At 62.7% G+C, this 96852-nt stretch carries 94 protein-coding genes and 5 pseudogenes; 65 read left to right on the plus strand and 34 right to left on the minus strand.

The genetic code is table 11. From position 1 onward, the window contains the following. Positions 1 to 1365: 1365 nt before the first annotated feature. From CYU59_RS20690 to CYU59_RS20700, 3 genes are all read right to left on the minus strand, one after another. On the minus strand, positions 1366 to 1827 hold the full coding sequence (locus CYU59_RS20690) for a PPOX class F420-dependent oxidoreductase (RefSeq protein ID WP_293002183.1): 462 nt from the start codon (positions 1825 to 1827) through the stop codon (positions 1366 to 1368). A 108-nt stretch (positions 1828 to 1935) separates the two neighbouring features. Further along, positions 1936 to 2370 carry an SgcJ/EcaC family oxidoreductase gene (locus tag CYU59_RS20695; protein ID WP_293002185.1) on the minus strand — a complete coding sequence of 145 codons (435 nt, stop codon included), beginning with the start codon at positions 2368 to 2370 and terminating at the stop codon, positions 1936 to 1938. Continuing rightward, complete coding sequence (locus CYU59_RS20700; RefSeq protein ID WP_293002187.1) at positions 2367 to 2750, minus strand: antibiotic biosynthesis monooxygenase family protein; 384 nt, start codon at positions 2748 to 2750, stop codon at positions 2367 to 2369. Before CYU59_RS20700 ends, CYU59_RS20695 begins: the two co-directional genes overlap by 4 nt. 106 nt (positions 2751 to 2856) lie before the next feature. On the opposite strand from CYU59_RS20700, the gene CYU59_RS20705 reads away from it, so the two are divergent. Continuing rightward, positions 2857 to 3390: a MarR family transcriptional regulator gene (locus CYU59_RS20705; RefSeq protein ID WP_293002189.1), complete on the plus strand. Its 534-nt coding sequence runs from the start codon at positions 2857 to 2859 to the stop codon at positions 3388 to 3390. Positions 3391 to 3786: 396 nt separating this feature from the next. On the opposite strand, the gene CYU59_RS20710 is transcribed toward CYU59_RS20705, so the two are convergent. Further along, positions 3787 to 4476, minus strand: a complete 690-nt coding sequence (locus tag CYU59_RS20710) for a histidine phosphatase family protein (protein WP_293002192.1) — start codon at positions 4474 to 4476, stop codon at positions 3787 to 3789. A gap of 226 nt (positions 4477 to 4702) precedes the next feature. Then, complete coding sequence (locus CYU59_RS20715; RefSeq protein WP_293002194.1) at positions 4703 to 5446, minus strand: MBL fold metallo-hydrolase; 744 nt, start codon at positions 5444 to 5446, stop codon at positions 4703 to 4705. 510 nt (positions 5447 to 5956) lie between these two features. On the opposite strand from CYU59_RS20715, the gene CYU59_RS20720 reads away from it, so the two are divergent. The 14 genes from CYU59_RS20720 to CYU59_RS20785 all read left to right on the plus strand — a co-directional run bounded on the left by CYU59_RS20720 (position 5957) and on the right by CYU59_RS20785 (position 19880). Continuing rightward, the gene (locus CYU59_RS20720) at positions 5957 to 7660 is read left to right on the plus strand and encodes an AMP-binding protein (RefSeq protein ID WP_293002357.1); all 1704 of its coding nucleotides are present in this window, start codon (positions 5957 to 5959) and stop codon (positions 7658 to 7660) included. 289 nt (positions 7661 to 7949) lie between these two features. Continuing rightward, on the plus strand, positions 7950 to 8075 hold the full coding sequence (locus CYU59_RS20725) for a hypothetical protein (protein WP_293002196.1): 126 nt from the start codon (positions 7950 to 7952) through the stop codon (positions 8073 to 8075). 18 nt (positions 8076 to 8093) lie between these two features. Next, complete coding sequence (locus CYU59_RS20730; protein ID WP_293002198.1) at positions 8094 to 9410, plus strand: FAD-dependent oxidoreductase; 1317 nt, start codon at positions 8094 to 8096, stop codon at positions 9408 to 9410. A gap of 74 nt (positions 9411 to 9484) precedes the next feature. Beyond that, positions 9485 to 9976, plus strand: coding sequence for an SRPBCC family protein (locus CYU59_RS20735; protein ID WP_293002200.1), 492 nt, complete (start codon positions 9485 to 9487; stop codon positions 9974 to 9976). A gap of 291 nt (positions 9977 to 10267) precedes the next feature. Next, on the plus strand, positions 10268 to 10441 hold the full coding sequence (locus tag CYU59_RS20740; RefSeq protein WP_293002202.1) for a hypothetical protein: 174 nt from the start codon (positions 10268 to 10270) through the stop codon (positions 10439 to 10441). A 661-nt stretch (positions 10442 to 11102) separates the two neighbouring features. After that, on the plus strand, positions 11103 to 11789 hold the full coding sequence (locus tag CYU59_RS20745; protein ID WP_293002204.1) for a TetR/AcrR family transcriptional regulator: 687 nt from the start codon (positions 11103 to 11105) through the stop codon (positions 11787 to 11789). A 287-nt stretch (positions 11790 to 12076) separates the two neighbouring features. Then, positions 12077 to 13201 carry a phosphotransferase gene (locus CYU59_RS20750; protein WP_293002206.1) on the plus strand — a complete coding sequence of 375 codons (1125 nt, stop codon included), beginning with the start codon at positions 12077 to 12079 and terminating at the stop codon, positions 13199 to 13201. Positions 13202 to 13248: 47 nt separating this feature from the next. Continuing rightward, on the plus strand, positions 13249 to 14319 hold the full coding sequence (locus tag CYU59_RS20755; protein WP_293002208.1) for a hypothetical protein: 1071 nt from the start codon (positions 13249 to 13251) through the stop codon (positions 14317 to 14319). A gap of 190 nt (positions 14320 to 14509) precedes the next feature. After that, positions 14510 to 15679 (plus strand): cytochrome P450, encoded by a 1170-nt coding sequence (locus CYU59_RS20760; protein ID WP_293002210.1) that lies wholly within the window; start codon positions 14510 to 14512, stop codon positions 15677 to 15679. A 264-nt stretch (positions 15680 to 15943) separates the two neighbouring features. Beyond that, positions 15944 to 16681 (plus strand): CbbQ/NirQ/NorQ/GpvN family protein, encoded by a 738-nt coding sequence (locus tag CYU59_RS20765; RefSeq protein ID WP_293002359.1) that lies wholly within the window; start codon positions 15944 to 15946, stop codon positions 16679 to 16681. Between the two features lie 110 nt (positions 16682 to 16791). Further along, positions 16792 to 17397, plus strand: a complete 606-nt coding sequence (locus CYU59_RS20770; RefSeq protein ID WP_293002212.1) for a cytochrome c oxidase subunit 3 — start codon at positions 16792 to 16794, stop codon at positions 17395 to 17397. 4 nt (positions 17398 to 17401) lie between these two features. Beyond that, positions 17402 to 17671 (plus strand): cytochrome C oxidase subunit IV family protein, encoded by a 270-nt coding sequence (locus CYU59_RS20775; RefSeq protein WP_293002214.1) that lies wholly within the window; start codon positions 17402 to 17404, stop codon positions 17669 to 17671. Positions 17672 to 17961: 290 nt separating this feature from the next. Beyond that, positions 17962 to 18714, plus strand: a complete 753-nt coding sequence (locus tag CYU59_RS20780) for a hypothetical protein (RefSeq protein ID WP_293002216.1) — start codon at positions 17962 to 17964, stop codon at positions 18712 to 18714. Positions 18715 to 18800: 86 nt separating this feature from the next. Continuing rightward, complete coding sequence (locus tag CYU59_RS20785; RefSeq protein WP_293002218.1) at positions 18801 to 19880, plus strand: hypothetical protein; 1080 nt, start codon at positions 18801 to 18803, stop codon at positions 19878 to 19880. 84 nt (positions 19881 to 19964) lie between these two features. Here CYU59_RS20785 and CYU59_RS20790 read toward each other — a convergent pair whose 3' ends face one another. Then, positions 19965 to 20762 (minus strand): SDR family oxidoreductase, encoded by a 798-nt coding sequence (locus CYU59_RS20790; RefSeq protein WP_293002361.1) that lies wholly within the window; start codon positions 20760 to 20762, stop codon positions 19965 to 19967. A 102-nt stretch (positions 20763 to 20864) separates the two neighbouring features. Between CYU59_RS20790 and fabG the strand changes: the two genes are divergently transcribed. The 12 genes from fabG to CYU59_RS20850 all read left to right on the plus strand — a co-directional run bounded on the left by fabG (position 20865) and on the right by CYU59_RS20850 (position 32712). Then, a complete protein-coding gene (gene fabG, locus CYU59_RS20795) occupies positions 20865 to 21599 on the plus strand; it encodes a 3-oxoacyl-ACP reductase FabG (RefSeq protein ID WP_293002221.1) in 735 nt (244 codons plus the stop codon). Beyond that, positions 21596 to 22360, plus strand: coding sequence for an enoyl-CoA hydratase/isomerase family protein (locus CYU59_RS20800; protein ID WP_293002223.1), 765 nt, complete (start codon positions 21596 to 21598; stop codon positions 22358 to 22360). Before fabG ends, CYU59_RS20800 begins: the two co-directional genes overlap by 4 nt. Next, positions 22357 to 23160: an enoyl-CoA hydratase-related protein gene (locus CYU59_RS20805; protein WP_293002225.1), complete on the plus strand. Its 804-nt coding sequence runs from the start codon at positions 22357 to 22359 to the stop codon at positions 23158 to 23160. Before CYU59_RS20800 ends, CYU59_RS20805 begins: the two co-directional genes overlap by 4 nt. Beyond that, complete coding sequence (locus CYU59_RS20810) at positions 23157 to 23954, plus strand: enoyl-CoA hydratase-related protein (protein ID WP_293002227.1); 798 nt, start codon at positions 23157 to 23159, stop codon at positions 23952 to 23954. The genes CYU59_RS20805 and CYU59_RS20810 overlap by 4 nt, the downstream gene beginning before the upstream one ends. Then, positions 23951 to 25588: a class I adenylate-forming enzyme family protein gene (locus tag CYU59_RS20815; RefSeq protein ID WP_293002229.1), complete on the plus strand. Its 1638-nt coding sequence runs from the start codon at positions 23951 to 23953 to the stop codon at positions 25586 to 25588. Before CYU59_RS20810 ends, CYU59_RS20815 begins: the two co-directional genes overlap by 4 nt. Before the next feature lie 2 nt (positions 25589 to 25590). Beyond that, the gene (locus CYU59_RS20820) at positions 25591 to 26856 is read left to right on the plus strand and encodes an aromatic ring-hydroxylating dioxygenase subunit alpha (RefSeq protein ID WP_293002231.1); all 1266 of its coding nucleotides are present in this window, start codon (positions 25591 to 25593) and stop codon (positions 26854 to 26856) included. Further along, positions 26853 to 27389, plus strand: coding sequence for an aromatic-ring-hydroxylating dioxygenase subunit beta (locus CYU59_RS20825; protein WP_293002233.1), 537 nt, complete (start codon positions 26853 to 26855; stop codon positions 27387 to 27389). The genes CYU59_RS20820 and CYU59_RS20825 overlap by 4 nt, the downstream gene beginning before the upstream one ends. A 61-nt stretch (positions 27390 to 27450) precedes the next feature. After that, entirely contained in the window at positions 27451 to 27651 is a 201-nt protein-coding gene (locus CYU59_RS20830) for a hypothetical protein (protein ID WP_363115107.1), read from the plus strand. After that, positions 27648 to 28859, plus strand: coding sequence for an acetyl-CoA C-acetyltransferase (locus tag CYU59_RS20835; protein WP_293002237.1), 1212 nt, complete (start codon positions 27648 to 27650; stop codon positions 28857 to 28859). Before CYU59_RS20830 ends, CYU59_RS20835 begins: the two co-directional genes overlap by 4 nt. Further along, on the plus strand, positions 28856 to 30214 hold the full coding sequence (locus tag CYU59_RS20840) for an OB-fold domain-containing protein (protein WP_293002239.1): 1359 nt from the start codon (positions 28856 to 28858) through the stop codon (positions 30212 to 30214). The genes CYU59_RS20835 and CYU59_RS20840 overlap by 4 nt, the downstream gene beginning before the upstream one ends. Beyond that, entirely contained in the window at positions 30204 to 31400 is a 1197-nt protein-coding gene (locus CYU59_RS20845) for an acetyl-CoA acetyltransferase (protein ID WP_293002241.1), read from the plus strand. Before CYU59_RS20840 ends, CYU59_RS20845 begins: the two co-directional genes overlap by 11 nt. A 7-nt stretch (positions 31401 to 31407) precedes the next feature. Continuing rightward, positions 31408 to 32712 carry an acetyl-CoA hydrolase/transferase C-terminal domain-containing protein gene (locus CYU59_RS20850; protein ID WP_293002243.1) on the plus strand — a complete coding sequence of 435 codons (1305 nt, stop codon included), beginning with the start codon at positions 31408 to 31410 and terminating at the stop codon, positions 32710 to 32712. A 58-nt stretch (positions 32713 to 32770) separates the two neighbouring features. Here the strand turns inward: CYU59_RS20850 and CYU59_RS20855 are convergent, their stop codons facing one another. Then, on the minus strand, positions 32771 to 34027 hold the full coding sequence (locus tag CYU59_RS20855; RefSeq protein ID WP_293002245.1) for a cytochrome P450: 1257 nt from the start codon (positions 34025 to 34027) through the stop codon (positions 32771 to 32773). Between the two features lie 184 nt (positions 34028 to 34211). Here CYU59_RS20855 and CYU59_RS20860 point away from each other — a divergent pair, with 184 nt between their 5' ends. Continuing rightward, on the plus strand, positions 34212 to 35069 hold the full coding sequence (locus CYU59_RS20860; RefSeq protein ID WP_293002247.1) for a helix-turn-helix domain-containing protein: 858 nt from the start codon (positions 34212 to 34214) through the stop codon (positions 35067 to 35069). Positions 35070 to 35102: 33 nt separating this feature from the next. On the opposite strand, the gene CYU59_RS20865 is transcribed toward CYU59_RS20860, so the two are convergent. The 4 genes from CYU59_RS20865 to CYU59_RS20880 form a co-directional block, all read right to left on the minus strand. After that, positions 35103 to 36083: a MaoC family dehydratase gene (locus CYU59_RS20865; protein WP_293002365.1), complete on the minus strand. Its 981-nt coding sequence runs from the start codon at positions 36081 to 36083 to the stop codon at positions 35103 to 35105. Positions 36084 to 36126: 43 nt separating this feature from the next. Then, on the minus strand, positions 36127 to 37281 hold the full coding sequence (locus tag CYU59_RS20870; RefSeq protein ID WP_293002249.1) for an acyl-CoA dehydrogenase family protein: 1155 nt from the start codon (positions 37279 to 37281) through the stop codon (positions 36127 to 36129). A gap of 2 nt (positions 37282 to 37283) precedes the next feature. Beyond that, positions 37284 to 38435 carry an acetyl-CoA C-acetyltransferase gene (locus tag CYU59_RS20875; RefSeq protein ID WP_293002251.1) on the minus strand — a complete coding sequence of 384 codons (1152 nt, stop codon included), beginning with the start codon at positions 38433 to 38435 and terminating at the stop codon, positions 37284 to 37286. Between the two features lie 255 nt (positions 38436 to 38690). Next, on the minus strand, positions 38691 to 39368 hold the full coding sequence (locus CYU59_RS20880) for a TetR/AcrR family transcriptional regulator (RefSeq protein ID WP_293002253.1): 678 nt from the start codon (positions 39366 to 39368) through the stop codon (positions 38691 to 38693). A gap of 216 nt (positions 39369 to 39584) precedes the next feature. Here CYU59_RS20880 and CYU59_RS20885 point away from each other — a divergent pair, with 216 nt between their 5' ends. The 10 genes from CYU59_RS20885 (at position 39585) to CYU59_RS20930 (ending at position 50638) form a co-directional block, all read left to right on the plus strand. Then, the gene (locus CYU59_RS20885; protein WP_293002255.1) at positions 39585 to 40445 is read left to right on the plus strand and encodes an SDR family NAD(P)-dependent oxidoreductase; all 861 of its coding nucleotides are present in this window, start codon (positions 39585 to 39587) and stop codon (positions 40443 to 40445) included. A gap of 47 nt (positions 40446 to 40492) precedes the next feature. Continuing rightward, the gene (locus CYU59_RS20890) at positions 40493 to 40945 is read left to right on the plus strand and encodes a MaoC family dehydratase (protein ID WP_293002257.1); all 453 of its coding nucleotides are present in this window, start codon (positions 40493 to 40495) and stop codon (positions 40943 to 40945) included. 111 nt (positions 40946 to 41056) lie between these two features. Then, the gene (locus CYU59_RS20895) at positions 41057 to 42700 is read left to right on the plus strand and encodes an FAD-dependent oxidoreductase (protein ID WP_293002259.1); all 1644 of its coding nucleotides are present in this window, start codon (positions 41057 to 41059) and stop codon (positions 42698 to 42700) included. 195 nt (positions 42701 to 42895) lie between these two features. Beyond that, positions 42896 to 43300 (plus strand): SCP2 sterol-binding domain-containing protein, encoded by a 405-nt coding sequence (locus CYU59_RS20900; protein WP_293002261.1) that lies wholly within the window; start codon positions 42896 to 42898, stop codon positions 43298 to 43300. Between the two features lie 5 nt (positions 43301 to 43305). Then, positions 43306 to 44844, plus strand: coding sequence for an acyl-CoA synthetase (locus CYU59_RS20905; RefSeq protein WP_293002263.1), 1539 nt, complete (start codon positions 43306 to 43308; stop codon positions 44842 to 44844). Further along, positions 44841 to 46106, plus strand: a complete 1266-nt coding sequence (locus tag CYU59_RS20910) for a cytochrome P450 (RefSeq protein WP_293002265.1) — start codon at positions 44841 to 44843, stop codon at positions 46104 to 46106. Before CYU59_RS20905 ends, CYU59_RS20910 begins: the two co-directional genes overlap by 4 nt. Positions 46107 to 46113: 7 nt before the next feature. Continuing rightward, positions 46114 to 46905 carry a coniferyl-alcohol dehydrogenase gene (locus tag CYU59_RS20915; protein ID WP_293002267.1) on the plus strand — a complete coding sequence of 264 codons (792 nt, stop codon included), beginning with the start codon at positions 46114 to 46116 and terminating at the stop codon, positions 46903 to 46905. Positions 46906 to 46916: 11 nt separating this feature from the next. Then, on the plus strand, positions 46917 to 48317 hold the full coding sequence (locus CYU59_RS20920) for an aldehyde dehydrogenase family protein (RefSeq protein ID WP_293002269.1): 1401 nt from the start codon (positions 46917 to 46919) through the stop codon (positions 48315 to 48317). After that, positions 48314 to 49195 (plus strand): alpha/beta hydrolase, encoded by an 882-nt coding sequence (locus CYU59_RS20925; RefSeq protein ID WP_293002271.1) that lies wholly within the window; start codon positions 48314 to 48316, stop codon positions 49193 to 49195. The genes CYU59_RS20920 and CYU59_RS20925 overlap by 4 nt, the downstream gene beginning before the upstream one ends. 288 nt (positions 49196 to 49483) lie before the next feature. After that, on the plus strand, positions 49484 to 50638 hold the full coding sequence (locus CYU59_RS20930) for an acyl-CoA dehydrogenase family protein (RefSeq protein ID WP_293002273.1): 1155 nt from the start codon (positions 49484 to 49486) through the stop codon (positions 50636 to 50638). Positions 50639 to 50732: 94 nt separating this feature from the next. On the opposite strand, the gene CYU59_RS20935 is transcribed toward CYU59_RS20930, so the two are convergent. Genes CYU59_RS20935 through CYU59_RS20950 form a run of 4 tightly spaced genes read right to left on the minus strand, consistent with a single transcriptional unit; the run spans position 50733 to position 54471 of the window. Further along, entirely contained in the window at positions 50733 to 51554 is an 822-nt protein-coding gene (locus CYU59_RS20935) for an alpha/beta fold hydrolase (protein WP_293002275.1), read from the minus strand. Continuing rightward, a complete protein-coding gene (locus tag CYU59_RS20940; RefSeq protein ID WP_293002277.1) occupies positions 51551 to 52990 on the minus strand; it encodes a wax ester/triacylglycerol synthase domain-containing protein in 1440 nt (479 codons plus the stop codon). The genes CYU59_RS20935 and CYU59_RS20940 overlap by 4 nt, the downstream gene beginning before the upstream one ends. A gap of 13 nt (positions 52991 to 53003) precedes the next feature. Next, the gene (locus CYU59_RS20945; RefSeq protein WP_293002279.1) at positions 53004 to 54254 is read right to left on the minus strand and encodes an FAD-dependent oxidoreductase; all 1251 of its coding nucleotides are present in this window, start codon (positions 54252 to 54254) and stop codon (positions 53004 to 53006) included. Between the two features lie 25 nt (positions 54255 to 54279). Further along, positions 54280 to 54471 carry a ferredoxin gene (locus CYU59_RS20950; RefSeq protein ID WP_293002281.1) on the minus strand — a complete coding sequence of 64 codons (192 nt, stop codon included), beginning with the start codon at positions 54469 to 54471 and terminating at the stop codon, positions 54280 to 54282. A 920-nt stretch (positions 54472 to 55391) separates the two neighbouring features. Here CYU59_RS20950 and CYU59_RS20955 point away from each other — a divergent pair. From CYU59_RS20955 to CYU59_RS21015, 13 genes are all read left to right on the plus strand, one after another. Then, positions 55392 to 56285 (plus strand): ABC transporter permease, encoded by an 894-nt coding sequence (locus CYU59_RS20955; RefSeq protein WP_293002283.1) that lies wholly within the window; start codon positions 55392 to 55394, stop codon positions 56283 to 56285. Continuing rightward, on the plus strand, positions 56285 to 57133 hold the full coding sequence (locus CYU59_RS20960; protein ID WP_293002286.1) for an ABC transporter permease: 849 nt from the start codon (positions 56285 to 56287) through the stop codon (positions 57131 to 57133). Before CYU59_RS20955 ends, CYU59_RS20960 begins: the two co-directional genes overlap by 1 nt. A gap of 43 nt (positions 57134 to 57176) precedes the next feature. Beyond that, positions 57177 to 58256: an MlaD family protein gene (locus CYU59_RS20965; protein WP_293002289.1), complete on the plus strand. Its 1080-nt coding sequence runs from the start codon at positions 57177 to 57179 to the stop codon at positions 58254 to 58256. Further along, a complete protein-coding gene (locus tag CYU59_RS20970; RefSeq protein WP_293002291.1) occupies positions 58253 to 59257 on the plus strand; it encodes an MlaD family protein in 1005 nt (334 codons plus the stop codon). Before CYU59_RS20965 ends, CYU59_RS20970 begins: the two co-directional genes overlap by 4 nt. Next, positions 59245 to 60225: an MlaD family protein gene (locus CYU59_RS20975; RefSeq protein ID WP_293002293.1), complete on the plus strand. Its 981-nt coding sequence runs from the start codon at positions 59245 to 59247 to the stop codon at positions 60223 to 60225. Before CYU59_RS20970 ends, CYU59_RS20975 begins: the two co-directional genes overlap by 13 nt. Beyond that, positions 60225 to 61319 (plus strand): MlaD family protein, encoded by a 1095-nt coding sequence (locus CYU59_RS20980; RefSeq protein WP_363115109.1) that lies wholly within the window; start codon positions 60225 to 60227, stop codon positions 61317 to 61319. The genes CYU59_RS20975 and CYU59_RS20980 overlap by 1 nt, the downstream gene beginning before the upstream one ends. Further along, complete coding sequence (locus CYU59_RS20985; RefSeq protein ID WP_293002367.1) at positions 61316 to 62317, plus strand: MlaD family protein; 1002 nt, start codon at positions 61316 to 61318, stop codon at positions 62315 to 62317. Before CYU59_RS20980 ends, CYU59_RS20985 begins: the two co-directional genes overlap by 4 nt. Beyond that, positions 62314 to 63267: an MlaD family protein gene (locus CYU59_RS20990; protein WP_293002297.1), complete on the plus strand. Its 954-nt coding sequence runs from the start codon at positions 62314 to 62316 to the stop codon at positions 63265 to 63267. The genes CYU59_RS20985 and CYU59_RS20990 overlap by 4 nt, the downstream gene beginning before the upstream one ends. 49 nt (positions 63268 to 63316) lie before the next feature. Next, positions 63317 to 63988: a hypothetical protein gene (locus CYU59_RS20995; RefSeq protein ID WP_293002299.1), complete on the plus strand. Its 672-nt coding sequence runs from the start codon at positions 63317 to 63319 to the stop codon at positions 63986 to 63988. A gap of 86 nt (positions 63989 to 64074) precedes the next feature. Further along, entirely contained in the window at positions 64075 to 64674 is a 600-nt protein-coding gene (locus tag CYU59_RS21000) for a hypothetical protein (RefSeq protein ID WP_293002301.1), read from the plus strand. 131 nt (positions 64675 to 64805) lie between these two features. Further along, a complete protein-coding gene (locus CYU59_RS21005; protein WP_293002303.1) occupies positions 64806 to 65213 on the plus strand; it encodes a hypothetical protein in 408 nt (135 codons plus the stop codon). 57 nt (positions 65214 to 65270) lie between these two features. Then, positions 65271 to 65711, plus strand: a complete 441-nt coding sequence (locus CYU59_RS21010) for a hypothetical protein (RefSeq protein ID WP_293002305.1) — start codon at positions 65271 to 65273, stop codon at positions 65709 to 65711. Positions 65712 to 65758: 47 nt separating this feature from the next. Beyond that, complete coding sequence (locus tag CYU59_RS21015) at positions 65759 to 66238, plus strand: hypothetical protein (RefSeq protein WP_293002307.1); 480 nt, start codon at positions 65759 to 65761, stop codon at positions 66236 to 66238. A gap of 260 nt (positions 66239 to 66498) precedes the next feature. On the opposite strand, the gene CYU59_RS21020 is transcribed toward CYU59_RS21015, so the two are convergent. Both CYU59_RS21020 and CYU59_RS21025 read right to left on the minus strand, forming a co-directional pair. Continuing rightward, positions 66499 to 66816 (minus strand): DUF732 domain-containing protein, encoded by a 318-nt coding sequence (locus tag CYU59_RS21020; protein ID WP_363115111.1) that lies wholly within the window; start codon positions 66814 to 66816, stop codon positions 66499 to 66501. Positions 66817 to 66901: 85 nt separating this feature from the next. Beyond that, positions 66902 to 67162 (minus strand): hypothetical protein, encoded by a 261-nt coding sequence (locus CYU59_RS21025; protein WP_293002371.1) that lies wholly within the window; start codon positions 67160 to 67162, stop codon positions 66902 to 66904. A 458-nt stretch (positions 67163 to 67620) separates the two neighbouring features. Here CYU59_RS21025 and CYU59_RS21030 point away from each other — a divergent pair, with 458 nt between their 5' ends. Further along, positions 67621 to 68673 carry an alpha/beta hydrolase gene (locus CYU59_RS21030; protein ID WP_293002309.1) on the plus strand — a complete coding sequence of 351 codons (1053 nt, stop codon included), beginning with the start codon at positions 67621 to 67623 and terminating at the stop codon, positions 68671 to 68673. 352 nt (positions 68674 to 69025) lie between these two features. On the opposite strand, the gene CYU59_RS29030 is transcribed toward CYU59_RS21030, so the two are convergent. Next, the gene (locus CYU59_RS29030) at positions 69026 to 69205 is read right to left on the minus strand and encodes a hypothetical protein (RefSeq protein ID WP_363115113.1); all 180 of its coding nucleotides are present in this window, start codon (positions 69203 to 69205) and stop codon (positions 69026 to 69028) included. On the opposite strand from CYU59_RS29030, the gene CYU59_RS21035 reads away from it, so the two are divergent. Then, positions 69191 to 69328, plus strand: coding sequence for a hypothetical protein (locus CYU59_RS21035; RefSeq protein WP_293002311.1), 138 nt, complete (start codon positions 69191 to 69193; stop codon positions 69326 to 69328). The two genes, CYU59_RS29030 and CYU59_RS21035, sit on opposite strands and share 15 nt — an antisense overlap. A 12-nt stretch (positions 69329 to 69340) precedes the next feature. Here CYU59_RS21035 and CYU59_RS29035 read toward each other — a convergent pair whose 3' ends face one another. From CYU59_RS29035 to CYU59_RS21040, 3 genes and pseudogenes are all read right to left on the minus strand, one after another. Continuing rightward, on the minus strand, positions 69341 to 69466 hold the full coding sequence (locus CYU59_RS29035) for a TAT-variant-translocated molybdopterin oxidoreductase (RefSeq protein WP_363115115.1): 126 nt from the start codon (positions 69464 to 69466) through the stop codon (positions 69341 to 69343). Beyond that, positions 69412 to 69783 (minus strand): annotated as a pseudogene (locus CYU59_RS29040) (DUF1214 domain-containing protein); the annotation flags it as partial. The pseudogene CYU59_RS29040 and the gene CYU59_RS29035, both read right to left, overlap by 55 nt. A 618-nt stretch (positions 69784 to 70401) precedes the next feature. Beyond that, complete coding sequence (locus CYU59_RS21040; RefSeq protein WP_293002313.1) at positions 70402 to 70710, minus strand: DUF732 domain-containing protein; 309 nt, start codon at positions 70708 to 70710, stop codon at positions 70402 to 70404. Between the two features lie 251 nt (positions 70711 to 70961). Between CYU59_RS21040 and CYU59_RS21045 the strand changes: the two genes are divergently transcribed. The 3 genes from CYU59_RS21045 (at position 70962) to CYU59_RS21055 (ending at position 73937) form a co-directional block, all read left to right on the plus strand. Next, complete coding sequence (locus CYU59_RS21045) at positions 70962 to 71330, plus strand: hypothetical protein (RefSeq protein ID WP_293002315.1); 369 nt, start codon at positions 70962 to 70964, stop codon at positions 71328 to 71330. Positions 71331 to 71788: 458 nt separating this feature from the next. After that, a complete protein-coding gene (locus CYU59_RS21050; RefSeq protein WP_293002317.1) occupies positions 71789 to 72607 on the plus strand; it encodes a CoA ester lyase in 819 nt (272 codons plus the stop codon). Positions 72608 to 72776: 169 nt separating this feature from the next. Continuing rightward, complete coding sequence (locus tag CYU59_RS21055) at positions 72777 to 73937, plus strand: LLM class flavin-dependent oxidoreductase (protein ID WP_293002319.1); 1161 nt, start codon at positions 72777 to 72779, stop codon at positions 73935 to 73937. A gap of 19 nt (positions 73938 to 73956) precedes the next feature. Here the strand turns inward: CYU59_RS21055 and CYU59_RS21060 are convergent, their stop codons facing one another. From CYU59_RS21060 to CYU59_RS21070, 3 genes and pseudogenes are all read right to left on the minus strand, one after another. Continuing rightward, positions 73957 to 75375, minus strand: a complete 1419-nt coding sequence (locus CYU59_RS21060) for a wax ester/triacylglycerol synthase family O-acyltransferase (protein WP_293002321.1) — start codon at positions 75373 to 75375, stop codon at positions 73957 to 73959. Between the two features lie 173 nt (positions 75376 to 75548). Then, positions 75549 to 77963 (minus strand): glycerol-3-phosphate 1-O-acyltransferase, encoded by a 2415-nt coding sequence (locus tag CYU59_RS21065; RefSeq protein ID WP_293002323.1) that lies wholly within the window; start codon positions 77961 to 77963, stop codon positions 75549 to 75551. A 10-nt stretch (positions 77964 to 77973) separates the two neighbouring features. Further along, a pseudogene (locus tag CYU59_RS21070) lies at positions 77974 to 78804 on the minus strand (lysophospholipid acyltransferase family protein); the annotation flags it as partial. A 1135-nt stretch (positions 78805 to 79939) separates the two neighbouring features. Between CYU59_RS21070 and CYU59_RS21075 the strand changes: the two are divergent. From CYU59_RS21075 to CYU59_RS21090, 4 genes are read left to right on the plus strand one after another with little or no spacing between them, the layout of a single operon-like run. After that, on the plus strand, positions 79940 to 81046 hold the full coding sequence (locus CYU59_RS21075; protein ID WP_293002325.1) for an ATP-binding cassette domain-containing protein: 1107 nt from the start codon (positions 79940 to 79942) through the stop codon (positions 81044 to 81046). Beyond that, positions 81043 to 81438 carry a hypothetical protein gene (locus CYU59_RS21080; RefSeq protein ID WP_293002327.1) on the plus strand — a complete coding sequence of 132 codons (396 nt, stop codon included), beginning with the start codon at positions 81043 to 81045 and terminating at the stop codon, positions 81436 to 81438. The genes CYU59_RS21075 and CYU59_RS21080 overlap by 4 nt, the downstream gene beginning before the upstream one ends. Before the next feature lie 27 nt (positions 81439 to 81465). Beyond that, the gene (locus tag CYU59_RS21085) at positions 81466 to 82368 is read left to right on the plus strand and encodes an alpha/beta hydrolase family protein (RefSeq protein WP_293002329.1); all 903 of its coding nucleotides are present in this window, start codon (positions 81466 to 81468) and stop codon (positions 82366 to 82368) included. Between the two features lie 27 nt (positions 82369 to 82395). Further along, the gene (locus tag CYU59_RS21090; RefSeq protein ID WP_293002331.1) at positions 82396 to 82842 is read left to right on the plus strand and encodes a DUF732 domain-containing protein; all 447 of its coding nucleotides are present in this window, start codon (positions 82396 to 82398) and stop codon (positions 82840 to 82842) included. A gap of 29 nt (positions 82843 to 82871) precedes the next feature. On the opposite strand, the pseudogene CYU59_RS21095 reads toward CYU59_RS21090, so the two are convergent. Beyond that, a pseudogene (locus CYU59_RS21095) lies at positions 82872 to 82997 on the minus strand (hypothetical protein); the annotation flags it as partial. A 433-nt stretch (positions 82998 to 83430) separates the two neighbouring features. On the opposite strand from CYU59_RS21095, the gene CYU59_RS21100 reads away from it, so the two are divergent. Continuing rightward, positions 83431 to 84018 (plus strand): TetR/AcrR family transcriptional regulator, encoded by a 588-nt coding sequence (locus CYU59_RS21100; RefSeq protein ID WP_293002373.1) that lies wholly within the window; start codon positions 83431 to 83433, stop codon positions 84016 to 84018. 815 nt (positions 84019 to 84833) lie between these two features. Further along, positions 84834 to 85508: pseudogene (locus CYU59_RS21105) on the plus strand (lytic murein transglycosylase); the annotation flags it as partial. Positions 85509 to 86561: 1053 nt separating this feature from the next. Here the strand turns inward: CYU59_RS21105 and CYU59_RS29045 are convergent. The 9 genes and pseudogenes from CYU59_RS29045 to CYU59_RS21150 all read right to left on the minus strand — a co-directional run bounded on the left by CYU59_RS29045 (position 86562) and on the right by CYU59_RS21150 (position 93970). Then, positions 86562 to 87682 (minus strand): annotated as a pseudogene (locus CYU59_RS29045) (GGDEF domain-containing protein). A 249-nt stretch (positions 87683 to 87931) separates the two neighbouring features. Then, positions 87932 to 89272: a nucleotidyltransferase gene (locus CYU59_RS21115; protein WP_293002335.1), complete on the minus strand. Its 1341-nt coding sequence runs from the start codon at positions 89270 to 89272 to the stop codon at positions 87932 to 87934. An 8-nt stretch (positions 89273 to 89280) separates the two neighbouring features. Continuing rightward, complete coding sequence (locus CYU59_RS21120; protein ID WP_293002337.1) at positions 89281 to 89790, minus strand: hypothetical protein; 510 nt, start codon at positions 89788 to 89790, stop codon at positions 89281 to 89283. 273 nt (positions 89791 to 90063) lie between these two features. Then, positions 90064 to 90312, minus strand: a complete 249-nt coding sequence (locus CYU59_RS21125) for a F0F1 ATP synthase subunit C (RefSeq protein ID WP_293002339.1) — start codon at positions 90310 to 90312, stop codon at positions 90064 to 90066. Positions 90313 to 90323: 11 nt separating this feature from the next. Further along, entirely contained in the window at positions 90324 to 91568 is a 1245-nt protein-coding gene (locus CYU59_RS21130) for a glycosyltransferase (RefSeq protein WP_293002341.1), read from the minus strand. After that, the gene (locus tag CYU59_RS21135; RefSeq protein WP_293002343.1) at positions 91565 to 92191 is read right to left on the minus strand and encodes a helix-turn-helix domain-containing protein; all 627 of its coding nucleotides are present in this window, start codon (positions 92189 to 92191) and stop codon (positions 91565 to 91567) included. The genes CYU59_RS21130 and CYU59_RS21135 overlap by 4 nt, the downstream gene beginning before the upstream one ends. Positions 92192 to 92550: 359 nt before the next feature. Continuing rightward, on the minus strand, positions 92551 to 93204 hold the full coding sequence (locus tag CYU59_RS21140; RefSeq protein ID WP_293002345.1) for a hypothetical protein: 654 nt from the start codon (positions 93202 to 93204) through the stop codon (positions 92551 to 92553). A 227-nt stretch (positions 93205 to 93431) separates the two neighbouring features. After that, a complete protein-coding gene (locus CYU59_RS21145) occupies positions 93432 to 93566 on the minus strand; it encodes a hypothetical protein (RefSeq protein ID WP_293002347.1) in 135 nt (44 codons plus the stop codon). 113 nt (positions 93567 to 93679) lie between these two features. Then, positions 93680 to 93970 (minus strand): hypothetical protein, encoded by a 291-nt coding sequence (locus tag CYU59_RS21150; protein ID WP_293002349.1) that lies wholly within the window; start codon positions 93968 to 93970, stop codon positions 93680 to 93682. A gap of 1273 nt (positions 93971 to 95243) precedes the next feature. Between CYU59_RS21150 and CYU59_RS21155 the strand changes: the two genes are divergently transcribed. The 3 genes from CYU59_RS21155 (at position 95244) to CYU59_RS21165 (ending at position 96771) form a co-directional block, all read left to right on the plus strand. Further along, positions 95244 to 95525, plus strand: a complete 282-nt coding sequence (locus tag CYU59_RS21155; protein WP_293002351.1) for a hypothetical protein — start codon at positions 95244 to 95246, stop codon at positions 95523 to 95525. Positions 95526 to 95557: 32 nt separating this feature from the next. Further along, the gene (locus CYU59_RS21160; RefSeq protein WP_293002353.1) at positions 95558 to 96148 is read left to right on the plus strand and encodes a hypothetical protein; all 591 of its coding nucleotides are present in this window, start codon (positions 95558 to 95560) and stop codon (positions 96146 to 96148) included. 341 nt (positions 96149 to 96489) lie between these two features. Then, positions 96490 to 96771: a hypothetical protein gene (locus CYU59_RS21165; protein WP_293002355.1), complete on the plus strand. Its 282-nt coding sequence runs from the start codon at positions 96490 to 96492 to the stop codon at positions 96769 to 96771. Positions 96772 to 96852 lie beyond the last annotated feature (81 nt).

A 96852-nucleotide genomic window follows, 5' to 3' on the forward strand; every position in this document is an offset into this window, starting at 1 on the left:
ACTCTTACCGCATCAAAGACCGCGATCTCGGGCGAGTCCCGGGATCGGCCACCGAAGAATGAACACCAAGGGGGTCAATTTTCAACCGTCGAAAGGGGGTCAATTTTCGGCCGTCGTTGACACACGAGCGGGGATACGCCGAACGCGTGCCTGCCGAGGAACTCGCCGAACTGCGGCGCGCGGCTCCAGTTTGGTGGAATGGACAGCCGCATGGCGCTAACGCGTTCGATGCTTAGGACTAGTTCTGCGGCGCGGTCGTGAATGGCCGAGCCGGAGGGCCAGCGCCGACGCGTCGGACACTAAAGCCCTACTAGTGATACCTTCGACGCGTGGGCCCGGTCGTTGGCTTCCCTAAAGAGTCGGAATCTGGGGCGCGGATCCGGCCGCGCAAGGGCCTTTTCGAAGGCATCGAGGCGCCCCCAACTGCCGCTGCCGGGCTCACCCTCACGCTCGGAGACCCAAACGCTGGAGTGCGTTCTACGTCACGCGCGGGGTTCGCACCGCGCGTGCCGGGCTGTCACGGCGATTTGCATTAAAGCCGCCTAGGCACAACAGCTTCCGCCCAGCCGGTTCGTAGGCGGTTTTCGAGCGGTGACGCTGGTAATCGATGAGCAATGTGCCAAATCCCGTGTTCAATAGCTTGACCTGAAGCGTCGAGAGGAGTGGACGCGCCCACGCATCCTCACCGCACTTGACGTAGTCGGGGTCTATCGGCAAGCGCCGTGCGGCACCCCTGATCAGGGTCAGGGCAGTCCTTCGACGTTGTAGCCGGCCCATTGCTCGCTGAACGTTGTGATATCCGGGTTTGCCTGGAGCCATCGATCGTGTGCAGCACAGCGCCGGTGGAAATCTTCCACATCCAAAATGCCTTCCATCGGTTTGTTACCCCCCGCGATGCGCAACCAAGTTTGACCTAAGCACAGAATTATCGGCTTTGGCTGCAGTGGTGTTGGTGACGACCACAGAGGAGGAGGCGAAGGTAAGCACCATGAGCGAAACGCCAAGTTGAGCGTGCCAGTTGTGAAGTACCGGCATCCAAATCGAGTCACCACTCACGCCTATCTTCGATTCTGACGGGGTGGCCCGATTACTGAAATGTGGATGCGAATCCTGTTGAGCGAGTTGCCATAACAGTTTGATGGCCTGCGGTGAGTAGTCAAAGTTGCATGCAATGTTTGGAAGAACTGGGAAAGAGCGTGCATCACGTCGCGTGACGAATATCCCCACGGCGCGCTGCGAGCGCTGCCTAGTCGGCGGTCTGGCGATCGCATCCCGCAACGCAGGTTCATCGCGGACTCCTCACGGTCTCACCGAGGAGCATCCAGGCGTTTCGACGTTGCGGTTATCAGATGTCCCAGTGGTCGTCTATGCAATGCCAGTCGACGGCCCGCTCGAGGCTGTGGTGTCGCGTGCGTCAGGAACGAGTTGATGGGGCTCGGTGTCGGGCTCGTCGATGCCGAAGCCGATGATCCGTTGGGGCGTGATTCGGATGATCTCGGTGTCGAGGGCGTCACCGTTGGGCTCGGCGATCTGCTCGTCGGTGCGCGCCTGCTCGGCGGTGCCGCGGATTTCGAGGCAACGAACCCGATTGGGATCCCGGGACACGATGTCGTCGACGACAAACGCCACTTTGGGATGGCTGGCGATGTTGCGATACTTGCGGCTTTTGGACATGCGGTAGCCGCTGACGTCGATGGTGTCGAGGTCCGCGTTGAACGTGAAGCCCACCGGCGAGTTCTGCACGGTTCCGTCGGCGGCGACAGTGGCAAGTCGGCCGACGTCGGAGGCGTTCAAGTAGTCGATCTCATGGGGTCGGAAGCACGACATGATCAGCTCCTCATCGTGGTTGCTTCGACTGCGTTGCAGAACCATGCTTTGCAACGAAGTCGATTATGTCCCAACGGGATAGACCGTTCCATCAGGTGTGCACCGGCCTTAGTTGCGATCTGTGGCCGAATCGCCGGGTTGAATGGGGGTGTTCTGGCCGGCGGCCAGCCACCACCGCCCCGCGCGCTGGACGAGGACGTAGAGAGCCATCTCGGCGAAGTGGTCGGCAGGGTCGAGCGGGGTGCGGCGCACCTGTGCCAGAGCCACGTTGGGTCCCGGTGCGCTGACCTTGAGGATTTCGTAGCGTGACAACCCTGCGGTTGCACGGGCCAGCAGGGTGCGATGGATGTTGTGCAGGGTGTCGTAGCCGTGGACAGTGGCGCCGAACGGGCCGCCCCAGACGACGTCGGCGGAGAATCCAGCGTTATAGATGTCGGCGTCGTGTTCGTCGAGTCCACGTTGCAACGCGGACACCATGTTTTCCACCGCGCGCGTCGCCTCTGCGAGATGTTCTGGTGTGCCCAGAGCCGGTCGATGCGTCACCGTGGGCCTCCGCTGTCCGCGGCCGTTGGGGACATGTCGACGCTCGCATTCTGTGCTTGCAGCGCCACTCGGTATAGCCCGGGATTCGGCGTGACGTGAAAGTCGGGGTTGTCGTTCAGTGCCTGCAGCGCAGCCCGAAATTCGGGGTCGGCGGTCGCCGTGCCGAACGCCTCTTGGCTGTCCCACCGGGCGACGTTGATGAGCTGGAAACCGCTGTCCGGCATTACTGCTCGCAGGAGTCGATAGTCCCGGAATCCGGGTTGGTGGCGCATGAAGTCCGCCCGATCGCACCAGCCGGCGATGAAACCGTCGACTTGGTTGGACGGGATCTCGATCGCGTTGACGAACACGACCGGATGATCGGCAGTCAGGTCGCTCATGGGACGACTCCTTCGACTCGGGTCGATGTGTGTATGAGAACCAGGCTATGCGCCCATGCAAAGATTGTCACTAATAATGACGATATTTGAGGGATACAATCATTCGATGAGCGCGCACAACGCAACGGAGTCCCCCGCCGCGATCGGAGGCACCGACGACAAAGCCTCGTCCTTGGACGAACGTGGAGTATTCCTGCTGTCTCAGCTGGGTTTTCACGTCGCGACGCGCTGCGGTGAGCTACTGGCCCCACTGGGCCTGCAACCCCCGCATTACGGCGTACTGATGCACCTCGCCACCAACGAGGGTGTGAGCCAGCAGCAGCTGGCGGACGCGATGGGCGTGCACCGCAACGTCATGGTCGGGCTCATCGACGACCTCGAGGCGCGCGACCTGGTGCGCCGGGACCGTGACCCATATGACCGGCGGGCACACCAATTACGTCTCACCGACCGGGCGCACGCCGTCCTGGCCGACGCGAACACCGCCGTCGACGGTCTGGAAGAGGAGATCATGGCGGGATTAAGACCGCGGGAGCGCGATCGGTTCATCGCTCTACTGCACCACGCGACGCGGCGAGCACAGTTGCCTGTCGGCATTCATCCCGGTCTCCGCCGAGTCAGACGGACCAACACCCCCTGAAGCGACTGCACATGCCACAGCAGCGTCCACCCATCACCGGTCAGAGCGGCTGGTGAGGTGGGTGAAGCGACGAACCTGTTGGCTCGGGTGTTGGAGGCCGTCGACGGCCCTCCGGGCTTGATTGACGAGTTGGTGATCACCCCTGATTCTTTCGGCAACGCATTCACATGACCGTGTCTGCAGGGGACGCTCTCCGAAGGTCATTTGATTGGACCCCGACCCGATCCGAAAGAGAGTCCGTAATCATCGGGCAGATCTGGTAAGCGCAGCGCACTGTTGGCTCCGCATTATCGGCTAGCAGACAGCCCGCGGTCCCCCCGCTGGGGGACGTGCTCTCGGGTGAGAGGGGATTACCCATAGGTCCCAATGCATCCCACTGCCGTGCAGTGACGCGGGTCAACAGGGCGGGGGATCGGCATCCCAGTCGGTCAGCGTCCACCCGGCAGAGGGGTTTCCGGTAACGGTTACTCGACCCATGTTAGGCAGCGGTTTGCTGGTGATGAGTGATCGGTCGGGGTTGTGTACGTTCATCAGCGCCCAGAGCATGATCGCCGCACCGTGGGAGAATATGACCGGGTTCTCATGGCCGCTCTCGTAGATTTGTCGAACCGCATCGTTAAAGCGGCCTTCAAATTCGTTGCCGTTCAAGGAGCCTGGGATGCGCGCGCTGAGATCGCCGTCGAGCCAAAGCAGCGGTGCGACCATATATTGCTTCGCGTTCAGTTCGGGTTGGCCTTCGTACTGGCCGGCTTCGATCTCCCGCAGACCGGGCAGGACACCAACTGGTTCGTCCAGGATCTGCGCGGTGGCCGCGGCTGTTTGCTGGCTGCGGATCATGCTAGAGGCGTAGACACCGTCGTAGTGGTGGGAGGCTATTTGGCTGGCCGCGAGGGTTGCCTGACACCATCCTTTAGCGGTGAGTCCCGGCCCCGGAGTGAGGGTATCGATCAGGCCAGATGCGTTGCCTTCTGATTGAGCGTGCCGCACCAGCGTCATGGTGATGGTGTGCGGGCCTGATGCGTGCGCTGATCCGAGACCCGCGGTGATTAACACAATGACGGTAGCCAGAGCGAAACGCCGAAACATCTTCAGCACATTATGTCGTCGCGAGTCCTGGGCATCTACCGCGTCGACCAAACCGTGAGAGGTGCACGTTCCACCACGCGAAAGCGGTGCGGAATCGCTATGCGCGACGGCCACATCGATCACCGGGTGGGGCGGGTGTCACGCACCGGGAAGTGGGGTTCGAACAGGCCTCATGCCTGGGTCGGCGGCCGAAAGGGCTCGATCTTATTCGCCGCGCGGGCTCGAGCTAGCGGGCATCGCCGAGCACCGAGACGCCATGAAGAGGCCGACCGTGGCCAGGCAGTAAATGCTCTACTGGCAGAGCACGCAATCGTGCTGCCGTGCGGGACGCGGACGCCACGTCGATGATGTCAGGCGCGAGGCGCGGCTTGCCGCGTATCGTGAGGACCGCATCACCGGATAGCAGAGTGCGAGAGTCAGAGTGCCAGAACGCGATTCCGTCATCGGTGTGTCCGGGCGTGTTGATGACAGACCACGACGAGGCGCCGGGGAGTCGGTCGCCGTCGTCAAGCCCACCCGCGGGCTCTGGCCCAGACCAGAGCATGCCGCGCGAGGTACCGAAGCCGACGGTCGTGGACGCGGCGACGAAGCCGAGTGCGGCCTTGATGGCAAAAGGCTGTCCGAATAGCACCGGCCACGTACGAACGAGCTTGGCGACGCTCGGTGTGCGGGGTTTTGCGCTGTCCTCAATGTAGCTGAGCGTGGTCGACGGCAGGTGGATCGCCGACCCGTAGCGGGCGGCGAGCGCGGGTGCCCCGCTGACATGATCCGGATGGCCATGGGTGGCTGCGACGGCCACGGGGAGCCGGCCCTTCAGCAGCGGAGCGATGTCGGTGACGACCTTCGGCATGAAGGCATCAACCACGACGACGTTCCCGTCATCCCCATCGATGAGGTAGCAGTTGAAACACCATCGCGACACCCGTGTCACAGGTGAATCTGGAAACCGTTGGACCTTCACGCCTGCCATGCCCGTCCCTCCGCCGAACTAAGGTTACCGGGGGAAGTGAGCGAGGGGATTACCGCTCGACCCTGCGTTCGGGATCAGCCCGGCTTGCGTAAGCCGCAGGCGCGTACGTTTAACAGCGCGCTCGCGAGCACGGTGACCCATGCCGCCAAAGATCATCTACGAGCGGAATGTCTCTGTCAGGCCACGTTTTCACGCGATAGCGCCGAAAGAGTGACGCCCTAGCGCGTTACTGCCACGCGGTGTAGCGATGTTGAACGATCGAGTGAGGTGCCCGTCCATTGCATGCCGGCTGGCGTCTGGAAGCGACGTCGCGTGACGGCAGGCAAGGTCTTGCCCGCAGGATCTCTGCGTGCGTCACGATGTCTGGGTCGTCGCGTCCTCAGTCGCGGACGGCGCGACCACCTCGGCTGCCGAGCGCCGCCCTGGGTGCCTACGATCAATGGCGCAAGGCCGAAGTGCGCGACCGGCATCACGCGTGCACGTCTGCGGCAGATGTAGGAGGAGACGATGCTGACCTCCAAGCCGAACATCCAGGCGCGACGAGCGGCGCTGCGTGAAGCCTATCCGACATGGACGGCGACAACACTGCATGGCCGACTGGACGCATCCGCCGCGCGCTTCGGTAGTCGGCCCCTAGTCCTTCGCGACGATTCGATGTTTACCTACGACGACGTCGTCGCTGAATCACAGCGGCTGGCAGCGGGTTTGGTCGAACTGGGGGTGCGGCCGGGCGACCGGGTGGGCATGGTGTTGGCGAACTATCCCGAGTTCGTGACGCTGAAGTTCGCGATCTCGCGTGCCGGGGCCATCGCCGTACCTTTCAACTATCTCTACAAGCAAGACGAGCTGGCCTACGTGCTGGCAGACTCCGCGTGCCGAGTGCTGGTGATGATGACGGGGTTCGACGGTCTGGACTATCAGGCGATGCTCGATGGCATCGCCCCCGGCTGGGACTGCACTGAGTTCCCCGATCGCGCCGACGGCAACCAGGACGCAGTGCCCGGCCTGCGCCACGTGGTGCTCTTGCGCACCGACGCGCCCGCCCGCAGCGGCGTGAACACGGTGGCAAGCCTGGCATCCGGCCCCTACCACGATCTGACCGGCATCACCGTCAATCCCCACGACCCCGCCGACATGCTGTACACCAGCGGCACCACCGGCACACCCAAGGGGGTGGTCACCTCTCACGACGCAGTGTTGCGAACCGCGTACGCCTCGGCTCTCACGAGGGCCTATGAAGACGGACGTCGAATTCTGTTCTCGTTGCCCAGCTATCACATGTTCGGCTACATCGAGGGCCTGCTATCGGTGCTGTATGTCGGCGGGGCGATCATTCCTCTCACCGCGTTTAGCGCCGAGGGTTACTTCGCCGGCATCCAGCGCCACGCCGCCACGGATGTTCTTTGCGTGCCGACGATGGCAGTGGCAATGGTGGAGAGTCCGCTGCGATGCCGCTACGACTTGTCCTCACTGGAAGCGCTCCTCTGCGGCTCCGCGCCGGCACCGGTCTGGTTGTGGATGCAGATCGCCGAGGACTTCGGCATGGATGAAATCGTCACCGGATACGGGATGACGGAGTGCGGCGGCGCGATGACTCTCACGCGTCCGGAAGATTCGCTGCACCTGACCAGCGAGACCGTGGGGCGGCCGAAAATGGCTGGTGCAGCCTCAGTTCCAGGATCCGACGAACTCGTCCGATACAAGACCGTGGATCCTGTCAGCGGTGCTGACCTGGGTCCAGGGCAGGAAGGGGAACTGGTCTCGCGCGGGCCGACCGTCATGCACGGCTTCTGGAACAGGCCCGAGCAGACGGCAGCGACGCTGACAGGCGGGTGGTTGCACTCCGGTGATCTGGGGGTCGTGCGTCCCGATGGCTACCTCCAGGTCACCGGGCGCAGCAAGGAGCTCTACAAGAGTGGCGGCGAGCTGGTGATGCCCAAGGAGATCGAGGATCTCCTGGCACGCCACGCCGAAATCAGCCAGGTGTTCGCGGTGGGCCTCGTCGACGATCGTTGGGGTGAAATCGGCTGTGTCGTAGTGGTTCCCGCCCCCGGCGCCACAGTCACTGAGAAAGATGTGCTCGCCATCTGTCGGGCGAATCTGGCCAAGTTCAAGGTGCCCAAGAAGGTTGTGTTCTGCGCTGCTGACGATCTTCCGAAGACGCCGACGGGCAAAGTTCAGAAGTTCAAGCTCGTCGAGCAGTTGTCGCTCTGACACCGTGCTCCAGTTAACAAGTCGAACCATTCGGGACCCTGACATGGCGTCGGTTCGGCGATTAGACAGCTTTTACCGTCGGCGTGATGGGCCGCGACTCGCTGCAGACGATGCTCGACTGGATCGTTGAGCGCTATCTACCGGGCGAATTCGCGGAGGAACGCTGTTGCCGGCCTCGGAGCTTCATCCCCGCCCCGCCCACGATGGTCTAATCTAAATTAAATAGTTTCGGCGAGGCGCAGAGCTGTAGGAATTGAGACGGGCTCGGTGGCGGCAGCGAGCAGTTGGGGTGCTTGAGATGGTGATCGAGGCGCACGCCGACTCGGTATCGGCGGCCTGGCGCACAACCGGAACTCAGCCAGGCAAGGACTTCGTCGACTCTGCCTTCGATGTCGGCAACCCTCGGGCGAAGTGAAATCTGAAGGGATACATCGTGACTGAGAAGCCACCGTTTGACGTAGTTGTTATCGGAGCGGGAGCCGGAGGCCTGTTCACCGCTGCCCGACTCGCCCATCGCGGCTACCGCACCTTGGTGGTTGAGCGTCTCGACAAGATCGGCGGTCGCGCATCGACCGATGATATCGACGGGTTCAAGGTCAACAACGGTGCGATCGTCATTGAGGTGGGCGGCATCACCCAGCAAACCTGTGAGGAGGTCGGGGCCCCGTTCGATATTCGGGAACCTAGTCCACCGATCCTGTATCGAATCGCCGGTAAGGACGTCGACGTCACCGGCGGGGGCTGGGGTTTTCTACTCGGCAAGCTGACCCGCCAGGGCGCCAAACTCGTCAAGGGCATCGGCGCGGCGCGGTCAGACTCCGGCCTGCCCGAGGACGAGATCACCACCGCCGAGTGGGTGTCCAAATACACCAAAAACGAAGGCGTGCACGGAATCTTCCGCAACATGTGCGCCTCGGTGTTCGCCGTAGGGTCCGAGGATCTCCCCGCGCGAGTGTTCCTCACCTACTTCACCCGTAAGAGCGCCTTCAAGCGGTTCGGTTTCCACCCCCAGGGCACGATCGGCCTCTGGCGGGGGCTGGCTGACGTGGTGACCTCCCACGGCGGCGAGATCTGGTTATCCACCGAGGTCACGAAGATCGTCGTGGACGGCCAAAAGGTCACCGGCGTGCTCGTCGAGCGGGACGGTGCGCCAACCGAAATCACCGCACCCATCGTGGTCAGCGACATCGGGCCGGCGGCGTGCGTCGCCCTGATCGGGGCGGAGAATGTGCCCGGCGATTACCAAGAATCGGTGCAGCGAGGCGATCGCCCGACCGCCATGATCTCGGTGAACTTCGCCAGTCGGGACCGGCTCGTCGATGTACCCGGAATGCTCAGCTTCGCTCAGTCGCGGCGCCTGGCCTACCTCGCCAACTTCACCGACCTGTGCCCGGAGATGGCGCCGTCCGGCTGGAACCTCTACGTCGGCACCGCTGTGCCGAAGCCATCGGTCGGCGAGTTCGACGAGACCGCAGAAACCGAGCTGCTCCTGCAGGATTTGCGTGACGCGATCGAGGATTTCGACGAACGCGCCACGATTCTCAACGTCGCGGTGACTAGGGACGGCTGGCCACCCCAGCGTGCCGTCGCTGGGTTTGACCTGCCGCGTGATACTCCATTCGAGGGTCTGTGGAATGTCGGAGACGCCGTTAAGGAATACGCCAACGGAGGCACCACCGCCTGCGCTGAAACGGCGCAACTTGTCGTCGAGGAGATCGTTGCCGCCTACGCGCTGACCACCAGTCGCTGACTTCGCACCGCGAGATGTCAAGGTACAAAGCCGAATTCCGTGATTTGTCAAGTTTCTAGGTAGAAGAGTCAACTATGACGCGTTGGTATCCGCTCGAAGCCGCCGATGCAGAATTTCTCGAGTCCGCCCCGCACATCTTTCGCTACCAGAGGCGGTTTGTCGCACCACCTGAACAGGTTTGGGAATCGCTCGCCTCCAACGCCTCGATTTCGGCGTGGGGCCCTGCGATCAAAGAGGTCACCTGGACTTCGCCGCGTCCGTTCGGGGTCGGCACCACCCGCGAGGTCGCAGGCCTCGGAGCGCGCGCGCGTGAACGCTTCTTCCGCTGGAACGAAGGCCACGACTACGCGTTCGCTGTCTACGAGTCGACCGTCCCGCTCTTCAACCGCTTCGCCGAGGCCTACGCCGTCGAACCGGATGATGGCGGCACCTTGTTCCGTTGGACAGTGTCGAGCGAACCAAAGATCGCCGCACGATTGCCGTTCAAAGCGCTAGCCCCGGTGTTGCGGATTGTTTTTAGGCGCCTACTCAGCGATGGTCAACGCTTCTTCGCTGCCGGTGCCTGACGGCACATATTCGGTGAGAGCAAACGGCCCGAACGACTTTCGATGGCCGTCAATCAATTCCACGATCGCTCAGCGTGAATCGCAGGTCTTCCGGTTGTCACCGCCGCGATCGGCAGCATGACGTTCAGCGGCTGGAACACCGCGCAGCGCGAAACCTAGAGTGTGAACTGCGACGGTCCGAAGGTTTGGCAGCGCTCATATGGTGGCTTGAAATAATCTGCACACCCGCGGCCACGTACGGAGTAGGTCGCCCCGGCTCGATAGGGGTAGTACAACACTGCAGGGCCTGGGATGCCCATCGAAGCGCACTGTCCAGCCGAGCTGTCGCCGTCGATGGAAATGCAGACCAAAGAGGAACTCGGGTTGGCTTCGGCCGAGCACTTTCCCGGCTGCAGCGTGACCGACACCATGCTCGTGCCTGATACCTGCACGACTTTGAGTGGCGATAGTACAAACGAACACTGATCGGTCGCGGGATCGTCTGGCGGCGACGCAATCGCGGCTGTTGTTGAAGCGAGACAAGCGAACCCAATCGTTACGCTCGTTGCCAAGACCGCGGTCAAACGCATCATTTTTCGAACTCCACACTCACGGACTGCCAAACCCGGTCGTGTGATTGACACCACACGATGGGACGGCCATAATTCCGGAGTAGAAGTCGTACACGATGTTCGAATAAGCCGTCTGCGTTATGGGGTGCGCGATGGAGCGGATCAACGAATTGTTTTGTGAGCTTAGCGACGTGCCGACGCGCTGCCGCCCTGCAGGCGTGTCAAACTGCGCGATAAGTCGGGTGTGGCGGCCTGAGACGCGATGGTGACGTGATGTCGAGCGGCTACTGGCACGCCATCGAGTCTGCTCGTCCGTTGTTGCTGTGGGACTTGGGGTTACGGTTCCTTCCTACGTTTAATTCGGGACCCGCTACCTGCATCGGTCTTGGCGACCAAGCAGACCCCAGGCCATTTCCGTTGGGATGCGCGTGTTGCGACTCACACCGAGTAGGAAGCGTTGCGGTACCATCAGTACCGCGCCGGCCCGTAGCGATATCGGCAAACGTTGAGGTCAGGCGGATATATGAGTAGTGCATCAGCTACCTTGCAGACCCACTCCACTTCCGGAGGGCTGCATGCCCGTTGACGACAGACAGGTACGCGCCGCGATGTCCATGCCCGCCCGCAGGCCTCGAGTCAGTCGCGCCACCAGGCGCGAGGAAATCGCACGGCGTCTCTTTGCTGCCGCGGAAGTTCTTTTGGACGGCGGAACCCCCTTCTCAGCCATCAGCGTGGAACAACTCATCACCGGCGCAGAACTCGCTCGCTCCACCTTTTACGTGTACTTCGAAGACAAGGGTGCGCTAGTCATGGAACTGGCCGACCGAGTCACACGGGAAGTGGGAGAGGCTGCCGCCGCCTGGTACAAGCTCCAACCGGGCCTGACACGCGAGGAGTTGAAGGCCGCCCTAAACGACGTCGTCCGAGAGTACATCCGCCACCGACACATGCTGGCCGCCGTGGCCGAAACCGCTGCTTATGATCCGCGTGTGCGCGCTCAATATGGGGAGGTCATGGAGCAGCGCGCCGAGGACATGGCCGCCGGGTTTCGCGAACAGCAGTCTGCCGGCGTCATTCGCGCCGATTTAGACATCGCGTCGGTGACCCCATGGCTGGCGTGGATGATCGAACGCGGTCTGTACCACTTAGCCGCCGACAGTGAGGTTCACGTCGCCGAACGACTAGACGGTCTGACGACGGTCGTCTGGCAAACGCTCTACGCGCATCAAGAGAAGCCGCGGCGCCGTACCCGCTCCGCCTGACCCTTCAGCGCCTTCCGAACTGCGCCCCGCGATCTCGCGGTCTGCTGTCGGACGCACGGGTTACCCCGCACTGTCGCCGTGCCCATTAGGCGCAACCGCCTCAGAAGTGTCCGCGCTCACACCGGCTGCCCCGTGGTGATTGACAACACAGTTAGAGTCATACATACTGTTCGAATAGCGTGTCCGGGCATCCTTGGCCGACCTGTTCGTTTGGGCATTAACGCTCTCGGCCAAGGCTTTTCGTGCGGCGCGCGCCCCAAGCCACACACCCACAGGAGGCAGTTTTCATGGCCCAGGCACACGCCCCGCAGCAGACCGCCAACGGCCCCGCGTTGCCCTTCGTTCGTACACCTGAGGAGATGTCCGTCGACTGGTTTCGTGCCGTTCTTAACCGGTCGGGCCAGCTTGGCGAGGCGGATCTCGAGTCGGTGGAGCTCGAACCGGTGGGCGGCGGCGTCATTGCGCGGATGATGCGGGCGACGTTGACCTATAGCGGCCCGACATCCGCGCCTGCCTCCCTCGTGGTCAAGTATCCGACGGATGATCCGGGCAGCTACGGCCTAGCTCAGGCGATGGGCATGTATGAACTCGAGGCGCGGTTCTATCAAGACATCGCCTCGTTGGTCCCCGACATGGGCTTGGCACGGTGCTATCTGGCCCAACTTGCCGAGGACGCAACGACATTCAACCTCGTGTTGGAAGACCTCAGTGGGGAGATGAGTGCGGGCGACGTCTTGAAGGCGGCCTCCGATGACGAATGTGCCCGCGCGATCGGCGAACTCGTCGCTTTTCAGGCGCCGTTGTGGAACTCCAAGGAGGTGGCCGAACTCGAATGGCTGGCCGATCCCCGCCGCACGCTCGGCATCTTCGACGCGTTGCCGGCCGGGCTGGAGACATTTATCGCCCGCTTCGGTGACCGCCTCGACTCTGCGCACGTCAAGCTGTTCGAGTCGGTCCTGCCCCACGCCGGCACCTGGGTCCGCAGTTGGAAGGCGCCGACGGTGGTACAGCACGGTGACTTTCGCAGCGACAACCTGATGTATCCAACCGATCCCGACTCGGACCGGACCGTTGTCGTCGACTTCCAGACCGTTCGACTCGGCCCTCCCGGCCTTGACTTGGCGTACTTTCTCGGTGCCTCGTTGCCCACCGAACAGCGGCGCGAGGTCGAACGGGACTTGATCGCGGAATACCATCAGCGCCTTGAGAACTCAGGGGTGACGGGCTTCGATTTCGATGCGGCCTGGTCCGCCTACCGCGAGGGTGCAATGTACGGGGTCTTTCTTTTCGTGGGCATGGGTGCTCAAGTCGAGGACTCCGAGCGCGCCGTCTCTGTCATCACCGACCAGATCCGCCGATACGCCGACATGGCGATCGACCTTGAAGCGCCGCGAGCGGCCGGGCTCGCGTGACCCTGCGCTGCCAACCGATCACACCAACAACGACCTAGGAGACACCAATGGCCTGGAATGATCAGATCGATCTCGCGGATGAGCAGTTTCATAAGCGTAGTAGCGATCCGTACTGGAGCGAGAACAGCCTGTTCGGGTTCACCGTGCCGGAGCGCAATCTGTGTGGGTTCATCTATTTTTACTTTCGGCCGAACATGAATCTGGTCGTGGCCGGACCGGCGATTTGGGACCACACCGGCGAGGACGTGTACAACTGTCTCTATTACGGCTGGGACCAGCACCTGGCAATGCCCGAGGGTGCCGAGATGTACAACTTCGAGCTCTCGAATTCGTTGAGCTGCAAGATGATCAAGCCGCAGCAGGAGTATCGCTTGGCCTATGACCGCCACGGTGTGAAGTTCGACTTGACCTGGACGGCGGTCGCAGAGCCGCACTACATGAAGCTGGCCAAGACTGGCGACGAAGACCCCGGCATCAAGAATTGGGTAGCCAAAGACGGAGATTTTTCGGTCGGGCATTACGAGCACGCAGGTAGGTTCACCGGCACCGTCGAGATCGAGGGCGAGGTCTTGGAGATCAACTGCGGTGCGCTGCGCGACCGCGGTTGGGGGCCACGCCACGCTGACGTCAAGGATCCGCTTCGCGCTGGCTGGCCGTATGTCTTCGCGTCCGCAGATAGCGGGTGGCACCTCTACGACCCTCAGACGACCCTGTCGTTCGAAGAGGATCCCATCGAAGGCACGACGGAGACGGTGACCACCGGCTTCTACATCCGCGACGGCATCAAGGCGTTGGTGGTCGAAGGCACCCGTCGCGCCGAGCGCGGGCGCGACGGCCGGGTGCTGACGCAGGTCATCGACTGCGTCGACGAACTCGGCCGGGAATTGCACGCAGTCGGTCAGACGATGAACTGGCTGAAGTGGCCGATCAACAGCGACATCATCAACTGGTGGTCCTTGGTGAAGTGGGAATACGACGGCCAAGTGGTCTACGGCGAGGACCAGGACTTCATGAACTTCAGGCACTACCGCAAGCTATGGACGAAGCTCCTCGCTGACGACCCCGGGCTCTTGCACTGCTTTCCGGACTCACCGGATTACCCGCCATATCACAAGTAGCGCAACGGAATCCGCAGCCCACGAGTTGCCGGCGGGTGTTGCAGCTTCCAGCACTGAATATTCGAAATCAATTGGGGCACAGAGCAGTAAACAATGCTAGATGGAGGAACTCTCGATGAGTGAGCAGACGCAGGCAGACGCACAGCCTTCGATGATGGACGTTTTTCGGAGCACGTGGGACACCTGCCCGATGTTCGGGCAGCTGCGCGAGCACGCGCCGGTCCTGCACGTGCCCGAGCTCGACGCCTGGGTCATCAGCCGCTACGACGATGTCTTGGCGATCGTGAAAGACATGGACCGCTTCGGATGTATGCCTTCCGATTTGGTCGGCGAGGTGCCCGATGAACTGAAAGAGGCGTTGCCGCATGGCTACGCGCCGTGGCAGCCCGCGCTGGTCAACACCGATCCGCCCGAGCACAACCGGATTAGGAAACTCGCCGCCAAGCCGCTGACACCCGCCGCGGTCAAGGTCCGCGAGGGCGTCATCCGCGAAGCGGCGAACGCGCTGGTGGATGAATTCGTCGCCGACGGGCGTGCCGACCTGGTCGATAGTTTCGCCACACCGATGCCCGTGCATGTCCTGATCAAGATTCTCGGGTTGCCCTCCGAAGACCATCAGAAGTTCCGGGACTGGACTCTGGGTATTACCGAATTGTTTGTACCGACGATCTCCGAGGACCGGCGGTTGGAGCTGGCGCGTGAGCAGGTGCACTTCAACGAGTACCTGCTAGACGCCATCGCACGCCGGCGGGAGTCCCCGGGAGACGACTTGATCAGCGGCCTGATCCTTGCCCAAGAGCAAAGTGAGAAAAGCCTCACCGACCGCGAGATCCTCGGCGTACTTGGACAACTCGTGATCGCCGGCTTCGAGACCAGCGCCGGTGGGATCAGCTTCTCGCTCTATAAGCTTTGCGAGGACCGCGACCTTTTGACCCGGGTGCGCGACGATCTGAGCCTGGTACCCAAAGTGGTCGAGGAGTCGCTGCGGCGCCTCACCCCTGCGCGCGGCATCGTGCGGCGCGCGAAGGAGGATGTCGAGATCCGAGGGCACCAGATCGCGAAGGGCTCCAACATTTTCGCGTTGGTGCAGTCCGCGAATAACGACGAAGCCGAGTTCAGCTGCCCGGAGCGTTTCAACATCGATCGCGATGCGGCCGAGATGCGCAAGAGCATGCACTTCGGGCTCGGACCCCACACCTGCATCGGAATCTCGGTTGCGCGTTTGGACATGAAGGTGGCCATCGAAACCGCGATGACCCGACTGCCGAATCTGCGGCTGGTTCCCGACCAATCGATCCAGGTGCAGGAGGGGATGATTTTCCACCGCCCGGAGCGGCTGGAGTTCGAATGGGACGTATGACCGAATACTCGCTGGCGCTGCCAGCGAGCAATGGGCGGGGCCGGCAACGGCGAAGCCGGTCTGTATCCGCGTTCCTCACTGATTGGCATCCGCAACGGCGGCAGGGAAATAACGACAGCACGACAACCTTCCGAGGAGGGGATGATGGGTGAGCAGACCGCGCTGCAGGATGCCTGGGAAACCAGTGTGATTACCTGCAGACATCGAATTCCGATACGAACGGCTTCCCCGTATTACCTTGCGGTAGGCAACGAGGTCAGCGTTATGCAGGCCGCGATGCGCCGCGGCTTACCGGTTATGCTCAAGGGTCCCACTGGATGTGGCAAAACGCGGCTGGTCGAACATATCGCCGCCGCCGCCGGCGTGCCCTTGCACACCGTCTCATGCCATTACGATCTGACCGCTTCCGATCTGGTCGGGCGGTATGTCACTGCCGACGGCTCGACGGAATGGGTGGACGGTCCACTGACGCGCGCCGTCCGCGAGGGCGGAATCTGCTATCTGGATGAAATCGTCGAAGCGCGTCACGACGCGACCTCGGTCATCCACTCTCTCGCCGACCACCGCCGCGAGCTGGATATCGAGTGCCTCGGCGGCGAACGGATCAAAGCAGCCGATGGATTTCTCCTTGTCGTCAGTTACAACTCGGGCTGTCAACGTGTGCTGAAAGATTTGAAATCCTCGACACGGCAACGCATGGTGTCGGTGGAGTTGGACTTTTTACCGCCAGAAGCCGAGATCCGGTTGGTGTGTCACGAATCTGGCGTAGACCGTTCCACGGCCGCGTCCCTGGTGCGCCTCGGAGCGGCGATCCGGCGGGTCGACGACGCGGGCCTTCGCGAGGTCGCCTCGACCCGCACACTAGTCACCGCCGCAGCGTTGATGAGCGAGGGGTTGTCGTTTCACGCCGCCGCGACCGCTGCCATCGCTGGGCCATTGACCGACGACCTCAAACTGCGCAGCAGCCTGACCGCGATGATCGACATTTACGACCCCAGCTGAGGGCAGCTTCATCGACACCTCAGGAAAGCACGTGCCAACATCCGCTCACGGTTTGTATCCAAAGTTAGCCGCTCCGTGGTGAATTCAGTTTCCAGCTGCTCGGTCGAGCCGTGACGGCAGACCAGCGCCACTCCGAACCCGCAAACCCGACCGTCTCGGCGCGCCGCAGAGTCCCAGGCGAGGAAGGGATCTGGGTCTTCGTCCTCTTCGACATGACCATCTTCGCGTTGTTCTTTGCAACGTTTATGTACTCGCGCGCCAAAAATCGCCAAACCTTTTCCCACGATCACGCGAGTCTGCATACAGCGTTGGGAACACTCAATACCGTACTGCTGCTGACCAGCTCGCTGCTCGTCGCTCTCGGTGTCCAACAGTTGAACTCGGGCGTCCACCGAGGTACGCCGCGGCTATTTGGTGCCGCGTTGGCCTGCGGCCTGGGTTTCGTGATCGTCAAGGCCGCGGAGTGGTCGCAACTATTTGCCGAAGGCAAGTCGGTCAACGGCGGAGAATACTTCTCGTACTACTTCATGTTCACCGGCATCCATTTGCTCCACGTACTCATCGGCTGCGTCGTGCTGAGCCGGCTCACGGTCGGCGCGCGCCGCTCAGCCCTCACCAGCAATCAGACGATGCTGTGCGAGGCCGGCGGAATCTTCTGGCACATGGTCGACCTGCTGTGGGTCGTGCTCTTTGCCCTGTTCTACTTAATGAGGTGAAGCCGTGACCGAGGCGAGACGTCGTGTAATCGTGGTGTGGGCAGCGCTACTGCTCCTCACATTCGTCTCTTTCGTCGTTGGTATCGAGCAGGACGCCAGCGTCGCTTCCGCCGCCGCCATCATCATTGTCGGGATCGCGCTGTTCAAGGTGCGTCTCATCGGCATCCATTTCATGGATCTGCGGGTGGCTCCGATCGCCCTGCGGATCGTTTTCGAGCTCTACTCACTGGTCGTATTCGTTACCCTGGCGGCGATAGACATCGTTGCCCGCTAGTCGCCGACGGCCCCCAGGGCGCCGAGCACCGAACATGTCGCGCATTGGTGCCGGCGAGCTAGCGGGTGAAAGATTGAAAAGATCTTCGCGACAACAACATCCGTTCGAATCGCTGCTATCGTCGGCCAGACGCAGGCGCGTGTCCGTGGTCACGTGAGGGTCGCAGTGTGATTGACAGCACATCAACACTCATACATAATGTTCGAATATGACGTTCGCCATGGGTGTGGGTGCCGACCACTCTGCGGCGAAGTTCTCTAAATGAGCGTCAAAAAATTAGGAGGCACGCGTTGAAACGCTTGACCGAGTTGGCCTGCGCCTGGGGCGGCATCGCATTTGCGGTTCTTTTCTTTGTGGGTTTTGTTGGCATCGCGCACTTTGTCCCGCCCCTGAATCCGGCCAATACCGCGGCGCAGACGGCGGCCATCTACCGTGATCACACTGGGGCGATCAGGACCGGTTTGCTGATGTGCTACGTCGGCACAATGTTCTTTCTCGCCTTCGGCTCGGGAATCGTCGGACAGACCCGGCGAATCAAAGGTGTCGCTCCTGCGGTGACTTATCTTCAGGTATCCAGTTATGCGGCTGGGGTGCTGCTGATCATCCTGCCGATTGTCTGCTGGTTCACCGCGGCCTTCCGGCCGGAAACCTGGTCCGACGAATCAATTCAGCTGATCAATGATTTTGGCTGGATCGGCTTCGTGATCGGTTTCCCGCCTTTCGTCACGTGGGTCTTCGCCACTGGATTGGCCATCCTCTCCGATGAGGCCGAGCAACCGCTGTACCCCCGATGGTCGGGGTATCTCAGCCTCTGTATGGCCTTGATACAGGTCATGGCCCTCGTGCTGCCCTTCTTCAAGAGCGGGCCATTCGCCTGGAATGGACTGTTCCCGTGGTGGATACCGATGACGGACTTCTTCTCGTGGTTCATCGTCATCACCGTGCTGACGATCAAGGCCATCAACGCGCCCCAGTACGAACACGCAGCCTTAGCCGTCGCCGGAAGCCCCGAACTCAGCCTGCAACCACAGGCCCAGAACTAGCGGCACGGCCTCGACGACGGCTCAAGCCGGGCTGGTACCTCGCTTGCCGTGCGTCCCGGGCGGGCGCTTAAGAAGCGGAGCGAACAATGGCGTGGAACGACAAGATCGACGAGGCCGACGAACAGTTCCACCAGCACAGTGACGATCCGTACTGGAGTGAGAACAGCTTGCTCGGGTTCACCGCGCCAGAGCGCAATCTGTGTGGGTTCATCTATTTCTATTTTCGGCCGAACATGAATCTGGTCGTGGCTGGCCCGGCAATCTGGGACCACACTGGCGAGGACGTCTACAACTGCCTCTACTACGGCTGGGATCAGCACCTCGCGATCCCGCCGAATGCCGAGATGTTCAATTTCGAGCTGTCGAATTCGCTGTCGTGCAAGATGATCGACCCGTTGCGGAAATACCGGTTTGGGTATGACCGCCACGGTGTGAAAATCGATCTGACCTGGACCGCGCTCGCCGAGCCGCACTATATGAAGCTCGCGGATGACGGCAAGGAGAAGCAGGGCATCGGGAACTGGGTCGCGCGGGCCGGGGACCTCTCAGTCGGGCACTACGAGCAGGCCGGCACGTTCAACGGAATCGTCGAGATCGAGGGCGAAACGATCGCGATCGACTGCGGGGCTGTCCGCGACCGCGCATGGGGGCCCCGTTACGCCGACATCAAGGATCCGCTGCGCACCGGTTGGCCCTACGTGTTCGCCTCAGCCGAGAGCGGATGGCATCTCTACGCTCCACAGACCGCGCTGTCGTTCGACGACGATCCCATCGACGGCACGACGGAGACCGTGACCCATGGCTTCTACATTCGCGACGGGATCAAGGCCCAGATTGTCGAAGGCACCCGTCGAGCCCAACGCGGACGCGACGGGCGGGTACTGACTCAGGTGATCCACTGCGTCGACGAGCTCGGCCGGGAACTGCACGCCGAAGGGCAGAACAGAAACTGGCTGAAGTGGCCCCACTACAGCGACATCCTCAACTGGTGGTCCTTGGTCAGGTGGGAATACGACGGGCAGGTGGTCTACGGCGAGGACCAGGACGTGATGAACTTCCGGTACTACCGCAAATTGTGGACGAAGCTCCTCGCTGAGGACCGTGGGCTTCTGCACTGTTTTCCCGACTCATCGGCCTATCCGCCCTACGGAGTTAGCCGGCGATAACCCACTCAAGAATTGACGCCGCGGCCCGATGCCCCAATTTGCTGGCGGCAAGCGCGCCGATGCCGCCCGTCCCGCGGTCGATTCCTAAGGCATCGTGTAGCCGCCACTGACCGAGATCATCTGCCCGGTCACCTGCCGGGCTGCCCCCGGCGAGGAGAACCACAACACCGCGCGAGCCACGTCGGTGGCATCGGTGAGCCGTCGCAGCGGGGTGTCTTTGATCATGAAGTCGATCTGCTTCTGATTGAACACCGCGTCCTCGCCGACCGCCCACAGGCTTGAGGGCCCAATCGCGTCGGGACCCTCCGGAATGACGAGACCGGGGCACACGATGTTGGAACGGATGCCGTGGCGTCCGTGTTCACGAGCTGTAGTTCGGGCCAGGGCGACCATTGCGGCCTTCGATGCACCGTAGACACCCTGACGGATCTGACCAAAGGCGGCGTCGCTGGCAATGAAGACAATGGAGCCTTCGCCGGCTTCTTTCATCGGGCCGATAGCGGCCTGGGTCGCCGAAATCGCAGTGAACAGATTCACCTCGATGGTCCGCTGCCACTTGTCCCGGTCAGTATCGGTCGCGATGAACCCCGGCACGCTCCAGCCCGCATTGTTCACCAGCACGTCAATGCCGCCCCAGGCTTCCTGACAGGCGCCAACGGTGTCTTCGGCGGCGCCAGAGACGGTCAGGTCCGCGATCGCGACGCGGACGTCGGCAGCACCACGCTCCAGCGCTTCGGCACGGACCTTGTCAGCCTGCGAGGCATCGATGTCGTTGATCACGATCCGCGCGCCCTCAGCGGCGAACTCATGGACGATGCCGCGGCCGATATTTGATGCGCCGCCGGTGACGACGACGCGCGCGTTAGCCAAACCCAAGTCCATCGGTGCTCCTGTAGCTGGGCGGCCTGTTGCGGCCGCGCTCAAGCGTAGTTTAACCTGGATTAGAAATATGCCGATTGTTTTCAACCTTTGGAGGCGAAGCGTGTGACCGAGCCACTGCTAGACGAGCGGGTGGCTGTCGTCACCGGTGCAGGGCAGGGCATCGGCCGTGAGATCGCTCGTGTGCTAGGCCAGCACGGCGCCAAGGTCGTCCTGGCTGATGTCGACGGCGATACCGCTAAAGCGGCGGCCAGCGAGGTCGACGGGTTGGGGGTGGCCTGCGATGTGACCGACGAAGACCAGATGCGTGCCCTCGTTGCCGACACGGTGCGCGATCTTGGCCGGCTGGACATTTTTGTCAACAACGCCGGGATTACTCGCGACGCGTCGCTGAAGAAGATGACCGTAGAGGATTTCGACGCCGTCATCACAGCGCACCTGCGCGGAACATGGCTGGGCGTGCGGGAGGCATCGTCGGTGATGCGGGGGCAAAAGTCCGGCAGCATCGTCAACATCTCATCGTTATCCGGCAAATCGGGCAATCCGGGGCAGACCAACTACAGCGCCGCCAAAGCCGGGGTGATCGGGCTGACCAAGGCCGCGGCCAAAGAATTGGCCCACCACAACGTCCGCGTCAACGCCGTGCAACCCGGTCTGATTCGCACTCCCATGACGGCGGCGATGGCGCCAGAGGTATTCGCCGAACGCGAGGCCGCCGTCCCGATGAAGCGCGCCGGGGAGGCTGCGGAGGTGGCCGGGGCGGTGGTGTTTCTCGGGTCGAGCCTTTCCAGCTACGTGACCGGTTCTGTGATCGAGGTCGGCGGGGGGCGATACATGTGACGACCGTGCTAACCGAATCCAAGGACGGCGTCGGGTTCATCACCTTGAACCGTCCTGAGCGCATGAACGCGATCACCGTGGAGTTGGGCACAGCCCTCGAAAATGCTCTCGTCAAGCTCGGCGAGGACGGCTCGGTCAACGCGATCGTCATCCGCGGCGCCGGCCAGAATTTCTGCGCCGGTGGTGATTTCGCCGAAGTCGAGCGCCTGCGATCCACCGGCGGCCCGGCGTTGCGTTTACTGTTCGTCGCGTTCCGGAGGGCATGCGAAGCCATCGCCACGCTCGAGGTGCCGATCATTGCCGCCGTGGAGGGTGTCGCGATGGCGGGCGGGTTCGAGCTGATGCAGGCTGCCGACATCGTATTGGTCAGCGACGGTGCCCGCATCGCCGACAACCACATCAACTTCGGGATGATCCCCGGCGGGGGCAGCACGCAGCGGCTCCCCAAATTGGTCGGACGCCAGCAGGCCATGGCGCTGCTGCTGAGCGGCGACCGGATATCGGGCGCAGACGCTGTGCGGCTCGGCCTGGCGTACCGCAGTTTTCCCGTGGCTGAATTCGAGGACAGCGTGTGGCAGTTCGCCTCAGACCTGGCGGCGCGCCCGCGCGCCGCGGTCACCACGATTAAACGTCTGGTCAACGTCAGTCTGGACTCGACCGTCGCCCTCAGTCTCGATCGTGAGATGGCCGCAGTGGTGGCCCATATCAACGAATTACCGCAGACCAACGGTGTTGGTCCAGGAGGAGGAGACAAGCGATGACAGCTGTCGACACTGCACCGGTGGCCCTGGAAATCGGTGACGATGGCGTCGCCCGGCTCCAGCTCAACCGGCCAGAAGCTTCCAACGGCATGAACGTCGAGTTGCTCAAGGCGCTGCACGGGGCGATCCTTGCGTGCCACGCGAGCCCCGACGCGCGCGTGGTGCTGCTCACGGGAGCTGGCCGCAATTTTTGTGCCGGCGGTGACATCCACACTTTCGCCTCCAAGGGCGTCGACTTACCGGACTACCTGCGCGAAGCCACGGCGTGGCTGCAGCTAGCCACGGCCGCGCTCATACAGCTCCGGGTCCCCGTGGTGACCGCGGTGCAGGGTTTTGCTGCCGGGGGAGGTGGTCTGGGCCTGGTATGCGCCTCGGATCTCGTCGTGGCGGCCCAGTCCGCGAAATTCTTCTCCGGAGCGGTGCGGGTGGGCATGGCGCCCGACGGGGGAGCGTCAGTGACTCTTGCGCAGCTGGTGGGGCTTCGGCAGGCGCTGCGTATCCTGCTGACCAACCCGACCCTGGGGGCCGAGGAGGCGTTGGCAATTGGCCTGATCACTGAGGTCGCCGCGGACGACGAATTGAGGGCTCGCGCCGACCAGATCGCGACGACGCTTGCAGCACTGCCGACGCGAGCCCTGTCGGCCACCAAGCGTCTGGTGTGGAGCGGTGTCGGCGCCTCGGTGGAGCAACGTCTGGCTGAAGAGGCACGCACGGTCTCTGAGCTGTCCGGAACGGCCGATGCGATCGAGGGTTTACAAGCCGTCATCGAGCGCCGCGAGCCGAAGTTCACTGGACAGTGACCGATAGCTCAAGCACAGGCCCGGTCCTGGTCAGCAACCGCGGTGCGGTCCGCATCATCACGCTGAACCGGCCGGACAAGCGCAACGCCATCGATATCGAACTGCGGATCGCGCTGGCCGAAGCCATCGAGGCGGCCGACGCGGACGCCTCGGTGCGGGTGATCGTGCTCACTGGCGCGGGAAAGGCGTTCTGTTCCGGCGGTGACATCAGCACCATGCAACGGATTCCGGCGGGACCCGCCCTCGAGCGGGCCCGTTTGGCGCAACGCGTCATCGCGGCGATCTGGACCACCAGCAAGCCGGTGGTGGCCGCCGTCGAAGGGTCCGCGTTCGGCGCCGGGACGGCGCTGGCAGCCGCCTGCGATGTAGTCGTCGCGGGCGGCGACGCACGGTTCGCCACCACGTTCACCGGCGTCGGACTGGCGGGCGACATGGGCTGCTACGTGTCATTGCCGGCGCGCGTCGGCATGGCGCGTGCGCGCCAGATGCTGCTGATGCCGTCGCCGATGTCTGCGAATGAGGCGCTCGATGCGGGTCTGATCGACATGCTGACCGAATCGGGTGCTGCGTTGAGCGTCGCGCTGCGCAGCGCCGCGCGGTTGGCGGAGGGCCCAGCGCAGGCCTACGGCGTGATCAAGTCGCTGCTGGCCGCCGCGCCGACACTTCATCCGCTGGAAATGTTGGAGCAGGAAGCGACCCACCAAGCCGTGTTGTTCGACACCGACGATTTCGAAGAGGGGGCCGCCGCGTTCCGGGAGAAGCGGAAGCCGGTCTTTGGGGCCGTGCGCCGATGAGTGCACTTCAAGCACGCTTGGACCGCTCTTATGCCGGTGCCGAGGCCGACCCCGAACTGGTGGAATACACCGTCGGGACGCTCCTGCGCGAGCGGGCACGCACGCACCGCGACGTCACGGCAGTGATCGGGTACGACCACGCTGACAACGACGTCAGGATGACCTACGGCCGACTTTTCGAGGAGGCGGCGAAGGTCGCCGCGGCCTTGACGCGGTTAACCGATCCGGGTGACTACGTGGCGCTGTGGGCTCCGAACCTCGTGGAATGGCCGATGATCCAGTACGGGGCGGCGCTCGCCGGGGTGGTCCTGGTCGCACTCAACCCCGCGCTGCGCGCCACCGAGTTGCGCTACGCCCTGCAGCACTCCGGCGCCAAAGTCCTCATCCACGCGGAGCGCAGCCGTGACTACGACATGGCCGCAGTCGTGTCCGAGGTTGCTCCGGCGATCGATGGGCTGGTGTCCATCGGGTTGTCCGAGACACGTTGGCGCGACCAGGAAGTCGAGTCCGCGGCCCCGGACCGCACGCCCACCGACACGAACCTTCCCGTGATGCTGCAGTACACCTCGGGAACCACCGGAACCCCCAAGGGCGTACTGCTTAGGCACCGCTCCTTGATCAACGTCGCCAAACTCACAATGGAAGCCGCTGGTATCAGCCACGGCTCGATCACCATCAATCCGCTCCCGATGTTTCACACCGCCGGCTGCGTGATCGCGACCCTCGGTCCGCTGTGGATCGGTGGGACGCAGTGCCTCGTGTCGCGGTTCGAGCCCGCCGGCGTTCTCGACCTGATCCGCCGCGAATCCGCATCGGTGGTGTTCTTCGTGCCCACCATTCTTGCGGCCCTGGTGGCCACCCAACGACAGCGCACCGATCCAGCACCGCCGTTGACGACCTGCCTGGGGGGTGCGGCCATGGTCGCACCCGACCTCATCGATGCCACCGAATCGGTCTTCGGGGCCAAAGTCATCACCGTGTTCGGACAAACCGAGTTGGCACCGGTACTCACCGCCACGCGCCCCGACGACGCCCCCGATGATCGGATGCACACCGTGGGCCGCCCATTGCCCAACGTGGACTGCAAGATCACCGATCCAGCGACCGGGTCAATAGTCCCTGTCGGGCACGAGGGCGAGATCTGCGCGCGCGGCTACCAACAGATGATCGGGTATCTCCACGATCCCACGGCGACCGCGGCGGCCATCGACGCTGAGGGGTTTGTGCACACCGGCGACCTCGGCGTGATGGACGAACGGGGATACCTCAAGGTGACAGGGCGACTTAAGGAATTGATCATCCGCGGCGGCGAGAACATCGCGCCCTACGAGATCGAGGAGTGTCTGCACGGGCACGACGCTGTGGCCGAGGCGTGTGTCTTCGGGCTGCCTGATGATCGGCTCGGGGAGGTCGTCGCGGCGGTGATCGTGTCGCACAACCCGCCGTCTGAAAACCTGGTCGACGTGCTCAGTGGCCACGCCCGCGATCACCTGATGCCACACAAGATCCCCCAGCGCTGGTTCGTCGCCGACGACCTTCCCCGAACACCCACGGGCAAGGTCCGCAAACACGCGCTGCCCGACTTAATCGCGGACTGCGGGGTCCGCGAAATCCACCACCGAGAGGACGCGTGATCATGACCTCACTCCTAGACCCGCGCGACGCAGGCAGCCGTTACGAGGGCCTGATCAAGACCGACAAAGTTCACGGGTCGCTGTACACCGATCCGGGGATCTTCGCCGAGGAGTTACGCAAGATTTGGTACCGCAGTTGGGTTTTCGTCGGACACGAAAGCGAGGTCGCCCAGCCCAACGACTACGTGCGCAAGCGTCTCGGGCTGCAGGACGTCATCTTGACCCGCGACCGCAACGGTGAAGTGCATCTGCTGCTCAACCGCTGCGCACATCGCGGCAACCAGGTCTGCGACGACGCCAAGGGCAACTCGGCCACCTTCCGCTGCCCCTACCACGGCTGGACGTACCGCAACACCGGCGAACTGGTCGGATTCCCGTTCTACAAGGGCTACGGCCAGCGCACGCTGGAACTGGCTATGGGCCGGGTACCACGGGTGGAGTCCTACCACGGGTTCGTCTTCGGAAGTTTTGCCCAGGACGGCCCGACGTTGGTTGAGCATCTGGGCGCAGCCGCCGGTGAACTCGACCGATTGGCGAGGCTCTCCCCGGAGGGCACCGTGTCCCTCAATGCCGGCTGGCTGCAGCACCAGACACGGGCCAATTGGAAACTGCTCGCCGAAAACGAGACCGACGGCTATCACCCGCAGTTCGTGCACGGTTCCATCTTCGGGGTCACCGGCAGTCCGATCGGTCCGCTGTACAGCGACGCGTCGACCGCGGTGACCCGCAATCTCGGCAACGGCCACAGCGAAAACGACCTGCGACCGGAGTTCCGCAAGTTCGCCGAACCAATGCGCTGGTTCGGCACCACGGAGTCGCGGGTGCCCGACTACGTGGCGGCGATGCGGCAGCGCCACGGCCAGGACGCCGAGCAGATCCTCATCGAGGGTGCCCCGCACGTGATGGTCTTCCCAAACCTGTTCATCGCCGAGATCCAGGTGTTCAACATCCAGCCGGTCGCGGTCAACGAGTGCTTGCAGTTCTCCACCGCCGTCCAACTTGACGGAGCACACGAACTCAACAAACGGATGGTGTCGCAATGCGTCGGTTCGGTTGGGCCGGCCGGCATGCTGCTGGCCGACGACACCGAAATGTATGAACGCAACCAGCTCGGCATCGAGGCGCTGACACCCGAATGGCTCGACGTCCGGCGGGGCCTGAAGCGAGAAACCGTCGACGACAACGGGTTCACCATCGGCACCGCGACCGACGAGACGGGAATGCGTGGTTTCTGGACCCACTACAAATCGCTGATGGAGACACCATGACATCGACAGTGACCTCCACCAAGCCCGCGCTGGGCCCGATCCCCGACGGTTTCGACCAGTTCGCGGTCGAGCAGTTCCTCTACCGCGAGGCGCGCTTCGCCGACGAGAACGACTACGACGCCTGGGAGGCGCTGTGGACCGACGACGCCCTGTACTGGGTTCCGTCGGGCGGTGCCGACACCGACCCGACCCGCGAGATGTCCGTCATCTACGACAACCGCAGCCGGATATCGACCCGCCTCAAGCAGGTGCGCACCGGCAAGCGGTACGCCCAGGCACCTCCTTCGAATCTGCGCAGGCTGCTGACCAACATCGAATTCATCGGCGGTAGAACCAACTCCGAAGGCGGGACCGACCTCGAGGTGGGCGCCAACTTCCTCGTGTTGGAGTCACGGGCCCGCGGCAACCACCTGTGGGGTGGGCGGACCACCTACCGGCTGCGCCGCGACGGCGACGCTCTGCGGCTGGCATACAAGAAGGTGGTGCTGGTGGACAACGACAGGCCCATCCCCACCCTGGGCTTTTTGATCTGAGGACACGATGAGCATCGAATTCGGCGACCCCGGGCCCCGCGACGTGCCGGGAGTCGGGCCAATAATCGACAGCGAGTTCGCCACGGTGTCGGTCAACATCGACGCCCAGGGCAATTCGCCACGACTGCGGCTGGAAGACCTGCGCACGGGCCGGGTGCGTTACCTCGATGCCCTGGAGTTGGAAACCATCGTGTGGGTCCCACCCGAGCGATTCACCGAACTGCTCGACCCCTCAGCCGACCGCTGGCACGGTGCCCCGTGAGGCGCGCCGCGGTGGTCGCACCGCTACGCACCGCCGTCGGAGCGTTCGGCGGGGCCTTACGGCCGCTACGGGCCGAAGATCTCGCCGCCAAGGTGATCGAGGCGGTGATCGCGCGCAGTGGCATCGCCCCGGAGTCCGTCGAAGATGTCGTCTTCGCCCAGTCCTACTCCAACTCCGAAGCGCCGTGCATCGGACGGTGGGCCGCTCTGCACGCCGGGCTGCCCGTCAACGTCCCAGGCTTACAGATCGATCGCCGCTGCGGGGGCGGGCTGCAGGCGGTGATCACCGCGGCGATGACCGTACAGACCGGCGCCGCCGATGTGGTGCTCGCCGGCGGTGTGGAATCGATGAGCAATATCGAGCACTACACCACCACCGCGCGTTGGGGAGCCCGGTCAGGCAACCAGATGCTCTACGACCGCCTCGACCGTGGGCGCGAATTATCGCAGCCGCCCAAGAGATTCGGCCCCATCAGCGGAATGATCGAGACCGCCGAGAACCTCGCCTCCGACTACGGGATCGACCGCGAGTCCGCCGACAGTTTCGCCGTCCGCAGTCACCGCCGGGCCGCCGCGGCGCAGGCCTCCGGAGCCTTCGACGACGAGATCCTCGCCGTCGAAGTCCCGCAACGCCGCGGCGCCCCAGTAGTTTTCGATCGCGACGAGGGCATCCGACCCGACACGACCGCGGCGACACTGGCTGGCCTACGCACCGTCGTGGCCGACGGAACGGTCACCGCCGGTAACTCCAGCCAGCAAAACGACGCCGCCGCAGCGTGTTTGATCGTCGCTGAAGACAAGCTCGAGGCGCTGGGCCTTGAGCCCATCGGCTACCTGGAAGGCTGGGCAGCGGTGGGTTGCGAGCCGTCCCGGATGGGGATAGGGCCGGTCGGCGCGGTGGAAAAGCTCTTCGCCCGAACAGGTTACGGATTCGACGACTTGGACCTGATCGAGGTCAACGAAGCGTTCGCCGTTCAGGTCCTGGCCGTGCTCTCCGGGTGGGGGATCAAACTCGAGGACGTCGAGGATCGGCTCAACGTCAACGGCTCTGGGATCTCTCTCGGACATCCGATCGGCGCCACCGGGGTGCGCATCTTGACCACCATGCTGCACGAACTGCGCCGCCGCGGCGGCGGATGGGCGCTGGAAACGATGTGTATCGGCGGCGGTCAGGGCCTCGCGGCGATCTTCAGTGGAGTCTCGGCGTGACCGCATTGCTCGGATACGCCAGCTATGTGCCCCGTTACCGGCTGTCGGGCGCGGACATCGGTCTGCGTCGCGGCGACAGGGTGGTGGCATCATTTGACGAGGACAGCACCACGATGGCCGTGCAGGCAGCGGCGGGGCTGCCCGACACAGCCCCGCCGCGTGCGGTGTACTTCGCCACCAGCAGCCCCGCCTATGCGGACAAGACCAACGCGACCGCCATCCATGCCGCGCTCGGGCTGCCCGCCGACGCTTTTGCCACCGACTTCTGCGGCACGGGGCGGTCGGGGTTTGCCGCGATGAAGGTTGCCGCGGCCTCCGGCGGGTTGGCCGTGACCGCCGACGTGCGGGTGGGACGACCAGGCTCAGCCGATGAGCGGTTCGGTGGCGACGGCGCCGCAGCTCTGCTCTTCGGCGATGGGCCTGGTATCGCGCAGGTCGTGGCCACGTCATCATCGACTGAGGAATTCCTCGACCGGTGGCGCTCACCGATGACCAGTGCGGGAGAGCAGTGGGAAGAGCGCTTCGGCGCCGAGCACTACGCCCGCCTGATCCGGGCAACCGTCGAACGGGTGCTGGACCTCGCGGACGTTTCCAGTGTCGATCACGTCGTACTCACCTGCCCCAACACCGCAGTCGGCAAGCGGGCCGCCACCTTGGTCAAGGGCGAGAAGTCGGTAGCCACGTCGCCGATCGGGTTCGCCGGAGCCGCCGACGCCGCGATCACCCTCTGCGGGGTTCTCGACATCGCAGAACCCGACGAGACGGTGCTGGTGATCTCGGCGGTCGACGGGTGCGACGCGATGTTGTTGCGCACCACCGGTGCACTCGCCGATTCCCGGCAGCCGGTGACACTGCGCCAACAGCGCGAGGACGGCTTGCCGATTCCCTACCTCACCTATCTGTCGTGGCGCGGCCTCGTCGAGATGCAGCCGCCGCGCCGCCCGGAACCGGATCGACCCTCGGGTCCGGCGACGGCACGAGGGGGACATTGGAAATACGCCTTACGCGGATCACGTTGCGACGCCTGCGGATTCACGTGCCTTCCGCCGGTGCGGGTCTGCAAGCGGTGTGGTGGCCTTGATGCGATGAGCGCGGTGCCGGTAGCCGCCTTGCGGGGTGTGATCGCAACCTACACCGTGGATCATCTGGCGTACTCACCGTCGCCGCCGGTGCTGCAGGCCGTCGTCGACGTCGATGGGGGCGGCCGACTGACCTGCGAGGTGGCCGACGCCGATCCCGCACAGCTGCAGATCGGTGAGACGGTCAGTTTCGCCTTCCGGCGGCTCTTCACCGCGGGCGGCGTGCACAACTACTTCTGGAAAGTGCGACTGAACGGGGAGCCTCATGGCAAGTAATGGGATCGCCGGACGTGTCGCTGTGATCGCGATGGGATGCTCGCACTTCGGCGAGCGGTGGGACATGTCGGCCGACGACCTGCTGTTGGAAGCCGTCACCGAATGTTTCGCCTCCGCACCGAAAGTGGACCGCGACGCGGTCGACGCCTACTGGCTGGGAACGTTGAGCTCCGGGATGTCGGGGTTGACGCTGAGCCGGCCGCTGGGCACCGAAGACAAGCCCGTCACGCGGGTCGAGAACATGTGCGCCAGTGGGTCTGAGGCCTTCCGGAATGCCTGCTATGCGGTGGCCAGCGGCGCCTACGACATGGCGATGGCTGTAGGGGTGGAGAAGCTGAAGGATTCCGGCTTCTCGGGTCTATTGCGCCAAGACCCACCGAGCGATGGCACAGCCCCCGAGCTGTCCTTGACCGCCCCAGCCGCGTTCTCCCTGATCGATCCCGCCTACGTCGCCAAACACGGGGTGCATGCGGACGAGATGCGTGATGCGATGACGCACGTGGCTTGGAAGAACCACACCAACGGCGCACGAAACCCGAAGGCGCAGTTCCGTTCGGAGGTCTCCAGGGAGACGATCGCTGCCGCACCAAAGGTTGCCGGACGGCTCGGCATCTTTGACTGTTCCGGTGTCTCTGATGGCGCGGCGTGCGCCATCATCGTGTCCGCAGATCGCGCGCACGAATACACCGAGACCCCGATGTACGTTCAGGCCCTGTCACTGATCGCGGGTTCGGGCCGCGGGTCGATGGACTCCGCCTACGACTACACCACGTTTCCCGAGGTCGTTCGCTCGGCTCGCGACGCCTATCAGCAGGCCGGCATCGACGATCCGCGGACGGCCTTCTCGTTGGCCGAAGTGCACGACTGTTTCACGCCGACCGAGATCGTGCTGATGGAAGACCTGGGTTTCGCCGACTCAGGCCAAGCGGTCAAAGACGTGCTGGCCGGGGACTTTGATGCCTGTGGACGCCTGCCCATCAACCCCGATGGCGGTTTGAAGTCCTTTGGTCATCCCGTCGGCGCCAGCGGGCTGCGGATGCTCTACGAGGCGTGGCTGCAGTTCAGCGGTCAAGCCGGGCGCCGTCAGCTAGCCGATCCGCACACCGCGCTCACCCACAATCTGGGCGGCCGACCGGGGGGTTGTATCTCGTTCGTGTCGGTGGTCGGTCGAGAGCCGGTCCGCTGAGCATCGCGTGGCACGGCACGGCGCGGTCTGCGCCGGGGCCGGTCCGATGAGCGGTGCGGTGCCGACCAAAGAGGCTTGCGCAGCAATCGCACATGCCGGCGTCGGCGCGCACATCGTTGCGACCGCGGGGTGCGGAACTCCGACGACCCTGCTGCGGGCGCTGAGTAAGCACGCGGCCGGGCGAGCGTGGACTCTGAGTTCGGGGCTGCTGTTGGGGGAGTACTCGTTCGTACCGCAGGTCCGAAGCGGGGATCTTCGCTACCTGACCTGGCATGTCATGCCGCCGGTGCGCGACCTCGTCGCCGCCGGGGCGGCGCAGTATTCGCCGATCCGCGCCTCGCATCTGGCCGCGATCCTGCAGCGCCGCGGTGTCGACGTGGCGCTGGCTCGAATCAGCACGCCGGACCGGCATGGTTACGTGTCGGTGGGGCCCTCGGCCAGTTACGCCTTAGATGCGTTGAGACTGGCGTCGGTCCGGATCGGGGAGGTTGATCCCCAACTGCCCCGAACGTTCGGCGACACGGCCGTTCACAAGACGGTGTTCGACGCGATGATCGACTCTGCCGACCCCACACCGGTGTACACGTCGGCTCCGCCGGGGGAGGTGAGCGCTCGCATCGCTGAACATGTACTGGCCGTGATGCCGCAGGATCCAACACTGCAGATCGGGATCGGCGCGATTCCCGAGGCGGTGGTCAGCGCGCTGGCGACCGCCGACCTGGGACAAGTGCGCTTCGCCGGCCTGGTGACCGACGACATGGTGGACCTGTTCGATCTCGGCGTGATCCCGCGTTCCTGTGGTGGCCCGGTATTCGTGTCGCCGGAATTGATGGGATCGGCCAAGCTGATGCAGTTCGCAGACCGCAACCCCGCTGTCGGTGTCTATCCCTCGTCGGTGGCCCATGACCCCGTGCGCCTCGGGCGCAGCCCCCGTTTCGTCTCGCTCAACACCGCGATCGAAGTCGACCTGGGAGGCCAGGTCAACAGCGAAGCGATCGGCGGGCGACAGGTCGCTGGTATCGGCGGAAGCCTCGATTTTGCCGATGCCGCGGCGCGGTCGATCGACGGAATGGGGATCATCGCATTACCGTCGACTACCCCTCGTGGCATTTCCCGCATCGTGGCGTCGGCGGCCACGGTCACGATTCCGCGCTCCATGATCGACGTCGTAGTCACCGAATACGGGGTAGCTCGCATCGGCGGCCGCGACGTCGCCGAACGAACCGAGGCGCTCATCGGCATCGCGCATCCCGACCACCGCGATCGCCTGCGCGAGCAGTCCGTCGCGCTGGTCGGCGCGGCGGACCGGTGAAATCGCGGCCGGCGGGGGTGCCTGGCCCAAGTGCTAACTGCGCGGCCTGATCAGTCAATCACTGCGTATCCCATTCGAACTCGAGGTGTTGCGGCGTGCAGAAGATGAATCCCGGGGCCAGTGGCCTCTGCTGATCCGGCACGAGTCGAAGGTTGGGCAGCCGTGCCACCAGCAGCTCCAACGCGATTCGGATATCCAGTCGTGCCAGCGCCATCCCGGGGCAGGAATGCACACCGGTGCCGAATCCCACGTGGTTGCGGACGTCGCGCTTGATATCGAATTCCCTTGGTGCAGCGAACATCTCTGGATCGAGGTTCGCCGCGCCGACGAGTACGAAAATCCGCGAATCCTTCGGGATGAGGCGACCGCTGATCTCAACGTCACTCTTGGCTACTCGGAAAACACCCCGGGCAGGGTTGTAGCGCCGGATCGTTTCCTCGATGACCGCCGGCAACAGCCGCGGGTCCGCACGCACCTGCTCGAACACCTCAGGGTGTTCGCACAGCGCGACGAGCGCGAGGCCAATCGTGCCCTGGGTGGTTTCGAATCCGCCCGTGGTGAGTTGAGTAATGATCCCGAGGATCTCCAAATCGCTCAGACTCCGCTCGCCCTCGCCCTCGGCGGCGCGGATCAAGCCGCTGATGATGTCGTCGTCGGGATCGGATCGCCGCTTCTCGATCGCGGCGTGCACGTAGTCATTGAGCTCGATCTGGCCCAGTGCGAGTTCGTGGCGGCGTTTCGCAGGCAGCGTCGGCACGAAGAGTTCGAACGTGCCCAAAATCCAGCGCTTGAACCGTGCATGATCAGAGTCGGGGAATCCGAGAATATTGGCCATCACGGTGACCGGCAGCGGCAAGGCGAATTGTTCAGCAAGGTCCGCGTGTCCGTCGGCGACAAACCCGTCGATCAGCCCATTGGCGGTACGGCGAATCAGAGCCTCGAAGCGGGCGACAGCCCTCGGCGTCAACGACTTCTGAGCGAGCTTTCGAATACGGTTGTGCGTCGGCGGGTCGGTGTTGACGAGGGTGGGAATGCTCAACGCGTAACCGGCCGGCAGTTCCTCGGCAAGATCGGCTGGAACAGCGCCCATCATGTCGTCGGGCAGGTGACCGAATCGCTCATGGTCACGCAGAGCGACGACGACATCGTCGTACCGACTGACGGCCCACATGTTCAACGCCGGCATGTAAAGAACCGGGTCGTTGTCCCGCAGCAGCGCGAACGTCTCAGCCAGGTCCCAGTTGGATCCGGTGAATGCCTCCCACAACGCCGCCTCAGTGGGACTCAACGTTGGCGTGGGTTCCTGGGTGGACATCAGACTCTCTTTCGCGTCATGCCGGCCGAGCGACCCGCTCGTGCCGAGTCAAACACCGACCGAACGCCAAGTGCAGAGCCAGATTTATCGGGGAAGAATGTGACCCCGTTCACTCCGAAATTGGGCGCAGTAACAACGGGCAACATTGCCTTGCCGCCCCCGACACGTTGCAATACTGACGGCCATGAGCGAGGACGCACGGCAGCTGGGGGCCTTCCTACGGGCGCGCCGCGCGGCGCTGGCACCCGAGGCGGTCGGGCTTGCGGGGGGCGGCCGCCGTCGACGGGTACCGGGTTTGCGCCGCGATGAAGTGGCCCGCCGGACCAACATCAGCACCGACTACTACACCCGGCTCGAACAGGCGAGGGTCCCCACCCCGTCGGCGACGGTTCTCGCCGCGTTGGTCGACGCGCTGCTGTTGAACGAGGAGGAGGAGCTATACCTGCGTGCGATCGCGCACCGGCATCTGGCTAAGCCGACATCGGCCACCGCCGTTGAGGTTCCGGCACGAGTGCTCAGGCTGCTAGACGATTTCGATACTCTGCCGGCGCTGGTCATGAATCCGTTCATGCACGTCCTTGCTTGGAACCGGCATGCGGCGGCACTGTTCGTCGACTTCGGCGAAATCCCGCATAACGAGCGGAACCTGGCGCGGCTGATCTACTTAGACGAACGGCTGCGTTGTCGGTTCACCGACTGGGATGAAATCGCTCGGGCGTGCACGGCGATCATGCGAACGGGCGTGACGCGCCACCCTCATGACGAAGAATTTCTGAGTCTGCTCGACGAGCTGCCCCGCAAGGATCCCCGATTCGGAAAGTTCTGGGGGACACAAGAAGTCGCCCGACGCCCCCGCAGCCGAAGCACCTATATTCATCCCGGAGTGGGCGTCATGGTGCTCGATTGGCAGATCCTCACGAGCGCGGAGAATCCTGACCATCTGATCGCGGTGATAAGCCCGGGAGACGGGGAGCGCAGCGCCAACGCGTTCCGGGCACTGGCCGATATGGCAACGACCATAGCGGCCATTAGTCACACATAGCGAACGCTACGACAGGGAGCTGGTCTGCGTTACTCAGAACTGCAGTGCGGAGAACCGCCAGTCCAGCACCTGCCGGTCGGGCTCGCCCCCCGCACTGACGATGGAGCGCAGCCGCAGTATTCCGCCGCCCTTCGGCAGCGGCTCAGCCGCCTGCACGTGCAGCTCGCTGAACAAGGTGTCTCCTTCGTGTACCGGGCCGGTGTGATCGCACGACTCCCAGCCCAGCACGGTAACGAGGTTGGGCAATAGGCGGCTTGCCTGCGCCAGCGCTAAACCAATGGTGTGGCCGCCATATACTAGGCGCCTCCCACTGATGCGCGAATCATGATGTACGGCAGCGATATTCAGTGTCAGGCGGGCCAGTTCTGGAGCGTTGGACACCACGTCGGCGCTGCTCGCGAAGACGGTGCCGGCGATCGCAGGATCGAATTGCGCGCCTGGAACTCGCGTGTGGAATGCATCGCGGTCCCAGTTCTCGATGGCCGGGCCCACGGGTTTGGTTCCCGCGCCGATAAGCGACAGGTCGTCGTAGGGGCCGTGTGACTCGGGATCGGCGGCCGGGCTCAGCGGCAGCATTGCGCAGCGATGGAAATCCAGCACGAGCCGACCCAGTTGATCGGTGGTGGTCATTCTCAGCGCGGCCATTCCGGTCGGTGCGCGGCCGGATTTGGCCTTGTTCTTCCGTAGCCCTGCCACCACCGTTCGCGTGCACAGGGTGTCACCGATGACGGGGAAACGGTGGAACACCAGTCCCCGGTAGAACAGGTTGGCCTTCACCTGACGGGTGGCCAGGGTGGATTGCCCGATGGCGACGTCGCAGACAAGGCCCGGGTGCGCCAGTGCCGAAGTGGCGCCGAGCACCGCATTCGAGAGGTGGGCATCCAGCGGCAGGCGTAGACGGTCGCCCAGGATCGCCTGGTGGGTCGCCGCCACCCCGGAGCTGAGCGTCATGGCGGGAGCGGTGTCGAAGACGCGGCCCACGTGCAGCTCGTCGAAGAAGGGGCCCTCGGGCACGGGCGTCGGATCGGTGGGTTGTGGCGGCACCTGAATCCTCGCGCTACGTGCGCGCGGCGATGTCGCGACCGATGATCTCCTTCATGATCTCGGTTGTGCCGCCGTAAATCGTCTGCACCCGAGTGTCGACAAAAGCCCGGGCAACAGGATATTCGGCCATGTAGCCATATCCGCCGTGCAATTGCAGGCATCGATCCACGACGCGCTTTTGGAGTTCACTGACGAACCATTTGCCTTTTGCCGCATCCACGTCGCTCAGCGACCCGGCATTGAAATCCACCACGCTCTTGTCGACATAGGCTTGGGCGACATCGATCTCGGTGTCCATCTCGGCGAGTTCGAAGCGAATGTGCTGCTGCGCGGTTAGCGGCGCTCCGAAGGCGCTGCGGTCGCGACAGTACTGAGCAGTCAGATCGAAGATCGCTCGTGTGGTCGCCATCGCCTTGGCGGTTACCCCGAGCCGTTCGCGGGGGAGATGGCTCATCAGATAGCGCAGCCCGCGGCCCTCCTCCCCGAGCAGATTGGCGGCAGGAACCCGGGCGTCTTCGAAGAAGAGTTCCGCGGTGTCCTGAGCTGGCAGCCCGATCTTCTCCAGCTGCCGGCCACGCTGAAATCCGGGAGTATCACGCTCGACGATGAACAAGCTGAAGCCGCTGGAGCCGCCCTCGGGGTCGGTCCGGGCAGCCACGATCACCAGATCGGCCATGATCCCGCTTGAGATAAATGTCTTCTGTCCGTTGATGATCCAGTCATCACCGTCGCGGTGGGCCGTGGTCCTCATGGCTTTGAGGTCGCTTCCGGCTCCGGGTTCGGTCATGGCCAGAGCGCCGATCAGGTCACCGGCAGCAAAGCCTGGAAGCCAGCGCTGCTTCTGCTCGTCGCTGGTGAGATCCAGCAGGTAGTGCAAAACCAGGTCATCTTGCAGGCTGACGGTCAGCCCGAAGGACAGTGCGTTGATGCGCGACACTTCCTCGCACACAACCATCCGGAACCGGTAATCGCTTTCGCCGGCGCCGCCGTACTGCTCACCAATCTCCAGCGCGTAGATGCCGGCCTTGGCGGCGCGCGCAAAAACCGCTCGATCGATGAAGTGGTCGCGATCCCAATCGTCTTGGTGCGGAACGACTTCTCGGGCCAGAAATTCCCGCACCGTTTCGCGGTAAGCCTCGTGATCGGGACCGTACAAGTCGCGTTTCATGGTCACAACCTTTCGATGATGGTGACGTTGGCCTGCCCCCCGCCCTCGCACATGGTTTGCAGGCCGTAGCGCCCGCCAGTGCGTTCCAGCTCGTGAAGCAGCGAAGTCATCAGGCGCGCACCGGTGCACCCGATCGGATGTCCCAGAGCTATTGCGCCGCCGTTGGGATTGACCCGAGCCGGATCGGCGCCGAGTTCAGCGAGCCAGGCCAGCACGACCGGCGCGAAGGCTTCATTGATCTCGACGACGTCGATGTCCTCGATTGACATTCCGCTGCGCTTGAGCGCGTGCTGGGTCGCCGGGATCGGCGCGGTCAACATCATTACCGGGTCACCCCCACGAACTGACAGATGGTGGATGCGCGCGCGCGGTGTGAGGCCGAAGCGATCGACGGCGTCCTGTGAGGCGATCAGCAAAGCGGCGGCGGCGTCAGAGATTTGACTCGCTACCGCGGCGGTGAGGACACCTCCGTCGATCAGGGTCGGCAGCGTCGCCATCTTTTCCAGTGAAGTGTTAGCGCGCGGCCCTTCGTCGATGCTGACTCCGGCGTAGGGGGTGATTTCGGAAGAGAAGCGTCCCGCGGCGATCGCGGTTACAGCGCGCTGATGACTTTCGAGAGCGAAGCGTTCGTTGTCCTCGCGGCTCAGGTTCCACTGCTGCGCGATCATCTCTGCGCCGCGGAACTGCGAAATCTCCTGCGTTCCATAGCGTTCCGCCCAACCGCGGCAACCGGTCCATGGATCGACCGACCCGAAAGGCTCGCCAGCGCCGAACGCACTCAGGATCGGGTACTGACTCATTTTCTGTACACCGCCGGCCACGATGAGATCGGCGGTGCCGCTCATCACGGCCTGCGCCGCAAAGTGAACGGCTTGCTGGGCCGATCCGCACTGCCGGTCGATGGTCACCCCGGGAACCGATTCCGGCAGACCCGCGGCCAGCGCCGCGGTACGCGCGATGTCGCCGGCCTGGGATCCAATGTTGTCCAGACATCCCAGGATGACGTCATCGATTGCGGCAGGGTCGAATTCGTGCCGACGCACGACGGCGTTGATCACGTGGGCGGCCATGTCCGCGGGGTGTTCGGCAGCGAATCCGCCGCCACGCTTGCCAACTGCGGTCCGGGCAGCGTCAACGATGTAAGCCTCAGCCATGCCCTTAATTTAACATAGAATCAAAACCGCCGAGACCCTGCGTTCCTGCGTAGTGCGAGGTTGATTCGATAGCTCACGATCGCGCCGAGAAGCGCGGGACGTCTACCGTTGCGCGTTCATTGCCTATGGGACGTGAGCGACCGCGGCGCACTTGTGCCGTTGTCAGCTTCGTTGTGCGACCGGGCGTGGTGCACGGCAAGACAACAAGTCTCACCGCCGCACTCAGTACGAGGTGCCGACCACTGGGCGTCGCGCCTATGCGCGCTTGCGCGCCGGTGGTGCCACGACGTCGTCGTTAGTCGGGCCGATGCCGGTGCGGACTAGGGCCTGCGCGGTCGCCACGAGCAGGTCAAGGGAGTCACGTCCGGCGATGAACCATTCGGCCGCCCAGTTGAGCGCTCCGAGCAGCAGCATTTGCGCGGCCCGGACGTCAAGGTCAGCGCGCATCTCGCCACTGGCTACCGCATCTTCCAATAGCCCGCGCCAGATCAGTCCGTACGCGGATTCCTCTTGCTGCTGGCGCGCGCGCAGCGGTTCGGGTATCTGGCGCGCGTTGCGGATCGACGCGCTGGTGTAGTCAGACAAATCCAACTCGTGGCGTAGGTGCGCTTCCATCGCGGCAGTGATTCTGTCCAACGGTGAAGTCGTGTCGGGAAGCGCGGTCAGGACATCTTCGAGATGCACGCGCATGTCGGCGATACCCGAGTACATAACCTCTTCGATCAGGTCATCGCGGGAGGCGAAGTAGTAGTAAATCGCCGGCGCCTGAACCTCGGCGTAATCGGCGACATCGGACAGCCGGGTGCCCGCATACCCCTTCACGGTCAAGAAATGGGCGGCGGCGTCCAGGATGCGGCGACGGGTACGCGCATACTTCGAGTCAGTCGCCTCCGGAGCAGTGCCGTCATCCAGGACGCTCGATTTCTTGGCCATCGCTTGATTCTATGATCTCTCGGCCGCTTAGCGTGCATGTGACATTGACGACGTCCTCGCGAGGGCACAGACGATGGATCGCCGGCACAAGCGCAGCGGTGCGGGTTCGCCTCCAATTGCGGGAATCACACGTTTGACCCAACTCCATCTTTTAATCTAGATTCAGTTCAATTCCAAGGGACGCGTGAGTCCAACGAACGTTCGAGGCGGCTTGAGATGACTGGGGTGCAGGGCAAGGTAGTGATCGTCACCGGCGCCGGCGGTGGGCTAGGACGGGGTTACGCGACGTTCCTTGCCGCACATGGCGCCTTGGTTGTCGTCAACGATCTCGGCGGAGCCCGCGACGGCACCGGCCAAGGTCAGACGATGGCCGATTCGGTGGTCGAAGAAATCCGCGCGGCAGGCGGTGAGGCGGTCGCCGATTACTCCTCGGTGGCAACGAGCGAAGGCGCCCAAGCCTTGATCGCCAAGGCAATTGAGCACTTCGGGGCCGTCCACGGCGTGGTGAACAATGCGGGGATCCTTCGCGACGGCGCGTTTCACAAGTCGACCGACGGCGACTGGGACGCGGTCATCAGGGTGCACCTCTATGGCGGCTTCAACGTGACGCGCGCGGCATGGCCGCACTTTCGCGAGCAGCGATTCGGCCGGGTCGTCGTCGCGACCTCGACTAGCGGCTTGTTCGGAAACTTCGGTCAGGCCAACTACGGTGCGGCCAAAATGGGCCTAGTCGGTCTGGTCAACACCCTGGCAGTCGAGGGTGCCAAATACGGGATCACCGCCAACGCCGTGGCCCCGCTCGCCGCCACCCGGATGACGCAGGATGTAGCGCCCCAAGAATTACTCGACAAGCTCGATCCGGCCTTCGTGCCACCGGTGGTGGCGCACCTGGTTTCGGAGGAAAACTCCGACTCCGGTTCGGTGTTCATCGTCGGGGGCGGCCAGGTGCAACGTGTCGCCCTGTTCGGCAACGACGGTGTCACGTTCGCCGCGCCGCCCAGCTTCGAAGAGGTCGCGGCCGCCTGGTCTGAAATCACCGACCTGGCCGGCGCCAAACTTGCGAAGAATCCGCTGTGAACGGGCATTCGGCACCGGGTCGGGTTGGTGCTGCCACAGAAGCTCCGATGCGGATCTTCGCAGGGCTGGACGATCTGGCGGGCAGCGAAGGCACCGCCCTTGGTCCGACGCCGTGGCTCGACGTCGATCAACATCGAATCGACGCATTCGCCGACGCCACCGACGACCGTCAATGGATCCACGTCGACCCCCAGCGGGCTGCCACCGGCCCCTACGGAAGCACCATCGCCCATGGTCTACTCACGCTGTCGCTGCTTCCTCGATTCATGCACGAGCTGTATCGAGTCGACCACGTCGCGATGGCGATCAACTACGGCTTCGACAAGATCCGGTTCCTCGCACCGGTACCTGTCGGGTCGAGGTTGCGGGCCAGTGCCGTCATCTTCGGGGTGTCCGCCGTGGACGGTGGCGTTCAGGTACGTCTGGTCACCACGATCGAACTCGCGGGATCGGCGAAGCCGGCCGCGGTGATCGAGTCCATCGTCCGTTACCTCGGATGAGGGCTGGCTCCTGATGAGCGCGCGGTGCGACCGCAAATTCGGCAGCGCGGCCGCACACGCCATCAAAGAACCACACGCTGTTCTCGCAGCGTAGTCAGCGGAGGGACAGCAATGGCCTACGTCATCACCCAGAATTGCTGCAAGGACGCCAGTTGCGTGCCGGTATGTCCGGTCGACTGCATTCGTCCGGCGGGTGGCCCGGGGGAGTTCACCGACACCGAGATGCTCTACATCGACCCAGAGGCTTGTATCGATTGCGGCGCGTGCGTGGATGTGTGCCCGGTGGACGCCATCTATCTCGAAGATGAGCTGCCGGTTTCCCTCGAGCGTTTCCGCGATCTGAACGCTTCGTACTTCGAACGCCATCCACTCGAGCCCGACCTCCGGTCCTCCCACAGCGACCACCGGCCGATCGCACCAGGAACGTTGCGGGTGGCGATCGTCGGATCGGGTCCCGCCGCGTGCTACGCGGCCGCAGAGCTGATCCGGATCGACGGAGTCGAGGTCGACCTCTTCGAGCGGCTCCCTACGCCATTTGGTCTCATCCGCGCGGGCGTCGCGCCCGATCATCAGCTCACCAAGTCCATCGTCGAGATATTTGCGCCGGTCTTCAGCAGCCCCCGTCTCGGCGCACATTTCAACGTCGAGGTCGGCAACCGTCTAACCCACGACGATCTACTCGCCCATCATCACGCCGTGATCTACGCGGTCGGCGCCTCCACCAGCCGCGATCTGGGAATACCGGGCGAAGAGTTGCCCGGCAACTACGCGGCCGCCGACTTCGTCGGCTGGTACAACGGCCACCCCGATCAGGCAGGCGACTCCTTCGACCTGTCGACAGAACGTGCGGTCGTCGTGGGAAACGGCAACGTCGCTCTCGACGTCGCTCGAGTGTTGCTGATGACCGACGAGCAGCTGGCGGCCACCGACATCGCCGAACACGCCTTGGTGGCGTTGCGGGACAGCGCTATTCAGGAGGTCGTCATCCTCGGGCGGCGAGGACCGCGGGACGCCGCCTTCTCCGCGGGGGAGTTCCTAGCGCTTGCTCACCTGCCCGAGGTCGATGTGATCGTCGACTCTGAAGAATTGGAGGCCACCTCCGAGGATGGGGCCGAGACCGCTTTGAAACTGAAGGTCGCGCGCGAATACGCCGCGGCAGAACGCAGGCCCGGTCGTAAGAGGATCGTGTTCCGGTTCCTGACCTCGCCGGTCGAGGTGGTTGGTGAGGACGGCCGCGTCACCGGCTTACGTGTCATGCACAACCACCTGGACAGCACCGGCGCGTTGGTACTCGGCGATCGGGCCGGCAAGACCGAGTTGATCGAGACGTCTCTGATCCTTCGGTCCATCGGCTACACCGGCGTCCCGATCGACGGCGTGGCATTCGACTCCGTACGCGGCGTTGCGCTCAACGACCGGGGCCGGGTGGTCGACGACGAGGGCGATCCGATCCCCGGCGTCTACGTCACGGGTTGGGTCAAGCGAGGACCCCACGGCGTGATCGGCACCAATCGGATATGCGCCCAAGAAACGGTGGGCAAATTGTGGGACGACTTCGACGAGGGACGGCTATCTCGCAGTATCCGAGACCGCGACGCCCTCGAAGAACTTTTGAAGTCAAGTGGTGCCAGCCCCGTGAGCTGGCAGGACTGGCAGGCCATCGACGCCGCAGAACGCGAACGCGGTACCCAGGAGTCACGTCCGCGGGTGAAGTTCACCAAGGTCGACGACATGATCGCGGCGGCCCGGGGCTGAGCGTGTCAGGCATACCGCCCCGGGTGTTTATCAGTACGCGTCCCGCGCCGCCGCCTGACCTCGGGTGAGCTTTAAATCGCGACCGAGGAGAAGTTGATCCGCGCCGTAAGTGCATCCAACCGACAGATGTGACCCGGCCCATATCCGGGCGCGGATTGTTGTACACTTTTAATTGAATCTAGATTAAGGAGAACGATGGGGTTCCAAGATTCGGCCGAGGTCACCCGCTACATCGGCGGCATCTTCCTGACGGCATTCGACGATCCGGAGATCGGGCCCAAACTCGAGGCGACGGGCTTGGTGGTCGCGTTCGATTTCACTGACCCCGAGGCCGTGGTCGTCATCGACATGCCCAACAAGTCGGTTCGATCCGGTGGCGAGGACGGCCCGCCGCCGTCGGCGACGATGTCCATGACCGCTGATACCGGCAACGCCTACTGGCAGGGCAAAGTGAACCTGCCGCTGGCGATGGCCAAGAAGAAGGTCAAGGTTGACGGCAATGTGGCCAGCCTGTTGAAACTGGCCCCATTGGGCAAAAAGCTCTACCCGAGCTACATCGAACGGCTGAAGCAAGACGGCCGCGACGATCTGATCGTTTAGCCGGCATGTATCCGGGGACTCACGCTGCCAGAGCGCCAGAGCGGGCGGCCGTGGTGATGGCCAACACCGGTAAGACCCTGACTTACGGTGAGCTCGACGAGAATTCCGCTCGGGTGGCCTCGGCGCTGCACCGCTTGGGGTTGCGACGGGGCGACGTCATCGGACTGCTATCGGATAACGCGCCCGAGGCGTTCGAAGTCTATTGGGCCGCACTACGATCCGGTCTCTACGTCACTGCGATCAACTGGCACCTGGCTGCCGATGAGGCGGCGTACATCGTCAACGACAGCGGTGCACAGGTGCTGATTGCCTCGGCCGGTGTTGGCGAACTCGCAGAAGGCGTCGCAGCACTGACGGGCGGCGTCCGGCACCGCTACGCGTTCGGTGGTGCGGTGGCGGGGCACCTGGCGTATTCCGCATTGCTCGACGACGCCGGTCCACGGCTCGACGAGCAGCCGCGCGGCTCGGAAATGCTCTACTCATCGGGAACGACGGGACGCCCCAAGGGCATCAAACCGCACCTGCTGGACGGTCCAGTCGACGAGGTTGCTGATCCGCTGGTTGGATTGCTGGAACACGCCTTCGGAATCACCAGCGCCGATGTCTACCTCTCGCCCGCCCCGATTTATCACACCGCACCCCTCAAATGGTGCGGAGCGGTGCATTCCCTCGGGGGGACGGTCGTCCTGATGGAGCGTTTCGACGCCGAGGATGCATTGGCGGCGATCGCCAGATACGACGTCACCGTTACACAGATGGTGCCCACCATGTTCGTGCGACTTCTGCAGTTGCCGTCGGAATCTCGCACAGACCACGACCTGTCGACCTTGCGACTGGCCGTGCACGCCGCCGCGCCGTGCCCACCCGACGTGAAAGAAGCGATGATCGAGTGGTGGGGCCCGATTTTGGTGGAATACTACGGCGCCACTGAAGGCCACGGTGTCACCATCATCACCACCGCCGAATGGAAATCGAAACGTAGCTCCGTCGGCAAGGCCGCACTGGGCACCATCCACATCTGCGACGACGACGGCAACGAGTTACCCGCCGGCGATGCTGGATCGGTCTACTTCGAGCGCGACATCGTGCCTTTTGAATATCACAACGATCCTGACAAAACCGCTCAGTCACGACATCCCGCGCACGACAACTGGGCCACCGTCGGCGACATCGGCTACCTGGACCGGGACAGCTATCTGTATCTGACCGACCGCAAGTCGTTCACCATCATCTCCGGGGGAGTGAACATCTACCCGCAGGAGATCGAGAACGTCCTCGCGCTGCACCCACAGATTTTCGACGTCGCCGTGATCGGTGTCCCCGACGCCGAGATGGGCGAACAGGTGAAGGCGGTCGTCCAGCTCAAAGACGGTGTCGCCGCGTCCGAGGAATTAGCCGACGAGATCATCGCGTATGTGCGGGAGCGATTGGCCCGCTTCAAGGCCCCGCGCAGCGTCGACTTCATCGACGAACTCCCGCGATCAGCCACGGGAAAGCTCGTGAAACGAATTCTGAAAGCCCGATATGTGGAGGCAAACCGATGACCACCGACACAACCCCGAAGGTCGACCGCCCACCCTTCGACCCGGTCAGCATCTCCGAGCTGGAATTCTGGGCGCAGAGTTTCGATGAACGTGAGAAGGCGTTCAAGACGCTGCGCGACGAACGACCAGTCAGCTGGCACCGGCCAATTCAGGGATCCATGATGGAGCCCGAAATCGATGGCGTCTGGGTGGTTACCCGTCACGAGGACATCTCGTATGTCAGCAAGAATCCTGAGCTCTTCTGCTCGGGGCAGGGCATTACGTTCGAGGCCGTTCCCCCCGAGATGCTCGACGCCATCCAGTCCTTCCTGGGGATGGACGGGACGAAGCACTCGAGCCTGCGAAAGCTGGTCAGCTCGGTATTCACGCCCCGACAGGTCGCGAAGATCAAGGACCAGATCGAGCATCAGGCCAAGTCCATCGTCGACGACCTCCTGAAGGCGAAAGAGGGCGACTTCGTCCAGCAGGTGTCCAAGCGTCTGCCGATGTGGACGATCTACGAAATGCTTGGTCTGCCCGAAGACGAGCGCGAAGAAGCCTCTCACCACGCCGAAGGCATGGTGGCGTGGGCCGATCCCGACGTCGCGGCTGGTCGCGAACCCAGCCAAGTGCTGACCGATTCGCTCGTGGGCTTACTCGGTGCCGGGCTCGGCCTGGCCGAGCGGCGTCGCGCCGAACCCGCGAACGACCTGATGACCTCGCTGGTGCAGGCCGAAGTCGACGGCCGACGGCTGACCGACGACGAACTCGGACCCTTCTTCGTCCTACTGTCGGTGGCCGGCAACGACACCACGCGTACCACCACCACTTTCACCACGCTGGCACTGCAGCAATTTCCCGAGCAAAAGGCGTTGCTGGAGAAGGACTTCGACGGACGCATCAAAGTCGCCATCGAGGAATTCATCCGCTGGACCACCCCGGTGATGACCTTCCGGCGCACCGCGACCCAAGATACTGAGTTGCGGGGTCAACACATCCGCGAAGGCGACTGGGTGACGATGGTCTACTCATCGGGCAACCGCGACGAGCGTGTCTTCACCAACCCCAACACCTTTGACATCACCCGCAGCCCCAACCCGCATGTTTCCTTCGGCGGCGGTGGACCGCACTACTGTATGGGCGCCTTCATGGGGAAGATGCAACTCGAATCCATCTTCCGCGAACTGATTTTCCGTGCACCCAACCTGAGGGTCGGTGAGCCCGAGTACTTGACCGGGAACTTCATCACCGCGGTCAAGTCACTTCCTTACACCCTCGACTAGGAGAATCATGGCCGCCTTCACAGGTAAGCGCTACGTCGTCACCGGTGCCGCGTCCGGGATCGGTCATGCGGTCGCCGAGCAGTTGCTGGCGGCCGGCGCCGAGGTGCACTGCTTAGACCGCAATGCACCCAAGGCAGCGGTCACCCGGCACATCGAGGTCGACCTGGCAAACCCACAAAGCATCGACGCTGGACTCGAACAACTCGACGGGGTATACGACGGCCTGTTAAATGTCGCGGGCATCCCCGGCACCGCACCGGCCGAATTGGTGGTTGCCGTGAACAGCCTCGCCGTGCGCCACCTCACCGAAGCGTTCTTCGACAAACTCACGCCCGGCGGTGCGATCGTCGTCGTGTCCTCGACCGCCGGCTTTGGCTGGCCTGAGCGGCTCGATGCCATCCGAGATCTGCTGGCTACCGACAGCTTCGAGGAGGGCGCCGCCTGGTTCAAAACCCATCCGCAGCAAGGCAACGCCTACAACTTCTCCAAAGAGGTCAGCGCTGTCTACGCGATGTCCATGGGGCTCGCCCTTGCCGAAATGGGCTTTCGGATCAACGCCGTTCTTCCGGGGCCGGTGGAGACCCCGATCCTCGTCGACTTCGAGGACACCATGGGTAAAGACACCCTCGATGGGTTGAAGAACCTGTTAGGCCGGCACGCGGACCCCGACGACATCGCCAGCGCCGTGGTCTTCCTCGCTTCCGACGCGGCGCAATGGATCAACGGCCAGGCACTGGCAGTGGACGGCGGTATCTCTGGGGCCGTCGCCACCGGCGTCGTACCGGCGCCCGAGATCTGAGCGAACCGACGATGACAACCGAGACCGCGCACAGCACCCGCGCAAACATTCCCGCCGTCGAGCTGGTGGCCGAGGTGCGCCGGGTATTCACCAGCGACCGCACGCGCAGCCGTTCCTGGCGCCTCGAACAGCTGCGCGGCATCGAGCGCTTACTGCACGAGCGGGAATCTGACATCGCCGACGCCCTGCAGAAGGATCTGGGCCGTTCGGCGGCCGAGAGCTGGCTCGGCGACATCGCGTCGACGAAAGGCGAGGCGGTGCACGCGCGCAAGCATCTGGCGAAGTGGATGCGCCGCCGGCGCCAACCTCTGCCGATCGCCCAGCTGCCCGGACGGGGGTGGGTGCAGTACGACCCGCTCGGGGTCGTCTTGATCATCGGACCCTGGAATTACCCGGTGTATCTGAGCTTGGCACCGCTGGTGGCTGCGGTCGCCGCGGGAAACTGCGCGGTCCTGAAGCCCTCCGAGTTGGCGCCGGCAACGTCGGCGCTGCTCGCGGCTCTGGTACCGCAGTATCTCGATCCTGAAGCGATCCGCGTAGTCGAAGGAGACGCCCAGGTCACCCAAGACCTGCTCGCCGCGGGTTTCGATCACGCGTTGTTCACCGGGGGCACCGAGATCGGCAAGAAGATCATGGCCGCCGCGGCGGCGACCCTGACACCAGTCACCCTCGAACTCGGCGGCAAGAGTCCGGTGATCGTTGCGAAGGACGCCAACCTGGACGTCGCGGCCAGGCGCATCGCCTGGGTCAAGCTGCTCAACGCCGGCCAGACGTGCATCGCTCCCGACTACGTGTTGGTCGAGAGCTCTGTGGCTGACGACCTGATTGCCAAGATCACCGCCGCCATCACCGAGTTTCGCTCCGCTGAAACCACTTCAACGATGCGCATCGTCAACGAACGACAATTCACCCGCCTCGCGGCCATGATCAGCACGACCAACGGCCAGGTGGTCCACGGAGGGCGGGTAGACAACTCGGCGCTGGGCATCGAGCCGACGCTCATCGTCAATCCTTCGCCGGACGACCCGGTGATGGCCGATGAGATCTTCGGGCCCATCCTTCCCGTCGTCACCGTCGATCGCTTGACGGACGCCGTGCACTACGTCAACGCGCGACCAAAGCCGTTGGCGCTCTATGTATTTACCGCATCGTCGAAACGCGGGCGCGGTCTCATCGACCGCATCCCGTCCGGCGGCGCGGTGATCAACCACGTCGCCATGCACTGCCTGGTGCCCCAGCTGCCATTCGGCGGTGTCGGCGCCAGTGGCATCGGCGCCTACCACGGTCGATGGGGCTTTGAAACGCTCAGTCACCAGCGGGCGGTTCTGTCTCGATCCGCGCGTCCCGACCCTGGATTCGTGTACCCGCCCTACGGTCCGCGCGCCCTTAAGCTGATGCGCAAGCTTCTATGACCGGATATCTGCAGGCCGCCCCGCGCAGCCGCGCAACCAGACGCGAGTCGCGACAACGCCAGGGCAACCAAGATGTCGTACCGCCGCTTTCTCGGCCCAGCCTGATGTTGACCGCGTCGGAATTTCCGCGTTGGACGCTCGAGGCGGGCTGGGGCACGTTGCTCGCGTCGGTTCTGCCTGCACCAAACGTGGGCAACGGGCGCCCGGTGCTGGTCCTGCCAGGCTTCCTCGCTGGCGACGGATTGACAGCCCCACTGCGACACCATCTTCGAAACCACGGATTCTATGCACACCCGTGGCGGCTGGGACGCAACTACGGGTTGACCGACGACATCCTCGATGGAGTCCTCGACCGCTTCGACGCGCTGCACGCCCGTCACGGCGAGCCAATCTCGCTGGTGGGATGGAGCTTTGGCGGACTGCTCGGCCGATGGCTGGCTCATGCGCGCCCGGAGTCGGCGCGCCAGGTCATCTGCCTCGGTTCGCCGTGGCGGCCCGAGGGTGAACAGACCCGGATGACGGCGCTGTTCAATCTGGCGACCGACCACTATGGCGCGTCGCGCCGCGCCTTGGAGGTAGTCGAAGCCATCAGGCGTCCAGTACCCGTTCCGTGCACCGCCATCTACTCGAGGTCCGATGGGGTCTTGCATTGGCGCAGTTGCACAGTCGAGGGCGCCGCCACGGAGAACATCGCCGTACCGAGCAGTCACGCCGGACTCGTCTGCAATCCACTTGCACTTGCTGTGGTGACCGACCGATTGGCTCAGGATGCTCTCACGCCACGGCGGTTTCGTTGGCAGCACTGCGTTGGCCGACTGTTACGGGACACGCAGGCCACGAAAAATGCAAACGCGCTGCCATCGGTCGACGCTGCGTGAAAGCCGCTGCAAGAGCGACGAGTTCGGCGGTTCCAGCGTGACGCGATCGACGTCGTACCACCGCGCGTTCACTTCAGCAGAGGTGTCGAGCGCACGACTGGTCGGCCTCAGCGCACCTGACTTGCCAACGCCGCGTTGAGCTATTCTTTAATGTATGTTAAAAATAATGGTTGAGTCGATTCTCGTCGCATGCCGAAGGCTTGCCGCGCAATCCGAGCGCAAGATCCTCCACTTGTTGTTCGCGGATCGCTCAAGCGGAGTTGGAGTCACTAGTTCGGTGAGGCGGAAATGACCACTACTTTGAGCGACGAGGAAACCATGCTCGTCGAAACGGTGCGCACCTTCATCGACCGTGATGTCAAGCCCACCGTCCGCGACGTCGAACACGCCAATGAATATCCAGAGGCGTGGATCGACCAAATGAAGCAAATCGGGATCTATGGTCTGGCCATTCCCGAGGAGTACGGCGGTTCACCGGTTTCGATGCCGTGTTATGTCGAGGTCACCCAGGAGTTGGCCCGCGGGTGGATGAGTCTGGCCGGCGCGATGGGCGGGCACACCGTCGTGGCAAAACTGCTGACGCTATTTGGGACCGAAGACCAGAAGCGTAAATATCTGCCGGCGATGTCCAGTGGGGACATGCGGGCAACAATGGCGCTCACCGAACCCGGCGGTGGCTCGGATCTGCAGAACATGAAGACCGTGGCCAAGCCCGACGGCGACGAACTGGTGATCAACGGTGCCAAGACCTGGATCAGCAACGCGCGGCGATCCGGCCTGATTGCCTTGCTCTGCAAGACGGATCCGACGGCAAACCCTCCGCATAAGGGAATCTCCGTCGTGCTGGTCGAACACGGCCAGGGTCTGACGGTGTCGCGTGATCTACCCAAGCTTGGCTATAAGGGCGTCGAGTCGTGCGAGATCTCATTCGACGACTGCCGAGTGCCCGCCTCGGCCATCCTCGGCGGCGAACCGGGTAAGGGATTCGGCCAGATGATGAAGGGGCTGGAAACCGGCCGGATCCAGGTGGCGTCGCGGTCGTTGGGCGTGGCGGCGGCCGCACTCGAAGACGCCCTCCAGTACGCCCAGGAGCGAGAGAGTTTCGGCAAGCCCATCTGGAAGCATCAGGCGGTCGGCAACTATCTAGCCGACATGGCCACCAAGCTCACGGCGGCGCGCCAACTGACCCTCTACGCAGCGCAACGCTACGACAGCGGCGAGCGGGCCGACATGGAAGCGGGTATGGCCAAGTTGTTCGCGTCCGAGGTGGCCATGGAGATCGCCTTGAACGCCGTCCGCATTCATGGCGGCTACGGGTATTCAACCGAGTACGACGTGGAACGGTACTTCCGCGACGCGCCACTGATGATCGTCGGCGAGGGAACCAACGAGATCCAGCGGAACGTGATCGCCGGACAACTCGTCGCCCGCGGCGGCATCTAGCCGGGTTTATCCGCGCCGGTTGCCGAACGCCGCACGAATTCAGTTCGTAGGCAAGCCAACACAAGCGTTACGACATCCGCCGCCTACTGGCGGCTCACGCTTCGTTCTTCAGATCCATCTCGCCGCGGATGTCAACGCTGGCAATGAAGTCCAAAATGGTGCGCGCAGTCAACGCAGGATCGTCGATCATCGGAACGTGCCCGACGCCGGGCAGCATCACAAGCTCGGCTCCCGGCACCGCAGCGAGCATGGGCGCCCCGTAACGCATAAAGGGCAACGTGCGATCGCGGTCGCCCCAGGCGATCCGCACGGGACACATCAACTGCTCGAATGCGGCCATGGGGCCCGCGTCACGAGCACCAGCGAGAAGGTCGGTGAGGACCGCGCAACCCGCCATGTCCTCGAACAAGGCCGCGACTTGCGCCGGGCTCATCCGGTCGGCGTGCTCTGCCATCGCTCGCAGCAGAATTCGCCGTGCCCGTCGACGGGATGCCAGCTTGTGGATGGTAGTGGCCCGCCTAAGGCCAGCGCCGACCCGGAATATGCGCAGCATTCTTTCCAGGTCCTTCGGCGATCGCCACGCGCCAGCGGGGGACAGCGCCAAGACCGAGAGAGCCCGCCCGCGGCGTCCGAGCTCTAACGCGACCCAGCCGCCCAGAGAGTTACCGACCAGATGGGCCGACTCGATACCGGCCTCGTCGAGCTGCTGACACGCGGCATCGACGATCCCGCTGACCACCATGGCAGGGGGCACCGACAGCGGCGGACCGCCCCAGTGACCGGCCAGAGTTGGCACGAAGACGGGACGGTGGGCGTGCAACGCCGGTAATACCGGCGCCCAGATCCGAGCCGATGCGGTGGCGCCGTGCAGCAACACCACCGGGGATGGCGCGCCGGAGCCTGCACGAGAGCTCACCTCACAACCCTGGGCTCGGCCGCGCCTGATGCGAGATCGAGGACTTCGGCGAAGCCGCCTGTCAGGCACTCAGCAAAAAGGTCCGGATCTGTGATTGCGGCCGCGTCCAGGTTGGCGCCGATACAACAGACGCCGTTGTATGTGTGCAGGCTGATCATCGCTGCGCACCCGGGCAGGGGTGCGAAGGGGTAAATCCGCTCGATCCGGGCACCCGCCAGAAACATGTCTTCCTGTACTCCGGGGACGTTGCTGGCTTGCAGATCGGTTCCCGCAGTCGTCGCGGCTGCTACTCGGACAAGTATCGGCCCGGGCATCCGCGCCAACACCGGGACAAGCAGTCCGCCACTTTCCAGGGCCGGCTCGTCGCGTGCCTCGCGCATCAACTGGCCGATCGATGTGATCCTGCTAGCCGGATCGGTCATGCCTACCGGACACGCCAAACGCGCGGGCGCGAAGTGGTTTCCGCCTGCGCCGTCGGAGTCGCGGCGAATCGACACCGGCACCGACACCGGCATCGTGGTGTCGCTGGACAAGGGCTCACCCGAGCGGTCGTGGTAGAGCCGGAAAGCACCGACGAGGGCGGCCAGGAACGCGTCGTTGAGCGATCCGCCCACGACCTTTGCCGAAGCGCGAAGATCGGCGAAGCTCACGTCGAGTGCCACAAAGCGCCACGACGTTCCTCGCGCAGCAATCAGCGGCAGCCCCGGCGCTGCCGGTGGCGACAGCACCCTTCGCGCCGAGTTTGCATAGCGAACACTGTCGCGCACCAGAGCTGCAGGTGCGCGAAGGCCCCGCAGCACACCGTCGCGGCCGGCGCGGATCGCGGCGGGCACTGCGCCCAGGTCGCGGCGGAGCTGTCGAACTAGGTATTCGCCGCGGTCGACGCTGCGATCCGGGGTGGGCGCGGGTTGCGGTTTGGAGGGATTGTGCGCCCGCTGACGGGAATGAATATGTGAGAGCAACTGCGTGAGCCCGAGACCATCGGTCAGGGCGTGGTGCAACTTGAGCAGATAGGCGGCCTTGCCATCAGGTAGGCCCTCGACGAGTACGGCTTCCCACGGCGGACGGGCACGGTCGAACGGTGTCATCGCCTGGTGTTCGGCCAAGGTCAACAGCTCCGACCAACCGCCATCTCCGGCCAGGCGTACTCGGCGGAGATGGTAGTGAAGGTCTAGTTGCGCGTCTTTCGACCAGACTGGCGTACCGACGAGGCCGAGCGGTTCGGACACCCGCTCTCCGAACCGCGGCACGACGCGACTCGCCCATTCGTGCGCGGCTAACAGGCGATCCCAGTCGGGCGCCACGTCCAGCACCTCGACGGCCATGACCGTCGAGCGCATCATCGGGTCGATGTCTGCGCGCCACATCAGCGTCTCGAGCGGATTCAGCTGATCAGTGGTACCCCACTGGAGCTCTCCGTCATTGGTGGCATTCATGTCAGGGGTGGCCTCAATGGCGTTCCGCAGACTTGGCGAGACGAACAGCCTTGCGCTTCTCGGCCAAGTCAAGGCCCTCTTGCCACGATGCGCCCTGCGTGATCAGGCGCCGGTACTTCATGATCTCGGCCTGTCCGTTGACGGTTAGCGCCCCGATCAACCGGTCAGCATCCCGGTATAGAGCCACCCAGCGCTCATCGGTGTCGACGTCACCGTCGACGAGAAGAACCTCTGGGGCGTCGGGGCTGCCGACGAATTGGATTCTCGAGCCGTACCAGTCCGACCAGAAGTACGGCACGGTTGCATAGGGTTTCGCGTTCGCGGGATCAAGCGCGTTTCGTGCCGCGGCCGCGCCTTGTTCGGCGGCGGCCGTCCAATTCTCCATGCGTTGGCGGACCCCGAAGACCGGATTGGCCCAGTTGGCGACATCGCCGGCCGCGTAGACGCCCGGCGCGCCTGTCCACAGCTTGTCGTCGCACTCGATGCCATTGTGGAGGGTCAAGCTCGAATCCTCGAGCCAGCCAACCGAGGGTGTCACCCCGATGCCGACGATAACGAGGTCGGCCTCCAGGATCGTCCCGTTGTCCAGCACAACGCGCTCGACGCCGACCTCTCCCTCAATAGTCTTGACCCCGGTGCCGCAAAGCAACGTCGTGCCGTTTCGTTCATGCAGTGATGCGATGGCAGAACCCATTTGGGAGCCGGTCGCGCGTACTAATGGGGTTGGCAGCGCCTCCACCACGGTGACGTCCACGCCGTGCTTCTTAGCGCTCGACGCAATTTCTGACCCGATAAAGCCCGCGCCGATTACCACCGTCCGCGCGCCAGCCTGCAACGCCGTGCGGATGGCGATGGAGTCATCGAGTGTGCGTAGTCCGTGGACTCCGGCCAAATTCTCCGTACCGGGTAGCGTTCGCAGCGTCGACCCTGTGGCAATCACCAACGCGTCGTAGGGAATTCGGCGGTCGCCGATGAGCACATCCCTGCGATCGGTGTCGAGTCCGGTGGCGGCTTCACCCAGTACCAGCTCGATCCGGAGATCCTCGTTGAGGAACTTCTCGTCGCGCAGGAAAGGAGCCTCAGGATCAGCTCCGGTCGCGGTGGGTTCGAGGAATTCTTTGGACAGCGGGGGGCGGTCGTAAGGCAGATGCGGCTCGGCGCCAATCAAGGTCACGGTGCCTTCGAAACCCGCCTTGCGCGCTGCCTCGACGGCCCTTAGGCCGGCCAGCGACGCGCCGACGACCACGAAGCGTTCGACCGTCATGGATGCCTTCCGTGAATCTTGCTCGCTATCGCTCGATGCGCAGCGCTTCGGTGGGGCAACCGGAGACGGCCTCCTCGACAGACTGAAGGTCGTCCTCGCTGACATCCTCGTTGAGAAGTTCGAGGTCGCCGTCGTCGTTCACCTCGAAATGTTCGGGAGCCACGGACTCGCAGATGCCCAGTCCGGTGCACTTGGTGTAATCGACGACAATTTTCATCGTGTATGCCTCCTCGAAATAGCCTGAGCCGAGGGATCTACACGTCCGACGGTGCGTAGACGTCACCTACGGCTTCACTATAATCTAATCAATATTAGATTATAGTACATCTTATTTGTCAACGCGCGGCGTAGCGCCTGCCAAGCGCCGCACGTTCAACGACCTGCACGTAGTAACGGAGATTCGGTCCGATCGTTGCACTTGTTGCGGGCGGACAAAGAGATCGGCCCAACTCTCGGCGGTCTGGACGTCGGATCCCGAAAACCTCGGCGCTCTCCTTCTGGCACCCCCGCAGGATGCTGTCCGTGGGTCGTGATGGTCGCCCTGACACGAGTTGCAAGAAAGCCCGGCGTGGTGGAGGGACCGGTTCAGTGGCGACTGATCACAGCAGTTTGAGCGGAAACGAGAGGCGCGTGGCCTGGTCAACATCAGCAGTGCAAATCACACAGTTGACCTAACGTGTCTCAGCTCATAATATTGTGCGGTCGCAGCGGCTGGACAACATGTCTTTCCGCGCGTCGCGTCTGAGTCGGGTCCTGAGCGCGTTCACCACGACGCGAGCAGCACGAGGACCGAGTGCAGGCTGGGTAGGAAGTCCGTCATCGATGGGGAATCAGGATGATCGAGCAGATGTTCACAGCGCGCGCCAGCGAGAGGGCACGTGGAATCTGCCGTGCCGAAAATTTTTTTACCACCTCAATTTATTCTAAATTAGAACCGAAATTAGCAGTGTATTGGGAAGTCCTGCGCGGTCAGGGCCAGGTAGCGGTACCCGTGCGCACTACTCGCTCCGGAGGCGAAGCCGAAGTAAGGTGCGCGTTGTTGTCCTGCATCCAGCCCGACACCAGCGGGAGTTTCGCCGGGGTCATACGCCATCGCTTTTCACGCACGCCGCGACGAGTCACCCTGGCGGTCGCCGGATGGTAGAAGTCGCGAGCCGGCCCACAGTGTCCGGACGGTGTGGCGCTTATAAGCAACCGCGCAAGCCATCTGGGGTACTGAGAACGGTAGGACGGAGGGCATCGAAGCTCGGCAAAGTCCCGGTCGCCGCCGCGGAGACCACCGGTCGCGGTGTCGGTCTAGCCGTCAACGTTGTTCGATATGCCGTCACCGACAGCTTCACCCTTCGCCTGCCGGTCGGGGAGTTCCTTTGGCAGGCCTGGGCACTGTTCAAGGTGACCGCGACGCCGGCAATTCTTATGGCAATACCGATCGGTGGGATCGTCACGGTAGTGGTGTCAGGTTTGGTGGCCCAGGTGGGCGCCACAGCACTACTCGGTGCGGCGAGCGGGGTAGGCGTGCTTCGGCAGGGCGCGCCCGTCACCGCTGGGTTGCTGATGGGCGGCGCGGCCGCCTCAGCCATAGCGTCGGACTTTGGGGCGCGTGCCATACGTGAAGAACTCGACGCTATGCGGGTGCTCGGCGTCGACCCGGTGCGGCGTCTAGTGGTGCCTCGGTTCCTAGCGCTACTGGTGATCGCCCCCATCCTCACGTTGATCATCATCGTTTCAGGCACAGCCTCCGCATATCTTCTCTCTGTCCTAGTCAGTGGTGTGGCACCAGGAAGCTTTTGGAATTCCTTCGGGACGTTCGCCAAGATGACCGACGTTTACTTCGCTATCGGAAAAGGCCTCGTCTTTGCTGCAATCGTGGCGGTCATCTCGTCCATGCGAGGGATGGAAGCAAAGGGCGGTCCGCGCGGCGTTGCCGATGCCGTGAATGCGGCTGTCGTGATCAATGTCGTACTCATCCTCTTCGCGAACCTCATCATCACGCAGATATCAACGATGTTCTTCCCGACGGCGGTCGCGTGATGGCTGCACCTACGGCCTATGGGCGCGTACGTACGGTCGCCCTGACGACAACCCTGAAGCCGTTGCGTGGATTCGGGCAGTGGGCCTTGTTCATCGGTCAGGTGTTGCTCTACTTACCGCTGACAGTCCGCAAATACAGCCGACAGACGCTGGCGGCCACGATCAACATGGCGTGGGGTCGCGGGTCCCTGATCGTCGACGGCGGCACGATCAGCGTCCTGCTTCTCCTCGGTATTGCGACTGGGGCCTCGTTGGGCATCGAGGCACTTGCGGTCTTGAACATCCTGGGCTTTGGCTCGCTGGCGGGCATCATTGGCGGCATCGGTGCCGTTCGCATTCTTGGACCCATCGTTGCGGGGATTGCTTTCATGTCTCAGGCGGGTACGCGAATGACGGCCGAGATCGGGGCCATGCGAATCTCGGAGGAGATCGACGCCGTGGAGGCAATCGGTCTGCGGCCAATCCCATTCGTCGTAGGCACGCGGTTGATCGGCGCGCTGACATGCGTGGTACCCGGCTACCTCCTGACCCTAATGGGGGTCTTCATCACGATCGACTTGGTGGTCGTCCTCTTCAGCGGGGAACACGGAGGTACCTACACCCACTACTTCGTCATGTTCCTGACCCCGATCGACCTCGTTTACTCGACGATCAAGTTGAGCACCTATTGCGTGGCGGTGACGTTAATCCATTGCTACTACGGGTACTTCGCCTCGGGGGGCCCGGTCGGTGTCGGCATGGCTTCGGGCCGCGCCGTGCGCGCGAGCCTCGTCACCATCGTCGTCTTGGATTTCACGACCACCGTGTTGCTCTGGGGTCTCCAGCCCGAATTCATCTTTAAGGGATAGTGGGCATTTCATGTTAAGAGGATCCTCGAAACGCCAGGAGCAGGTGTTGCTCGCCATCGGCAGTGCCGTGGTGCTTTGCATAGTCTTGGTCATCACCGCGTTCGTCGTCGACCCATTCGGCGGCCGAGCCAAAGGGCTTTACTCCGTTGCCATTACGACCCCATACGTTGGACAGGGCGTGCACGCGGGGACGGCGGTCGTTTTGCACGGCGTCAAGGTGGGCGAAGTCACCAACATCACCAACACGGCCGGCGGCGGCGTACGACTGAACGCGGACCTGCAGACTCAGCCCACCCAGGGCCTCACTAACACCATGAACATCGATTTTCGGCCGATCAACTACTTCGGCGTTCCCGGCATCAACTTGATCCCGAATTCCGGCGGCCAAGCACTCCGCGACGGAAGCAGGATCACCCTTAAGCCGGCGGGCAACTTCACCCTCTCGGAACTGCTCAATCAACTGGGAAACGTGTCGCAAGCTTCATTGACTCCGCAACTGATCAGCGTTATCGATCGCGTAACCCGCTACACAGACGGACTCAACCCGCTGTTCGAAACCGCAGTTACGGTATCGAGAGCGGTCCAAGCCGTGCAAACGGACCCCACGGAAGAACTTGTGACCAAACTGTCGTCGGCAATTGCAGCGGTTCCGCCCCTCGCCAATGAGGGCATCATTACCGGCAGGCGAATCATCGACTACAGCTACTACCCCGGCCAAGTCCTCGAACCTGCGGCGTCCGCCGGAGAGCCGATTGTATTTCCATTCCTGCAGAATGCGAAGGTCCCAGGTTTGGGCGATTTTTCAGACAAGTTCTTCAAAGAGCACTTCCTAGCCAGCTTGGACGCAGTTCAGCAGGGCCTCTTCGCCGTCGTGGGCAAACTCGTTGGTAGTCATGTCGATGACTTAGTTCCCCTGATTTCTGGGATCAAGGCGATCACGGACACGGGGCCCGTGTTGTTACGCCCCCGGGATGTGGCCGAGAAGCTCGCACAATTGCGTTCTCGATTCGAGAAGCTTTATGCCGGCAATGGCAAGCAGCACGCGATTTCGGTGCGGATTCTGTTGGACAGCCTGCCCGGAGTCGCAGCACCGGTGGGGATCATCACGGAGAGCAAGCCATGAGTCCCAAAGCCGCCGCGTGGCGGATCGGGGTGGCGATCGCCGTTTCGGTCGTGCTCTTTATCTTGCTGTCAAACACCCTCGTCAATCCCGTGGATGCTCACACGCGGACGTATACAGCCGAGTACACCGACGCCTCTGGGCTCCATCCCGACGGTGATGTCCGTGTCCGTGGTGTTCGGGTGGGAAAGATCGAGTCCGTCGACCTCGCGCGAGTCAAAGGGCAAAACGTCGCGGAGGTCAAGTTCACCCTGGACAACAAGTATGGCGTCGTGGCGGTGACGAGACTCGCCATCAAATTCCAGGCTTTGACCGGTGTCCGCTACATGGACGTCACGAACCCCGCAGAGGGATATCGCGCCGCTGATCTTGTCAAGCAAATACCCACCTCGATGACGCAACCCTCGTTCGACGTGACCGCACTCTTCAACGGCCTCCAGCCGGTACTCGCCATCTTGAGCCCAGAAGAGATAAACACGTTTACCGCCAACGCGGCATCATTCTTGACGGGTGACGGAAGCGGTTTGGCGCCGCTGTTGGCCAGCATCCGCAGGCTCACCCAATTCGTCACGGATCGCCAACAGGTAGTGGCAACGTTAATGAGCAACCTATCCGGGCTTGCCGACTCCATCGGCGGCACGTCCCAGAAGTTCATTCACATCATCGACTTGGTCAACCAGCCTGTTGACGCCGCCAACTCGATCTTGGACGAATTCCGCAAGGACCTCCTCTACAGCAAGGACTTCTTTGACCCCGTTACACGCCTCCTGCACAACGCCGGATTCAGGAACGGCATCAATGTGGACGACGCGATGGACAGGGCTTTCAGCAATCTGGACAACTTCTTCGACGCATTCAAGTTGGTCCCCGTGATCAACGAAAACATTCCGCCCCCGGGCAACGATGGAACCGCCGTGGAGCCGTGTTCGCACGGCAACTTCCAACTGCCGGAGACGATGGACGTATTGCTGAACGGTCAACGGGTGGTGCTATGCAATCGTTGAAATCCAACCGGGTGCTGCACAGTCCGCTGACCTGGGGCATCACGGCGATCGCAGTTGCAGTCATCGTCGGGCTGGTGCTGACCTATATTTACAACAACCCCCCGGGCAAGGACCAGGTCGTGTCCTTCTACACCGACGACGCGGCGTCGATCCGTGCCGGCGACGAGGTGAGGATGGCCGGCATCAAAGTCGGCACGGTTACTGATCTCTCACTGGAGCCCAGTCATGTATTGGTGAAGACGCGCATCAACGACACCGCATTCGTCGGCGATCAGTCGCAAATAGACGTTCGGATGCTCACCGTCGTCGGCGGGTACTACGTCAATCTCGCCTCGATGGGCAACGCCCCTTTGGGGAAGGAGACCATTCCCCTTTCACGCGTGACGATGCCGTACAGCCTCATCCGCACGCTTACCGACACCACCAAGATCACCCAAAACGTCAACACCAAGCCCATCAACGAGTCGCTGAATCAAGTTTCGCAAGGGCTGACGGGCACGAACATACAGGTGGTCGCGTCCACCATCGATGCCGGCAACGCGTTGATGTCAACGGTCGAAAGGCAGCGCGGCCAGGTGACAAAAATTCTCAACCTGTCGGATGAATACATCAGGTCGTTGTCGAACTATCGCGACAAATTCGCGCAACTCGTGAGGAAAGTCTCGATCTTGACCCAGACATTGGTCATCTACAACAGGGGCATCGCGCAAACACTGTTGGGCCTCGGCGACGTCCTCCAAGCTCTGAAACCGCTCGGAGACTTCTACGAAACCCATCGTCTCGAATTCATAGAGAGGGTGCGGGACTTTCTGGAGCGCGGTCGGATGTTCGTCGAGCGCAACGGCTTGACCATACGAGTCCTCAAACGGACACAGAATTTGTTTGACCGAATCCTCAACGCGGAGAACGCGGACCCAGGCCTTTTGGCGACGGACCTCTGCGTGCCAGTTCCAGGAAGCGCGTGCTGATGCCAGCGCCGCATTCATACCCGTCCGGGCGAACGCTAGCAGCATGCGTCGCCGCGGCGGCCGTGCTCTCAAGCGCCTCGTGTACGGCATCCACCAAAGCCCAGGCCGTTGACTACTGCGCGATCATGCCCGACAGCGTCGGACTCTACGTGGACAACCCCGTCACCCATCTGGGTTACCCGATCGGCAAAATCGCCGCCATCACGCCGTCGGCGCAGTCCGTGCGCGTCGATTTCACCATAAGCGGCGGACCGCCGATCCCGGCGGACGCAAAGGCAGTCACCAGGTCGACGTCGATCCTCGCGGATCGTGCACTGGAACTCGTTGGCAATGACCAAGGCGGTCAACACCTTTCCCCAGGCCGCTGCATCCCCCTCGGCCGGTCGCTTACTCCGAAGAGCCTGTCCGAAGTCATCGGATCGTCAACGAACTTCATCAACTCGATCAACCCTGCGGGATCGCACAACATCGGTGACCTCGTCCGGGGTGTTGACGAGGCGTCGCGAAATACAGGGCCAAACGCCAACAAGTTGCTGACCACCACGTCGTCGGTAGCGGAATCCCCCGACCAAGCGATCGGTGACCTGGGCTCCATCACCCGCAACCTCAAGCAATTGTCGACCATGCTGGTCGACGTGAACCCGACACTGAAGGGAGTGGCGGACGACGCGGCGTTCTCCGCGGTGCAAGACATAAGCGACGCGTTAAGAGGTGGCGCGGATACCTTCGAGGGAATCATCGGCATCGTCGAAGCAGCGGGCGCCATCGAAAAGGAACTCGGGCCGCAACTCCAGCAATTGCTCGACGCGGTATCCGTGCTCCTCAGGAAGATCAGTCCGCGCGCCCCCTTCTACGCGAGCTTGCTGAACGTCACGCCTCGCGTGATCAACGGCTTGATAAACCTCGCGAATAACCACAAATTCACTCTCCACTACCGGCCACCGCTATACCGGATCCGCACGCCCAACGGTGTCGCTCAGTGCAACCTAATGAACGCGTCCATGCCAGGTAGTTGCGCCAACGTCAAGGGAACGCCGTATGCGGTGGACGTGGCACTACTTCAATACGTGCTGACTCTAGCGGCGAAAAAATGACACTACGATCCCGCCTGTTCGCCGGTGTCCTCGCCACGGCCACCGCCCTCACGGTGTCGTCCTGCGCAGCGATCAGCGTTGAAGCGTTACCGCAACCGGGCCCGTCGTACAACGACGGATATGACGTCGTGATGCGGTTCGAGAGCGTCCTCAACCTGCCCGAGCGCGCCAAAGTTGTGCTCGACGGCGTAACCGTCGGAGTGGTGTCCAAGGTGACCCTGCGCGACCGCAACGTGGACGTGACCGCGCGCATGGCTCACGGCGTCGTAGTCCCGTCCAACATCCACGCGGTGTTGCAACAGGCGACTGTGTTGGGCGACATCTACGTTGCTCTCGAACGTCCGACGACGGGCGCTGCTCAAGCACCCGCCCTTGCGCCGGGTGCGGCCATCCCCCTTCCTCAAACGACATCCCCACCACAATTAGAGGACACCATTGCCAGCCTGGCGAACTTCGTCTCCAGCGGGTCCATTCAACGAGCCCAGAACACGATCATCCGCCTCAATCGCGTGGTGCCGTCGAGCGACGAGGTACGAACGCTGACGGGTCGAGTCGAAACCGACCTCTCGGCACTGGCCGCGAACATCGACACGGTCGACGTACTGCTCGACGGTGTGGCGAAATCCGCTGCAGTCGTAAACAATCACATTCCGGAACTGCAGTATTTTTTCTCACCGACGGGGCAACGCGGCTTCGAACACCTCATAGCCGCCTCGAATTACGTCGCCACGATCCTCCCCACGATCGGAAGCATCACTCTGGGTGGATATTGGCTCGTTCCCTTCCTCAATTCGCTAGCCGATTCCGTGGGTGCGCTGCAGCAGTCAAAGGTCGCTGGCGAATCAGAAATACCAAAGTATCGACGGATATTCACCGACATGTTCCTCCCAGTCGACAAGTACCCGGCCATCAACATCACTTCCATAATTGGGCCCGACGGTCGGGAGCTATCGGGCAATGTCCAGGAAGTGCTGAGGATCTTGGGGGCTATGCGATGAACGCCATCAAACTGAAAGATATCATTTCGTATTTTGTCTTTGCGATCATCATCGCCATCGTCTTGGCCTATTTCGGATCGTTCGGACTTCGCGTCAGCCCGCCTTCTGACCGGACCAACCTGTCCATGGATGTCCCCGACATGAATGGTCTTGTCACGGACTCGAATGTGCTGTTGCGTGGCGTGCCGGTCGGCAAAGTAACCAATACCAAGACATCCATCAGAGCAGCATCCATCGACTTCTACGTCGAGGGTCGATATCAGATTCCCGTCGACACCGAGGTGCAGCTGCAGAACCTATCAGCGCTCGGCGAGTCCTACATAGAGTTAGTGCCTCGCAGCGAGGGTGGACCGATGCTGACGAACAACCAACATATCTCTACGAAGTCGGTCGTCCAACCGCCATCGATCTCCGAGCTGGCGACGAGCGTCGTGCGAGTACTCCATCAGCTCGATCCCAAAGCTCTCGCACGGATCATCAGCGAGTCCGACGCCGCATTGCCGGACCCTGTCAAGGTGCTGCCGAACTTGGCGCGCGCGAGCACCTTGTTCAACAACATGCTCAACGGACTGAACGGCCAGGGCCGCGCACTTCTGAGCAATTTCCAGGTATTGATCCGAAACTCTGAATGGGTCAAACCGGATTTCACTGCCATCACCCCTCCGACCAAAGACCTTGGGGTTACATGGCAGGAGTTGTACAAGCACTTGCCGATTCTTTTCACTCGCGACGAGCCTGAAGGCCTCCTGAATCTTAAGCATCTCGTCGACCGACTTCAGACCCTGCTGGATTCGAATGGCGGCGACCTCAAGATCCTGGGTGAGGCATTTCAGCCGAAGCTCAACACCATCGCCGCGACTTTGATGAATTTCGACAGTGGCCAAATTCTCGACCACTTCCTTCAGCAGGTGCCCGCTGACGGAATGATTACGCTCCACGTCGCGCCATGACCCGAACGGGCGATCGTTCCCCTGGGATGACTTCAAGAAAGGCTAAACAATGACCGTAAATGAGACCGAAGCGCAGGAGACGCGCGAACCCGACGCAGACGCTGCGTCCGGGGCCCCCGCTGGCGGCGCGACGAAGGTGTACTCAGCCGATGAAGTGGGCGCGGCTGTGCCCGACGAGGCAAAACCGAGCCGCCGAGAGAGGTCAGTGTCCGTCAGTCTGCGGGGCTTGATCCTGGGTGCGTTGATTGTGGCGCTGGTGGCTGCGGTGGCCGCCTTGGGTTGGCTGTACGTCGATGCGCGCCACCAACTCGACACTCACGCCGCTCAGTCGGCCAATAAGGCGCGCGCGGAGAAAGTCGCGCTCGACTATGCAGTGAACGCCGCCACGATGGACTACAAGGACCTACAGGCCTGGCACGTCAAACTCGTCGCGGGCACCTCGCCAGAGCTGACCAAGAAGCTCTCCGACGCGGGCACCTCCATGGAACAGGTTCTGGTGCCGCTGCAATGGAGTTCGTCCGCGCAACCCCTGGTAGCCAAGGTCAGATCAACGACGGGCGGCATCTACGTCGTGGACAGTTTCGTCAGCGTTCAGACGAAGACCGTACAAGCGCCGGAGGCGCTGCAATCGACCGCGACGTACAGCACCACGATCGACAGCAACAACAACTGGCTGATCACCGACGTCGGGGGAATCGGTTCAGCGGTGGGGCCGAAATAGCACTCGCAAGCGTCTCGAGGGATGGGGTCATGGTGGCAATAAGAAACAGGGTTCGGCGCGGCGCAGCTGCCGTGGGCTGCACGGTCATGTTGGCGACGATGGGCGTCCTCACGGGACCGCCTGCCGGCGCTGATCCCGACCTCGAAGTCCCGCTTCCCGACCCGCCGTCGGACAGTTCCTTAATCAGACCCCTACCCGTCATCACGCCGACAGCGTCGTCGTGGACCCCGAAATTCCCCTTTCCGTACGACCAAACGAGGAACAAAGTCACTGCCGCGGACATTACGGCGATGCGTGAAATGTGTCAGTGGTACAACGCCCAATACGCCACACTGCGTTTTCAGATCGACAGACTGCAAACCAATCGGATCGGCAACGACGGTAAGGATTACGACTACACCCGAGATGGCATTCAGCAGCAGGTCGACATCGTTTCCGGAAACATCAGCCAGGCCGTCGACTTTCTGACCCCGCGGGTCCACTCACTGAGCCAGCCTCAGAATCCCTACGGCGACAACTACTTTCCCATCTATGAGGGCGAGGCCTTCTTCAAGCTCTGGGAGCAGTTGTCGAATGTCAACAACGGCATCTTGGCGCACCAGGCCGATTGGTTTACTGGGCCGTCGGTACAGAAAGCGAAGCGTTGGGGGAGCGACATCCACCGCTCCCATGTATGTGAAGGGTGAGTCGCGTGTGCGAAGTGAAGGTAAAGATCTCGGCCCGGCCATTTGGAGTGCTGAGCCGCCCCACCGGGCGGGATCGCGCGGCGCCTCGGCGCTACGCCCAACTTGGAACGTGTTCAGCCGCAATCGCATTGATGATCGGCAGCGTTGCCCTGGCTCCGTCGGCGGCGGCCGATACGACCGAAACTCTAAGGGCCGCGGTATCGGCAGCGCGGGGAGCGGCATGCGCGCCGTTGCGGTCCGATCCGTTGATCGATAAAGCGGCCGGCAAAATCGATGAGACCACTGATCGATGGATCAACATGACGGCGCGGGCCGTTCCGGAGTCGAACGCGTTACCGGTCCTGAAGGACCTCGGCTACGGCGGCACCAAGGCAACGATATTGTCGGGCGCTGCTCAGAGTCCGGCGAACGCAATAAAAGCAACCTTGTTGCAGGGCTTCGCCAAGATCCCCGACTGCTCGTGGACCGACTTCGGCGTAGCCACGCTCCACAACGCTAAGAAGGACATGATTTTCACGACAGTTGTGCTGGCTGCTTAATACGGACTGTTGCCGCTCATCGCCATGCATCCACATTGTCAACGCTGGAGGAGCCAAGTGAAGCAATTTCAATCGAGGGCGGTCGCGGTGGTTGTCGGTCTCACTGGCTTGGTGTACGCACCGGCGGCGCACGCAGAGGACACCGTCACCTACCAGATCTTCTCGGATTCGGTCGGCGAGTTGGCTGGCGTCGAATACCGCGACACGGCGGGTAAGCACTTGCTGCTGGACGTGCCGTTGCCTTGGACTCTGACGGTGCCGGTTGTCACCGCGACGAGCCCGACAAGCGGTGGCGCCGAACTGCGTGCCGACTGGCGACCCAACTTTCGGACGGCCGCCACCGTTGCGCGGGTTTTGCAGGGCCATTTCGTGACGGTCCGCATCATGAAAGGAAACGACGTCCTCTGCGAGAGCATCCTCGACCTAGGAAATGCCACATGCTACGGCAACGTGCCGCACACAGCGGAAAACGAATCATCGCCGGGCAACCTGCCGTGACCGGGCGACCCGGGGGGACCGCTCGACGATTTGGTCGCTGGCTGGCCTTGTCCGCGTCCGCAAGTGGGCTAGTACTCGCCGCGGCGCCGGCGGCGCACGCTGAGCCGAACGGCGGTGATCCGTCGAGTCCTTATCCGGCCACCTACCTCATCCTCGACTACTACAACAAGGTGAAATACGACGATTACTTCACCAACAGTGCTGGCGGCGTATGGTTTTCGACCCCACTCGGACTTAATTGTGGCATCTGGGACCGGGGCAGCTTCGGCTGCACAGGCGATATCCGGGGCGCCCCGCCAAGCACGACGAACGTCGGGTGGGTCAACGGAAACATCGAAACTCGCTACGATGCGTTGTTGGGGGCGCAGACCCCCCCGGGGCAGGCCGAGCGCGATCTTCCGCCACGGAATTACATCGAGTACAACGGGACCAGGTGTACCACGATGGCTGATACGAGCACGTATTGCCAGCACGGTGCGTTCCGATTCTTCGTCACGCCGACCCGGACTTATCTAAGCCCGCCGTGACGACTTTTGCCTCTGAACGTATTCGGCCAGTGGGGTTGCAACGACGTTGCCGCAGGCTCGACGAAGTGAGTGAGTTGAGTGTCTGCTGCGCTCAACGAGGACGCTCGTTCGAGCCGAAGAAGTTGGCCCAGCAAGCATTCGGTGGGTAGACGAACGTCGAACGTCACCCACTCTGAAATTATCGCCCGCGATTACACCGTGCGGCAACGACTTTCGTGGTCAGCTATGTCGCAATACCAGTTGGCTGGCGCGAGTACAGCTCAAGGAACGACTCGATCGGCGTACTGAGGACAATATGTCTTCACGGCCAGCACAAAGAATGGGTGGGCTTTACTCGGCGGGTCGATTCTTGTGTACCGCACGATGCGCTCTTCTATTTCCTGGGGATTTCTATGGAGCCAGAGGAAATAACACGCAGACTCCGCTTGACTGACCAGGTTGTCGTAACGTTGCACGAACCCCATAGCTTGGGCGTCCCGCACGAAGTCGGCATTGTCAGCCTGTGCCGCCGGCGCCCCCAGCAGCCCGAGCGTCACTCCGATCGCAACGCAACCATTCCTCAGTGCACACATGCCCATGATATTCCGTTCTTGGAGGCATTCTTCGGGGATGACGTCGTGGGGCTGAACGGCCGGAACTGAGTCCACCGCGCGTGGGATCTCACTATGGGCACAGGTCGATGAACGCTAGTTGGCTGAGCACCGGATCGATGAACGTTGCCCCGACCCCTTCGAACCCTGCGGCGCGTTTGTCGCAGGCATACCGACCATCGGTGAGCAGCTCGCCGTCGCTGCGGAACGCCGTCGGGTTGTGGGCGACCGAATAGACTTGGCGTGCCTGGTCGAGATATCGAATCTCATTAGGCGTCAAGGGGGTCAACGGATCGGCATGTGCTAGTGGAGTGACGGCCGCGCAGACGGCCATCGCCACGAATGTTCCGACCGCTAACCTCTTTCGGCTGCTCACGTGGATCCCTTCTGAGTATGCCCGCGCATGACTTCGAGCGATCCTAGCTGGATCAGCCTGGAGCGGGAACGTATCGGCGGCTCTTCAAGCGGAGCGCGAATCGCCATGCACGCCAACTGCTTACCTCCGTTCGCGAACGGTAAATTATCGCGCCAAAGCGGCTGCTAATCAGAGCGTTTTTATTCTATACTAGATTACGGCCAGATTTTGTGATGAACTAAACACCAGTTGAGGTGCAGGCTATCGATGTTCAGAGTGCGGTGCCTTCCTTGGATCGAAGTCGCTCAGACTGGGGGTGGGTTCTTTTTGTGGTGGCGAGTGGCGCGTTCGCGCAGCGGCTGTTGCCCGCCAAGCCGTACGACTGCTCGTAGGCACACCGGCAATCGTGTACCTACGACACGAACGATGGCATCACGATGTGTCGAGTGAAGGAAGGCTTGCCCGTGGATGTTGGAATTCAGGTCGAGGGTCTGACGAAGTCGCTTGATTTTCAGCGACCGACGCTCAGGCCACTCTTCGATGACGAACTGAGGCCCGCGCTAGATGCGACGGCGGGTTTTCTTTCCGTGAATGCGTCCACGCTGGAGCCGCTACGACAGGGGTGTTCAGCCGCAGCGACCGCGGCGAAAGAGACGGCGGACCGGCTGGGTGTGGCACATACCCAGCGGACCATTGAAGGTCCCGGTGGCTCCATTGAACTGTCCATCTTCAGGCCGGCCGACACCGACGCTCGAGCACCGGCAATGTACACGTTGCATGGCGGCGGAATGGTCATGGGGGACCGGTTCTTTTTCTTCCAGGAGGCCGGTCACCTGCAGTGGGCGCGGGAATTCGGGGCAGTCGTCATATCTGCGGAATACCGTCTGGCACCGGAGTTCCCAGCACCGGCGGGCGTGGAAGATTGCTACGCAGGCTTCGAGTGGGTCGTCGCGAACTCCGACGAATTGGAAATCGACCCGGATCGGCTGATCATTGCAGGAGTGTCGGGCGGTGGAGGCTTGGCGGCGGGCGTATCGCTTCTGAGCCGCGATCGGCAGGGTCCACGCCCGCTGGCGCAGATGCTGATCTGTCCGATGCTCGACGACCGCTTGGAGACGTTGTCCGCCAGTCAGTTTCGTGACACCGACGGGGTTGGGGGTGCCTGCTCGGCGGAAAGCGCCGCATTTCTGTGGGATTGCGTGCTTGGTGCGGGTCATCAGGGTCGAGAAGTCGACCATCACGTGGTACCCGGCCGGGCCACCGACCTTAGTGGGTTGCCGCCTGCGTTCATCGACGTGGGTTCGGCTGAGGTCTTCCGCGATGAGAGCGTCGCCTACGCGTCCAGGTTGTGGGCGAGCGGCGTACGAGCAGAGTTGCACGTCTGGGGCGGGGCGTTCCACACCTCCGACATCATGGTGCCCACCGCGGCCGTGTCGGTCGCAGCGCACGCGACGCGCGCCGACTGGCTCCGCAGAACGTGGATGGGCTGACCAGGGCACCAGAAAGCGTTTCGTTAAGTCCTCCAGGTACAGGAGTCAGTTGCGGTAGGGGTACGCGGGCACGTTGCCCTCGCCCCAAAACGTCCGCGCAGCGTGCCCAGGAGATGTTGGCGAGTCGGCGAATTTCGGCGTCGACGGTGTTGTGTAGGCGGGCGGCGCGTGGCCGGGTGAACAGTCTGTCGGATCGGGCGAACAGTAGGGAGTGTGTCGGCGATTGCCATGTGTCCCAATGCTGTTAGTGCCGCTCTATGTCACGCTTAGCAATGCCGATGGATCGACTTACTGAACCTGTTGGGTGAGTGCGGTATTCAACGTACGGTGGTCGACGGATTCTCCCTCGCGCTCACCCGGCGACGTACCCGTCTGGCCGGAGGAGGATGCCGCCTACCGCCGGCAGGTGCCACCCTCGTAAGGACACTTCGGGTAGGGCGTCCACGTAATCGGTCCGCCCCGTGCAGGGCGCGGGGAGGGCGGCCAACCCGTCTGCTCCGAGATTGAGGAGCGCAGGATGGGTTTGTTGCATAAGGCGATAGGTGTCGGCTTTACCATCGTAAGTGCGCTTGTGCACGAAGCGCTTTTGTTCCACCACGCCGCCAACGGCGACGACGTCACTCGCAACCTGATGCGCTTCGTCCGCGGGGTTTGACTGACGCTAACCCTAGAGCTTCCAGCTGCGGCGCTTGTGACGTTTGACGAACCCACGGCGGTGCAGTCCGCTTCCATTGAAGTCTAAAGACTTAACAGCAGTAGGGAATTCATTCTCCGCCCACTTGACCAACTCCAAGCCTCGTGGTTTCCAGGTTTGGTCGAACCACTTCGAGTGGTCCGTAGAGGCACAGAGGGTGTGCCAGCTATTGCTAGGAATGGTCTGCACCCAGTTGCCTTCCTCTCCCGCTGGTGTTTCTGCTCCTGGTCCGAACCACACGGTGCCAGAGCCGTCGGCGTCCTCTTGGACGCTCGGCACCTGCTGTCGATGCCTGCGAGCTTCTGGTCGGTTTCTAGCAGATAACGAGTTTGGCTGTCGTACAACGTGAATGACCAAAACCGAGCCGCAAGGCAGGGGTCCGGCAGCGTGACCTTGTACGTCTTTCCGCCGTCGAAGTACTCGCCGTCGAGAGCGGCCTATGCTGGCGGCGTAGGCTGAGCGGTGCCCGCCTTCGCGAACGACATCGCCGGGTGATGCCGGGGGTGACGAGTGTAACATCTCTCGCGCATCCAGCAGTCGCTTGCAACCGTCGGCGAACTGCGAGCTACCGCCGATAAACGGGGTGAAATACTTGCCGGTCGGCAAAGATTGCGTTCGTCGCGGGGGGCGAACACGATGGCTCGCGCCGTTGCATTGCCCACCGCAACGGCGTCGGTCAAGTTAGCCTTCATCCGATCATCGGGCGCGCACGGCGTGCCCTTATTGATGCCGTTGGTAGCGAACAAGCCGACCGCCTTGGGTGGCCGACGGCATCAGCAGGTTCATGCTGCACGACGGTGCTCAACTCTTCTTAGAAGTGGAAGGTGTTGGCGTGAATCGTGTTGGACTGCAACCGCGATAGATTGACGTGATGGTGACGCTGGCTCGTCTGATCGCGATCATGACGCGGCACAGTGCGATGCCATGTGTACGCTGCTTTGAGCGAGCAGTGCCGGTTGGTGCACGGCGCGGCGCAGAACCGCGGAGCCTGAGCTGCTACTTAACTTCGCCGTTGGCGATGCGCATGGCCTTCATTAGAACGACCCCCTGTTCGGGCAGATGTCCTGAACCGACCGATCGGCGAAGTCTAAGGCAGAGTCGATTCCCCAGCCCGAATGCATCGACTTGACGTGCTGCCCGGCGTCCCAGAGTGAACCACCGTTGGGCGGTTCCATGAACTTGCACACGCCGCGAGCCTCCATGATCGCCTCATGGTCGCCCATTACGATGCCGTCCCCGGCGATCGCCTGGAGGAAAACGGTGTAATTGGGGTCAGCGTGCGCTGGCACCGCAAGCACGATCATCAATGGTAGAGCGGCGATCGCCGCGAGCTTCCTCCACATGGATCAGATCCTACGACCGTGCACGCCGAGTCGGAAAGAGTTCGTTCCGGTATGCGGTCGGAGGTGATCTTTGCGATGGCTCGCTCAGCCGACCGCCCGTATGGCGTGCGTCGTATCGCCCGCTCGAGGCGCAGAGGCCAACGCTTCCTAGTCATCTCACACCAGGTGGCACGGAAGGTCTGGCGATCGTCGAGCCGACGACCGTCGCGCGGGTTGTCGCGTTCGGACTCCGCGACCGCCTCGGGGAGGCGTTGGCGGAGCTTGTCGTCGGGATGTGGCACGCCGCGCTACGCACCCTTACTAACTACCGCCTCAAGGCCCGTTACGGGCATGCGGTGTTGAAAGCGAGCACAACGAAACTCGAGCACCTGATCAAGTCTGTCGTCGCCGAAGGGGTTGAGTTCTGTCAAGGCATTGGCGACTGGGGGTTTTGCCAATTCTCGGCCGTCGTGTCGGCGACACCGGGCCGGGCCGATGCATGCCCCTTGCGGACGCCTCAAAAAGGCGGCCTGCGCGAGTGTGTGGTCGTTGGCCTTCTCCAAAGTTGTGATGGTGCAGATACGTTGGAGCAGGGCCGGATTGGTCCGGCTGCCGGTCATCCCGTCGAACAGCGGTGGTAGGCATGGAGCGGTGCGGTGGCAACAGGCGGGGTCGATCGAGGGGGCGACCACGCCGTCGGTGGGTCAGAGAAAACGGCGATCTCGCGGGTTGCGTCCGGAATGCTTCACCTTGCCCTGGCACGTTCGAGCGCGCGGATGTGGCCGTCGCGCCGCCCGCAGTAGACCAAGCGTGAGCAGTTTGCGTGCCGCGGCAACCTTGGTGATGTGTTGGCCGCGGCAAGGTTCGATACAGTCTTCGTCGGCGGCGAATTGGTCGTCGTGGGGTGCCGCTGCACCGCCTCGACGGTGTCGGACTCGCGGCGGCGCGGGGTCAGCCCGGTCCAGGAGCTCAGCTGGGCGGCACGGTGCATGTCACCGATCTCGGTCCCGAACACCGTCGCCAATGGCTTTTCTCAGAAGGTTTTTCGCAGGAAAGGAGGGCGCTGGGTGACCAGCATCTGCGTCCGTAAAGGGATCGTGTGAGTGAAGAGTACTTCGCCTCGGCAAGAAGCCTACTGTTCGTTCCAGGCGATCGCCCCGACCGCTTCGCCAAAGCCGCTGCCAGTGGCGCCGACGGTGTTGTCTTGGACCTCGAAGATGCGGTTGCGGCGCCCGGCAAGGAAGCGGCGCGCCAGCATGTTGACAGCTGGCTGGCGTCCGGCGGCGTGGGCGTGGTGCGAATCAACGGATTCGGCACGCCATGGTTTGAGCCAGACGTCGCCATGGTCAGCGCGCACCGGTGCGTCGTGATGCTGCCGAAGGCCAATCGGCCGCGCGACGTCGTCGACGTACGGAGTTCCCTGCATGTGGACACGCCGCTGATTCCGCTGATTGAGACGGCGTCGGGAGTGCTTGATGCGGCAGCCATTTGCGCCGCGCCCGGGGTGGTTCGGGCCGCTTTCGGCAGTGTCGACCTGAGTACCCAACTCGGCATCGATCCCGCGGATCGACAGGCACTTGCGTTCGCTCGAAGCGCGGTCGTGCTGGCTTCCGCTGCAGCCGGCGTCGCCCCGCCGCTGGACGGCGTCACCACCGATCTCGACAACGCCGACGTCCTCGGACACGACGCCGAACATGCTGCGGCGCTGGGATTTACCGGAAAACTGTGTATTCACCCAGCCCAGATCTCGGTGGTCAATCGAACTTTCACACCGGCGCAGCGCGACGTCGACTGGGCACGAAAAGTTGTGGACGCGACCGGTTCCGGCGGCGTCGCGGTAGTGGACGGACAGATGATCGACAAGCCTGTTGTAGAGCGCGCCGAGCGGATCCTCGATCGCGCCAGATCGCGTCAATGAGCGCGCCCCGGGCATTCATCGGCAACACCATCGAGTTCCATACAGATTGTTCGAATATCGAGTACGTTTCTAGATGCGTCAAGCAGCCGTCGACTCCGCGTGACGTGAGGCGGCCGCCCAAATCCCGCGCCCAACGATCGCAGCAGCCACATCGTGAGAGGAGATCACCATGCCGTCAAAGACCGCTGAAACAGCCGTGTTCCTGTGGGGTGACAGGAACGCGCCGGCGTCGGTCACCGTGGAGGCGGCGAAGACCGCGGCCGCTAGCGGTGGCGTCGACGGGTTCGCGATGTCGGATCAGCTGGTGAACTTCATCCCACCATCGCTGTGGACGCCGGAGAACACACCTTTGGCGGACTTCCTACCCGACCCCGATTCAATGGACGACGCTTTTTCCTTGGCCGCCTATGTCTACGCGTCCACGCCGGGCATGAACCTGACGTTGCTCACCGATTCCATCCGCAACGGCCCGGCCCAACTGGTGCACGCGATGTTGACGCTCGCCAAGATCACCGAGGGTCGCGTGACCTTTCTGATCGGTGGTGGCGAGGTCAAGCAGTGTAATCCCTTCGGATGGAAGCGGTCTCAGGGGCTGTCGCGGCTCGAGGATCTCTACAAAATCTTCCGGAAGTTCATGGACAGCGATCGCCCGATCTCCCACGAGGGCAATCACTGGAATCTCGACAAAGCCTTTCTCGGCGCGGCCAAGCAGTACCGGCCGAAAGTGTGGGGCCTCGGCGGCGGGCCAAAGATTCTCGACCTGTCGACCAGCCATAGCGATGGCTTCGCCGGAGCGGCGCCGTGCGTGTGGGCCACCCCTGAGGACGCGGCCGAATACATCAGCAAGCTGAAGGCGGACGTCGCCGCCAAAGGCAGGGATCCTGAGCGATATCGTGTCGGTGCGCTGATCCCGGTCCTGGTCCACGACGACGAGGAGGTCATCGAGCGCGCGCTGGACAACAGGCTGGTGCGGTGGATCGGCGCAATCTTCGGACGCACCCAGCCGCTGGAGTGGCGTCGGCACGGCATCGAGCCGGCGGTGCCCGACGGGTGGACCTATTTTATGAAGATGAAGCCGCACGACACCCCGCCGGCGTTCGCCGACGAGGTGGTTGCCAAGGCGACCCGGCGCATGACAGAACTCAGTTATATCTGGGGTAACACCCAACAGGTTGCATCCCAGATCCAGGCCTATGTCGACGCCGGAGTCGATTGGGTATCCCCGGTCGATTACCTGCCGATAGTCAGCGATCCGAGCGAGGGTGAGGCGTCGCTGGCGCGGACCATCGAAATCTGCTCGATCCTGAAGGCGGCCGTCGCCGTCACGTAGTCGAGGTCCTGGCGCGAGTTTAGACGCCCCGCTGCTGGGTCTTCAGGATAGTTTCCAGCGCGTCGAGTGCCTCGCCGGTGTACACGGCCAGTTTCTGGACGTGGGGCACGGACTCGCGGCATGCCGTGTAACTGATATCGACCCCGCCGGCATAGCTGGACATCGTGATGTTCAACGCTTGCCCGTGAAACAGAACGGACGGGCCGTAGATCTGCTCCACTCGACAACCGTTGAGGTACATGCGATCCCGCGGGCCGGGAACGTTCGAAATGATCAGGTTGTGCGACGTGGCCAGGTAGCCACCCAACCGCAGAATCATCTCCGTGATGTGCGGCCCCAGTAACAGCATCGTGAAGGGCCCGACTTGATCAGCAGGCAAAGACTCCTGAAGCGACTTGCCCGCTTTCACCGAAGCGCTTACCGCCGTGAGTCTTTCGAGTGGATCGGCGATATCGGTGTGCAGTCGCGCGTACATGAAAGTGAGCGCGTTGCCGACGTTCCCCGCATCGTCTTGGGGCCGGATGTTGACGGGAATCTGTCCGATGATTGTCTGCTCAGGCAGCGCGTCGAGTTCGCTGAGATAACGCCGGAGGGCGTCGCCGGTGATGGAGAGGAAGACGTCGTTGACCGTCACACCGGCCGTGTGCGCGATCGACTTGAATTTCGCCAGTTCGTAGTGCTGAGTCGCAAAGCGGCGGTAGCCGCTGATGCGGTTGTTCAGGATGGTGTGGGGCGCTTGGTAGGGCCCGACGAGGGGCGATGCGCTGTCCAACCGTGCGCTGAGCGTCATCATCGCCAGCCTCTGTGCTGCGGATGCTGTCGCCCGGGCGGTCCGCAGCACCGCTGCGGCCTGGCGCAAGCCAGGCAGCGAAGTCGAATCGGGCGCGCCCGCGGCCGCTGCCGGCGATGACGGTGCCCGCTCGCTGCTGCCGGGCAGCCACGGCGGGCCCAGGTCGGCGGTCTGGGGATCAACGCTCAACATTCCGGCGATCTGCCGAGCTGCGCCGACGCCGTCGAGCTGCCCATGGTGGAACTTCAAGAAGATCGCAAACCTGCCTTGTGCCAGACCTTCGATGACATATGCCTCCCACAGCGGTCGCTGCAAGTTCAGCGGGTGCGAATGCAACTCCGAGATCAATATCCCTAGTTCTCGTTCCCCTCCCGGAACCGGCAGCGCGACGTGGCGGAGGTGATAGTTGAGATCGATCTCCTCGTCGGTCAACGACTTCCACGCCGGAAGGGGACGCCGAACCAACTGAAGGTTGAACGGCGGCGCGAAAGTGCGACACTGCCGCCACTGCTCGACCAGATCGGTGACGTAGGAGGCGGGCGCGTGCGCCGGTGGCGTGAGAATCATCAGCGGCCCGAAGTGAGCTGGAGCATGATCCTGCTCGACGTAAAACCACGCCGCGTCGACAGGATTGAGCAACGTGCTCACGGCGTCATCGGAAGTGTTGGCGGCGAACAACTGTGCAGCAACATACGCTGAAATTTAACACGTATTCAAAAATTGGAAGAGGGGTTTCCGCAACTTGTTCGCAGGCCTCTGCGGCCATCGGAAGCGCGGCGTTGGCAGGCGCAACCAATCGCAATGACGACCGACCAGCGCGGTTAGTCGGTGGGCTTGGGCGAGGAGCTTGTTGAGTCGTTGCTGGTAGCCGACGTGTGACTGGCACTCCTGTCAGCCGGGTCGGGACGGGACCGTGCCGCCTCTCGCTGGGCGAATTTCAGCCGCGAGATCCGTTCCAGTCGCTCCATGTCGTGCAGAATCGCCGCCAGCTCTTGCAAATAGGCCGCACGACGTTCGGCGAGATTTTTCCCAGGCTTAATCAGCTTTTGGTCGGCGGCCACTTGGCGAGCGGTGGCGAACAGGAGCGCAGATACCGCCTCATCGCTGCGAACCCGACCCTGAGCGGCGTATTGGCGTCCTACACCTAGCGCTGATTTAATCAACGCTTTTTCGCCGATCTCAGTCGGCGCGACGCGCAGCACATCGGCGACGATCTCGTACGCCTCGAAGAATGGCCGCAACATGGCATGGGCCATCAGGAGACTTTTGTCGCGCAGCATCGCGTCGATCTCGGCGCCGCCGGCCACCACGCGCGCCTCCCAGTCGTCATACTCGTCCATCTCCTGAGAGAGATGAGCACGGAACGCCGCCGAGTCGGCAAAGTAGAAGTCGAACTTGAGCAGATCACGCAGTCGCATGGCCTGCGCCCAGAACGCGGCCAGCCGGTCACCGTCGGCCCGCGCGGCGAAGGTGAGGGACAATTCGACGATCGAGGTTTCGAGAAACGCGTGAATCAGCGTGTTCCGGTAGAACGCGGCCACGTGTTCGTGTTCCGGCTCGATCCGCCAGACGGGTTCGTGGCCCCCGTCGACACGCGTGACCGGGTGGCCGCCTGACAACGCATCTACCGCGGCGCGCACGCCATCGTGGGTCCGCAGTCGCCGCGCACTGTCGGTCATGGGTGTTTGGTCGCGCTCAAGGTGGTCCAGCGCATCCTGCAGCGTGTGGTGCAGCTGATCGAGTGTCAATGCAGCACCCCTGGTGGTAAGCAGCAGGGCCGACACCAATCCGGTGGCATTGACCGGCGTCGCGCGCAAGATTCGCCACGCCACCTCGATCGCCATCTTTTGCAGCGCGAGCCGTTTGGTGCCACTGTCCTGGGCGCTCGGGCCGTCCGGCGCGCCCAGGTATTGCCGCATGGACACGGCGGGGGGAAAGCGGACGTGGATCTTGCCGAAATTGCGGTCGCCTTGGGCCTTGATGAAGTTGTAGAACCAACCCATGCCCTCGGGAGCTTTCTCGCCACCGCGGGCGTACGACGCGTATTCCGCCGTTTCATGCAGCTGGTCGAAGCTGATCGAGACCGGTTGCAGCAGAATGTCTTCGCTGCGACCGTCGAAGTACGCGCCGGCGACATAGCTGAGCAGACCGAGTTTGGGGGGCAACATCTTGCCTGTGCGTGACCGCGTACCTTCGATCGACCAACTGAGGTTGAAGCGCTTTTCGACGAGGTAGCCCACGTACTCTTTGAGCACGTGCTTATACAAAGGATCGTCAGAGATGTTGCGGCGGATGAAGATAACGCCAGCCCGGCGCATCAGCGGTCCCATGATTCCGAACGCCAGATTAATTCCGCCGAAGATATGCGCTCGCGGTAGTTGGTTCTCCTGCAACGCGACCGTCAGCACGAACGTGTCCAGGTTGGACCGGTGCGAAAACAGCATCACCGCAGGATGGCTCCGAAGGGCACGCTCCATTTCGGTGATCTCGTCGCGCCTGTAGTCAATGTCTGGATCGAAGCCGCGACGGAAAATCAACCGACCCAGGGTCGGAATGAAATCGACCGACACCCTGCTCCACCCGGTCGCCAGCTCATCGAGGATCTTGCCGGCGTCTTCGACCGTCGCGCCCGGCACGGCCGCCAATCCGGTGCGAAAGCGCGCGGAGGCGAGCATCTCGGGCTTCACCAAGCGCGGTGACTTGTATTCGGGGCCGAGCAGGCGGTATTCGACCCGCTCGATGGCGAGTACCGCCCGTCGGGTGACGAAGCGGGCGAAATCGCGTGGATCCTGTTCAGCTGCGGTGTCGCACCACTGTCGACGTAACTCACCGACGGTGGCGGGCTCCCCGGCCACGACGCGGGCGCGCGATGCTTCGTTACGCAAAATCCGCCGCTGCCGCCGTTCGCTGGGCCGGTACGGATCGCGACCCGCCAAGAGCGCCAGAATTTGCGAACGTTTGGGCAGCCTGGCCGCCGGCATCCAAAACACTCGCACCGGAACCACCGCGCGGGCGTCATCGGTTGCCAGGTGTTGGACCAACTGATCAACCACGCTGACCGGTGGCGCGCTGAGCGGCATTCGCAAGACTTCGACCTGAACGTGGGGATGCTGGTGGCGCTGTTCACGCAACCAGTCGTCCAGCAAATCTTTTTCCACTGACGACGACACCGCCGCCAGCACGAGGGCATCGTCCGTCGCGGCGAAGCTGTCTAACTCCTGAGTTCGGATGCCCACTACTGGCCTCTCATTGATGTCGCCGGTTGCCTGCCGCGGGACCCGACCCTTTACCGGCCGGCGGTGTTGGCGCCGTGGACTTTCGAGGCGTTCGCTTTCTCGGCTCGTGGGCGTCACCGAGTTGAGGCGAGCCGCCCCGATCCGGCCAGTCCCTCAACGTGCTGCGGTAGAGATCGCGAACTTTGGCGATGTGCTTGGGGAGATTGGACGTTGTCCACCGATCAACCGAGATCGGCGCAAGAACCGCGACGTCGACCGTGCAGGGATGCAGCGTGGACGAGTCGCGGGGCGCAATCGACTCGGCGTTACGAATCACCACGGGGATAACGGGAATCTTGGCTGCCATCGCGATCCGAAATGGGCCTTTCTTGAAAGGGCCCACGCCATCGGCGGGGTCACCCCGGGTTCCCTCCGGTGCGATGATGACCGACAGGCCCCTTTTCGCGAGCTCTTCGACCTTGTGCAGCCCCTCCACGGCTGCCCGGGCGTCGTCGCGGTCGATGAAGGCCGCGTCGACGATCCTGCCGATGGCCCCGGCGACAGGGTCGTTTTCAAGCTCTTTCTTGCCTACCGCGGTCCAGTTGTCGCGTACCAGCGCGGCAGTGATGAAGACGTCGAAGACATTGCGGTGATTGAAGATAAACACGGCTGGGCGCTGGGCGGTGAGGTTCGCTTCGCCGACGACGTCCAGGTTCACTCCACCAGTCGCGAGCAGCAGTCGTGGCCAGTTTGCGGTAAAGAAATTCACGCCCTCGCGCCTGTTGCGCGACACGACGCCAAGTCCCACCGCGCCTGCGGCCACGGGCAGGAAACTTCCGAGGCCGGCGACCGTTCGCAGCTGTGACAGCGATTCGCCGACCGACAGCCTCATCACTTGCCGCTTTCAGTCGCTCGCAGGGACAACGTTGCCAGGATCGGCGTCGCGGGTGAGTCCTCGGTCTCGGTCGATCGCCACCTGTGGCTCGCACTCGGTATCACGGGATCGACGGCAAAAACCGACACTCGCCGACCCGTTCGTGCTGGTGCGCCCGGGCCGAACGGTCGTCGTGGGCACGGCCAGACTGCTGCCTGGCCGCAGGGGAGATGGGCAGCTGACCTACCTCCGATCAGGTCGCTCGTAGCCTGGGGGAGCAACGCGGCGAGACGCCTGGACTCTCGGTATTTGAAGATAGATTAAAATATACGGGCGTGCTGCAACAAGTGCAAACCTCTGGCGAGCTAACGGGCCTCGATCGGTGTTGGCACATGCGAGAACGCGACTGCAAACGCGACCTCGCGGCGAACTCGGCGGCCGGGATGCGACCGGGGCCCGAAGTCGACTTGACTACGGGCGGCTATAAGAATTTATTCAAACGTAGAAAAAATTTTGTATGGTGTGTTCGGATGGACGCTGTGACCCGGATCGCATCACAAGCGCGCTGATTCGAGACCGAAAATCGCCCGGCTCGGCTCGTCAAGCTAGTGATGTGGTCAAGCACTCCGGCAATGTTGCCGGAGTGCTAAACGGGTCACCCAGATGCCTCGCGAGCGGGGGAGCCGGGAGCTAACCGCTGAGATGTTTCGGAAGAAGGAAGTGCAGTGCGCACACGATCAACCCAACCCGGAATCCCGATTACTCGGCAGATGGCCGACATGCGGCCTGCTATCTGGCTGATCCGCGGGCGGCGGCGACGGCCTTCGGGGTTCTCTCAACGAATGTTCGGCCGGACCTCGTGGCTGGTGGCGGGATTGATCGAATGACCTCCCCGTCCGTCGCACGTCCGACAGATAATCCCTCCAACTTGGCGGTGTCCTTTCTGTGCAGGTACGTCCCCATGGCGCCCGATCTCGAAGGCGACATCGATCTGACCAAGCAACAGCCGGCAGATGACCCGAAAGCTCCGGCGCCAGACACGAGGCCACCGGTCGACCCCTGCATCAACGGATGTGCCTAGCAGGGCGATCCTTCAAACATCAACGCATAGAGGAGACGACGCATGGGCATCGGTATTGAGGTAGAGGGCCTGACCAAGTCCTTTGGGTCCCAGCGAATCTGGGAGGACGTCACCTTCGACCTGCCCGAGGGCGAGGTCAGCGTGCTGCTGGGGCCGTCGGGTACGGGAAAGTCGGTGTTTTTGAAGTCGTTGATCGGTTTGCTGCGTCCCGAGCGCGGCAAGATCGTGGTTGACGGCGTCAACATCCTGGAGTGTTCGCCCAAAGAGCTCTACGAGATCCGCACGCTGTTCGGTGTGATGTTCCAGGACGGCGCATTGTTCGGGTCGATGAGCCTTTATGACAACACCGCATTCCCGCTGCGTGAGCACACGAAAAAGAAGGAATCCGAGATCCGCGAGATCGTGATGGAAAAGCTCGAACTCGTCGGTTTGGGCGGTGACGACGGCAAATTTCCCGGAGAGATCTCCGGCGGCATGCGCAAGCGCGCCGGCCTGGCCCGCTCGCTGGTACTCGACCCCAAGATCATCCTGTGCGACGAGCCCGACTCCGGTCTGGATCCCGTCCGTACCGCCTACCTGTCGCAGCTGCTGATCGACATCAACGCCCAGATCGACTGCACGATCCTAATCGTGACGCACAACATCAACATCGCCCGCACGGTGCCCGACAACATGGGCATGCTGTTTCGAAAGAAGTTGGTCATGTTCGGTCCGCGCGAGGTGCTGCTGACTTCCGATGAGCCTGTGGTCGAGCAATTCCTTAACGGTCGTCGTATTGGCCCGATCGGCATGTCGGAAGAAAAGGACGAGTCGACGATGGCCGAGGAGCAGGCCATGGTCGATGCCGGGCACCACGATGGCGGAACCGAGGAGGTCGAGGGCGTGCCCCCGCAGGTCAACGCAACCCCCGGAATGCCGGAACGCAAGGCGGTGGCCCGTCGTCAGGCGCGCGTGCGCGAGATCATGCACACCCTGCCCTCGGCCGCGCAGGAAGCCATCCTGGAGGACCTTGACCGGTCCAACCAGCCTCACGACAACAGCCCGGACGACGAGGCCACCGCACGGCATCGCGTCAGCCTGGACGATTCACCGACGCAAGTCATCACTACGAGCGCACGTGGCAGCGATGAGCAACATGTGCCGCTGTGAACAGGTGGAAGTCAACGACGTCGGGCGTTGACGATTGGGGAGAAAAGAGAAGTGGCCTGATGGACAGAATTGACGAGACCAAGTTTGTATGGGCGCTTGTGGATTCCGCTCGGACCTTCCTGAAGCCGGACGCGCAGATCAAGTTGTGGGTGAAAATCGGTGCCGGTGACCAGGAATCCGCCGTTGTCGATCTAATCCTCGGCTTCGTGCGCAACGATGCCGAGCTGCCGGCCGAACTGGCTCCATCACTGAGCAATTGGGCCGACGGCTATCGCCACAGCGACCGCGAGCCCGACCTGCGGTACCTCGTAAGTCGCGTGCGGGTCGGTGAACGCGCGCCCCGGTTCGCGCCAAAGACCACTGACTACCGCAGCAATTTTTATCTAGATTAGATTTAGCGACAAAGGAGTCGGATTGAGGTGAGAAGCCGGTCGATAATGTTCCGGATGCTGTGCGCCGCCATATTGACAGTCGGCCTGTGGGGCATCACCACGTCGGCACCTTCCGCCGGCACGGCCCGAGCGGCGGGGTTCGAGAGTTTGATGGTGCCCTCGCCGGCAATGGGGCGCGACATTCCAGTGGCCTTTCTGGCCGGCGGTCCACACGCGGTATTCCTTCTTGACGGATTCAACGCCGCCCCGGACGTCAGCAACTGGGTGACGGCCGGTAATGCGGCCAATGCCGTTGGCGGTAAAGGAATCTCGGTGGTAGCGCCCGCCGGTGGCGCCTACAGCATGTATACCGATTGGGAGCAGGACGGCAGCAAGCAATGGGACACGTTTTTATCCAATGAGCTGCCGAACTGGTTGGCCGCCAACAAAGGTCTGGCGCCCGGTGGTCACGGCGTGGTCGGGGTATCGCAAGGGGGATACGCGGCGGCGGCGCTGTCAACCTTCCACCCCGACCGGTTCCGCTACGCCGGGTCTTTATCCGGATTCCTCGCCCCCGAACGGACCGGAGTCGACGGGACAATCACTGCGGCGCTAAAGCAGGGTGGCGCCGATAGTGACCACATGTGGGGTCCGCCGCAGCTGGGTCGCTGGAAGTGGCACTCGCCGAATCAGAACGTCCAGACCTTGATTGAAAACAATACTCGGCTGTGGGTCTACAGCCCGGGCAGCGGAGCACCAACTGACCAGGGCGCCATGGCTGGCTACGGCGACATTGCCCAAGGCACGAACGCGACTTTCTATTCACACTTCCGAGATGACGGCGGCAACAACGGCCACTTTGATTTGGGCCACGGCGGCGGCAATGATTGGCCGACCTGGAGTCGGCAGCTCAGTGCAATGTCAGGCGACCTTGCCGCGAACATCCGCTAGTGATCACCATCAGGGAGACGAGACGCCATGAGTGACAGAGGCTTTCGCCGTACACGGGTAGCGAAGCCGAGCGGAGCCGTTGAGTCCGCAGGTGCGACCGCCAGGAACAGAGATCGGTCGTTAGTCGCCCTCATCGTTGCTGCGGCGACGTGCAGCGGTGGCGCACTCGCAGTCGCACCACGCGCCAGCGCCGTTCCCGCGCCTGAAGTGGAGTACTTGTATGACATTTCAGTTCGACGTCAATACAACTTCGGTAATGCCGGTGACCCCATCGGCTACGCCCACGGGATCTGCGACAAAGTTAGTAATGGTGAAGGCTACGCCCAGGTGATGGGTGACGTGAGAAATGACGTGCGCCCTAACGATGAGTTTGCGGCCAACTATCTCGTCACGAACGCCGTGAACATCTTTTGTCCGGCACAGCTATGGCAGCTCCGCAACTCAGCTGCCAATTACATGCCACCGCCGCAGTAGAAGGCCACGACGGCCCGACCAGGGTTGGTCTATCCGCCGGTGCCATCGCCCAGATCGGGTGCGTAGGAAGGCGGGGGATAGACACCCCGGAGAAGCCACGCGTACGCCACGATGCCGTATTCCAGCTCGTCACTGGCGTCGTAGTCCGGGTTGGGATTCATCTGGCTAATCCTTCGTCGCAATCACTCATTTTTTACGCTAACTTAGATTATATCTAAGTCCGACGTCTGTGGCTAGGCGATAAGTGAGTCGATTCTGAGGCAATACGGTTCTCAATGTCGTATCTCGCTCGCTGTATGAATCGGGAATCCGCTAGTCGACGGGTAGATGGCCCCGAGCGGCCGGGCGTCGATCGGCGCCCATACGACTCGAACGCCGCAGCTCGCCGGCCTGAACACGCCGCGCAGCGCCGTTGATCCGCCGGACGGGACGTTGCGCTAGTTTAATCTAAATTATATTATTTGCTGTGTGTCTCAGTTGGTGAAAGTGGACGAGGGTTGCTCGGATGAAGCCCCCACTTGCCGTCCTCCCGCGGGTACAGCCTCAGCCGACGCAACGGCAACGAACCGGGCCTCACGCCGCGACACACTGCTGTGCGCTGCCACCAAATTGTTCGCCGCGCGGGGCTATCACGGTACGACGATGGACGACGTCGCGCTCGCGGTCGGCCTGAACAAGGCGACCCTGTACCACTACTACGAGAGCAAGTCGCAGATCCTTTTCGATATCTGCCAGCGAGCCGCCGACTTCACGGTCGAAGCCGTGCATGACGACTTATCAGCGCCGGCGCGCGAGACGATCTTTGGCATCACCCGCCGGGTCCTCGAGGGTGTTGCCGACGACATCGACCGCGCGGCCGTGTTCTTCCAGGAGGGACCCTACTTTTCGAGGTGGTTCACTGCGGAACAGGTTGCATACATTCACGACCGGGAAACTCAGGTTCACCGGCGTCTCTGCGGCGTGATCGATCGCGGGGTCGCTAGTGGCGAGTTTTCCGACTGCGACGCCCAGGTGCTCGCGCTGGGCTACCTCGGCATGACACTGGGTTCCTACCGATGGCTTTGGCCACTCGGCAGGCGCACTGTGGCCGACATCGCCGTTGAGTTCAGCACCGCGCTGTTGCGAGGGCTGATCCGCGACCAAGCGGTACGGAATACGTCACCGCTAGGTATTTGATCGATGGACGAGTCGACGCGCCAAAATCCACCGACTACGTGGCAAATGCTGTTGTCGTTGCCAGTCGCGTGCTCAGATGCTGAAATTCATTGCAGGTTAGCGAGTTTGGGCCTACCTGACAGTGATCAAGCGGGTCAGCAACCGGGGAAAGCGCCTCCAGAAATTTTTAATAAATAGTAGAAAAAAAGTCTCTGATGTGATCTTATTGATGTGTGCGAGATCACTAGACGGGTTCAGGGTCGCTGCTATGTCGCAGGTCGGTGCAGCGCACTTATGACCCGGATCATTCACTCTCGCAGGCGGTTACAGCGCTATCGGAGGTGAGTAAGACCGCCTAGGGGGTGCTTGTCAGCAGCACTGCCGGTGTTTCGCGCGGCCTAACGGGGACCCCGTGCGTGGCCGTGGTCACGGTTAGCGGTTGCCGACCGCGATTGGCTTCACCCGGAGAAAGGGGCAGCGTGGCCCGCCATCGCCTTGAGTCCGACGCCCATGATTGGGGTCCGGAACCTAAAAATATTGCCTCGCTTGACTTTCGGAAGCCGGGCCGCCTGTGCGTCAGAAACGCACACCGGCGAATCGCTCGTCTCGCACTGACCACTGGGACGATAGCACCTCTGGTGCTCGCCTGTGCCGCCGGCGGCACAACGCGCCAAATCTCCCTTCCCGCAGCAGTTCGTCCCTCAGCTCACGTTGTCGAGGCGACCGTCGACGCGCACCCGCATCCTCCGTCCGGTCCCGAAGTCATCGCGGCGGCGTCTGCGACGGGCTGGCATATCGTTGCGGCATTCACCGCTGGCATGTCGCCAGCCGCAGCGGTCAATTCGCCTGTCTCGCTAGGAATCCCCTCGATGGCACTGGCTGCATATCGACATGCCGAGCAACTGATGGCCGGTTCAGAGCCGCGCTGCGGAATAAGTTGGAATCTACTGGCTGGTATCGGACGTATTGAATCTGGGCACGCTAACGGCGGTGCGACCGATGCCCGCGGCACGGCGGTTCGGCCGATCTATGGACCCGCTCTGGATGGCACATTGCCAGGAAACGAGACGATCGTCGAACGCAGCGATAACGGGAACGTAAGCTACGCACACGCACTGGGCCCCATGCAGTTCCTGCCCGGCACCTGGGCCCGGTACGCCGTTGACGGCGACGGTGACGGTGTGGCCGATCCCCAGAATCTCTTTGACGCTGCGCTGGCTTCCGCGCGGTATCTGTGCAGCGGCGGGCTGAATCTGCGGGACCAGTCTCAAGTGATGGAAGCGATTTTGCGCTACAACAATTCGACGTCTTATGCACGAAATGTGCTGGGTTGGGCGGCAGCTTATGCCACCGGAACGGTGCCAGTGGATCTGCCGCCGCTGGCGGGGCCGGCGCCGCCGCTTGGTGACGCGCATCTCGACAAGCCCGAGGGACTGGGCCCAGGGCTGCCGCTGAACGTCCATGGTCTACCGGCCACCGATCCGCTGGTACAGAATCCCCTGATCGAGATCGGCCAGTCTCCAGGACTTGAGCAGCAACCCCAACAGCCACCGCCTTCGGAGGCACATGGTTGCACAGTTATCTGTATCGGGCGGTAGGGAAACGATGCCTTTTGCACGAATCCTCCAGTCGGCGCCGATTCGGCCCACTGCCTCGCCGACCCGATCCGCTGCCAGTGGGCGAAGAAGAGGGATGGAACAGGAGTAGATCAGTGAATCGAGCTGATGAAGGAGTACTCGCCTGGGCGCTACTAGAGTCTGCAACCGCAATTTTGCAGCCTGCCCATCGTGCAACGCTCTGTACGAAAATCGGTGCTGGCTATCGCGATAACGCGATAAGAGATCTGCTCGCGTGCTTTGCAAATACTCAGGCCGAGCTACCGTTCGAATTGGCAGCGCCGATACGGAAGTGGATCCAGGGCTACGCGGGAAGTGATCGTGAGCCGATCCTCCAAAACGTCTACGGCCGGATCCGGGTGTCGGCGAGAAAGCAGCCAGCAGCAGCCGGGGGCTCGAGGAATGCGTTTGACCGCTCGCCGCACCGACTCGTTGCCAAACGCAGCGAGCATGCACTGCGCTCGACACCGTGAAAATATCAGGAGTCGCGGCAGAATCGTTGGCCCGACGGCGAACGTTGATCCGCCATGTCTACCTGGTTTCCAGATAACGCTATGGGCCGTGCGAGAAATGGCTCGGTATTTCTTTGCGGAGTCGTCGCGGATGGTGCAAGGTCGCGAAATGTTCGATCAGAACGCGAACGGCGTTTGGGAGCCGATCGCGGCAGGTTTGTCGGGCGAGATGCGGCAACACACTGCGCTGCACCTCCGGGTCCTGCGAGCTACGCGACGTTTGAGAACGTGTGGGAGTGTCGGAAACCGTCAGGTTTGACGACGACCTCGGCATCGGTCGACGTCCGAGCGCCGTCGATTTAGGGCCGCGCCGCCGCGTGCCAGCCGATCTTAGTGCCGCTCGTCCGAGCCAGCCCGCTGTGCCCGATGGTGTGAAGTGTTTGTCGCACAATCGCACTCGGAGTCGCTGCTGGTGATTGCGAGGCATGGGTGAAGGTCATTCGCGGTCACTACTCGACGGAACGACGAAAACTGGCGGCCTTGCGGGCGGAAATCCTGTGTGATGTTGGTGTCGGTTTCCGCCAGCTTTCTTGGCCGCGTACATGGCGGTGTCGGCGCAGGCGATGAGTTGGTCGATCAGATGTGCTCTGCCCTGCCGGTCGAGCAGGGTGATTGGCACGCTGCTGGTTCCCAAACTGGCTGTGACCCCCTGCGGGGTGTCGGCGATCGCGACACGCAACACGTCCGTGGCGGCCGGTTCAGCTGTAACGCAGCGCTCGGCGATCAGAAATTCTTCTCCGCCAGCGCGGCAATCACCGCGCCCGCACTGCTGTTGACGCGAAGCGCGTGGCCGACGTCGACAAGAGCCTTGTCGCCGGCCAAATGGCCATAGTTGTCGTTAACCAACTTGAAGTGATCGAGATCGATCAAGGTGATCGTCAGATAGCTGGCGTTAGCGTGTCTCGCAATGAGGCGGCTCGTATGGCGGTAGAACCCGCGCCGGTTCAGCAAGCCGGTAAGTGCATCGTGATCGGAGCGCAAAATATCGCTTGCCATAAGGTGCAGCATTGTTTGGATCGCATATGGGGCGCCGACGCTGAACAGTAAAAGGATAGTCAATTCACAGCCAGCCAGTACGGCGTCGCCGCGCCGTTCAACAACTTGCCACGTCAAATAGCCCGCGACAGAAAGACTGACGCCGAGGTTATAAGTTGTCGCCTTCGCGCAATGCATCAGCGCGATGTAGCTGCCCAAGACAACAAACGCGTAGCAGCCGGTCAAGCCTGCGATCGGGTTGCTCTGACTCAGGCAGGCGCTTGCGATGGCCGCGTCGCCGAGAAACACGTACAGCCGCGACTGTCGAAGCGTCGGCCACCGAAATAGCCACAAGACGGCAAGTACCGCGCCGATCACTGCGGCTAGGCAGTCAGCGGTTGATGCCGCCCCATGAGGGCCAGCAGGACTTGAGAGCATTGCGGCAGCAACAGCCGCAAACGTTGCGGTCACCACAGCGACCCCTATTCGGGCGACGGGCTGCACACGCCGATCATCGAGGTAGAGGGCAAACCAGTCGAACCGATCTGGCTGCCGCCACCAACGCCGTAGCCAATGGTTCATCAGCTGCCCCCTGATACCCCACAGAAACTGTTGCAAGCTTGGCGTAACGACGTTGGTTTTTAATGGCCAGTCAGATCGGAATCCGGAAATCCGAAAATACAGGAAACGGGACCGCAATGGCGCTCTTTGCCCTGCAACGAAGCGACAAACACCGCCACGGCAACCTAGGCCGTCACGCTCGTTCGCCGCACCTGGATCCGTCCATGATCAGGAAGATCGGAGCTCCTGGCCGCCGCCATGTCCCGCGCTTCACCTACGCCAACGAAAGCCGAGCCGAAAGATGTTGACCTTGAAAGGTGCGCTAATCGCAACCACCCGATGGTCCACCACGAGAGCTACCTCAACGAGATGGGTGCCCGTGAACGAGGTCTTCTCCCAGTTTTCCGACGGATCGCTGGACACTGCTCCGTTAGGCCCGCGCGCTTGCGTAAACTTCCCGCGGAGCTGATCCTCGTCACGAGCATGACCGCCGGTATTGGTTATCCGCCACCATATTTCGAAGTCTCCAGGGCCCTGCGTGCGGGCTTTGAAGACCAGATCACGATCACTGCTCAGGGGGCTCCCGTCACTTTCGTACGGGACGCGCTTGGCCCGCCGGGCGCCCTGCGACCAGGCTGTCACCGAGACGGAGTAACGCCGGTCGAGGGCATATTGCCAGCCCCTGTCCTGGGGCGATTCGGCGTGCGATGTATCAGACAGTTCGACGTAATAGCCGTCTTTGTCCGCGCTTGGAAAGTCCGATCCGAATAGCTCCTGCCATAGCTCTGCTTGTTCGATCAGATCAGTGGCATCTGTTGCAGCGGTGGCGATTTCGGCTGCCTCTGAGAGCTTGCGTTTGAAGTCATCGAACGATCGGCTAGTCCAGCGTTCGGCAAGATTTTCGGTGTCGAGTATCGGGTTTCTCACTTCAGGTGGTGAGTCGAGCGGTCCTAGTGCGGCATACATGCTGATGAGCGTCTGGGCTACGCGATCGCCGTCGCTATCCGACGGCGAAAGGTGCTGATGAATCAAGACCTGCAAGACGATCGACTTGATTGCGTGGCGGACGTCCTGGTGCTCGTTACGCCACCTTTTGAGCATCTGGACCGTCCGGCGGAACTCAACTCCCCTTTGTAGGCACCACTCGGTGTACTCGCGCGGAGCTGTGAGCTGCCAGCCAGTCGCTCTGCGCGGGGCATCCAAAGGTGCAAGCACCGACTGACTTTCCCGCACGGGTACGACATCGACGTGAAAGCTTCCGATCTTGTCGTCGGCGTACTGAATGCGCACGCACGGCTGCTTCGGCGTCAATTTGCCCGAGTACCGGCCGTGGCTGTCGAGGGTCGCGTACAGGTCATCGAGAGCCGTGCCGGCGCTATCAGAACTCGAGGCGCAGACGCAGACAACATCGACGTCGTAATCTCCGCCATCGATTGGCTTGATTGCCGTCCCATTCGGATACGAGCCTTGGAGAAACACCGCGCAGTCAGCAAGCCCATAGCGTTCGCAGAGAAAACCTTTCAACGCAGAGGAGGCGCTGTCGACGCGTTCCTTTTGGGTCTGACCGAGTGAGATCTTCTCGAGAAATTCATCGAACTTGTTCTGAATCATTTTGCCTCTCAGCGGTTTCGCTTCCATACGCCGGGCCGCCGCCAGACCGAGAGGTGGCCTCTGACATCTTTGAGAAAGTCGTCTCTGCATGCCTGGGGGATGGCCGGATGGCGGTCCTTCGGATCGGCGTTGCCGATGCGGCCGGGGGTATTCCACGCCTGCTCCAGGTCGTAGCGGGTGGCCGCTTTCGCCGCGGTGATAAGCCGTTGATAACTGCGGCGCATCAACTTCGATTCGCTGCCTATCCAGCCCTCGTAGAAGGCCAGCCGTTCCTGAAGATCGTGAAACCTATCTACAAGCTCGCGAGCATGCTCTCCGGTATTGTCTCGCCGTCTGATCCGATAGACCATCTCGCGCCACTCGAGTGCAGCCCGAAAGGCTTCGCCGTACATCTGCCTGCGGCGATCTCGTTGCGCGAATACTCGCGCGAGGGCTGCGGAGATGAAGGCGACTGAGACTGCACTGACTGCGGCGCTGGCGGCAACGATTAGCTTGACGTCGTTGTCGTCTAGCGTCACATTTTCTCCCTAGGTCGCTCGCAAGGCTTGTGAGCGGGATGGGGATCGCGATGGCGAGGCGGGCTCGCCAAGGCCCCCTTTTGCGGCCCGCACCTTAACCGGTTCAGCGCTGTTGGCAGCATTCACCAGTTCTGCGCCAGCGCGAGGATCGAACTGTCATTGCCGCAGGCTATATGGGCCTACCGACAGCGAGCTCGCAGCGGGCTCATGTGCGCTCAATGCTCGACATCGTCGATCCGTGCGATCTCAGGGGGATTCCGACTCCCGGAGTCGCTACTTGCCGGGTGTAGCGAAGACGAATAGAGCCATGAAGGCGATGTTGATGAAGTAAATCGCTTCAACCAGACCGACGGTTATCAGAAACGGTGTGAACAACCGTGATTGTGCTTCGGGTTGTCGGGCTACGGCGGCGATGAATTGGGATCCGGCCATCCCGTCCCCGATGCCTGCACCAATTGCCCCACCGGCCAAAACGATGGCCCCGGCCAATAGCGCGTCGCCCACGATGGGATCAGTCGGCATGATGAAACCTCCTATGTTGTGTGCTGCAGCGAGTACTCGACAGCGGTCACAGCCTGAGCGGCGCCGTCCTCAGCGGCGATGTCTGCGCTGAGTCGGCGCGCGTTGTCGCGCAGTTGTGGATCGTTGAACGCGGTGCTCATGGCAGCGGCGAGGCGATCAACGGTGAGGCGGCGCTGGTTGATGGTGGCTGCGGCGACACCAAGTGCGGTGAGCCGGGCGGCCCAGAATGGGCCGTCGCCGTAGGCGGGCAAGGCAATGGTTGGGAGACCGGCCCGCAGTCCTGCTGCGGTGGTGCCCGCACCGCAATGATGCGCTACGGCCGCGACACGGGGGAACAGCCAGTCGTGCGGGGTGTCGCCAATCGTCATCACGGTGTCGTCGGCGACGTTCAGGCTGGTCCAGCCGGCCTGAACGAGGACGCGGACTCCGGCCTGCGCCGCGGCCTGCCCGATGAGGTCGGAGAGCTGCTCGGCCCGGGCGGGGGTGGTCATCATGCTGCCGAATCCGACGAACACTGGCGCGGGGCCGGCGGACAGAAAGCGGGTCAATCCCGCTGGCGGGGTCCAGTCGCGGGAATCGGCTGGCCACCAGTATCCGGTGACCTCGAGGCCGGGTCGCCAGTCAGGTGAGCGGGGCACCACCAGCGGTGAGTAACCGTGCAAGATAGGCCAGTTGGCTTCCGTGCGGTGCTTGCGGAGAGCGCGGGCTCTCGCGCGCGGCAGGCCGAGTTCGCGGCGGAAATCGGCCACCACGCGCCCGTAGGCGTGATCGACCAGCCAGGTGCCCGCCCGTGCGGCGGCACGGTTTCCGGCCGCTCCAGCCGACCAGGCACCCAGGATCGTTGGTGGATATTGCGCTGTGGCTGACAAGGGCTGTAGTCGAACGCCTATGGCGGGAATGCCTCGTGATTCAGCCCATGGATGACCGGCCATCTCCGCGAATGGGGACAGCAAGGCGATGTCGGCTGGTTCGTTCTCGACCGCTGTGAGGATGTCGTGGCCCAGTGCCCGCATCCCGTTCGGCGATGCGAATGCCGCCAGGCCTTTCATCGGCTGCACCTCGGCGCCATCAGCGGCGAGCTCCCATTCGGCCGGCAACTCACGAAAACCCAAGCCGCACTTGGTGATCATCTCAGCGAATGGGGTGTACGCAGCGATGCTCACCGTGTGGCCGGCCTGTTGCAAGGCGACACCGACCCCGGTTAGTGGAGCGACGTCGCCTCGACTGCCGACGGCGATGATGACGACCCGGCTCATCGCTGCACCGCCACCGCGTGGGCGAAGATTGCGACCAGATCGTCGGCGTAGACGCGGGCATCGAAGTCCGGTTCACGCAAGATCTTCTCCACGACCGCGTTGACCGCACCCCGCAGCGCCAACGACATCGACCCAACGGGGAACTCTCCGAATTCGTGATCCCGCTGTCCCGCAACCAGTATCGCGGTCGGATCCAACACCGCGAGTTCTTCGCGAAGCTCGTCGGTCATACCCAGCTCGTCGAAGCGCCGACCGTCGGCGGGCTGATAACCCGTCCCCAGTTGCGCCAATGCCGCCAACTGGGTCCGGTGACCGTCGAAGTAAGCAATATTGGCTCGGATGTAGGAGGCCAGCTTCTCCGCCGACGTGTTCTCTGCCTGCAACGCTGGCTTCACCGCGGCGAGCGCTGAGCGGTACATCTCCTCGATGATCGCGTCGACCAGGTTGTCCTTGGTGCCGAAGTGATAGAGAACTGCGCTCATCGCCACGCCCACACGGTCAGCGATCTTGCGTATCGACGTCTGCGCCCAGCCGATGTCTGCGATCACCTCAATCGCGGCAGTCACGATCTGGGCTCGTCGCGCCGCCTGGGTGAAGGTCGCTTTTTCAGGATCAGATCGCATGAACCGATATTAGATCAACTGATCAGTAATCTGAAGGCCCACCCCGAACGGCGCCGTAGAGGGGAGACACACAGGGGCGCCACTCACCCCCGCCAAGACGCGAGAGGCCGGGGACCCAACACATTGATCACTGCAACGCCGCAGCGGCGTCGTCATTCACAAACACAAGTCGTCGAACGAGAGCGCATGACGTCAACATTCACGAACAACTGACGTCGTAATTGGTGCGCAGAGCCATGAGGTCGTGAACTGACGCCCCGGTTGGCTATTCGGTCAGGTTGCGAGTGTCTCGCGAACGGCTCGGATAACGACGTCGGGACATTCGAAGGGTAGCCATCTCGCCGGGAGTGCGGGGTGGGTTAGAGGTTGAAGGGGTCTTCCCCCGGATTGAGGTCGAATGGCGCCGTGGGTGGTATCGGGAGGACCTCGATCGTTTCGGCGGCGCAGAGTTCGTCGATGAGTTCGCTTGAACCGCCGATCAGGGTCGAGCTGGCGTGCGTGGTGGCTACACACCAGGTGTGATCGGCGGGCCAGATGAAATCCGGGGGTTGGGGAATGAAGAAGCTCTCGTGGACCCAGCTTCCGATCCGGGCCGCCGCACTGACGTGGCCCTCGAACAGGTAGTGCGGTGATCCCCGTGGGGTGTTGTGGCCGGGCACGAGGAAAGTGGGCCCGCTCAAGTCCAGGTGCAGCTCGCGAGGCGCTGGTGCGGGCAGTTTGATATCGGGTGGCAGCACTCCGTCTGGAGCGTAGACAGCGGTGAACGTCACGCTGGCCGTGCGGCCGGGTGTGCGGCCTTCCCACAGGGCGAAGTAGCAGTTCTGTGTGGTAGCGGTGTGTCGGGCGAGGACGTCGCACAGCGCTTCAAGCGCTTCAGCGTCGAGATGCGGCCCGCGGGTGATCGCGTATGGATCGCGTTCGAGCGACGGTTTCGCGCTTGAGTTGATTTGATTCCACTGCGCCCAGGGGTGCATCTTGCGTCCGTTGGCCCGGGCCACTTCTGCCCATGTCACCGCGCGCAAATGATCTTGGGGTGGATGAAACATGCGCGCGTAGGCTGCAAATCCCGACCCAAGTAGGTTGGTCACCCAATGCGGACCGCGCAGGTCTATCCGTTCGGTTAGCCAACCCGCTGGCTCAATCCCAGCGGCAGGTCGGGGAGGTCGAAGATCCACACCACCACCCCCCGTCGATTTTGGCCACGGGCTGCAGCATACGAGTCACGACGCGGCTCGGGGTTTTAGCGAGTGAGCAGCGTTGCGAGGGCTTCTGCGCCGTGATCGGCAGCGATGGTGTCGTGTGGGTCGTTGAGCATTCGGGTGATTGCGGGGGACTCGTCGCGGAGCAGTCGGACGGCATCGGTGTCGAGTCCCATCCAGGCAGCGGAAAGAATCGCACTTCGTCAGCATCTAAGACGTGCGCGGGGCGAGAGAGCGCGGGCACGCCACGCCCGGAATCATTGGACAGTCGGCTGCAATCAGTACGGGCTCAGTGTCGGTGCCGTTCTCTCCGGAGTGGCGCCAGTGAGACAACGTTGCGATCATTGCTGTCAGGGGGTGGCGCGCCAACTAGCTTGTTGGCAATTTTCTGGATCACCTTATCGGTGACGTAGAAGCGGGCCGCTTGGCGGCCGATCCGCATGCGCGTAGCGACACCGTTTAGGTGATCTGAGATCAATTGACGGGCAACATCTTCGTGCAGCGTGAAGTCGAAGTCCTCAAGGTAGCTCAACAGCAGCGTCGTTTTCCCGTTGATCCAGGGCGATCTGCGGGCGTTCATCTCCATAACCGTACTGAGATACGGGAGTGTATGAAGCCGTCTTCGTTAGTCCGTCAGTCGATGCCCGCCCCGGCTCGACGAATGTCATGATGTTCGACTGCATCAACAAATTGGGTCAGCCGTCATACGCTGCCCAGCGTGAGGGTTCTCATCAGTCCCCGAGTATTCGACGCCGCGCTCAATGGCCTGCAGAATCATTACGGCGACCACAGCGAGTTCGATCCGCCACGGCTGTTCAATTTCTATGGTCGGCACTAGGTCACCCACGGCTACCTCGACGACATTCAGATCGGTGACTTGCTTTCATTCATGCTTGAGCGTGCAGAGTGGCTCGAGGGCAGCGATGCGCCGGCAGCCAATGACATCCGGAAGGAGTGCGACCGCATCCGTCGACAGCGCGACGCACTTGGGGTGCCCTGGCATGCACCGCGCCATATCGAGGCCTGATCCTCGCGAGCTTTCTGACGCCCCGCGGGGTAGACAGAATCTGCGGCGCTGCGAAGTCTAGACAGGCATATTGGGAGCTGCATTTCGACCCGCACGCCGATACTTATCAAACGCTAATCATATTGTCCAGCAACTCTATTGGGGATATGGAGCAGTTTGCTGGTTATCCTCCATGTTTGATCCGTGCACAATCCCGTTATACGTGAGGTGCCCCCGGGCGATAGCGCGGTGGTGACGTACATGCTCGACCGGTATGGGAAGTACTTAGGCTCTTCGTTGAAGCTCGGGGCATCGGAGCCGGCGTTGCCGCAGATTAGGTCCGCAAGCGCTTCTGAGTTGCGGCGTTTGAAGTTCACATCCGCCATTATCACGAGGCACCGTGAGCTTTGCGCCAGGCAGATGCGGCAGCGCTGCGCTGTGACACACTAACTCGCGGCCATAGGCCGTTCGGCGACCCTAAACTTGGTTGATGAACCTACCCGGTCAGCCGCCGCGTACGCACCCGGAATACCGGTTCCGGCACGCGCCGTACACACCGAGGGTCGCCTCCACGCGCCGCTGGCTCACACTCGCCGGTGTGGCTGTCGTCAGCGCCGCGCTGGCAGCAGTCGTTACTACGCTGATCAGCGCACGGGTATCGCGCACTGAGAACTCGTCGGGGCACCGGACTGCTCCAGCCGTCACCGTCACCGCAACGCCACCCTCTCCGAGACCCCCAGCGCCGCTACCCACAGCGCAGGCAGACCGTCAAACCTGCAACGCCTGGCTAAGCGCCGGCAAGCATGTTGATCTAGCAGGACATGCACTGGCAATCATCCCGACGGGGATGACGATCGCCGATCAACCAGTCCGCGACAGCCCTGAATGGTCCGGCGCCGTGCATACAGCAGCGAGAGAATGGGGCTTGGCCGGCGACACCCTAGAGGCTGGCATCGCGGTCGGGGCAACCCCGATTTTGACGCAATCGGCCCGTGCCGCCGCATCGGCGCTGCAAGCACTTTCGATCGCCGACGAGACGTTGGATGCCGCCGGGGGCAACGCTTTTCACATGTGGCACGAGTCTGCAGACACAGTAAACGTCCTTTGCGACCGGTTGGCGCCACAATGAGTGACCCCTGGCCTCACACTGGCGCACCCGCTGTGTCGCCCGGGTATCCACCGCAGCTCTGGTCGCCGCGCCGCTGGCCGGCCGCACTCGTCATCGCCACCGTCAGCGCAGCAGCGGGAGCCGCCGTCTCGGCTCTGATCACTGCTAATACCGTTGCCCGCCATCAATTTTCGGTTGGCAGCCATCCGACTACGACGACAGTAGCCATCACGGCGCCGCCGTCAACTCAACTGTCGCCCCTGCCGACCGCGCAGGCAGACCGGCAAACCTGCATCGCCTGGTTGGTCGCCGGCGAGAAAATTCATGCCGCTGTGCAAGCGCAAGCGATCATCCCGCAGAACCTGACGGTTGTGGATAAGGCAGTGCAGGGCAACCCCGAATGGGCTGCGGCGGTCCGCAAATCTGCCGACCTTTACGGCCAGGCTGGCGATACTCTCGAGGTTGGCATAACACCTGGAAATACGCTAATTCTCAAACAGGCGGCGACCTCTGGAGCCGGTGCCCTGCACATGCTGTCGACTGCGTACGGATCTTTCGATCCCGCAGGCGGCAACACCTACCACGTAATGCATGAGTCGGCCGACACCATGGACGTTTTGTGCAACCGTCTGGCGCCACGATGAGCATGCGCCGGATTCCCACTGGTGGGCCCGCTCTGCCTCAAACATTTTCGTCACAACCCCAATCGCCGCGCCGCTGGCCAACGCTCGCCGGTGTGGCTGTTGTCAGCGCCCTGATCACAGCAATCGTTACCGCGCTCATCACCTCACGAGTATCGGGCCCGGACAACCCGTCGGGGCACTCGACCGCTCCGGCGGTCACCGTCACCGCAACCCCACCAACGCCTATGTCACCGCCGCCGCTGCCCACCGCCCAAGCAGACCGACAGACCTGCAACGCCTGGCACGCGGCCGGCGATAAGATCCGCGCTGCGACAAAGGCTCAGTCGGTAGTTCCGAAGGGCATGACTGTTGTAGATCAAGCAGTTCGGGATAACCCCGAGTGGACCGCCGCGGTGCATCGGGCCGCCGACTTCTACAACCAGGCAGCAGATGAATTGGCGGCGGGTGTCGCGCCTGGGACCACTCCCGTTCTCGACCAGTCGGCCGCCTCGGTGGTCGCAGCGCTCCGCACCTTATCGACGGCGTTTGAATCGTCCGACGCGGCCAACGGCAACGCCTACGACGTGGTGCACGACGCCTCAGACGCGATGGACGTCCTGTGTGACCGGTTGGCGCCACGATGAGCAACCCGTGGATTCCCACTGGTGGACCCCTTGTGCCACCCGGATATTCGCCGCCTTCCCGATCGCAGCGGCGCTGGCCGA

It is taken from the genome of Mycobacterium sp. (assembly GCF_002863225.1).
Classification (GTDB): Bacteria; Actinomycetota; Actinomycetes; order Mycobacteriales; family Mycobacteriaceae; genus Mycobacterium.

Excerpts from the sequence above, each read along its gene's own strand:
- CYU59_RS20885 (WP_293002255.1), top strand. The coding sequence starts at position 39,585 with ATGACTGGGGTGCAGGGCAAGGTAGTGATCGTCACCGGCGCCGGCGGT.
- CYU59_RS21130 (WP_293002341.1), bottom strand. The coding sequence starts at position 91,568 with ATGAGCCGGGTCGTCATCATCGCCGTCGGCAGTCGAGGCGACGTCGCT.
- CYU59_RS21005 (WP_293002303.1), top strand. The coding sequence starts at position 64,806 with ATGATCGGCAGCGTTGCCCTGGCTCCGTCGGCGGCGGCCGATACGACC.
- CYU59_RS20920 (WP_293002269.1), top strand. The coding sequence starts at position 46,917 with ATGACAACCGAGACCGCGCACAGCACCCGCGCAAACATTCCCGCCGTC.
- CYU59_RS20765 (WP_293002359.1), top strand. The coding sequence starts at position 15,944 with ATGCAGGCCGCGATGCGCCGCGGCTTACCGGTTATGCTCAAGGGTCCC.
- CYU59_RS21000 (WP_293002301.1), top strand. The coding sequence starts at position 64,075 with ATGTTGGCGACGATGGGCGTCCTCACGGGACCGCCTGCCGGCGCTGAT.
- CYU59_RS21035 (WP_293002311.1), top strand. The coding sequence starts at position 69,191 with ATGGGTTTGTTGCATAAGGCGATAGGTGTCGGCTTTACCATCGTAAGT.
- CYU59_RS21030 (WP_293002309.1), top strand. The coding sequence starts at position 67,621 with ATGTGTCGAGTGAAGGAAGGCTTGCCCGTGGATGTTGGAATTCAGGTC.
- CYU59_RS20890 (WP_293002257.1), top strand. The coding sequence starts at position 40,493 with ATGCGGATCTTCGCAGGGCTGGACGATCTGGCGGGCAGCGAAGGCACC.
- CYU59_RS20970 (WP_293002291.1), top strand. The coding sequence starts at position 58,253 with ATGAGTCCCAAAGCCGCCGCGTGGCGGATCGGGGTGGCGATCGCCGTT.
- CYU59_RS20930 (WP_293002273.1), top strand. The coding sequence starts at position 49,484 with ATGACCACTACTTTGAGCGACGAGGAAACCATGCTCGTCGAAACGGTG.
- CYU59_RS20750 (WP_293002206.1), top strand. The coding sequence starts at position 12,077 with ATGGCCCAGGCACACGCCCCGCAGCAGACCGCCAACGGCCCCGCGTTG.
- CYU59_RS20785 (WP_293002218.1), top strand. The coding sequence starts at position 18,801 with ATGGCGTGGAACGACAAGATCGACGAGGCCGACGAACAGTTCCACCAG.
- CYU59_RS20925 (WP_293002271.1), top strand. The coding sequence starts at position 48,314 with ATGACCGGATATCTGCAGGCCGCCCCGCGCAGCCGCGCAACCAGACGC.
- CYU59_RS20815 (WP_293002229.1), top strand. The coding sequence starts at position 23,951 with ATGAGTGCACTTCAAGCACGCTTGGACCGCTCTTATGCCGGTGCCGAG.
- CYU59_RS20905 (WP_293002263.1), top strand. The coding sequence starts at position 43,306 with ATGTATCCGGGGACTCACGCTGCCAGAGCGCCAGAGCGGGCGGCCGTG.
- CYU59_RS20940 (WP_293002277.1), bottom strand. The coding sequence starts at position 52,990 with ATGAATGCCACCAATGACGGAGAGCTCCAGTGGGGTACCACTGATCAG.
- CYU59_RS21145 (WP_293002347.1), bottom strand. The coding sequence starts at position 93,566 with ATGGGACTCGACACCGATGCCGTCCGACTGCTCCGCGACGAGTCCCCC.
- CYU59_RS21040 (WP_293002313.1), bottom strand. The coding sequence starts at position 70,710 with ATGTGGAGGAAGCTCGCGGCGATCGCCGCTCTACCATTGATGATCGTG.
- CYU59_RS20945 (WP_293002279.1), bottom strand. The coding sequence starts at position 54,254 with ATGACGGTCGAACGCTTCGTGGTCGTCGGCGCGTCGCTGGCCGGCCTA.
- CYU59_RS21135 (WP_293002343.1), bottom strand. The coding sequence starts at position 92,191 with ATGCGATCTGATCCTGAAAAAGCGACCTTCACCCAGGCGGCGCGACGA.
- CYU59_RS21075 (WP_293002325.1), top strand. The coding sequence starts at position 79,940 with ATGGGCATCGGTATTGAGGTAGAGGGCCTGACCAAGTCCTTTGGGTCC.
- CYU59_RS20740 (WP_293002202.1), top strand. The coding sequence starts at position 10,268 with ATGCCCATCGAAGCGCACTGTCCAGCCGAGCTGTCGCCGTCGATGGAA.
- CYU59_RS20690 (WP_293002183.1), bottom strand. The coding sequence starts at position 1,827 with ATGTCGTGCTTCCGACCCCATGAGATCGACTACTTGAACGCCTCCGAC.
- CYU59_RS20990 (WP_293002297.1), top strand. The coding sequence starts at position 62,314 with ATGAACGCCATCAAACTGAAAGATATCATTTCGTATTTTGTCTTTGCG.
- CYU59_RS20790 (WP_293002361.1), bottom strand. The coding sequence starts at position 20,762 with ATGGACTTGGGTTTGGCTAACGCGCGCGTCGTCGTCACCGGCGGCGCA.
- CYU59_RS29030 (WP_363115113.1), bottom strand. The coding sequence starts at position 69,205 with ATGCAACAAACCCATCCTGCGCTCCTCAATCTCGGAGCAGACGGGTTG.
- CYU59_RS20805 (WP_293002225.1), top strand. The coding sequence starts at position 22,357 with ATGACAGCTGTCGACACTGCACCGGTGGCCCTGGAAATCGGTGACGAT.
- CYU59_RS20895 (WP_293002259.1), top strand. The coding sequence starts at position 41,057 with ATGGCCTACGTCATCACCCAGAATTGCTGCAAGGACGCCAGTTGCGTG.
- CYU59_RS21165 (WP_293002355.1), top strand. The coding sequence starts at position 96,490 with ATGACTGTTGTAGATCAAGCAGTTCGGGATAACCCCGAGTGGACCGCC.
- CYU59_RS21055 (WP_293002319.1), top strand. The coding sequence starts at position 72,777 with ATGCCGTCAAAGACCGCTGAAACAGCCGTGTTCCTGTGGGGTGACAGG.
- CYU59_RS20735 (WP_293002200.1), top strand. The coding sequence starts at position 9,485 with ATGACGCGTTGGTATCCGCTCGAAGCCGCCGATGCAGAATTTCTCGAG.
- CYU59_RS20995 (WP_293002299.1), top strand. The coding sequence starts at position 63,317 with ATGACCGTAAATGAGACCGAAGCGCAGGAGACGCGCGAACCCGACGCA.
- CYU59_RS20875 (WP_293002251.1), bottom strand. The coding sequence starts at position 38,435 with ATGGCTGAGGCTTACATCGTTGACGCTGCCCGGACCGCAGTTGGCAAG.
- CYU59_RS20845 (WP_293002241.1), top strand. The coding sequence starts at position 30,204 with ATGGCAAGTAATGGGATCGCCGGACGTGTCGCTGTGATCGCGATGGGA.
- CYU59_RS20950 (WP_293002281.1), bottom strand. The coding sequence starts at position 54,471 with ATGAAAATTGTCGTCGATTACACCAAGTGCACCGGACTGGGCATCTGC.
- CYU59_RS21155 (WP_293002351.1), top strand. The coding sequence starts at position 95,244 with ATGACGATCGCCGATCAACCAGTCCGCGACAGCCCTGAATGGTCCGGC.
- CYU59_RS21115 (WP_293002335.1), bottom strand. The coding sequence starts at position 89,272 with ATGATTCAGAACAAGTTCGATGAATTTCTCGAGAAGATCTCACTCGGT.
- CYU59_RS20745 (WP_293002204.1), top strand. The coding sequence starts at position 11,103 with ATGCCCGTTGACGACAGACAGGTACGCGCCGCGATGTCCATGCCCGCC.
- CYU59_RS20900 (WP_293002261.1), top strand. The coding sequence starts at position 42,896 with ATGGGGTTCCAAGATTCGGCCGAGGTCACCCGCTACATCGGCGGCATC.
- CYU59_RS20760 (WP_293002210.1), top strand. The coding sequence starts at position 14,510 with ATGTTCGGGCAGCTGCGCGAGCACGCGCCGGTCCTGCACGTGCCCGAG.
- CYU59_RS20755 (WP_293002208.1), top strand. The coding sequence starts at position 13,249 with ATGGCCTGGAATGATCAGATCGATCTCGCGGATGAGCAGTTTCATAAG.
- CYU59_RS20975 (WP_293002293.1), top strand. The coding sequence starts at position 59,245 with ATGCAATCGTTGAAATCCAACCGGGTGCTGCACAGTCCGCTGACCTGG.
- CYU59_RS21020 (WP_363115111.1), bottom strand. The coding sequence starts at position 66,816 with ATGGGCATGTGTGCACTGAGGAATGGTTGCGTTGCGATCGGAGTGACG.
- CYU59_RS20705 (WP_293002189.1), top strand. The coding sequence starts at position 2,857 with ATGAGCGCGCACAACGCAACGGAGTCCCCCGCCGCGATCGGAGGCACC.
- CYU59_RS20985 (WP_293002367.1), top strand. The coding sequence starts at position 61,316 with ATGACACTACGATCCCGCCTGTTCGCCGGTGTCCTCGCCACGGCCACC.
- CYU59_RS20955 (WP_293002283.1), top strand. The coding sequence starts at position 55,392 with ATGGTAGAAGTCGCGAGCCGGCCCACAGTGTCCGGACGGTGTGGCGCT.
- CYU59_RS21125 (WP_293002339.1), bottom strand. The coding sequence starts at position 90,312 with ATGCCGACTGATCCCATCGTGGGCGACGCGCTATTGGCCGGGGCCATC.
- CYU59_RS20820 (WP_293002231.1), top strand. The coding sequence starts at position 25,591 with ATGACCTCACTCCTAGACCCGCGCGACGCAGGCAGCCGTTACGAGGGC.
- CYU59_RS20715 (WP_293002194.1), bottom strand. The coding sequence starts at position 5,446 with ATGGCAGGCGTGAAGGTCCAACGGTTTCCAGATTCACCTGTGACACGG.
- CYU59_RS20700 (WP_293002187.1), bottom strand. The coding sequence starts at position 2,750 with ATGAGCGACCTGACTGCCGATCATCCGGTCGTGTTCGTCAACGCGATC.
- CYU59_RS21025 (WP_293002371.1), bottom strand. The coding sequence starts at position 67,162 with ATGGCCGTCTGCGCGGCCGTCACTCCACTAGCACATGCCGATCCGTTG.
- CYU59_RS20860 (WP_293002247.1), top strand. The coding sequence starts at position 34,212 with ATGAGCGAGGACGCACGGCAGCTGGGGGCCTTCCTACGGGCGCGCCGC.
- CYU59_RS20880 (WP_293002253.1), bottom strand. The coding sequence starts at position 39,368 with ATGGCCAAGAAATCGAGCGTCCTGGATGACGGCACTGCTCCGGAGGCG.
- CYU59_RS20855 (WP_293002245.1), bottom strand. The coding sequence starts at position 34,027 with ATGTCCACCCAGGAACCCACGCCAACGTTGAGTCCCACTGAGGCGGCG.
- CYU59_RS20910 (WP_293002265.1), top strand. The coding sequence starts at position 44,841 with ATGACCACCGACACAACCCCGAAGGTCGACCGCCCACCCTTCGACCCG.
- CYU59_RS20825 (WP_293002233.1), top strand. The coding sequence starts at position 26,853 with ATGACATCGACAGTGACCTCCACCAAGCCCGCGCTGGGCCCGATCCCC.
- CYU59_RS20980 (WP_363115109.1), top strand. The coding sequence starts at position 60,225 with ATGCCAGCGCCGCATTCATACCCGTCCGGGCGAACGCTAGCAGCATGC.
- CYU59_RS20870 (WP_293002249.1), bottom strand. The coding sequence starts at position 37,281 with ATGAAACGCGACTTGTACGGTCCCGATCACGAGGCTTACCGCGAAACG.
- CYU59_RS20710 (WP_293002192.1), bottom strand. The coding sequence starts at position 4,476 with ATGTTTCGGCGTTTCGCTCTGGCTACCGTCATTGTGTTAATCACCGCG.
- CYU59_RS20915 (WP_293002267.1), top strand. The coding sequence starts at position 46,114 with ATGGCCGCCTTCACAGGTAAGCGCTACGTCGTCACCGGTGCCGCGTCC.
- CYU59_RS21090 (WP_293002331.1), top strand. The coding sequence starts at position 82,396 with ATGAGTGACAGAGGCTTTCGCCGTACACGGGTAGCGAAGCCGAGCGGA.
- CYU59_RS20960 (WP_293002286.1), top strand. The coding sequence starts at position 56,285 with ATGGCTGCACCTACGGCCTATGGGCGCGTACGTACGGTCGCCCTGACG.
- CYU59_RS21150 (WP_293002349.1), bottom strand. The coding sequence starts at position 93,970 with ATGAACGCCCGCAGATCGCCCTGGATCAACGGGAAAACGACGCTGCTG.